The organism is Devosia epidermidihirudinis (genome assembly GCF_000971295.1).
Lineage (GTDB): Bacteria > Pseudomonadota > Alphaproteobacteria > Rhizobiales > Devosiaceae > Devosia > Devosia epidermidihirudinis.
Genome location: NZ_LANJ01000020.1, coordinates 1 through 110386, shown reverse-complemented (window position 1 = coordinate 110386; position 110386 = coordinate 1). Strand labels below are relative to the sequence as shown.

Annotated in this window: 119 protein-coding genes, 2 tRNA genes and 1 pseudogene (1 of these 122 cut by a window edge); 53 read left to right on the top strand and 69 right to left on the bottom strand. The window is 61.2% G+C overall.

Annotated features, from left to right (window positions below; translation table 11 throughout):
- The 7 genes from purL to purC all read right to left on the bottom strand — a co-directional run.
- Window positions 1-527 carry the beginning of a phosphoribosylformylglycinamidine synthase subunit PurL gene (purL, locus tag WH87_RS13805; protein ID WP_046138703.1) on the bottom strand. 1708 nt of this gene lie to the left of the window's left edge, so 527 of the gene's 2235 nt are visible here — the first part of the coding sequence; the start codon lies at window positions 525-527; its stop codon lies off the left edge, out of view.
- On the bottom strand, window positions 524-1135 hold the full coding sequence (locus tag WH87_RS13800) for a DJ-1/PfpI family protein (RefSeq protein WP_197410812.1): 612 nt from the start codon (window positions 1133-1135) through the stop codon (window positions 524-526). Before WH87_RS13800 ends, purL begins: the two co-directional genes overlap by 4 nt.
- Entirely contained in the window at window positions 1128-1787 is a 660-nt protein-coding gene (locus WH87_RS13795) for a Pr6Pr family membrane protein (RefSeq protein WP_046138704.1), read from the bottom strand. Before WH87_RS13795 ends, WH87_RS13800 begins: the two co-directional genes overlap by 8 nt.
- Window positions 1787-2455 carry a phosphoribosylformylglycinamidine synthase subunit PurQ gene (gene purQ, locus WH87_RS13790; protein WP_046138705.1) on the bottom strand — a complete coding sequence of 223 codons (669 nt, stop codon included), beginning with the start codon at window positions 2453-2455 and terminating at the stop codon, window positions 1787-1789. Before purQ ends, WH87_RS13795 begins: the two co-directional genes overlap by 1 nt.
- A 115-nt stretch (window positions 2456-2570) precedes the next feature.
- Window positions 2571-3644: an acyltransferase family protein gene (locus tag WH87_RS13785; protein ID WP_046138706.1), complete on the bottom strand. Its 1074-nt coding sequence runs from the start codon at window positions 3642-3644 to the stop codon at window positions 2571-2573.
- Between the two features lie 274 nt (window positions 3645-3918).
- Window positions 3919-4161: a phosphoribosylformylglycinamidine synthase subunit PurS gene (gene purS / locus WH87_RS13780; protein WP_046138707.1), complete on the bottom strand. Its 243-nt coding sequence runs from the start codon at window positions 4159-4161 to the stop codon at window positions 3919-3921.
- A gap of 19 nt (window positions 4162-4180) precedes the next feature.
- The gene (purC, locus tag WH87_RS13775) at window positions 4181-4945 is read right to left on the bottom strand and encodes a phosphoribosylaminoimidazolesuccinocarboxamide synthase (RefSeq protein WP_046138708.1); all 765 of its coding nucleotides are present in this window, start codon (window positions 4943-4945) and stop codon (window positions 4181-4183) included.
- A 230-nt stretch (window positions 4946-5175) separates the two neighbouring features.
- Here purC and WH87_RS13770 point away from each other — a divergent pair, with 230 nt between their 5' ends.
- Window positions 5176-5499, top strand: coding sequence for a DUF1476 domain-containing protein (locus tag WH87_RS13770; protein WP_046138709.1), 324 nt, complete (start codon window positions 5176-5178; stop codon window positions 5497-5499).
- 53 nt (window positions 5500-5552) lie between these two features.
- Here the strand turns inward: WH87_RS13770 and WH87_RS13765 are convergent, their stop codons facing one another.
- The 10 genes from WH87_RS13765 to WH87_RS13720 form a co-directional block, all read right to left on the bottom strand.
- Complete coding sequence (locus WH87_RS13765) at window positions 5553-5972, bottom strand: GNAT family N-acetyltransferase (protein WP_046138710.1); 420 nt, start codon at window positions 5970-5972, stop codon at window positions 5553-5555.
- A 2-nt stretch (window positions 5973-5974) separates the two neighbouring features.
- The gene (locus WH87_RS13760; RefSeq protein ID WP_046138711.1) at window positions 5975-6526 is read right to left on the bottom strand and encodes an RBBP9/YdeN family alpha/beta hydrolase; all 552 of its coding nucleotides are present in this window, start codon (window positions 6524-6526) and stop codon (window positions 5975-5977) included.
- Window positions 6523-6936, bottom strand: coding sequence for a GNAT family N-acetyltransferase (locus WH87_RS13755; protein ID WP_046138712.1), 414 nt, complete (start codon window positions 6934-6936; stop codon window positions 6523-6525). The genes WH87_RS13760 and WH87_RS13755 overlap by 4 nt, the downstream gene beginning before the upstream one ends.
- Window positions 6936-8270, bottom strand: a complete 1335-nt coding sequence (gene purB, locus WH87_RS13750) for an adenylosuccinate lyase (protein WP_046138713.1) — start codon at window positions 8268-8270, stop codon at window positions 6936-6938. Before purB ends, WH87_RS13755 begins: the two co-directional genes overlap by 1 nt.
- Window positions 8271-8300: 30 nt before the next feature.
- Window positions 8301-8981 carry a ribulose-phosphate 3-epimerase gene (rpe, locus tag WH87_RS13745; protein WP_046138714.1) on the bottom strand — a complete coding sequence of 227 codons (681 nt, stop codon included), beginning with the start codon at window positions 8979-8981 and terminating at the stop codon, window positions 8301-8303.
- A 177-nt stretch (window positions 8982-9158) separates the two neighbouring features.
- Window positions 9159-11165, bottom strand: coding sequence for an aldo/keto reductase (locus tag WH87_RS13740; RefSeq protein ID WP_046138715.1), 2007 nt, complete (start codon window positions 11163-11165; stop codon window positions 9159-9161).
- A 122-nt stretch (window positions 11166-11287) separates the two neighbouring features.
- On the bottom strand, window positions 11288-12367 hold the full coding sequence (locus WH87_RS13735; protein ID WP_046138716.1) for an ABC transporter ATP-binding protein: 1080 nt from the start codon (window positions 12365-12367) through the stop codon (window positions 11288-11290).
- A 10-nt stretch (window positions 12368-12377) separates the two neighbouring features.
- The gene (locus tag WH87_RS13730; protein WP_046138717.1) at window positions 12378-13190 is read right to left on the bottom strand and encodes a carbohydrate ABC transporter permease; all 813 of its coding nucleotides are present in this window, start codon (window positions 13188-13190) and stop codon (window positions 12378-12380) included.
- The gene (locus WH87_RS13725) at window positions 13187-14083 is read right to left on the bottom strand and encodes a carbohydrate ABC transporter permease (RefSeq protein WP_407060048.1); all 897 of its coding nucleotides are present in this window, start codon (window positions 14081-14083) and stop codon (window positions 13187-13189) included. Before WH87_RS13725 ends, WH87_RS13730 begins: the two co-directional genes overlap by 4 nt.
- Before the next feature lie 66 nt (window positions 14084-14149).
- Window positions 14150-15424, bottom strand: a complete 1275-nt coding sequence (locus tag WH87_RS13720) for an ABC transporter substrate-binding protein (protein WP_046138718.1) — start codon at window positions 15422-15424, stop codon at window positions 14150-14152.
- A gap of 105 nt (window positions 15425-15529) precedes the next feature.
- Here WH87_RS13720 and WH87_RS13715 point away from each other — a divergent pair, with 105 nt between their 5' ends.
- The gene (locus WH87_RS13715; protein WP_046138719.1) at window positions 15530-16444 is read left to right on the top strand and encodes a helix-turn-helix domain-containing protein; all 915 of its coding nucleotides are present in this window, start codon (window positions 15530-15532) and stop codon (window positions 16442-16444) included.
- 56 nt (window positions 16445-16500) lie between these two features.
- Here the strand turns inward: WH87_RS13715 and WH87_RS13710 are convergent, their stop codons facing one another.
- From WH87_RS13710 to WH87_RS13685, 6 genes are all read right to left on the bottom strand, one after another.
- Window positions 16501-17292 carry a DUF1684 domain-containing protein gene (locus WH87_RS13710; protein WP_046138720.1) on the bottom strand — a complete coding sequence of 264 codons (792 nt, stop codon included), beginning with the start codon at window positions 17290-17292 and terminating at the stop codon, window positions 16501-16503.
- Window positions 17293-17303: 11 nt separating this feature from the next.
- Entirely contained in the window at window positions 17304-18050 is a 747-nt protein-coding gene (locus tag WH87_RS13705) for an ABC transporter ATP-binding protein (protein WP_046138721.1), read from the bottom strand.
- Window positions 18047-18844: an ATP-binding cassette domain-containing protein gene (locus WH87_RS13700; protein ID WP_046138722.1), complete on the bottom strand. Its 798-nt coding sequence runs from the start codon at window positions 18842-18844 to the stop codon at window positions 18047-18049. The genes WH87_RS13705 and WH87_RS13700 overlap by 4 nt, the downstream gene beginning before the upstream one ends.
- Window positions 18841-19695 (bottom strand): ABC transporter permease, encoded by an 855-nt coding sequence (locus WH87_RS13695; protein WP_046138723.1) that lies wholly within the window; start codon window positions 19693-19695, stop codon window positions 18841-18843. The genes WH87_RS13700 and WH87_RS13695 overlap by 4 nt, the downstream gene beginning before the upstream one ends.
- The gene (locus WH87_RS13690) at window positions 19692-20639 is read right to left on the bottom strand and encodes an ABC transporter permease (RefSeq protein WP_046138816.1); all 948 of its coding nucleotides are present in this window, start codon (window positions 20637-20639) and stop codon (window positions 19692-19694) included. Before WH87_RS13690 ends, WH87_RS13695 begins: the two co-directional genes overlap by 4 nt.
- A gap of 211 nt (window positions 20640-20850) precedes the next feature.
- Window positions 20851-22344, bottom strand: coding sequence for an ABC transporter substrate-binding protein (locus tag WH87_RS13685; RefSeq protein ID WP_046138724.1), 1494 nt, complete (start codon window positions 22342-22344; stop codon window positions 20851-20853).
- A 347-nt stretch (window positions 22345-22691) separates the two neighbouring features.
- Here WH87_RS13685 and WH87_RS13680 point away from each other — a divergent pair, with 347 nt between their 5' ends.
- Window positions 22692-22913, top strand: coding sequence for a hypothetical protein (locus WH87_RS13680; protein ID WP_046138725.1), 222 nt, complete (start codon window positions 22692-22694; stop codon window positions 22911-22913).
- A gap of 493 nt (window positions 22914-23406) precedes the next feature.
- Here the strand turns inward: WH87_RS13680 and WH87_RS13675 are convergent, their stop codons facing one another.
- From WH87_RS13675 to WH87_RS13640, 8 genes are all read right to left on the bottom strand, one after another.
- Entirely contained in the window at window positions 23407-23745 is a 339-nt protein-coding gene (locus tag WH87_RS13675) for a DUF3088 domain-containing protein (RefSeq protein ID WP_046138726.1), read from the bottom strand.
- 84 nt (window positions 23746-23829) lie between these two features.
- Window positions 23830-24879 carry an LLM class flavin-dependent oxidoreductase gene (locus WH87_RS13670; RefSeq protein WP_046138727.1) on the bottom strand — a complete coding sequence of 350 codons (1050 nt, stop codon included), beginning with the start codon at window positions 24877-24879 and terminating at the stop codon, window positions 23830-23832.
- 71 nt (window positions 24880-24950) lie between these two features.
- On the bottom strand, window positions 24951-25889 hold the full coding sequence (locus tag WH87_RS13665; protein WP_082092701.1) for an ABC transporter substrate-binding protein: 939 nt from the start codon (window positions 25887-25889) through the stop codon (window positions 24951-24953).
- A gap of 108 nt (window positions 25890-25997) precedes the next feature.
- On the bottom strand, window positions 25998-27764 hold the full coding sequence (locus WH87_RS20220; protein WP_082092700.1) for an amino acid ABC transporter permease/ATP-binding protein: 1767 nt from the start codon (window positions 27762-27764) through the stop codon (window positions 25998-26000).
- A 127-nt stretch (window positions 27765-27891) separates the two neighbouring features.
- Window positions 27892-28461 carry a GNAT family N-acetyltransferase gene (locus WH87_RS13655; protein WP_082092699.1) on the bottom strand — a complete coding sequence of 190 codons (570 nt, stop codon included), beginning with the start codon at window positions 28459-28461 and terminating at the stop codon, window positions 27892-27894.
- A gap of 18 nt (window positions 28462-28479) precedes the next feature.
- The gene (locus WH87_RS13650; RefSeq protein ID WP_046138728.1) at window positions 28480-29646 is read right to left on the bottom strand and encodes a M20 aminoacylase family protein; all 1167 of its coding nucleotides are present in this window, start codon (window positions 29644-29646) and stop codon (window positions 28480-28482) included.
- A complete protein-coding gene (locus WH87_RS13645) occupies window positions 29646-30980 on the bottom strand; it encodes an LLM class flavin-dependent oxidoreductase (RefSeq protein ID WP_046138729.1) in 1335 nt (444 codons plus the stop codon). The genes WH87_RS13650 and WH87_RS13645 overlap by 1 nt, the downstream gene beginning before the upstream one ends.
- A 17-nt stretch (window positions 30981-30997) precedes the next feature.
- Window positions 30998-32005, bottom strand: coding sequence for an MsnO8 family LLM class oxidoreductase (locus WH87_RS13640; protein ID WP_046138730.1), 1008 nt, complete (start codon window positions 32003-32005; stop codon window positions 30998-31000).
- A 190-nt stretch (window positions 32006-32195) separates the two neighbouring features.
- Between WH87_RS13640 and WH87_RS13635 the strand changes: the two genes are divergently transcribed.
- Complete coding sequence (locus WH87_RS13635; protein WP_046138731.1) at window positions 32196-33293, top strand: NAD(P)/FAD-dependent oxidoreductase; 1098 nt, start codon at window positions 32196-32198, stop codon at window positions 33291-33293.
- A 171-nt stretch (window positions 33294-33464) separates the two neighbouring features.
- Here WH87_RS13635 and pdxY read toward each other — a convergent pair whose 3' ends face one another.
- Complete coding sequence (pdxY, locus tag WH87_RS13630; protein WP_046138732.1) at window positions 33465-34286, bottom strand: pyridoxal kinase; 822 nt, start codon at window positions 34284-34286, stop codon at window positions 33465-33467.
- Between the two features lie 184 nt (window positions 34287-34470).
- Between pdxY and WH87_RS13625 the strand changes: the two genes are divergently transcribed.
- From WH87_RS13625 to WH87_RS13595, 7 genes are all read left to right on the top strand, one after another.
- On the top strand, window positions 34471-36081 hold the full coding sequence (locus WH87_RS13625; RefSeq protein ID WP_046138733.1) for an ABC transporter substrate-binding protein: 1611 nt from the start codon (window positions 34471-34473) through the stop codon (window positions 36079-36081).
- 433 nt (window positions 36082-36514) lie between these two features.
- The gene (locus WH87_RS13620) at window positions 36515-37504 is read left to right on the top strand and encodes an ABC transporter permease (RefSeq protein WP_046138734.1); all 990 of its coding nucleotides are present in this window, start codon (window positions 36515-36517) and stop codon (window positions 37502-37504) included.
- Complete coding sequence (locus tag WH87_RS13615; RefSeq protein WP_046138735.1) at window positions 37501-38331, top strand: ABC transporter permease; 831 nt, start codon at window positions 37501-37503, stop codon at window positions 38329-38331. The genes WH87_RS13620 and WH87_RS13615 overlap by 4 nt, the downstream gene beginning before the upstream one ends.
- Window positions 38328-39110 carry an ABC transporter ATP-binding protein gene (locus WH87_RS13610; protein WP_046138736.1) on the top strand — a complete coding sequence of 261 codons (783 nt, stop codon included), beginning with the start codon at window positions 38328-38330 and terminating at the stop codon, window positions 39108-39110. The genes WH87_RS13615 and WH87_RS13610 overlap by 4 nt, the downstream gene beginning before the upstream one ends.
- The gene (locus WH87_RS13605) at window positions 39107-39889 is read left to right on the top strand and encodes an ATP-binding cassette domain-containing protein (RefSeq protein WP_046138737.1); all 783 of its coding nucleotides are present in this window, start codon (window positions 39107-39109) and stop codon (window positions 39887-39889) included. Before WH87_RS13610 ends, WH87_RS13605 begins: the two co-directional genes overlap by 4 nt.
- A gap of 5 nt (window positions 39890-39894) precedes the next feature.
- Complete coding sequence (locus tag WH87_RS13600; protein WP_046138738.1) at window positions 39895-40977, top strand: pyridoxal-phosphate-dependent aminotransferase family protein; 1083 nt, start codon at window positions 39895-39897, stop codon at window positions 40975-40977.
- Window positions 40974-41684, top strand: coding sequence for an HAD family hydrolase (locus tag WH87_RS13595; RefSeq protein ID WP_046138739.1), 711 nt, complete (start codon window positions 40974-40976; stop codon window positions 41682-41684). Before WH87_RS13600 ends, WH87_RS13595 begins: the two co-directional genes overlap by 4 nt.
- Before the next feature lie 398 nt (window positions 41685-42082).
- Here the strand turns inward: WH87_RS13595 and WH87_RS13590 are convergent, their stop codons facing one another.
- Window positions 42083-44380 (bottom strand): Tex family protein, encoded by a 2298-nt coding sequence (locus tag WH87_RS13590; RefSeq protein ID WP_046138740.1) that lies wholly within the window; start codon window positions 44378-44380, stop codon window positions 42083-42085.
- A gap of 298 nt (window positions 44381-44678) precedes the next feature.
- On the opposite strand from WH87_RS13590, the gene WH87_RS19640 reads away from it, so the two are divergent.
- The gene (locus WH87_RS19640) at window positions 44679-44825 is read left to right on the top strand and encodes a hypothetical protein (RefSeq protein WP_156458233.1); all 147 of its coding nucleotides are present in this window, start codon (window positions 44679-44681) and stop codon (window positions 44823-44825) included.
- Window positions 44826-44897: 72 nt separating this feature from the next.
- Here WH87_RS19640 and WH87_RS13585 read toward each other — a convergent pair whose 3' ends face one another.
- The 3 genes and pseudogenes from WH87_RS13585 to WH87_RS13570 form a co-directional block, all read right to left on the bottom strand.
- Window positions 44898-45278 (bottom strand): hypothetical protein, encoded by a 381-nt coding sequence (locus tag WH87_RS13585; protein ID WP_156458232.1) that lies wholly within the window; start codon window positions 45276-45278, stop codon window positions 44898-44900.
- Between the two features lie 684 nt (window positions 45279-45962).
- Window positions 45963-46151, bottom strand: a pseudogene (locus tag WH87_RS13575) (helix-turn-helix domain-containing protein); the annotation flags it as partial.
- Window positions 46152-46387: 236 nt separating this feature from the next.
- Window positions 46388-46464 (bottom strand) — tRNA-Pro (locus WH87_RS13570).
- A 544-nt stretch (window positions 46465-47008) separates the two neighbouring features.
- On the opposite strand from WH87_RS13570, the gene WH87_RS13565 reads away from it, so the two are divergent.
- Window positions 47009-47677, top strand: coding sequence for a GGDEF domain-containing protein (locus tag WH87_RS13565; protein ID WP_082092703.1), 669 nt, complete (start codon window positions 47009-47011; stop codon window positions 47675-47677).
- A 108-nt stretch (window positions 47678-47785) separates the two neighbouring features.
- Window positions 47786-48760 (top strand): phosphotransferase enzyme family protein, encoded by a 975-nt coding sequence (locus WH87_RS13560; RefSeq protein ID WP_046138745.1) that lies wholly within the window; start codon window positions 47786-47788, stop codon window positions 48758-48760.
- Here the strand turns inward: WH87_RS13560 and WH87_RS13555 are convergent.
- The 4 genes from WH87_RS13555 to WH87_RS13540 all read right to left on the bottom strand — a co-directional run bounded on the left by WH87_RS13555 (window position 48757) and on the right by WH87_RS13540 (window position 53323).
- Entirely contained in the window at window positions 48757-49959 is a 1203-nt protein-coding gene (locus WH87_RS13555) for an O-antigen ligase family protein (RefSeq protein WP_046138746.1), read from the bottom strand. The two genes, WH87_RS13560 and WH87_RS13555, sit on opposite strands and share 4 nt — an antisense overlap.
- Window positions 49960-50039: 80 nt before the next feature.
- Window positions 50040-51536, bottom strand: a complete 1497-nt coding sequence (locus WH87_RS13550; protein WP_046138820.1) for an undecaprenyl-phosphate glucose phosphotransferase — start codon at window positions 51534-51536, stop codon at window positions 50040-50042.
- A gap of 101 nt (window positions 51537-51637) precedes the next feature.
- Window positions 51638-52765 (bottom strand): glycosyltransferase family 4 protein, encoded by a 1128-nt coding sequence (locus WH87_RS13545; RefSeq protein WP_046138747.1) that lies wholly within the window; start codon window positions 52763-52765, stop codon window positions 51638-51640.
- 6 nt (window positions 52766-52771) lie between these two features.
- A complete protein-coding gene (locus WH87_RS13540) occupies window positions 52772-53323 on the bottom strand; it encodes a polysaccharide biosynthesis/export family protein (RefSeq protein WP_046138748.1) in 552 nt (183 codons plus the stop codon).
- Between the two features lie 155 nt (window positions 53324-53478).
- On the opposite strand from WH87_RS13540, the gene WH87_RS13535 reads away from it, so the two are divergent.
- Window positions 53479-55809: a GumC family protein gene (locus WH87_RS13535; RefSeq protein ID WP_046138749.1), complete on the top strand. Its 2331-nt coding sequence runs from the start codon at window positions 53479-53481 to the stop codon at window positions 55807-55809.
- A gap of 11 nt (window positions 55810-55820) precedes the next feature.
- Window positions 55821-56861, top strand: coding sequence for a polysaccharide deacetylase family protein (locus WH87_RS13530; RefSeq protein WP_082092698.1), 1041 nt, complete (start codon window positions 55821-55823; stop codon window positions 56859-56861).
- Between the two features lie 3 nt (window positions 56862-56864).
- Here WH87_RS13530 and WH87_RS13525 read toward each other — a convergent pair whose 3' ends face one another.
- On the bottom strand, window positions 56865-57071 hold the full coding sequence (locus WH87_RS13525) for a DUF2842 domain-containing protein (protein ID WP_046138821.1): 207 nt from the start codon (window positions 57069-57071) through the stop codon (window positions 56865-56867).
- Window positions 57072-57150: 79 nt separating this feature from the next.
- Between WH87_RS13525 and WH87_RS13520 the strand changes: the two genes are divergently transcribed.
- From WH87_RS13520 to WH87_RS13495, 6 genes are all read left to right on the top strand, one after another.
- The gene (locus tag WH87_RS13520; protein WP_245622418.1) at window positions 57151-58230 is read left to right on the top strand and encodes a COX15/CtaA family protein; all 1080 of its coding nucleotides are present in this window, start codon (window positions 57151-57153) and stop codon (window positions 58228-58230) included.
- A 149-nt stretch (window positions 58231-58379) separates the two neighbouring features.
- Window positions 58380-58844, top strand: coding sequence for a 50S ribosomal protein L13 (rplM, locus tag WH87_RS13515; RefSeq protein WP_046138751.1), 465 nt, complete (start codon window positions 58380-58382; stop codon window positions 58842-58844).
- A gap of 1 nt (window position 58845) precedes the next feature.
- Complete coding sequence (gene rpsI, locus WH87_RS13510) at window positions 58846-59325, top strand: 30S ribosomal protein S9 (protein ID WP_046138752.1); 480 nt, start codon at window positions 58846-58848, stop codon at window positions 59323-59325.
- 149 nt (window positions 59326-59474) lie between these two features.
- Window positions 59475-60128: an SdpI family protein gene (locus WH87_RS13505; protein ID WP_046138753.1), complete on the top strand. Its 654-nt coding sequence runs from the start codon at window positions 59475-59477 to the stop codon at window positions 60126-60128.
- Between the two features lie 162 nt (window positions 60129-60290).
- On the top strand, window positions 60291-61664 hold the full coding sequence (locus WH87_RS13500; RefSeq protein WP_046138754.1) for a dicarboxylate/amino acid:cation symporter: 1374 nt from the start codon (window positions 60291-60293) through the stop codon (window positions 61662-61664).
- A gap of 86 nt (window positions 61665-61750) precedes the next feature.
- Window positions 61751-62110, top strand: a complete 360-nt coding sequence (locus WH87_RS13495) for a VOC family protein (protein WP_046138755.1) — start codon at window positions 61751-61753, stop codon at window positions 62108-62110.
- Window positions 62111-62383: 273 nt separating this feature from the next.
- Here WH87_RS13495 and WH87_RS13490 read toward each other — a convergent pair whose 3' ends face one another.
- Window positions 62384-63706, bottom strand: coding sequence for a glycosyltransferase (locus tag WH87_RS13490; RefSeq protein WP_046138756.1), 1323 nt, complete (start codon window positions 63704-63706; stop codon window positions 62384-62386).
- A 419-nt stretch (window positions 63707-64125) separates the two neighbouring features.
- Here WH87_RS13490 and WH87_RS13485 point away from each other — a divergent pair, with 419 nt between their 5' ends.
- Entirely contained in the window at window positions 64126-65340 is a 1215-nt protein-coding gene (locus tag WH87_RS13485; protein ID WP_046138823.1) for an LL-diaminopimelate aminotransferase, read from the top strand.
- Between the two features lie 53 nt (window positions 65341-65393).
- Here WH87_RS13485 and WH87_RS13480 read toward each other — a convergent pair whose 3' ends face one another.
- A complete protein-coding gene (locus WH87_RS13480) occupies window positions 65394-66359 on the bottom strand; it encodes an iron-siderophore ABC transporter substrate-binding protein (RefSeq protein WP_046138757.1) in 966 nt (321 codons plus the stop codon).
- Window positions 66360-66549: 190 nt separating this feature from the next.
- On the opposite strand from WH87_RS13480, the gene WH87_RS13475 reads away from it, so the two are divergent.
- Both WH87_RS13475 and WH87_RS13470 read left to right on the top strand, forming a co-directional pair.
- Window positions 66550-67284, top strand: a complete 735-nt coding sequence (locus WH87_RS13475) for a cytochrome c biogenesis CcdA family protein (protein ID WP_046138758.1) — start codon at window positions 66550-66552, stop codon at window positions 67282-67284.
- 117 nt (window positions 67285-67401) lie between these two features.
- Complete coding sequence (locus WH87_RS13470) at window positions 67402-68631, top strand: GNAT family N-acetyltransferase (protein WP_046138759.1); 1230 nt, start codon at window positions 67402-67404, stop codon at window positions 68629-68631.
- A gap of 7 nt (window positions 68632-68638) precedes the next feature.
- Here WH87_RS13470 and radC read toward each other — a convergent pair whose 3' ends face one another.
- Both radC and map read right to left on the bottom strand, forming a co-directional pair.
- Window positions 68639-69370 (bottom strand): RadC family protein, encoded by a 732-nt coding sequence (gene radC / locus WH87_RS13465; protein ID WP_046138760.1) that lies wholly within the window; start codon window positions 69368-69370, stop codon window positions 68639-68641.
- Window positions 69370-70203, bottom strand: a complete 834-nt coding sequence (gene map, locus WH87_RS13460) for a type I methionyl aminopeptidase (protein ID WP_046138761.1) — start codon at window positions 70201-70203, stop codon at window positions 69370-69372. Before map ends, radC begins: the two co-directional genes overlap by 1 nt.
- A 128-nt stretch (window positions 70204-70331) precedes the next feature.
- Between map and WH87_RS13455 the strand changes: the two genes are divergently transcribed.
- Window positions 70332-71105: a competence/damage-inducible protein A gene (locus tag WH87_RS13455; RefSeq protein WP_046138762.1), complete on the top strand. Its 774-nt coding sequence runs from the start codon at window positions 70332-70334 to the stop codon at window positions 71103-71105.
- A 123-nt stretch (window positions 71106-71228) separates the two neighbouring features.
- The gene (gene gpt, locus WH87_RS13450; protein ID WP_046138763.1) at window positions 71229-71726 is read left to right on the top strand and encodes a xanthine phosphoribosyltransferase; all 498 of its coding nucleotides are present in this window, start codon (window positions 71229-71231) and stop codon (window positions 71724-71726) included.
- Between the two features lie 72 nt (window positions 71727-71798).
- Here gpt and WH87_RS13445 read toward each other — a convergent pair whose 3' ends face one another.
- Window positions 71799-72683: a helix-turn-helix domain-containing GNAT family N-acetyltransferase gene (locus WH87_RS13445; protein WP_046138764.1), complete on the bottom strand. Its 885-nt coding sequence runs from the start codon at window positions 72681-72683 to the stop codon at window positions 71799-71801.
- A 116-nt stretch (window positions 72684-72799) separates the two neighbouring features.
- The gene (locus WH87_RS13440) at window positions 72800-73216 is read right to left on the bottom strand and encodes a VOC family protein (RefSeq protein WP_046138765.1); all 417 of its coding nucleotides are present in this window, start codon (window positions 73214-73216) and stop codon (window positions 72800-72802) included.
- A gap of 75 nt (window positions 73217-73291) precedes the next feature.
- On the opposite strand from WH87_RS13440, the gene WH87_RS13435 reads away from it, so the two are divergent.
- The gene (locus tag WH87_RS13435) at window positions 73292-74005 is read left to right on the top strand and encodes a helix-turn-helix transcriptional regulator (protein ID WP_046138766.1); all 714 of its coding nucleotides are present in this window, start codon (window positions 73292-73294) and stop codon (window positions 74003-74005) included.
- Here the strand turns inward: WH87_RS13435 and WH87_RS13430 are convergent.
- The 3 genes from WH87_RS13430 to WH87_RS13420 all read right to left on the bottom strand — a co-directional run bounded on the left by WH87_RS13430 (window position 73990) and on the right by WH87_RS13420 (window position 75314).
- Complete coding sequence (locus WH87_RS13430) at window positions 73990-74580, bottom strand: dihydrofolate reductase family protein (protein ID WP_046138767.1); 591 nt, start codon at window positions 74578-74580, stop codon at window positions 73990-73992. The genes WH87_RS13435 and WH87_RS13430 overlap by 16 nt on opposite strands.
- Before the next feature lie 83 nt (window positions 74581-74663).
- On the bottom strand, window positions 74664-75005 hold the full coding sequence (locus WH87_RS13425; protein ID WP_046138768.1) for a low molecular weight protein tyrosine phosphatase family protein: 342 nt from the start codon (window positions 75003-75005) through the stop codon (window positions 74664-74666).
- Between the two features lie 225 nt (window positions 75006-75230).
- Window positions 75231-75314: transfer RNA gene (locus WH87_RS13420), tRNA-Leu, on the bottom strand.
- A gap of 75 nt (window positions 75315-75389) precedes the next feature.
- Between WH87_RS13420 and WH87_RS13415 the strand changes: the two genes are divergently transcribed.
- The 6 genes from WH87_RS13415 to WH87_RS13390 all read left to right on the top strand — a co-directional run bounded on the left by WH87_RS13415 (window position 75390) and on the right by WH87_RS13390 (window position 77848).
- Entirely contained in the window at window positions 75390-75770 is a 381-nt protein-coding gene (locus WH87_RS13415) for a RidA family protein (RefSeq protein ID WP_046138769.1), read from the top strand.
- Window positions 75770-76054 (top strand): ASCH domain-containing protein, encoded by a 285-nt coding sequence (locus tag WH87_RS13410; RefSeq protein ID WP_052726365.1) that lies wholly within the window; start codon window positions 75770-75772, stop codon window positions 76052-76054. Before WH87_RS13415 ends, WH87_RS13410 begins: the two co-directional genes overlap by 1 nt.
- A 219-nt stretch (window positions 76055-76273) precedes the next feature.
- Window positions 76274-76597: an ArsR/SmtB family transcription factor gene (locus WH87_RS13405; RefSeq protein WP_046138770.1), complete on the top strand. Its 324-nt coding sequence runs from the start codon at window positions 76274-76276 to the stop codon at window positions 76595-76597.
- On the top strand, window positions 76594-77007 hold the full coding sequence (locus WH87_RS13400) for a DUF1801 domain-containing protein (protein ID WP_046138771.1): 414 nt from the start codon (window positions 76594-76596) through the stop codon (window positions 77005-77007). The genes WH87_RS13405 and WH87_RS13400 overlap by 4 nt, the downstream gene beginning before the upstream one ends.
- Window positions 77008-77035: 28 nt before the next feature.
- Window positions 77036-77446, top strand: coding sequence for an SRPBCC family protein (locus tag WH87_RS13395; protein ID WP_046138772.1), 411 nt, complete (start codon window positions 77036-77038; stop codon window positions 77444-77446).
- A 3-nt stretch (window positions 77447-77449) separates the two neighbouring features.
- Window positions 77450-77848: a DUF1801 domain-containing protein gene (locus WH87_RS13390; protein ID WP_046138773.1), complete on the top strand. Its 399-nt coding sequence runs from the start codon at window positions 77450-77452 to the stop codon at window positions 77846-77848.
- Between the two features lie 253 nt (window positions 77849-78101).
- On the opposite strand, the gene WH87_RS13385 is transcribed toward WH87_RS13390, so the two are convergent.
- Window positions 78102-78761, bottom strand: a complete 660-nt coding sequence (locus tag WH87_RS13385) for an RluA family pseudouridine synthase (protein ID WP_245622415.1) — start codon at window positions 78759-78761, stop codon at window positions 78102-78104.
- Between the two features lie 148 nt (window positions 78762-78909).
- Between WH87_RS13385 and WH87_RS13380 the strand changes: the two genes are divergently transcribed.
- A complete protein-coding gene (locus tag WH87_RS13380; RefSeq protein ID WP_046138775.1) occupies window positions 78910-79092 on the top strand; it encodes a CsbD family protein in 183 nt (60 codons plus the stop codon).
- A 47-nt stretch (window positions 79093-79139) separates the two neighbouring features.
- Here the strand turns inward: WH87_RS13380 and WH87_RS13375 are convergent, their stop codons facing one another.
- Window positions 79140-79667, bottom strand: coding sequence for a dihydrofolate reductase family protein (locus WH87_RS13375; protein WP_046138776.1), 528 nt, complete (start codon window positions 79665-79667; stop codon window positions 79140-79142).
- Between the two features lie 65 nt (window positions 79668-79732).
- Here WH87_RS13375 and WH87_RS13370 point away from each other — a divergent pair, with 65 nt between their 5' ends.
- The 6 genes from WH87_RS13370 to WH87_RS13345 all read left to right on the top strand — a co-directional run bounded on the left by WH87_RS13370 (window position 79733) and on the right by WH87_RS13345 (window position 84069).
- Complete coding sequence (locus tag WH87_RS13370) at window positions 79733-80296, top strand: TetR/AcrR family transcriptional regulator (RefSeq protein ID WP_046138777.1); 564 nt, start codon at window positions 79733-79735, stop codon at window positions 80294-80296.
- A gap of 9 nt (window positions 80297-80305) precedes the next feature.
- Window positions 80306-80842, top strand: a complete 537-nt coding sequence (locus WH87_RS13365; RefSeq protein ID WP_046138778.1) for a methylated-DNA--[protein]-cysteine S-methyltransferase — start codon at window positions 80306-80308, stop codon at window positions 80840-80842.
- A 6-nt stretch (window positions 80843-80848) separates the two neighbouring features.
- Window positions 80849-81745 (top strand): CHAD domain-containing protein, encoded by an 897-nt coding sequence (locus tag WH87_RS13360; RefSeq protein ID WP_046138779.1) that lies wholly within the window; start codon window positions 80849-80851, stop codon window positions 81743-81745.
- A 2-nt stretch (window positions 81746-81747) separates the two neighbouring features.
- A complete protein-coding gene (locus tag WH87_RS13355; RefSeq protein WP_046138780.1) occupies window positions 81748-82215 on the top strand; it encodes a CYTH domain-containing protein in 468 nt (155 codons plus the stop codon).
- 112 nt (window positions 82216-82327) lie between these two features.
- Window positions 82328-83083: an SDR family NAD(P)-dependent oxidoreductase gene (locus WH87_RS13350; protein WP_046138781.1), complete on the top strand. Its 756-nt coding sequence runs from the start codon at window positions 82328-82330 to the stop codon at window positions 83081-83083.
- A 71-nt stretch (window positions 83084-83154) separates the two neighbouring features.
- The gene (locus WH87_RS13345; RefSeq protein WP_052726366.1) at window positions 83155-84069 is read left to right on the top strand and encodes a DMT family transporter; all 915 of its coding nucleotides are present in this window, start codon (window positions 83155-83157) and stop codon (window positions 84067-84069) included.
- A gap of 49 nt (window positions 84070-84118) precedes the next feature.
- Here the strand turns inward: WH87_RS13345 and WH87_RS13340 are convergent, their stop codons facing one another.
- Window positions 84119-84661, bottom strand: a complete 543-nt coding sequence (locus tag WH87_RS13340) for a gluconokinase (protein ID WP_245622413.1) — start codon at window positions 84659-84661, stop codon at window positions 84119-84121.
- 20 nt (window positions 84662-84681) lie between these two features.
- Window positions 84682-85452: an SDR family oxidoreductase gene (locus tag WH87_RS13335; protein WP_046138783.1), complete on the bottom strand. Its 771-nt coding sequence runs from the start codon at window positions 85450-85452 to the stop codon at window positions 84682-84684.
- Between the two features lie 198 nt (window positions 85453-85650).
- Here WH87_RS13335 and gndA point away from each other — a divergent pair, with 198 nt between their 5' ends.
- Window positions 85651-87069, top strand: coding sequence for an NADP-dependent phosphogluconate dehydrogenase (gene gndA / locus WH87_RS13330; protein WP_046138784.1), 1419 nt, complete (start codon window positions 85651-85653; stop codon window positions 87067-87069).
- Between the two features lie 58 nt (window positions 87070-87127).
- Here gndA and WH87_RS13325 read toward each other — a convergent pair whose 3' ends face one another.
- The 5 genes from WH87_RS13325 to WH87_RS13305 form a co-directional block, all read right to left on the bottom strand.
- The gene (locus WH87_RS13325) at window positions 87128-89536 is read right to left on the bottom strand and encodes a bifunctional diguanylate cyclase/phosphodiesterase (RefSeq protein ID WP_046138785.1); all 2409 of its coding nucleotides are present in this window, start codon (window positions 89534-89536) and stop codon (window positions 87128-87130) included.
- A 130-nt stretch (window positions 89537-89666) separates the two neighbouring features.
- Window positions 89667-90152 carry a GNAT family N-acetyltransferase gene (locus WH87_RS13320; RefSeq protein WP_046138786.1) on the bottom strand — a complete coding sequence of 162 codons (486 nt, stop codon included), beginning with the start codon at window positions 90150-90152 and terminating at the stop codon, window positions 89667-89669.
- On the bottom strand, window positions 90130-91473 hold the full coding sequence (locus tag WH87_RS13315) for a TCR/Tet family MFS transporter (RefSeq protein WP_052726367.1): 1344 nt from the start codon (window positions 91471-91473) through the stop codon (window positions 90130-90132). Before WH87_RS13315 ends, WH87_RS13320 begins: the two co-directional genes overlap by 23 nt.
- A gap of 172 nt (window positions 91474-91645) precedes the next feature.
- On the bottom strand, window positions 91646-92836 hold the full coding sequence (locus WH87_RS13310; protein WP_046138787.1) for an FAD-dependent monooxygenase: 1191 nt from the start codon (window positions 92834-92836) through the stop codon (window positions 91646-91648).
- A 9-nt stretch (window positions 92837-92845) separates the two neighbouring features.
- A complete protein-coding gene (locus tag WH87_RS13305) occupies window positions 92846-93091 on the bottom strand; it encodes a zinc-finger domain-containing protein (protein ID WP_046138788.1) in 246 nt (81 codons plus the stop codon).
- A gap of 151 nt (window positions 93092-93242) precedes the next feature.
- On the opposite strand from WH87_RS13305, the gene WH87_RS13300 reads away from it, so the two are divergent.
- The 3 genes from WH87_RS13300 (at window position 93243) to WH87_RS13290 (ending at window position 95241) form a co-directional block, all read left to right on the top strand.
- The gene (locus WH87_RS13300; RefSeq protein ID WP_046138789.1) at window positions 93243-94007 is read left to right on the top strand and encodes an alpha/beta fold hydrolase; all 765 of its coding nucleotides are present in this window, start codon (window positions 93243-93245) and stop codon (window positions 94005-94007) included.
- An 84-nt stretch (window positions 94008-94091) separates the two neighbouring features.
- Complete coding sequence (gene cysE, locus WH87_RS13295) at window positions 94092-94937, top strand: serine O-acetyltransferase (RefSeq protein WP_046138827.1); 846 nt, start codon at window positions 94092-94094, stop codon at window positions 94935-94937.
- 85 nt (window positions 94938-95022) lie between these two features.
- Window positions 95023-95241, top strand: a complete 219-nt coding sequence (locus WH87_RS13290; protein WP_046138790.1) for a DUF3126 family protein — start codon at window positions 95023-95025, stop codon at window positions 95239-95241.
- Window positions 95242-95247: 6 nt separating this feature from the next.
- Here the strand turns inward: WH87_RS13290 and WH87_RS13285 are convergent, their stop codons facing one another.
- Complete coding sequence (locus WH87_RS13285) at window positions 95248-95925, bottom strand: hypothetical protein (RefSeq protein ID WP_046138791.1); 678 nt, start codon at window positions 95923-95925, stop codon at window positions 95248-95250.
- Between the two features lie 118 nt (window positions 95926-96043).
- On the opposite strand from WH87_RS13285, the gene WH87_RS13280 reads away from it, so the two are divergent.
- Window positions 96044-96361, top strand: a complete 318-nt coding sequence (locus tag WH87_RS13280; RefSeq protein ID WP_046138792.1) for a DUF6949 family protein — start codon at window positions 96044-96046, stop codon at window positions 96359-96361.
- A 112-nt stretch (window positions 96362-96473) separates the two neighbouring features.
- Here WH87_RS13280 and WH87_RS13275 read toward each other — a convergent pair whose 3' ends face one another.
- The 4 genes from WH87_RS13275 to WH87_RS13260 form a co-directional block, all read right to left on the bottom strand.
- Window positions 96474-97100 (bottom strand): transglutaminase-like cysteine peptidase, encoded by a 627-nt coding sequence (locus WH87_RS13275; protein WP_046138793.1) that lies wholly within the window; start codon window positions 97098-97100, stop codon window positions 96474-96476.
- A gap of 141 nt (window positions 97101-97241) precedes the next feature.
- Window positions 97242-97751, bottom strand: coding sequence for a hypothetical protein (locus tag WH87_RS13270; protein WP_156458231.1), 510 nt, complete (start codon window positions 97749-97751; stop codon window positions 97242-97244).
- Between the two features lie 19 nt (window positions 97752-97770).
- Window positions 97771-98403: a PilZ domain-containing protein gene (locus WH87_RS13265; protein ID WP_046138795.1), complete on the bottom strand. Its 633-nt coding sequence runs from the start codon at window positions 98401-98403 to the stop codon at window positions 97771-97773.
- 127 nt (window positions 98404-98530) lie between these two features.
- Window positions 98531-99184: a PAS domain-containing protein gene (locus WH87_RS13260; RefSeq protein ID WP_046138796.1), complete on the bottom strand. Its 654-nt coding sequence runs from the start codon at window positions 99182-99184 to the stop codon at window positions 98531-98533.
- Window positions 99185-99367: 183 nt separating this feature from the next.
- On the opposite strand from WH87_RS13260, the gene WH87_RS13255 reads away from it, so the two are divergent.
- A complete protein-coding gene (locus tag WH87_RS13255; protein ID WP_046138797.1) occupies window positions 99368-100102 on the top strand; it encodes a rhomboid family intramembrane serine protease in 735 nt (244 codons plus the stop codon).
- Between the two features lie 250 nt (window positions 100103-100352).
- Here the strand turns inward: WH87_RS13255 and hisI are convergent, their stop codons facing one another.
- Window positions 100353-100799 (bottom strand): phosphoribosyl-AMP cyclohydrolase, encoded by a 447-nt coding sequence (hisI, locus tag WH87_RS13250; protein ID WP_046138798.1) that lies wholly within the window; start codon window positions 100797-100799, stop codon window positions 100353-100355.
- A 65-nt stretch (window positions 100800-100864) separates the two neighbouring features.
- Window positions 100865-101488 (bottom strand): GTP cyclohydrolase I FolE, encoded by a 624-nt coding sequence (folE, locus tag WH87_RS13245; protein WP_046138799.1) that lies wholly within the window; start codon window positions 101486-101488, stop codon window positions 100865-100867.
- A 146-nt stretch (window positions 101489-101634) separates the two neighbouring features.
- Here folE and WH87_RS13240 point away from each other — a divergent pair, with 146 nt between their 5' ends.
- Together WH87_RS13240 and yidD are read left to right on the top strand one after the other, a co-directional pair.
- Window positions 101635-102087 carry an iron-sulfur cluster assembly scaffold protein gene (locus WH87_RS13240; protein WP_046138800.1) on the top strand — a complete coding sequence of 151 codons (453 nt, stop codon included), beginning with the start codon at window positions 101635-101637 and terminating at the stop codon, window positions 102085-102087.
- A complete protein-coding gene (gene yidD, locus WH87_RS13235) occupies window positions 102087-102398 on the top strand; it encodes a membrane protein insertion efficiency factor YidD (RefSeq protein WP_046138801.1) in 312 nt (103 codons plus the stop codon). Before WH87_RS13240 ends, yidD begins: the two co-directional genes overlap by 1 nt.
- Window positions 102399-102477: 79 nt before the next feature.
- Here yidD and WH87_RS13230 read toward each other — a convergent pair whose 3' ends face one another.
- Window positions 102478-103260, bottom strand: a complete 783-nt coding sequence (locus WH87_RS13230) for a CPBP family intramembrane glutamic endopeptidase (protein ID WP_046138802.1) — start codon at window positions 103258-103260, stop codon at window positions 102478-102480.
- Between the two features lie 165 nt (window positions 103261-103425).
- Between WH87_RS13230 and thrS the strand changes: the two genes are divergently transcribed.
- The 4 genes from thrS to WH87_RS13210 all read left to right on the top strand — a co-directional run bounded on the left by thrS (window position 103426) and on the right by WH87_RS13210 (window position 107601).
- On the top strand, window positions 103426-105408 hold the full coding sequence (gene thrS, locus WH87_RS13225) for a threonine--tRNA ligase (protein WP_046138803.1): 1983 nt from the start codon (window positions 103426-103428) through the stop codon (window positions 105406-105408).
- Window positions 105408-105638: a hypothetical protein gene (locus WH87_RS13220; RefSeq protein WP_046138804.1), complete on the top strand. Its 231-nt coding sequence runs from the start codon at window positions 105408-105410 to the stop codon at window positions 105636-105638. Before thrS ends, WH87_RS13220 begins: the two co-directional genes overlap by 1 nt.
- A gap of 132 nt (window positions 105639-105770) precedes the next feature.
- A complete protein-coding gene (gene arfB / locus WH87_RS13215; RefSeq protein ID WP_046138805.1) occupies window positions 105771-106202 on the top strand; it encodes an alternative ribosome rescue aminoacyl-tRNA hydrolase ArfB in 432 nt (143 codons plus the stop codon).
- 4 nt (window positions 106203-106206) lie between these two features.
- Window positions 106207-107601 carry a phosphohexomutase domain-containing protein gene (locus WH87_RS13210; RefSeq protein ID WP_046138806.1) on the top strand — a complete coding sequence of 465 codons (1395 nt, stop codon included), beginning with the start codon at window positions 106207-106209 and terminating at the stop codon, window positions 107599-107601.
- Between the two features lie 34 nt (window positions 107602-107635).
- On the opposite strand, the gene WH87_RS13205 is transcribed toward WH87_RS13210, so the two are convergent.
- Together WH87_RS13205 and WH87_RS19825 are read right to left on the bottom strand one after the other, a co-directional pair.
- Window positions 107636-109432 (bottom strand): hypothetical protein, encoded by a 1797-nt coding sequence (locus tag WH87_RS13205; RefSeq protein WP_046138807.1) that lies wholly within the window; start codon window positions 109430-109432, stop codon window positions 107636-107638.
- Between the two features lie 74 nt (window positions 109433-109506).
- A partial coding sequence (locus WH87_RS19825) for a hypothetical protein (RefSeq protein WP_052952329.1) occupies window positions 109507-110386 on the bottom strand: 880 nt, incomplete at its 5' end.

Here is a 110386-nt window from a genome sequence, read left to right as displayed (position 1 = left end):
TAGCGCTCGTCGAATTCGACCTCACCACCAACAGTGGGAACACCAAACGCATTGCCGTAGCCACCGATGCCGGCAACGACCCCGGAGACGAGGTGCTTGGTCTTTTCATGCTCAGGGGCACCAAAGCGCAGGGCGTTCATTGCCGCGACGGGGCGGGCCCCCATGGTGAAGACGTCGCGCAGAATGCCGCCCATGCCGGTCCCCGCGCCCTGATAGGGCTCGATGAAGGACGGATGGTTGTGCGATTCCATCTTGAAGACGATGGCCTGGCCGTCGCCGATATCGACCACGCCTGCGTTTTCGCCGGGGCCCTGAATAACGCGGGGACCCGTGGTCGGCAGGGTCTTGAGCCATTTCTTGGACGATTTGTACGAGCAGTGCTCGTTCCACATCGCCGAGAAAATCCCCAGCTCTGTATAGGTCGGCTGGCGGCCGATCAGGGCGACGATCTTTTCAAACTCGTCTGGCTTGAGGCCGTGGTCGGCGACGAGCTTGGGCGTGATTTCGATGTTGTTCTGATAGGTCATCCGGCGGTTCCGTATGGAGGCTCTGGGAAATATTCCATGAAGGTCTGGGTGGAGCGGGCGACATCTTCGCCAAACAGGTGGCCGACAAGCCAAAGCGCCATGTCGATACCAGCCGAAACACCTGCGCCGGTCAGCACATTGCCGTCGCGAACGTAGCGCAGGGTTTCTTCTAGGATGGCGTTTGGCGCAGCGGTGCGGAAGAATTCGTGTGCCGAGCGGTTAGTCGTGGCGTGCTTGCCATCGAGAAAGCCGGCTTTGCCAAGCAAGGCGGCGCCGGTGCAGACAGAGGTCTGCCAAGTGGCAGTGGCAAGGTAGGGCTGAATGGCGGCGATAAACTCGGCGTTCTGGGCTAGCGGGCGCGTGCCCTTGCCGCCGGGGATCAGCACGACATCAGCATGCGGCGCCTTGGGGAAGGCATGGTCGGCGACGACATAGAGGCCCTTGGCACAGCGAATGGCGGTTTCGGGCCACCCCACAGTAAACACCTCAAGCGGCGCTCCGATCTGCTTGGCCATGGTGAAGACTTCCCATGGACCGACGAAATCGAGTTCTTCGACGCCGTCAAAGATCAGGATGCCCACGCTAATGGATTGGGCGATCTCAGCCACGGACCGCCACCTTGGGCTTTGCCAGCCACTGATCGAGGTAGATGACGATGCCGGTCAGCACTGCCAGAGCGACTGTCATGCCTGCCGCGTTGATCAGCACTTGCGGGTACCCCAGCTTGATCGCGTTGAGGTTAGGGTAGGGATATTCCTGCACCCAGGCCCCGCGCGCCACGACGTAGACGAAATAGACGAAGGTGGGCACCAGCATCACTGGCAGATTGGGCCAGCGCAGGTGGCCGTGTGGCTGCGCCGAGAGCCACCACAGCATGTAGAAGATCGGGCAAAGATAATGCAGCAGCTTGTCAGCGAGCTCGAACAGGCCATCCAGCTCGGACAGATGCCGCAACACGAAGTACACGTAGAGGCTGACCAGCGCGATATTGGCCGCCATCAAGCCACGCACGATGGGCTGGCGGAACAGGTCGAGCCGCGCCGTGGGCAGGATGGTGGAGAGATAGATCAACACCAGCACGATGTTGGTGAGGATGGTGTAATAGGAAAAGAACGCGCCCAGTGCGCCGAAGACGTCGCGTCCGCTGGCCAGATAGGCCTGCATGGAAATGAAGAACTGCAGCCCAAGGCCGCCCGCGCCAAACAGCAGACCCAACCACGTGAGAAGATTGCGCGGGTTGACTGGCGCGCGGCGGAACATCAGGCCGCTTGCCCCAGCAATCCTGAGAACAGTGCACGACCGTCGCTGCCACCATGAGCTGCTTCGATCAGGTTTTCCGGATGCGGCATCAGCCCCAGCACGTTCTTCTTTTCGTTGAAGATGCCGGCGATGTCGTTGATCGAGCCGTTCGGATTGGTGCCTTCGGCATAGCGGAAAGCCACGCGGCCATCGCCTTCGAGGCGTGCCAGCGTTTCGCTGTCAGCGAAGTAGTTGCCGTCGTGGTGAGCGACAGGGCAGCGGATGATCTGGCCCTGCGTATAACCACGGGTGAAGTCGGTCGCAGCATTGGCGACTTCGAGCTTGACCTCGCGGCAGACGAATTTGAGGCTCATATTGCGCATCAGCGCGCCGGGCAGCAGGCCTGCCTCGATGAGGATCTGGAAGCCGTTGCAGACGCCCAATACCTTGACGCCATTGGCGGCGCGGTCGCGGACTTTGTCCATGATGGGGGAGCGGGCAGCGATGGCGCCACAGCGCAGATAGTCGCCGTAGGAGAAGCCGCCGGGAATGACCACGAGGTCAACGTCGGGCAGGTCGGCATCCTGATGCCAGACCAGCGCAGGTGCTGTTCCGGAAATCTTGGTCAGCGCCGCGATCATATCGCGGTCACGATTAAGGCCGGGAAAGACGATGACTGCGGATTTCATCGGCTGATCCTCGCTAATGTCGGGGTTGCGAGGTCCTTGTGGTGAGTCTTGGCCAAAAAGGCAAGGGGCGAGATTGCATATCCCGCCCCCAGAGCTTCAACACTGCGTATTCCGGCTATTCCGCGGGCGTGGCCGCCGGGTTGGGGCGCGCGCCGCGGGTGCTGGGAATATGAGCCCAGGCGGGACGCTCGAACAGGAACTTGCCGAACCCGGTGCGCTGCACCAGCCAGTAGAGCACCAGCGGTGAGATGATCGCGATGGTCATGACCAGCAACGTCAGCACTGTGGGCTCCAGCACGTTGAGTTTGATCAGGACGGTCCGGGCAATGCCCATCGGCAGTACGAATGCCACGTAGATAATCAGCGACTTGCTGCCCATCCAGCGCAGCCAATCCATCCAGGGCAGCCGGGTCAGTAGGGCGGCGACGACGCAAAGGGCCGAGGTGCCGATGAGCGCCAGCACGAGATGCACGCCGGGCAGGCCGGCAAAGCCCATCACCGGATGAACCGGATGCATAGCGAAGCCGGGCGAAAACACCAGCGCGGCATTGGCGACGGCCCATAGCGCTAATCCACCAAGTGCCAGCCCGACATTGCGGATAGCCCAATCTGCAAGGCGGAAGAGGGCGGGGGCCAGCACATAGCCTGCATAGAAGAACACGAAGTAGGCGCAGAACTGGTCGAACAGATAGCTACCGGTCTGGATCGGTGCCATTTCGAGGATCGCAGCGACGCCAAAGACTGCCCAGGTCGGCACCTTGAACTGGTGGGCGAGCTTGGCGGCGGCGCTGACCGCGGCCAAAAGGTAGATGAACCAGAGCACGCCATAAGGCTCGACAACGGCCCAGGCGATCTGCACGGCGGCGGCGCCGGGCGCGGCAGAGAGCAGGCCGACCTTGAAGACGATGTGGATGACCGCCCAGAGCGCATAGAAATAGAGGTAATGCACCACGCGCCTGTCGGCGAAGTCGCGCCAGGGCCGCTCGATGACCTGCGACAGGAACAGGCCGGAGATCAGGAAAAACTCGGGCATGCGGAACGGCGTGGCGAAGGCGATGGCCCAATGGACCGCGCCAACGCCGCCAGTGTCTTCGCCAACACTGGTCGCTGCATACATCATGACGACGAGAAAAATGGAGAGGCCCTTGGCCATGTCCACCCAGTCGAGCCGCTGTCCTGAGACTGCCATGGCCGCACTCCGTTCGAATTTTGGAGGCATGATATCGCCAAGTCGCTGCCAAAAGGGCAACGTCCTGCGGACAGGCTTAAGGGAAGTGCTTAACTGGTAAGGATTTTCCTAAACCCTCACCAAGGGCCGTCGAACCTAGACTGGAACCGAGGCGTAGGCCGCGAAAAGCAGGCCGAGGGTCGCGATAAACATCACGGAGAGAGAAAGCGTTTTGAGCATGACAATGTGGTCCTGCGCCAATGTGCGGCGCGGCAAAAGCTATAGCGCCCAGGCGTTAATTTGAGATTTCTATCGCGAAGTTTTCGATGACCGTATTGGCCAACAGCTTCTCGCACATGCTGGTCAACTGGGAACGGGCTGCTTCCACATCCGTTCCCTCGAGTACCAGATCAAACACCTTGCCCTGTCGCACAGATGCGACGCCTGGGAAGCCGAGGCCCTTGAGGGAGCCTTCGATGGCCTGGCCCTGTGGGTCCAGAACGCCGGCCTTGAGGGTGACGGTGACGCGCGCTTTCATCGAGATACCTTAAGCCGGATTACTGAACGAGACGCGGACCGGTGGTCAGCGCATTGTCGGTTTCAACCAGAATGCCAAGGCGCTGAGCGACTTCGCGGTAGCTTTCCACCAGACCGCCAAGGTTTTCGCGGAAGCGATCCTTGTCCATCTTGTTGCGGGTCTTGATGTCCCACAGGCGGCAATTGTCTGGCGAAATCTCATCGGCCAGAACGACGCGCATCATGTCGCCTTCATAGAGGCGACCGCACTCGATCTTGAAGTCGACGAGCTGGATGCCGACGCCCATGAACAGACCCGACAGGAAGTCGTTGACGCGGATCGCAAGGCTCATGATGTCATCGAGCTCGGCAGGGGTGGCCCAACCAAACGCGGTAATGTGTTCTTCGGAAACCATGGGGTCGCCGAGAGCATCGTCCTTGTAGCAGAACTCGATGATCGAGCGGGGCAGCTGGGTGCCGGGCTCGAGACCGAGTCGCTTCACCAGTGAGCCAGCGGCGACGTTGCGCACGATGATCTCAAGCGGGATGATCTCGACTTCCTTGATCAGCTGCTCGCGCATGTTGATGCGCTTGAGGAAGTGAGTCGGGATCCCCAGGCCGTTCAGCTTGGTGAAGATGAACTCGGAAATGCGGTTGTTCAGGACGCCCTTGCCATCGATGACTTCGTGGCGTGCGCCGTTGCCGGCGGTAGCGTCGTCCTTGAAATACTGGACCAGAGTGCCCGGCTCAGGACCCTCAAACAGGATCTTGGCCTTGCCTTCATAGATCTTGCGCCGACGGTTCATAGTATGTCCGTATCAATGAAGGGATGGGATGATTTTGGCCGCTTCATGCGCCAGATCAGGGCAAATATGCAAGCCCTTTCGCATATGGACATAGAACACGCGACCAAAGTGTTGCACGATCAAGCATATGGTCGCAGCGGACCAGCTCCGGTTGAATCGACCAGATCGACTACCTATGTGCCTTTAAGATGCCTCACGGCGGAAATTGTAAAGCTAGACGGGAGAGTTGCATGAGCCAGTTCGACGACCGCAAGAAGGGCCAGGAAGCCAAATTCGCGTTTGACGCCGAAAAGAAATTCAAGGCCGAAGCCCGCCGCAACAAGCTGCTTGGCCTGTGGGCTGCAGAGCTGCTCGGTCACACTGGCGATGCTGCCAACGAATATGCCGCTGAAGTCGTCGCTGCCGATTTCGAGTCGCCAGGCGAGGAGGATGTATTCCGCAAGGTATCGAGCGATCTGGCCGCCAAGGGCGTCAGCGTCGACGAGGCAGCGATTCGGGCGAAGATGGCCCAGCTCGCGATCACCGCCAACGAGCAGGTCGCTGCTGAGGGCTAATCAAGCTCTAGCCAAATGAGATTTGGGGAGCTGACCAATGGTCGGCTCCCTTTTTATTTGCCGATGACGAAGGCCATGCCGATGGAGGCGGGGGCGGTCGGGTTGAAGCCGAACTTGGCGTAGAGGTGCTGTGCGTCGCCGTCGGCGATCAGGCTGACATAGGCGCCCTTGGGGGCGGTCTGCTGCAGGTGGTCCACCAGCCGGCTGACGATGGCCTTGCCAATGCCCTGTCCCTGGAATTCTGGCTCGACGGCAATGTCGGTGATTTGAAACGCGGTGCCGCCGTCGCCGATGATGCGACCCATGCCGATGGCGCGGCCGTCCACATGGGCCACCACGGCAAAGTAGGTGTTGGGCAGGCCGCGCGATGCAGCTTCCTCGGATTTCGGGCTAAGGCCCGCGGTGACCCGCAGGCGGCAAAAGTCTGCGACCGATGGTGTCTCGGCCCGGTAGGTGACTGTAGTGCCGGACATGATCAGGCCTTGAGGCGCTGCATTAGTCGGGTGAACATCAGCAGACCCTCAGGCCATGGGCCGTGGCCGGATTCCAGATTGATGTGACCTGCCTCCCCGGCCTGATGGAAGTCCGACCCCCAACAGGTCGCGAATTCGACAGCCCGGTCGATGGTGCAATAGGGGTCGTTGTTGGAAGCAACCAACAGCGATGGGAAGGGCAATGGGTCCCGCAGGATCGGGCGGAACTCCAAGGTCTCTTCAGGTACGTCGGGGTTCAACTCAATGTCGGGTGGCGCCACGAGGAACGCGCCGCGCACATTGACCAGTCGCGGCGCGACATGCACCACAGCATGCACTGCCAGCGAGTGGGCTACCAGCACGACGGGGCGTGTGGCGAGCAACACGGCTTGTTCGATGGTTGACACCCAATCGTCGAGGTCGGGCTCAATCCAATCGGCCTGCTCGACGATCGCTGCGCTGGACATGCGTTCAGCCCAGCGCAATTGCCAATGGCCAAGGCCGGAGCCCCCAAGGCCGGGCAGGATCAGGATGTCGGCTTCGGAGATTTTCATGTGCGATCGGTCCTATCGCGATAGAAACAGGCATTGGTCTGGGTCAGTCCGATTTTTTGGTAGAATCCTTCGGCGCCAGGCAGCGCCAGCAGAATGATGCTGACGCGAGGACCGAGGATATTGGCGGCTGTATCCATGAGCGTTGAGCCGACGCGGTTTCCTTGGCTGGATTCGGCCACGGCCAAGTCAGCACAATAGCAAACCCAGGCCCAATCGGTCATGCCGCGGAAAATTCCCACCAGAGCGCCGGTGTCGTCGCGTGCCGTCACAATCAAGTCGGACCCGTCCAGCATGGCCTGAAGCCGCTCGGGATTGCCGAGCGGCCGGGTCGGGCCGAGCTTGGATGCGCCGACGCACGCGATGTAGTCGGCGGCAGATACCTCAGTTTCCTGGGCGTAGACGAGCGGCATCAGACCTCGCCGAACACGCGCTTGAAGATCGTGTCGACGTGCTTGAGGTGGTACGCGTCATCGAACATGTCGTCGATTTGTGCATCGCTCAGAGTCACTTCGGGGTCGGCTTTGAGATTCTGGGCAAACAGCCCTGCACGGTCACCGCGATGCTCCCAAACCTTCATGGCGTTGCGTTGGACGGCGGCGTAGCTGTCCTCGCGGCTGTAGCCAGCCTGGGTCAGCGCAAGCAGGACGCGCTGGGAATTGTGCAAGCCACCGAGCAGGTCGAGATTCCTACGCATGTTCTCAGGGTAGACGACTAGCTTGTCGATGACACTGGTTAGGCGGGCGAGCGCGAAGTCGAGGGTGACTGTCGCGTCGGGGCCAATCATGCGCTCAACCGAGGAGTGCGAGATATCGCGCTCATGCCACAAGGCGACGTTTTCCAGCGCGGGGGTCACCATGCCGCGCACGAGGCGAGCAAGGCCGGTGAGATTTTCGGTCAGCACAGGGTTACGTTTGTGTGGCATGGCCGAAGACCCCTTCTGACCAGGGGAGAAGAACTCCTCGGCTTCGAGCACTTCGGTACGCTGCAGATGGCGGATTTCGACGGCCACGCGCTCGATGGAGCTGGCAACAACGCCGAGGGTGGCGAAGAACATGGCGTGACGATCGCGCGGGATCACCTGTGTGGAGACGGGCTCGATGGCGAGGCCGAGCTTTTCAGCGACGTATTCTTCGACCTGTGGGTCGATATTGGCGAAGCTGCCGATAGCGCCAGAAATGGCGGCGGTGGCGATTTCAGCGCGGGCAGCGACGAGGCGAGCACGGTTGCGGGTGAATTCCGCATAGGCCTCGGCCAGCTTCACGCCAAAGGTCGTTGGTTCGGCATGGATGCCGTGGCTGCGGCCGATGGTGATAGTGTTTTTGTGCTCGAGGGCACGGCGCTTGATGGCGGCGAGCAGGGCATCGACATCGGCGATCAGCAGGTCAGCCGCACGGGCCATCTGCACAGACAGCGTGGTGTCCAGAATATCCGAGGAGGTCATGCCCTGGTGCACGAAGCGGGCGTCGGGGCCGACGATCTCGCTCAGGTGCGTGAGGAACGCGATGACGTCGTGCTTGGTGGTGCGCTCGATTTCGTCGATGCGGGCAACGTCGAAGCCATAGTCACCCTTCTCGGCCTTGCGGGCGTTCATCACGTCCCAGATGTTCTGCGCGGACTCCTTGGGCACCACACCCAGCTCGGCGAGCTTGGTGGTGGCGTGCGCCTCGATTTCAAACCAGATGGCGAAGCGGGTTTCGGCGGACCAGATGTCGACCATTTCAGGGCGGGAATAGCGCGGAATCATCGGCTTAGGCTTTCTGGTTCAGAGATTGAGTCAGGCGCGGATGGTGGTGGCAGCGTCGCGAATGGCGGCGATACGGGAGGCATAGGTGCTGGTGTCATTGCCACCGAGAATGGCCGTGCCGGCCACGAAGACATTGATGCCTGCCTGGGCAAGTTCGCCAGCATTGGCAGCGGAAACGCCTCCGTCGACTTCCAGCTCGATTGGGCGATTGCCGATCAGGGCGTTGGCTAGGCGGATCTTTTCCATCGCATGGGGGATGAAAGTCTGTCCGCCGAAACCGGGGTTGATGCTCATCACCAACAACAGGTCGATATCGTCGAGAATGTGCTCGACGGCAGACAGGGGGGTCGCCGGATTAATGGCGACACCTGTGCGCTTGCCCTCGGCGCGGATGGCCTGAAGCGTGCGATGCAGATGTGGGCCCGCCTCGGCGTGAACCGTGATGCTGTCTGCACCAGCCTTGGCGAAGGCGCTGACATACGGGTCCACCGGCGCGATCATCAGATGCACGTCAAACGGCTTCTTGGTCAGCTTGCGGATCGACTGCATGACGCCCGGACCAAAGCTGATATTGGGGACGAAATGGCCGTCCATGATGTCGACGTGGAAGTAATCAGCGCCCGCATTGTCGAGGGCGACAACCTCCTCACCAAGGCGACTGAAGTCCGCCGACAGGATGGAGGGAGCGATGCGAATGGGTCGATTGGTCATGGAGCCTGCCTTGCCATGAAAGGATGCGCCTTTGCCTTATCGCTCCAGGGTGGCGCGGGCAAGGGCAGGGCGGCAATTCGCTGGGTGAGAGGCTGCGTGCCCCAAACAAAAAAAGGCCCCCGGACAGGTCCGGGGGCAGTGCGGAGGGGAGGCGCTCCGCTGGCTGGGCGCTGACGCCTAGCCGTTATCGAGCCAGCTGACCTGTTCGGGCGTCAGCTTGATGTCGAATGCCAGCAGGCTATCGTCCAGCTCGCCGAGGGTACGCGGCCCGATCAGCGGGATGGACGGGAAGGGCTGGGCCAGAACGAAGGCGAGCGCGACATGGATCGGGCTTTTGCCCAGCTTGGCGGCCAGCTCGATGGCGCGGTCGCGGCGGGCAAAGTTCTTGTCATTGTACCAGCAGCGGATCAGCTCTTCGTTGTCGAGCTTGTCGCGACCGGCACGGTCGGTGAAGAAGCCGCGACCCTGGCTCGACCAGGAGAAATTTGTGACCTGGCGTTCCTTGAGCCATGCCTTCCAATCGTCGGTGGACGCGGTGACGCAGCCATCCCAGATCGGGACCAGCATTTCGGACAGCGCGAAGTTGTTCGACAGCGCCATGGGCTTGGTCTTGCCGGTGCGTTCGGCGTAAGCAGTGGCTTCGTCGAAGCGTTCCTTGGTCCAGTTCGAGCCGCCGAACGGTCCGCGAATGCGGCCCTTCTTTACTTCGGCGTCCATGGCGTCGACGAATTCGCCAACTGGAACATCGAGATTGTCGCGGTGCATGAAGTAGACGTCGACATAGTCGGTCTGCAGGCGATCCAGCGACTGAGTCAGCTGCTTAGCGATGACGTCAGGGTAGCAGAGGGGGCTGTGCGCGCCCTTGCCGATCAGCACGGCGCCTTCGCGGGTGCCGCGGTTCTTCTGCCATTCGCCGAATAGGGTTTCGGTGTAGCCGCCACCATAAATGAAGGCCGTGTCGAAGATATTGCCGCCCTTTTCCCAGAAGGCGTCGAGCAGGATCGAGCCGGAGGCAAAGCTGCGGAAATCTTCGAAACCCAGCGCGACAGCCGAAGCCTGCTTGCCGAGGCCTGGGATCGAGCGCTTTGGAATGACGCCGGTGTTTGGACCCAGCTTGCGGTTGGACAGCGTGTTGACGCGCTTATCTGACTTTTCGATCGAGAACTCGATCCCCGCGTCCTTGCGCCATGCGTCGAGCACGCGGGCATTGCCCAGGCTGTCGGCCCAGCTCATGCCGGGAGCAGCGAGTTCCTGACGCTTGGCGAAGATGGCTTCGGCGGCGGCGTCGGCCTCGAACGAATAGACATGGCGCTCTTCGCCCACGCTGATCGTTTCGGTCTTGCCGTTCTTGATGATGTCGATCTTGCCGACGCCCTTTGTGCGGTCACCACCAGCGAACCAGAAGTCTGGCACTTCGATGCGGCCTTCCGAGCCGTGGATGCGCAGCACGTTGTCGAGATTCACCATCACGGCGCACGAGACCTGAGCCACAATGCCGTTCTCGAAGGTAAGGATGGCGGCTGCCCAATCGTCAGTGCCTTCGGCATTGAGCTTGGCCGTACCCGATACCTTGACCGGGTCAGCGAAAGGCTTGCCGAGAGCAGCGCCAGCGATGAAGCGAGCCATGGAAACGGGGTAGCCGCCAACGTCGAGGATACCGCCACCGGCGAGGTCTGAAGCGAACAGACGGTGCTGGGGCTGGAATGTGCCCATGGAGAAGCCGAAGCTCGACTGGATCATGCGCACATCGCCTATGACGCCCGATGCGATCAGGTCGCGCAGTTTGGCGGCCTGCGGATGCAGGCGATACATGAAGGCTTCGCCAGCAAAAGTGCCTGCCTTGCGGTGAGCATGGAACACGGCGTCCATCTCGAACGCCGAGAGGGCGAATGGCTTTTCAACGAGAACGTGCTTGCCCGCTTCAGCAGCCTTGATGGCCCATTCTGCGTGGCCGGTGTGGGGTACGGCAATATAGACGGCATCGATTTCAGGATCGGCCAGCAAGGCGTCATAGCCGTGTATGATACGCGCGCCCGGAAAATCGGTCGCGAGGCCGGGTTTGTTCGGGTCGCGCGTGGCGATGGCCGCGAGCACGCCGTGTTTCGAACCGGCGACGCCGCCTTGGAACGCCTTGGCGATGCTGCCTGGCCCGATAATGCCCCAGCGGATTTTTTGGTCAGTCATAGTCTTGATCCTTGCTCAAGTCATGGACCCTCAGGGTCCAATTTTGGTCAGCGTGCCCCCCGGTGGATGCCGTTCGCTGCGCGCGAAACGTCATCCTTCGGATCGCCGTGAAGGTGTCGCGGTCAGCGCAAACGCTGACCGGCGGAATCGAAGAGGTAGGCCTTGTCGGCTGAGATCGAGACGGTGATGCGGTCATTGCCGTTGGTGTGGCGCGACTCTTCGTGTTCGATCACCACCAGCTCACCGCCGGAGTTGGCGTAAACATAGCTGGTGGAGCCCAGGTGTTCGGCGGCGTCGACATGCAGCGTCACGTCGACACTGCCTTTGCCGGGCAGCCCGAAATGCTCGGCGCGAACGCCCAGAGTCACCTTTTCGCCCACCGCGCCCCCGGTGACCGGCAGGGTCAGCCGTGTGCCAGGATGCTTGACCAGTTCGATGGTGACACTGGCGCCGATTTTTTCGACGATCTCTGCGGACAGGAAGTTCATCTTGGGCGAGCCAATGAACCCGGCAACGAACTGATTGGCTGGGTTGTCGTAAAGCTCAAGAGGCCTCCCTACCTGTTCGATCCGGCCATCGCGCAGCACCACAATGGTATCGGCGAGGGTCATAGCCTCCACCTGATCGTGGGTCACATAGATCATCGTCGCTTGGAGCTCACGATGCAGACGGGCAATTTCGATGCGCATGTGCACGCGCAGCTCAGCGTCAAGGTTTGAGAGTGGTTCGTCGAACAGGAATACGTCGGGGTGCCGCACGATGGCGCGACCGATGGCGACGCGCTGGCGCTGGCCACCGGAAAGCTCCTTGGGCAGGCGGTCCAGCAGAGGCTCAAGCGCCAGAATGCGGGCGGCTTCATTGACCTGCTTGGCGATCTGGTCCTTGGCCACACCAGCAAATCGCAGGGCAAAGCCCATGTTTTCGCGTACCGTCATATGCGGGTAAAGCGCATAGGTTTGGAACACCATGGCGATCCCGCGTCGGGACGGATCGACATCGTTCATCCGCTTGCCGCCGATGTTCAGGTCCCCACCGGTAATCGGCTCGAGGCCTGCGATCATGCGGAGCAGTGTAGACTTGCCGCATCCGGATGGGCCGACGAACACGACGAATTCCTTGGCTTTGATATCAAGGTCTACGCCCTTGATAACGTCCAACGAACCATAGGATTTACGAATTCCTTTGAGGCTGAGGCTGCTCATTTCATGTCCCTCATTTGACGGCCCCCAGCATGCCCTGAACGAACTGGCGTTGCAGGACGAAGAAGATGATGAGGGTTGGAAGAGTTGCGAGCACAGTCGCCAGCAGGATGACGCCGTAGTCGGGCGTGTATGCGGCGGTGAGTGCAGAGATCACCAGTGTGATGGTTTTGTTCTCAGGGGTTTGCAGCACGATGAGCGGCCAGAGATAATTGTTCCAGGCGCCCATGAAGACGATGATAGTCGCTGCCGCGTAGGTGGAACGCATGGTCGGCAGGTAGACAAAAAGGAAGATCTGCCATTCCTTCAGGCCATCCACACGCGCTGCGTCGCGAAGATCTCCTGGAAACGCCTTCGTTGCTTGGCGGAAGTAGAAGATGATGAAGATCGAGGCGATGGTGGGCAGGATCACCGCAATAAAGGTGTTGTTCAGCTGTGCCCGGGAAATCAGGACGAACAGCGGCACCATCAATGCGGCAAACGGGATCGACAGGAATAGCAATAGAAGCTGGAACACGCGTTCGCGAACGCGCGAACGGAAGATTTCGAAGCCGTAGCCGGCCAGCGATGAGACGGCGAGCGTCAGAAGTGTCGATATGATGGCGATCAGGAACGAGTTGCCAAAAACGCGCACCAGGTCAACTTGCGCCAGCAGGTTTTGGAAATTGACCAACAGATTGCTGCCCAGCGAGAGTCTGCCAGTGACGATATCGTTAGATTTGTTGGTGGCGCCGAGCGCCATCCAGATGAACGGAAAAACCGAAATGAAGGCAGCCAGCGACAGAAGAACATAAGTCGCGGAGCGCCGCAGCAAGGCCATGTTCATGATGCTCTCCTGCGATCGCGGGCGATGACGAACTGGACGATGCTGAGTACAGCCACAATGGCCACGATGACCCAGGACACCAGGGCCGAATAACCAAAGCTCGGCATCATGCGGAAGGTCAGGTTGTAGATATAAAGCGACAGCGTCATCGTGCCGTTTCCGGGACCACCCTGGGTGATGTTGTTCACCTCGTCGAACAGCTGCAGCGTGCCGATGGTCGAGAGGATTGTGGTGAACAGGATCACCGGCTTGAGCATTGGCACCGTGAGGTTCCAGAACCTGGCCCAGGCTGGAACACCATCGATGCGTGCGGCCTCATAGATCGACTTGTCGATGTTTTGCAGCGCGGCCAGGTAGAAGATCATATTATAGCCGGTCCAGCGCCAGGTGATGGCGGTGATGATGACCATCTTGGCCCAGAACGGATCGGTCAGCCATGGAATGGGCGCACCGATCAAATGTAGAGATACCAATGTCTGGTTGATGATGCCGTCATTGGAAAACATCGACTTGAACAGGCTGGAATAGGCGATCAGCGATGTCACGCAGGGCAAAAACAGCAAGGTCCGGAACACGCCACGAAAACGCAGCGTTGCATCGTTGAGCGCCACCGCGAACAGCAGCGCCAGGACGATCATGATCGGCACCTGGATGATGAAAAAGATGATGGTATTCGACAGCGCGTGCACCAGCAGTGCATCGTTGGCCAGTCGCTGGATATTGGCCAGGCCGCCGAAAGAGAAATTGTTGCCCCGCCCGACTTGGAAGCTCATCCAGAGCGACCAAAGGATGGGGTAAATCATGAATATCCCGAGTAGTACCAATGCCGGCATAACGAATGCCCAGCCGTTGATCTGCTCGTTCCTGTGCAAACGAGTCGTCGCCATGCCCACTCCGATCATGTGTGTTGGAGTTCCACGATAAGGGGCGGGCTGAGCCCGCCCCCCATTGGCGGGAGTTTATTGCATCTGCTGGCGCAACTGGGCGTCGATCGCCTTCAGTGCGTCATCGATGCTGCCCCCATTGGCAATATTGGGAAGTTGGGCGCGAACAGCGAGACGGGCTTCGGGTGTAAAGGTGCCGTAATCGACAGCGGGAACCTGGGCCAGCCAGTCGGAGAAGTTCTGCCACACTGGCTCGTCGTTAAAGAATGGGTCACTGGCCTTGTAGGCTGCGCCTTCACGAGCCGCGAGCAACGAACCGACAGCCCCCTGATTGACCAGGATGCCCTGGTAGAAGTCGACGTCTTCCGCCCAGATGGTCTTGAGGAAGTCTACGGCTTCTTCCTGGTTCTTGGACGAAGACAGGACGTACCAGCTGGAGCCGCCATTGTTGGAATAGTGCGTTGCACCTTCAACATCGTTGAGCTTGGGAAGCGGAGCCACGCGCCACTTGCCGGATTGATCAGTTGCGGACTTGATGGTGCCGGTAATCCAGACACCCTGCGGGACCATGGCGACCTCGCCCGAGGTGAAGCCGCCGGTGTAGCCCGTCCAGTCCGATACCGGCTTGATGAGGCCGCCCTGTGCCATCTTCTGGAAAACCTCAAGGGATTCCTTGAGGGCAGCATTATCGATAATGTTCGGCTCGTTGCCTGGCTTGAGATACCACTGGCCAGTGGACTGCATCATCATGATGATCTGGCCGTCATCATTATAGTCCATGTCGATCAGCTGGTGACCGGTCTTGGCCAGCACGTCTTTGCCAATTTCGATGAGACGGTCCCAGGTAATGTCCTGGACGTCTGCAGGCTTGTAGCCAGCTGCTTCGAGATAGTCGGAACGATAAAAGAGCCCGGTCACGCCGGAGTCGAAGGGCAGGGAGTACGACTTGCCCTCGTAGGTTGCCGCCGCAACCTTGTAGGCGGCAAACTTGGTCATATCGACCGAGTCCGAGAGTGGCACGAAGGCACCTGGGAACGACTGCAGGAAGCGCTGGATGTTGTCGTCCTGGATCAGCACGATATCGGGCAGGCCGTCGGAAACACCGGCAAGCAGTTGGGTCTGCAGCTTCTGGTTGATTTCGTCCTGAGTGACGTTGTTGACGGCAAAAGTGGTGTCGGGATGGGAGGCGGTGTAGCGCGCGGTGGCGTCGGTCATTGCCGCAATATTAAAGTTGGGGTCCCAGCACCAGACTGTCAGTTCACCAGCCGAAGCAGCGGCTACGCTCAAAAAACTCACGCTGGCCAGTGCAACACCAAGCATCAGGCTGCGCCGCGAAGCAATGCGGTTCATTGTAATCCTCCCTTTTCAATTGCTCTTATGTTGAGCGCTTTCTAAGCTATCGTCATTGCGCATGGCGTCCCTCACAACGGGCATGCAGAATGGGCGGAAAGTAAGATGGCACAAAGGGCGTATTACGAACCCGGCACGAACGGGGTTGAACGACTTCCAACCTCTCTGACGATGTTTCACGCATCACCGCTTTTGATGCGTACCGCCCACTGGCACGCCCAGGTTGAAGTCAACTATGTGGTTCAGGGCTGGGCCCATTACACGATGGGCAATCACTCGATCCGTTTTCACAAGGGTGATCTCGCCCTGTTCTGGGGCGGACGGCCGCATTTGCTCAACGACGCCTCAGAGGATCTGGTCTATGCGGGCGGTCACCTGCCGCTGGTGCATTTTTTCCGACTCCGCTTACCGACCGATGTTCAGTCCAAGCTGATGCAGGGCGCGATCCTTTTGACCAGCGCAACAGACGTTTCGGATGCCTTGAACTTCGAGCGCTGGAACAAATATGCGCGATCGGGCGACCCGATGAAGGCGGGGATGGCGGTGGACGAACTGCTACTGCGCATCGAGCGCATCCGGTTTGATCCGTACACGTTATTGCCTGACACCCAGTCGATGCAGGAGTGGGGCGGGATGGATCATCATGCCTCGCCCATCGTGGTGCGCATCTGCGATTACATCGCTGATAATTTCCGCGAGGAGATCGACTCCGCAGACATCGCTGCGGCTGCGGCGATCCATCCGAAATATGCAATGAGCGTGTTCAAGAAATCGACCGGCATGACGCTGAACGATTATGTGAACCTGATGCGGCTGAGCTATGCGCAGGCGCTGCTGATGCAGGACGACGCCAATGTGCTGCAGGTGGCGATGGATAGCGGCTTTGGCTCGCTCAGTGCGTTCAACAAGTCATTCCGCAAGATAGCGGGCATGTCCCCCAGCGACTTCCGGCGCGATGTACGCGCACGGCCAAGTGCACCGATCGATAAGTGCCTGGTTCTCGACGAGCGGCTGAACTAGGAGTGGCCCTCGGATCAGGTCCGAGGGCAGCGTGTGAGCCTAGGGGAAAGTACCTACTAGTGGCTGCCGGCCAGTCGCTTTTCCCCGGCTTCGATGCGGATAGGCAGCACGTTTTCTGGCGGTGGCAATGGACAGACGGCGTGCTCCGTGAAGGCGCAGGGCGGGTTGATCGCCTTGTTGAAGTCCAGAACGATGGTCTTGTCCGTAACGTCTTCGCCGAAAACGAAGCGCGACGCAGGATAGGTCGTGTCTCGCGAGGTCAGGTCGCGGATGACGAACTGTGGCGAGGTCGCTGTCCCATGGGTCGCGTAAAGCTCAAACTGCTGACCATCGTGGGTGAAGACAGCCTTATGGGTCGCCTGCACGTCCGTCGGGATGGACTTGCTGGTGTCGACCGTCATGCCCTTGGGTGTTTCGAGGGAAACCCACTCTGCCACAATCCGCCAGTCGGGGCGGGTGGGGAAATACTCGATGGGTGCCAACTCGTCCGGCGCTGTTGAGGCTGTGTCGCGGATACGCAGTGCGTTCTGGCCATTGAGCGTGGTGACTTCGAGCAGCAGAGAGCCCACGGTGAAGCGGGGTGGGTGCGCCTTGTTGAGCTTGAGCACCTGTGCCGGTCCACCATCGGCTGGCGTGAAGGTCACGCCGCCGTTTTCGTCCTGCGTCAGCGAACCGACATGGTCTGGGCCTGCGGAGAGAACCAGATCATTGTCAGCGGCGGTGCCGACCGTGGTGGTGCCATTCTCGAGCCAGAAGCGGCCGATGATGTTTAGCCAGCCTTCCGGGCCCTTGAGATTGGCGAGGCGCTTGACCTTCCAGGCTTCAAGATCGGTGAGATAGTCGGACATGGTACGTTCCTTCAGGCTGGCATACGCGGCACGCTGGCAAGCAGCCGCTGAGTATATGGGTGTTGTGGGTTGGCGAGGATAGAGGCCGTCGGACCGGCTTCTACAATGCGGCCCTTTTCCAGAATGACGATGCGTTCGCAGAGCGCGGCGACGACGCCGAGATCGTGTGAAACGAACACCAGAGTCATGGTCTGGCTGAGGCTTTTGAGCAGTTCCACGATGCGGATACGGGTGGACAGGTCGAGCGCGCTGACGGCTTCGTCGGCCAGCAAAAGGCTGGGGCCGGAGACGATGGCGCGGGCGATGGCGATGCGCTGGCGCTGGCCGCCGGAGAACTCGTGCGGAAAACGGTCGAGCACATTGGCGTCGAGGCCTACCGACACCAGTGCATCGGTGACCATCTGGCGGTGGTCGCCGGCGATGCGCAGCGAGCGCAGGGGCTCGGCGACAATAGCAAAGACCTTCTGGCGTGGGTCGAGTGAGGAATATGGGTCCTGAAAGACCACCTGAACCTGCCGACGATATTCGCGCATGAAGGCTGCATTTGCCGGGTCCAGCTGTGCGCCCTTAAAGGTAATGTTGCCTGAGGACGGGCGGATGAGGCCCAGCAGCAGGCGCAGCAGCGTGGTCTTGCCCGAGCCGGATTCTCCGACGAGGCCGATGCTGTCGCCGGGGGAAATGTCCAGCGAAGCGCCATCGAGAACGAGGCGGGTTTTGGAGTAACCAAAGCTGGCTTTTTCGACAGTGAGAAGGCTCATGGTGTGCCCCCGAGAGCGGCGTCAAAGGCGTGCGCGGCGGAGACCAGTGACTTGGTGTAATCGTGCTGCGGCGCGCCAAAAACACTGGCGATTGGGCCTGCTTCAACGATCTCGCCATGACGCAGAACGACGACGCGGTCCACGATGGTGGCAACCACAGGCAGATCGTGGCTGATGAACAAAAGGGCCATGTTTCGCTCGCGCACCAGGCGGTCCAGCAGGGCGAGGATTTCGGCCTGTGTGGTAACGTCGAGGGCGGTGGTGGGTTCGTCGGCGATCAGCAGCTGCGGCTCGCAGGCGAGGGCCATGGCGATGGCGATACGCTGCCGCTGACCGCCGGAGATTTCGTGGGGATAAGCCCGGGCAATACGTTCGGGATCGGGAAGGGCAACGTCGTGCATCAGTTTGAGCACTGCCGCATGCACCGCGTCGCGGGAGAGGCGATGGGGCGCGTGGCGTTGGATGGGTTCGGCGATCTGGCGGTCAACGCGCATGAGCGGATCGAGCGCAGTCAGCGGCTCTTGAAACACGAAGGCGGCGACGCGACCGCGCAGGGTGTTGAGCTTGCGCTCAGATGCGCCGATGACCTGCGTGTCGCCCAGAATGACCGAGCCCTTGGCGGTGATGCCGGGGGCGAGAAGGCCGGTTGCGGCCATGGCTGTGAGCGACTTACCAGAGCCGGATTCCCCGATCAGGCCGACGCGTTCGCCGGGGGCGATGGTCAGATTGACGCCGGAGACGAGCGTCGTCTGAGACGTGGCGATGGATAGGTTCTCGATGGTGAGCAGGCTCATCGTGCGCGCCTCGTCGGGTCGATGCTGTCGCGCAAGCCGTCAGCCAGAAGGTTGATGCCGATGACCAGAGACACCAGTGCAATGCCGGGGGCGATGGCGCCGATGGGGGCGGTGTAGACCGTGCCTTGGGCTTCCTGCAGCAGGCGACCCCAGGAGGCGTTGGGCGGTGGTGCGCCAAGGCCCAGGTACGACAGGGACGCTTCGGCAATGGCGGCGAGGCCGAATTGCAGGGCGAAACTGACCGATAGTGTCGGCCAGATATTGGGCAGAACGTGGCTGAAGACAATGCCAAGCCATGAGGTGCCGGAGGTGCGGGCGGCGGTGATGTAGTCCATCAGCAGCACGCGTTTGGCGAGGATGCGCGTCAGGCGCGCGACAATGGCCGAAAGCGCAATGCCAAGGGCGAGAATAGCCGAGCCGAGAGTGGCGGTTTCGCTGGCGGCCACCACCAGCATGGCGATCAGCAGCGTCGGGAAGGCGATGAGAATATCGAGAGCCGCGGCCAGTGCGTCATCGAGGAACTTACTGGCGAAGGCGGCCAGAAGGCCAAGTGTTACGCCGATGGCTGCGCCGATGGCGACGGCGCCAATACCCACGGTGAGGGCGATGCGCGAGCCGATCATGATTTGGGTGAGGAAGTCGCGACCCAGGCGATCCGTACCGACCCAATGCAGCCAAGACGGCGCTTCGAGGCGTCCGCCAGCCATGGCGCTTGGGTCATAAGGCGTCCAGACGAGCGTCAGCAGGCCGACGATAACGTGTAGCGATACAAGGATAATTCCGGCCCAGAGGGTGACGGATTGCCAGCTGCGGCGTCGGGCCGGGGTGGTGATCTGGTCGATGGCGGTCATGGTGTGCCGGCTCCACGATCGCGCAGGCGCGGATCAACGATGCGCTGGGTCAGGTCAGCGGCAAAGCCGATGAGCAGGACGAGCAGGGTGGAGATAAACAGCACGCCCTGCACGTTTGGATAATCGCGCTGCTGGATGGCCAGCAGGAGCATGGACCCCAGGCCGGGGAGGCTGAAAACGCGCTCAATGACGACGGCGCCGAGGAAGGTGCTGGCGAGCTCGATGCCGAGGATGGAGATCACCGGAACCGCGCCATTGCGCAGGCCGTGGCGGATCAGTGCTTCAGGGAAAGATGAGCCGAGGGCGCGGGCGGTGCGCAGGTAGTCGCTGCCCAAAACCTCAAGCGTTGCGGCCCTGACATAGCGCAGCATCGAGGCCGACATGACCAGCGAAATCGTGAGCACTGGCAAGATCATAGCCGTGCTGGCTTCACCCAGATTGGCCCAGCCCTTGAGCGGAAAACCGCCCGAGGGGAGCAGGCGCAGATTTATGGCGAAGAGGGAGACCAGAAGGATGCCCACCCAGAAAACGGGGATAGCGATGCCAAGCTGGGAGATGACGGAAATGGCCGCGCCATACCACTTGGTGGAGCGGACGGCGGCGATGATGCCCAATGGGACGGCGATGATGAGGGCCGCGACGAAGCCGAGAATGGTCAGGGGCAGGGTTACGGAGAGGCGGTTGCCGATTTCCTCGACAACCGAAGCTCGGCTGACGAACGAGGTGCCGAGATCGAAGCGCGCCAAGTTGCTGATAAAGCTGATGAATTGAACATAGAGCGGCTGGTCTGAGCCGACTTGCGCACGGGCGGATGCGATCTGCGCCTCGGTGGCGCCGACGCCGAGCAGCGCATTGGCCGGATCGCCGGGCAATAGGCGGAGGAGGATAAACAGCACAACGGCTGCTACCAGCAGGGAAAATAAGAGGATGACCAAACGGCGCAGGGTGTAGGCGAGAATGGGTCTGGTCTTTCGATTTTGAGGGCCGGAAACGATCCTAGCCCATTGGTAAGGGCCGGACAAATGGCTGTCTCGCCACCGTGTCCGGCCCCTTTAATTCGTTAGCAGACTGCTAACATGTCGACGATGCCTGCGTGAGCGCTTTTCAAGTCACTCCTCTGCGATTTGACGCAGAAGAGTGAGTCTTTTGAACCGCTTACTTGGCCTTCTGGATGCCGTAGGCGAAGAACTGCGAATTCAGGCCATTGACTGGGTAACCAGTGACGTTCGAGGCCGACACGACGATCTGCGGGTAGAGGTAGAGCCAGTTGCTGGCGGCATCCTCAGCGATGATCTTGTTGGCTTCGGTGAGCTTGGCAGTCTGCTCGTCAACCGAACCAGCGGACTCGGCGCCAGCGATCAGCTTGACGACTTCTGGGTTGTTGTAGCCCCAGTAGAAGTCTGGATTGCCGTAGAACACGATGTCGCGGTGGTTGACGTGTTCCTGCAGCGTCGCCTGGAAGTTCTTCTCCTGGTAGACCTTGGTGTACCATTCGTTGGCGGTGATGATGTTGATGTTCGCCTTCACGCCGACCTTGGCAAACTCGCTCTGCAGGAACTGGGCGACCAGTGGATGCGGATCGTAGTCAGGGGTGTCGATGGTGAACTCAAAGCCATCGGGATAGCCGGCTTCGGTCAGCAGTTCTTTGGCGCTGTCAGGATTGTAGGCGTCAACGCCGGTCAGATCGACATACCATGGGTCGGTTGGCGGAACGAACGAACCGATCAGCGTGCCGTAATCACCCCAGATGGAGTTCAGCAGCTTGGCCTTGTCGACGGCGCGGGCCAGGGCCTTGCGAACTTTGACGTTGTCGAAGGGTGCGACGCGGTCGTTATAGGCCAGGATTTCCTTGGTGGTCGAAGCGCCTTCGGTGACGGTGTAAGCGCTGTTGCCGGTGAACTGAGCCAGCGAATCCGGGCTCTGAACTGAGGTGATAACATCAACGGCGTTGGTCAGCAGCGCGTTGTTGAGTGCGGTCGCATCGGTGAAGTACTGGTAGACCACTTCGCCATTGGTTGGCTTGTCGCCCCAATAGCCATCAAAGCGGGCGAGGGACAGGGCCGAACCGCGACGCCATTCTTCGAGCTTGTATGGGCCGGTGCCGTCTTCGGTTGCGGTGATATCAGCCGCCTTGTCGTTGACGATCCAGACGTAGCTGAGATTGTAAGGCAGCGAGATGGAGCGGGCAGAGAGGGTGATGACGACGGTCTTGTCGTCTGGCGTTTCGATCGAGGTGATGGTCGAGAGGCTCTTCTTGCGCGAGCTCTTGGAGGTCTCTGCAGTAACGCGCTCGATGGAGTATTTCACATCGGCTGCGGTCAGAGGCTCACCGGAGTGGAAGGTGACGCCGTCCTTAAGGGTGAAGGTATAGGTGAGGCCATCTTCGCTGACCTTATAGTCGGCGGACAGCTTTGGCTCGACGGTGCCGGCATCTGTCAGCTGGAAGAGTGCCTCATACACGTTGCCGTTGAAGGCTTCGTTGATGCCCTGGCCAGCGCCAGCGGTGTTGTCGAGGTTCTGTGGCTCATAGAGCGAGCCGATACGGATGGTGGCGTCGGCGTCGTAATCCTGAGCGAAGGCGAGCGGGCTGAAGGCCGCGCTAGCGAGCAGGGTAGCGACCAGCAGGTTGCGGCGCGAAATGAGGGACATCGGAAAATCCTGTCTGTGTTTTGGCGCTGGGCTTGGACCATCGCCGGCTGGCAACAGAAATATCGCGAGCCGCCGATAAACTCTATCAGATCGGTAGTCTATTAGTCCGAATGGCCAGCGAGGCCGGAAATGGCTTTTCGGCGCGGGTGTGAATCTCGCAAAGACATTTCAAACCTGCCTCAAAGGCGCCGCGGACGAGGGTGCATCTTCTATCAAGGGGATGGTGGAGGGAAGGATTTTTCCGTGCTGCGGACGACTTCGATACCCACGCGCTACGCATAATTCTAGGGATTTAGTAGACTTAAGCTCTGGCGGCTCGTGGGAGCCCGCGACCACGGAGCAGTTCGATGGCACGGCTTTTTGAATTCTTCCTCGCCCGCACGCGCAATACCGAAACCGACCGCAGCTATTTCCAGGGCGTGCCCGACGCTGCGTTTGGGGCGGTGCCTTTGTCGAGGGCCGAGCAGGACGCAGCGTATCTGTCGGGCGCTTGGCCTGAGCCAGCGCGGGACGATGAGTTCGAGCGGCCCGGGAAGCGGTTTGTGCGGTTTATCCTGCCGGCGGGTTGAGGGGGGTATTTCGGGCATTGGTTTGGGTGGGGGCTCAGCCACATCCATGCCCGGTGCTGGGAGGAAGGTGGATCACCCGGACGAGCCGGGTGATGACGGTTGGGGAGGGGTGTGAGGGGCGCTGAGGGTTTTGCGGGCTTTGTTCTGGGTAGAAGGCACCCTCAGCGCTTACCTTGGTCGTCATTGCCCGGCTTGTCCGGGCAATCCACCACCCCACCAGGTGAAGTAAGGTGGATCACCCGGACTAGCCGGGTGATGACGATTGGAGAGGGGTGCGAGGGTGGCTGAGAGGTTTGCCGTGTGCTGATGGTGCCCGCGGAGTGATCTGCGGGTTTTGTTTTGGGTGGGGCACGCTGAGCACCAACCTCGGTCGTCATTGCCCGGCTAGTCCGGGCAATCCATTCCGCTTGTGGTGGGAGAAGGTGGATCACCCGGACGAGCCGGGTGATGACGAAGGGGGGAGATTGGGGGCGGAAGTGTTGGCCCTGCACCCTTAGTGGATTTTTGGGAAGCCGTGGCGTTCGGCTAGGAGGGCCAGGATGCGGGGGGTGTCCTGGATGAAGGCGGTGTCGCCGTGGTGCTTGGCGTCTTCGGGCGGGTTGCCGGCTAGGATGAGGACAGGCAGGCCCTGGTTTTCTTCGCCGACGGCGGCGATGACGGCGGCGCGGGGGCGGACGAAGGCGACGCGTTCGACATCGATTTTGGCGGCGAGGTCAGGGAAGCTGGCGAGCAGGCCTTCGACCTGATTGGAGAGCGGGCACACAAAGGGACCGTCGTCGCGATTGGGATTGGTGAAGCCGGGGGTGAGCAGGAAGAGTTTGTCTTTAGCCATGAGAATTATCCTTTCAAAAGAAAAGGTTGGCGCCGAAGCGCCGACTAAGTGGCCGCAGGAGAACGCGGGAAGAGGTATCGTCGCTCAGGCAGTGGCGGCGAGTGCTTGTGTGCCCTGGTGTGACGGCGACCAGCCCAGTGCGGGCGCAATGCGCTCGATGGTGTCGGTGAGGATCTGCTCGTATTCGGGCAGGGTGAATTCGTAGGGGAGCTCCAGACGCAGTTCGTCGACCAGCGGGAGAACGGGATCGTTGAGCAGCCATTCGACGATTTGATCGGCGGTGCCGACGAGATCGCGCGGGAACAGCGTGCGGCGCTCGCCCTGTGGCTTGAGCGTGCGCTCGAAGCGCCCGGCGCCGAAAGCCTGGTAGCGGGCGATGCGGGCAGGAGGAGCGCTATCGAGCGGAACGATGACGCGGCCAACGGCGACACGACCCGGCCAGCCATCGGAGGCTTCGCGATAGGCCTTGATGAGGTTGACCTGCGCGGTGTGGAAGTCGTCGGTATTTTCGCCCGAGATGACGTTGCCGGTCAGGAAATTGAAACCGTGCTCGCCCGCCCAGCGGGCCGATTTCAGCGAGCCGCCACCATACCAGAGGCGGTCGGCAAGACCTTTGGCATGCGGCTGTAGTCGGGGGCGCTGCGGACCGAACGGGGTGTTGATGGTGGTGTCATCATCGCCCAGATAGTCGCCGCGCAGATTGGCGGCAAAGCGTTCGATGCGGGCATGGCCGAGGTCGTGGTTCTGCCAGTCGCCATCATGGACCAGATGGCCGATGAGCGTGGCGTGCGGTGGGACCCCCGCGCTGAGGCCGACATTGAGCCGTCCACGCGAGAGCACGTCGACCATGGAAAGATCTTCGGCGAGGCGGAACGGGCTTTCATAGCCGATCTGGATGACGGCAGAGCCGAGCTGGATTGTGCTGGTGCGCTGGCTGGCCGCCGAGAGAAACACTGCGGCGGTGCCGATGCCGGGCTCGAGGTGTCGCTGACGAACCCAGGCGCTATCAAAGCCGAGCTTTTCACCAAAGCTGATCAGTTGCAGCGTGGCCTCAATGCCCGGTGCCGGATCGGTATTGGCGAAGTTACCGGGGACCAGAAAGCCCAGATGCTTGATGGAAACGGCCTGCGACATGGAATGCTCTTTCAGAGAAGAAAAGGCACCGCACGCGAGGAGACGTGCGGTGCCACGGAGGAGTGGAGGGATCAGGACTTTGGCAGGCCGGGTGGGTTGGTGCGCGACTCTGGCAGAGCTTCGGCTTCAAGGCCCCAACGCTTGAGGGTGTCGAGGTACTTGCCATCGGCGATGAGGCCGTTGATCGCTGCGGTGACAGCATCGGCCAGACCGCTGCCCTTGCGGGTGGTCACGGCGATTTCGGCCGTCAGTGGCCAACCGCCGTTCACGATGCCCACCAGCTTGGTGTTGCCATTGAGGGCTGCACGGTAGGCGAGACCGGCATTGGGGTTGAACTCAACATCGGCGCGGCCAGACTGCAGTGCCAACTGGCTGGCAGCGGAGTCGTCGTAATACTGGGCTTCAACTGGTGCCAGACCAGCGGCGACGTTTTCCTTGTCCCATTCCAGAATGATCTTTTCCTGGTTGGTGCCGGCGCCGACGATAACCTTGAGACCGGCGATATCCTTGGGTTCCTTGATCTGGGTGATCGGGCTGTCGGCCTTGACGTAGAAGCCGAGCACGTCGAGGCGATAGGTCGAGAAGTCGAACTTTTCCTTGCGCTGTTCGGTAACCGTCACGTTGCTGATGACGGCATCAAACTTGCCGGAGTCCAGGCCCAGCGGCCAGTCAGCCCATGCGACAGGCACCAGGTCGAGCTTGAGGCCAAGCGCGTCGGCGATGATCTGGGCGGTATCTTCTTCAGCGCCGACCGGAGTTTTGGAGTCGGTCGCGTAGGTGCTGAGTGGAGGATCACCAACGGTGAGCGCAACGGTGAAGGAACCGTCGGTCACAAACTTGAAGTCCTTGGAGATCAGCGCGGCCGCTGCGTCATTCTTGTCGGCGCGGACCCGGTTGGCCTGCTCGGGTGTCAGGTCGAAGGTGATGGTGCCCTGGGCCAGCACGGGGACGGCGCTCAGAACGGTTGCGGCCAACAGGCCGGCGGCAAAGAAGGAATTTATCAGACGCATGACGTAGCCTTTTGTGGAAATTTTGCGCGAAGAGATTTCACCATCATCCGGGAGGGACGACAGACGGACCGGCGCTTCGCGCGTTCGCCGGAATTCTTGTGGGAGTGGTTAGAGAACCTTGGCCAGAAACTCGCGGGTGCGGGCATGGCTGGCATCGCTGAACAAGCGGGCTGGCCCGCCGACTTCGAGGATGCGACCGTCTTCCATGAACACGACCTTGTCGGCGACTTCGCGGGCAAAGCCGATTTCGTGGGTCACGATGACCAGGGTCGTGCCGGAGGTGGCCAGCTCCTTGATCACGTCGAGCACTTCGCCAACGAGTTCTGGATCGAGCGCAGAGGTGGGCTCATCGAACAGTAGAACCTTTGGCTTGAGCGCCAGAGCCCGGGCAATCGCCACGCGCTGCTGCTGGCCGCCGGAGAGGTGGCGCGGATAGGCTTCGGCCTTGTCGGACAGACCAACGCGGGCCAGTAGTTCGAGTGCCTGCGCGACAGCTTCCAGGCGCGGCACGCCCTGCACGGCAATCGGCGCTTCGATGATGTTTTCGACGACGGTGAGGTGTGGGAACAGGTTGAAGTTCTGGAACACCATGCCGACACCGGCGCGGCGCTTGCGAATGGCACGGTCTTTGAGCTCATAGAGCAGGTTGCCGCGACGTTCGTAGCCGATGAGCTCTTCATCGATGGCGACATAGCCCTGATCAGCGCGTTCAAGGTGATTGATGGTGCGCAGCAGGGTGGATTTGCCGGCGCCAGAGGGCCCGATGATCGCCACCACTTCGCCCGGCTCAACCGTGAGGCTGACATTGTCGAGGGCGTGGAAGGCGTCGAAGTGCTTGGCGACATGGCGGATTTCGATGCGGCCACCTTCACGGGCAGGCCCTGCTTCGCGGGTGCGTTCGACCGGATTGGTGCGGACGGCATTGATAGCGCGGCCGGTAGCGTCGCCGGTGACGAACTTGAGCACATTGTCGAGCGCCGAGGTACGGCCATCGCGGGTTGCGCCCTTGGCGAAATAGCGCTCAATGCCAACCTGCACCAGCGACAGCACGCTCATGATGATCAGGTACCAGACGGTGGCAACCATCAGCAGCGGGATGACTTCGAGGTTGCGCTTGTAGATGACCTGTACGGTGTAGAACAATTCGGGGAGGGCCAGCACGTAGACGATGGACGTTGCCTTGGCCAAGCCGATGATTTCGTTGAAGCCGGATGGGATAATCGCGCGCATCGCCTGGGGCAGGATGATGTTGAGAGCCTGACGGCGCCACGAGAGACCCAGCGCCGCTGCGGCTTCCTGCTGGCCCTGATCAATGGCGAGAATGCCGCCACGAATGATCTCGGCCGAGAATGCTGCCTGGTTGAGGCTGAGCCCGATCACCGCCACCGCGAAAACGCTGAGCACCGAGGTCATCGAATACTGCGCGAACAGAATGTCGGTGAACGGCACGCCGATATTGAGGGTGGGGTAGAGGTAGCCCAGATTGTTGAGCACCAGCAGCAGCACGATCAGCGGGATCGAGCGCAGCAGCCAGATATAGGCCCAGGCCAGGCTTGAGAGCAGAGTGGACTTCGACACCCGCGCAAACGCCAGCAGGCCGCCGATGAAAAAGCCGATGACGCTGGCGAGCAGGGTCAGCCACAGCGTGCGGCTCAGACCGACGAGGACGGGTTCGGAGAAGAAGTATTCGGCGAAGACGGCCCAGCCCCATTTCGGGTTGGTCAGGATTGAGTGGATCGTGATGCCAATTATGGCGGCTGCGACGACAGTTCCGACTATTCGCCAGGGATGCTTCGCGGGAACAATTTTGTAGATCCCTGGGGAACTTTGTTCGACGGAACCGACGTAACCAGTCTCGATATCTGCGCTAGCCATTCACTCACTCCACATGAGTATTTAATGTCTATGGATTTTGTAGACTTAATGATTTGCCGTCAATGAGAGGCTTTTTCGAAGTTACTGCCCGCGAGAGTTGTTTTGCCTACGGGGTGGCAGAACGGCGCTAAGCCTGCTTGGCGAGCTGGGCCGCGCGGGCCTGCTTCCACCCGCCCTCTGGCGGCGTCACCAGCACAGGGACGTAGCCGGGCGGCGGGCCAGCGAGGTATTTTTCGAAGGGCAGGGAGCCGTAGATCTCGGGATCGGCAGCGACGTCGAACAGGGCAGCGTAGCCATTGGCGAGATAAAGGTCGCGGGCTTCTGGCTGGCGGAAGCCGGTGGTGAGGTAAAGCCGGGTGTAACCCTGCCTTTCGGCCTGAGCTTCCAGCTCGGCAAGGATCCGTCGCGCCAGACCCTGGCGACGGTGGTTCTTGTCAGTCCAGACGCGCTTCACCTCGGCTGTGTTTTCGTCATAGCGCATGAAAGCGCCACCAGCGATCGGCACGCCGTCGCGCAACAGCAGCACGAATGCGCCATCCGGACCAGCAAAGCGCTCGGGCGGATAGCGGTTCATTTCGGCGCTGGAGTCTTCGCCGAAATAGGTGCCGTAGCGGTTCTGATATTCCTCGGTCAGTTGTTCGACCAGCGGACGGGAAATCTCGGCGGTGGGCGTGGTGTAGAGGAAACTGTCAGTCATCTCTCATGCTCCGAAAAGTCAGGCGGCGGCGGTGTTGATCGCCAGGTAGTCCTCGACGAGCCGGACCCAATAGCGCGCAGCTTCGGGCAGGATTGCGTCGTTGAAGTCGTAATGCGGGTTATGCAGGTCGGCGCTGTCGCCATTGCCCAGGAACAGATAGCTGCCGGGGCGCTTTTCCAGCATGAAGGCAAAATCCTCACTGGCCGTGATCGGCTTGAGCGAGGTGTCTATGCGCTCGGTGCCGAAATGGCGACGGGCCGTCTGGCGGGCAAACTCGGTTTCTTCTGGGTGATTGACCAGCACGGGATAGCCGCGCGGGTAAAACACTTCGGCGGTAGCGCCGAAACTGGCGGCCTGATTTTCCGCAATGGCGGTGAGGCGATGGCGGATCTGCTCGCGAATGTCGGCATTGAAGGTGCGGACGGTCAGCTGCAACTCGACCGAGTCGGGAATGACGTTTGGCGCGACGCCGCCATGGATGGAGCCGACGGTGACGACAGCCATTTCCAGCGGATCCACACTGCGCGAGACGATGGTCTGCAACGCGGTGATGATGGCGGCACTGGCGACGACGGGGTCAATTGTCTGGTGTGGCTTGGCGCCGTGGCCGCCGCGACCCTGAACCTTGATGATGACGAGATCTACCGAGGCCATGGCCGGACCATCGAGGAAGGCAAACTGGCCGGTTGGAATGCCGGGCCAATTGTGCAGGCCGAACACCGCATCGACCGGGAAGCGCTCAAAGAGCCCATCCTGAATCATGGTGCGGGCGCCGCTGTTGTTTTCCTCGGCGGGCTGGAAAATCAGCCGCAGGGTGCCGGAAAACTGGCGGGTTTCGGCCAGCTGGCGGGCGGCGGACAGCAGAATGGTGGTGTGACCATCATGGCCGCAGGCGTGCATCTTGCCCGGATGCTTGCTGGCATAGGGGAGGCCGGTGGCCTCCTCTATGGGGAGGGCATCCATGTCGGCGCGGACGGCGACCGAACGCTCGCCCGGGCCGTTGCGCAACGTGCCAACGACGCCGGTTTTGCCGACGCCAGTGACAACATCATAGCCCCATTCGCGCAGGTACTCGGCCACGAGGGCACTGGTCTGGTGCTCCTCGTAGGCCAGTTCAGGCGCGGCATGCAGCCGGCGGCGGAGGGCGACGAAGTCTTCGTCCGTCACCGGCGCAGAAGTGCTCATCAACCAACAGCCTTTTCGTCGTCGAGCGCATAGCGGCTCTCGCGGAACGGGAGTTCCAGATGATCGCGCAGGGTATCGCCGATCTGCTCGCGGGTGTGGCGACCACGCTTTTCAAGGATGGGCAGGACCTGCTTGTCGAAATCATCGAGACCGGCAGCGGACACCTGGAAGCCAAGCACGAAGCCGTCGGCGGCACCGCCATCGACCCAGGCTTCGATCTTGTCGGCGACCTGTTCTGGTGTGCCGATGAACTCGCTGCGCGAGGTTGCCGAATCCAATGCCACTTCGCGCAGGGTCTGGTTCTTTTCCTTGGCGACACGCTTGATGCGATCGGTGCCGGAGCGGAAGTTATTGGAGCCGAGATCGCCCAGCTCGGGGAAGGGCGCATCGACATCATACTGGCTGAAATCGTGGTGATCGAAGAAGCGGCCCAGATAGTTGAGCGCTTCCTTGATGTTCACGAGGCCACGAATGTCCTGATACTTGCGCTCGGCTTCTTCGGTGGTGGAACCAACGATTGGCGAAATGCCGGGCAGGATTTTGATGGCGTCGGCGCCACGGCCATGGGCGATGGCGCTCTGCTTGAGCTTTTGGGTCAGCTCGCGGTTTTCGGCCAGCGAAGTGGAATTGGCGAAGACCGCGTCGGCGTGGCGACCGGCCAGCTCGATGCCATCGGCAGAGCCGCCAGCCTGGAACAGCACGGTCTGGCCCTGTGGCGAGCGCTGAATGTTGAGCGGGCCTTCGGCCGAGTGGAACTTACCCTTGAAATTGAGGCGGTGGAGCTTGTCGAAATCGACGAATTGACCGGTGGCGCGGTCACGCACAAAGGCGTCGTCGTCCCAGCTGTCCCAGAGGCCCTTGACGATCTCGATATGCTCGGCGGCGATCTCATAGCGCAGAGCGTGTTCCGGATGCTTCTCACGACCGTAATTGCGGGCCGAGCCTTCGAGCGGCGAGGTCACGGCGTTCCAGCCAGCGCGGCCATTGCTCAGCAGATCAATGGAGGAGAACTGGCGGGCGACGGTGAATGGGTCGCTGTAGGAGGTCGAGAGGGTGCCGACGAGGCCGATCTTGCTGGTGACCGAGGACAGGGCGGCGAGCAGGGCGATGGGCTCGAAGCGGTTGAGGAAATGGGGGATGGACTGCTCGTTGATGTAGAGACCATCGGCAACGAAGGCGAAAGAAATGCCTGCAGCTTCGGCGCGCAGGGTCTGTTCGAGCAGGAACTTGAAATTGACGCTGGCGTCGGCCGGACCGCTTTCATGCTTCCAGGCATTCATGTGGCCACCGGGACCATGCAGCATGAGACCGAATGGGATGCGTTTTTGGCTCATAGGAAGCTCCTGTGCAATCAAGCTGAAAGGGCGGTGGGACGGTCGGCCTGGCGCGCGGCGGCGACCAGTTCGACGGCTTCAAGGCGGCTGTCGCCGGAATTGGCGAAGTCGAGAATGAATTCGGTGACGCCGTAGCGACCGGCGAGGTCATCAAGCGCGGCAACAATGTCGTGGCCATTGCCTGCCAACGCATTGGAGGCGCGGCGCTCTACGGTGAAATCGGTCACGCCGGCCTGACGGGCATATTCGGCGGCCTGCGCCTCGCTGCCCACGGTAACGCTCTGGCCATTTGGAATGCTGACGCGGAACGGGGTGAACTGATCGGCCTGGGCCTTGGCATCGGCCGCATTGCGGGCGACGACGGCAGCAAGGGCGACAATCGGGGTTTTGCCGGTGGCATCGCGATAGGTGGAGATGGCGGCGGACAGGGTCGCATCATCGCCATTGAGATGGCGGGCGAAAACGAAATTCCAGCCAAGCTCGGCGGCAAGGGCCGCGCTTTCGATGCTGGCGCCGAGGAGAAACTTTTCGGCCAGCGTGGTTGGGCGTGGTGTGGCGTCGAGCCCTTCAGGTCGCGCGGCGGCATCGGTAACGAGGAAGCTGTTCAACTCGCGCAGCTGGGTCGGGAAATCAGGACGGCTCGCCAGATCGCGACTGCCTTGCAGGGCCTTGGTGGAGAGGGGCAGGCCGCCGGGAGCCTTGCCGACACCGAGATCGACGCGGCCGGGAGCAAGGGATTCCAGCAGGTTGAAATTCTCGGCAACCTTATAGGCGCTGTAGTGCTGCAGCATGACGCCGCCTGAGCCGATGCGGATGGTGCGCGTGTGGGCGGCGAGGAAGGCCAGCAGCACTTCGGGCGATGAGCTGGCGAGGTCTGGCGTGTTGTGATGTTCAGCCACCCAGAAGCGGCTGTAGCCGAGCGCTTCGGCGCGACGGGCGAGGGCGACAGTGCGGTTCAGGGCGTCAGTCGGGCTCTCGCCACGGACGACGGGGCTCTTGTCCAACACGCTTAGTGCATAGGTCATGAATGCTCGCTTCCAGTATGCCAAAGGATCACGCTTTAATTCTACTAATTTTATAGATAAACACGTTGCCGCTGGTTAGAGGCGCGGAGAGCAGGCTTTTTCGTTCCTGCGCGATAGCCAGCAAGACGGCACTAAAGGGGCGCGACTTGGCGACGGTTTTGTTCGCGACGCGCCAAATGGGAGATGCGACGTGAAGGTTTCGATCGTTGGTGCGGGGATTGCCGGACTGTCTCTGGCGTGGGCGCTGCGCAAGCGCGGAGTGGATGTGGCGCTGTTCGAGGCGGGGGCGATTCCGAACCCCATTTCGTCGTCATTCGACGAGCACAGGATCACGCGACACAGCTATGGCTCCATGCCCGGATATGGCGCTTTGATGCCCTCTGCGTTCGCGACCTATGACCAGTTATGGGCAGATCTGGGGGCGACGCACTATCTACCGACGGGCATGGTCTATGTCTCGCGCACCGACGATGAATGGTACGCCCGGGGTGCCGTGGAGCTCGACCGGCTGGGCGTGTCACACCGGCAGCTGGGGCGTGACGAGATTGCCAGCCGCCTGCCGATGCTGCGCGGGGATGGGATCATCGGCGCGTTCGAAGCGGGCGGTTCGGGGATGCTGTTTGCGCAAAGGATCGTGACCGATCTGGCGCGCTGGGTGGGTGAAAATGGCGTGGAGTTGCATCCGCATACGCGGGTGAGCGAAGTTGATCCCGAGGCGGGCACGCTGGTTGCGGATGGCGTGCGCCACGATGCCGATGTGGTGGTGGTGGCGGCGGGGGCGTGGTTGCCGTCGCTGTTGCCGGAGACAGCGGATCGCTTGGTGCCGTCGCGGCAATTGTTGCTCTATCTGGAGCCGCCTGCGGCGCTGGCCAAGGCCTGGTCGGAAGCGCCGATTATCGTGGATCAGGGGGCCGGGCACGGCGCCTATGTGCTGCCGCCACGCGGCGGGACACGGCTCAAGATCGGTGACCATGTGTTTACGCGTCGTGGGCATGGCGATGATGATCGGATCGGGACAGATGAAGACGTCGCAGCCGTGCTGGGCGCTGCCAACGCGATCTTCGCCGGGTTTGGGGACTACACAATCCTCGAGCGCAAGGTCTGCTACTACACGGTCAGCGCGGACGAGAGCTTTGCGGTGGAGCCGATTGGCGGGGCCGGGTGGTTGCTGAGCGCGTGTTCGGGGCACGGTTTCAAGCTGGGGCCGCTGATCGCATCGGGGCTGGCGGACGCGATTGTGGGGGCGCGGGATGCTGCCGGGGTCCCGGACTGGGCAGCCGGGCGGTAAGGGCTCGGTGAGTGGGGAGGGACCCCCACCCTTGATCCCTCCCCGCAAGGGGGAGGGAGTTGACTGATGGGGTGGTGCAGAGACCTCATGGTGCGCCTGTCGAACCACGAGGTCGCGCGCGTCGAGGCTTGGGTGCCCCGACCTCGTCCTTCGACGAGCTCAGGATGAGGTCTACTGGAGTGGGCTTGCTTCAAACCTCTGTGGTGCGCCGTAGAGCAGGTTGGACTGGCGGACGAGGTCCAGTTCTAGGCCATCCTGCGCGACCGTGGCCTGCAACACGCCGAAGATGCCGGAGACGGCGGCGGAGAGTGCTTCCGAGGTGGATTGGCCTTTGAGCGTGGCGGAGACGAAGAGCGCGGTGAGCAGGTCGCCGGTGCCAGAGGCACGGGTGGTGAGTTTGGGCGTGGTGACGCTCCAGGCACCGGATTGCTCGATGGCGGCGGTTTGGACATGGGTGTTGTCGGCGACGCTGCCGGTGACGATGATGGTCCGCTTGCCCAGCTTGCGGGCGGCGGTGACGAGATCAGCATCGGTCCCCGCGAGGAAATCGAACTCGAAACGGTTTGGTGTGATGATGTCGGCCAGGGGCACCAATTGCGTGGTGATGGCGTCGCGCACTTCCGGCTTGACGTAAAAACCGGGTTTGAAATCGCCCATGACGGGATCACAGACATAGAGCAGGTTCGGATTTTTCGCCTTGGCGCGGGCGACGAAGTCGACGACGACCGCAGCGATCTCAGGGGAGCCGATATAGCCGGTCATCAACACGCGGGCGGTTTCGAGTAGGCCGCGATCTTCAAGACCCGCCAAGAGGTCGCGCACGAGGTCGGCATTCATGACGCTGCCCTTGACGCTGGGATAGGCAGGGTGATTGCTGAGCAGAACGGTGGGCACGGCGGCCACTTCAAAACCGGCAAGCTGCAGCGGGAAAACCGCCGCACTATTGCCGACATGGCCATGGATCACTTGGGACTGAATGGAAATGATGCTCATCGGACGCCGTTCATGTTGTGCGAATGTATGCCTAGAGCATCGCGCGCTTTGCGCCTAGCAATAGGGCAGGCAGAATTTTCTAGGCTAAGCGTCGGACGCTAGAAAGTCATCTCTGGCTTAACTCGACCGATGGCCTAGACTAATCGATAAATGTCGAAGGCTCACAAGGGCATAAGGATTGCAAATGTCGAAGTTCCTGATTTCCCGTCGGACCCTGCTTGGGGCAAGCGCCGCGCTGCTGGCGTCCACCGCACTGCCACGTAGCGCATTTGCGCAGGAGGCGAAAAAGGGCGGGCGACTGATCGTTGCCGCAGATTCCGAGCCACGCAATCTGAACCCCGCTATCGTCGCCTCCAACGGCGTATTCTTTATTGCCAGCAAGGTGATCGAGCCGCTGGCCGAAGCCTCGTTTGATGGCGAGAACGGCCTTGCGCCACGCCTCGCCACGAAGTGGGAGGGTTCGGAAGACGGGCTATCGGCAACTTTCACGTTGCGCGAAGGCGTAACCTGGCATGACGGCAAGCCGTTTACCTCGGACGACGTGGCGTTCTCGGCGCTCAATGTGTGGAAGCCGCTGCAGAACCTGGGTCGCCTTGTGTTCGCGAACCTTGAAAGCGTCGATACGCCCGATCCGCTAACGGCGATTTTCCGCTTCTCCAAGCCAACGCCGTTCCAGCTGATCCGCAACGCGCTGCCCGCCACGACGAGCGTTTTGCCCAAGCACCTTTATGACGGCACGGACATTGCCGAGAACCCGGCTAATGCGCAGCTGGTGGGCACTGGGCCGTTCAAATTCGCAGAGTACAAGCCCGGCGAATACTATCTGCTCAAGCGCAACGAGGCCTATTGGGGCGAGGGCGAGCCGAACCTCGACGAAATCCTCTATCGCGTGCTGCCCGACCGGGCGGCGGCGGCGAGTGCGCTGGAAGCTGAGGAAATTCATCTGGCGGCGTTCTCGGCCGTACCGCTGGCCGATCTCAAGCGCATTGGCGCAGAAGATGGCATCGAGGTTATTTCCAAGGGCTATGAAGGGCTGACCTATCAGCTGGTGGTGGAAATCAACCACCGCACCGAGCAACTGGCGAACCTCAAGGTACGTCAGGCGATTGCTCACGCCATCGACAAGAAGTTCGTGGTCGACACGATCTTCCTTGGTTACGCGACCGCATCGACCGGCATCGTGCCGCAGAATGCGCCCGAGTTCTACGACGCCGAAACCGAGCAGTATGACTTTGACGTGGCCAAGGCCAATGCCCTGCTCGACGAGGCAGGCTATACCCGTGGCGCCGATGGCAATCGCTTTACGCTGCGGCTGCTGCCTGCGCCTTACTTCAACGAAACCCGCCAGTTCGGTGATTATCTTCGTCAGGCACTGGCCGAGGTCGGCATCGACGCGCAGATCGCCAACAATGATAGTGCGGCGCATCAGAAGGCGGTTTACACCGACCACGCGTTCGATCTTGCGGTGGCGCCACCAGTGTTCCGCGGCGACCCAGCGATTTCGACCACCATTCTGGTGCGGACCGCGACTGCCGAAGGCGTGCCGTTCTCCAATCAGGGCGGCTACAGCAATCCAGCGCTCGATACGTTGATCGACGACGCGCTGGTGGCGGTGGACGAGGAAGAACGTACCGCGCTTTACAACGAAGTGCAGGAGCTGGTGGCCAAGGACTTGCCGCTGATCAACGTCGCCGAATGGGGCTTCATCACGGTGGCGCGGACGAGCGTCCACAATGTGTCGAATAATCCACGTTGGGCGGTGTCGAATTGGGCAGATACGTGGATTGACGGGTAGGGGGAGGCCTCTCACCTCTCCCTTGGGGGGAGAGGTCGGCGCACAGCGCCGGGTGAGGGGGCCTTTACTGGGTGCGGTGCATGGGGAAGGCCCCCTCACCCGCCCCAAGAGGGTCGACCTCTCCCCCAAAGGGAGAGGTGAAGGGGCGTGAGCTATTAGCGCTTCTACTGAAGGGCCTTCACCCCTCACCCCAACCCTCTCCCCTGAGGGGAGAGGGAGCGCATCGGTGCTCTCGAAGGTTCGTGCGTAAACTGGTGGCTGGTGGGGCTGGTTCTGGCTACTCTTCCCTTCTCCCCTGAGGGGAGAAGGTGGCCCGAAAGGGGCGGATGAGGGGTTCAGCGTCGCGTTTTACTGAGGGGCTTCACCCTTCACTCCGGCCCTCTCGAAGGGGCGATAGCGCGGATGGTTTGGGCATTTAGGCCGGGATAGATTTTTGCAGCGTGCCGGCAGACTGATTGTGAGGCGATTGATCGGCAGCATTCCGGTGCTGCTGATTGTGCTTGTGGGTACGTTTTTTCTGCTCGAGCTGGCCTCGGGCGATGCGGTGGACGCGTACCTTGTGTCGACCGGCGGGGGCGATGCGGCGCTGGTGGAGGCGCTGCGGACCAATTGGGGGCTGGACCAGTCGCCGATTACTCGGCTGGGGCTCTATCTCTGGAATGTCATCCATCTCAATTTTGGCTATTCGGTGCTGCTGAACCGACCGATCCTGGCCGTGGTGCTGGAGCGCCTGCCCAATACGCTGCTGCTGATGGGGAGCGCGGTGGCGTTGTCGTTTGGCATTGGCTCGCTGTTGGGCATTGTCGCCGGGAGCAAGCCGGGCAGTGCGCGCGACAAGCTGCTGTCGGTTGGCTCGTTGGCGCTTTATGCGGTGCCGAGCTTCTGGCTGGGGCTGGTGTTGGTCGTCGTTTTCTCGGTGCAACTGCGCTGGTTGCCGCTGGCGGGGATTGAAACGCTGGCATCGGGCAAGGTGGGCTTGGATCGCGCAGGCGACATCCTGCGGCATCTGGTGCTGCCGGTCGGCGCGTTGGCGCTGCTCTATCTGGCGCTGTATCTGCGGCTGATGCGGGCGGGCATGGTCGAGGTGTGGCGGCAGGATTTTGTGCTGGCAGCACGGGCCAAGGGGCTGTCTAGGCGGCGGATCGTGTGGCGACATGTAGCGCGCAATGCGCTGTTGCCGCTGATCACCATGCTGGGTCTGCAATCGGCGACGATGCTGGGCGGGAGCGTGGTGATCGAGAGCGTGTTTTCTATTCCGGGGCTCGGGCGGCTCGCGCAGGAGGCGGTGAGCGGGCGGGATACGCCGCTGCTGATGGGTATTATCGTGATCAGCGCGGTGCTGGTTATCCTGACCAATCTGATTGTCGATCTGGCCTATGCGGCGCTCGATCCGCGCGTGGGCGCGACGGAGGCGCAGGCATGAATTTTGTCGCGCGGTTCATGCGCTCGCCCGAAGGGGTGATCGGGGCGGTGGTGCTGATCGGGCTGGTGCTGGTGGCGCTGGCGGCGCCGTTGCTGTTTCCGCGCGATCCGCTGGCGATTGTCGGCCAGCCGATGTTGGAGCCCTTTGCCGACTGGGCGCTGCCGCTGGGGACGGACCGGCTGGGCCGCAATGTGTTGGCCGAACTGGTGCATGGGGCGCGGGCGTCGCTGCTGGTGGGGATCGCGGCGGCGCTGGCGGCGATGGCGATTGGCGCCAGCGTGGGCACGATTGCCGGGTTTGCCGGCGGTTTTGTCGATGAGGCGCTGATGCGCGTGGTCGATGCGTTTCAGACTGTGCCGGGCTTTTTGCTGGCGCTGGCCTTTGTCAGCGTGATTGGCGCGTCGATGCCCATTGTGGTGCTGGCGATTGCGCTGGGAGCGTGGACGGGGCCGGCGCGGCTGGCGCGGGCGGAGGTGCTGTCGATCCGCGAACGCGACTATGTAGACTGGGCGCGAGTGATCGGCATGCATCCGCTTGAGATCGCGTTTCGCGAGATATTGCCCAATGCGCTACCGCCGGTTTTGGCGCTGAGCGCCGTGATTGTGGCGGGCGCGATTTTGACCGAGGCGGCGCTGTCGTTTCTGGGGCTGGGCGATCCCAATATCGTCACCTGGGGCTCGATGATTGCCGAGGGGCGGGCTGTGTTGCGGTCGGCGCCGTTCCTGTCGATCGTGCCGGGCATTGCGCTCGTGGTGACAGTGCTGGGTGTGTACCTGTTTGGCGAGGGCCTGGCGGAGGCGCTGAGCCGCCGCAGGGTTCGCTCATGAGCGCCCTGGTCAATATCAGCAACCTTGGAGTTACATTTCGCGATGGTCCGCGACGCGTTGCTGCGCTGAGCGACGTCAATCTAACCATTGAGGCCGGAGAGCGGCTGGGGATTATCGGCGAGAGCGGATCGGGCAAGAGCACACTGGCGCTGGCGCTGACTGGGCTGCTGCCCGCATCGGCAGAGGTGAGCGGTCGGATCGACTGGGCCGATGGGCAACCCATCTTGGGGCGCGATATCGGCATGGTGTTTCAGGACCCGTCATCGAGCCTTGATCCAGTGATGAGCATTGGCGAACAGGTGGCCGAAGGCGCGGTGGCCCATCTCGGGCTGAGCTGGGGGGCGGCAAAGGAGCGGGCGCGGGACCTGTTGGCGCAAGTGAAGCTGCCGGACCCGGACGGGTTGCTGCGGGCGTTTCCCCATCAATTGTCGGGTGGGCAGCGACAGCGCGTGGCGATTGCGGCGGCGATGGCAGCTGGACCACGCGTGCTAATTGCCGATGAGGCGACGAGCGCGCTGGATACGATTGTGCAGGCCGAGGTCGTGAGCCTGCTCGATGGGCTGGTGAAGCAGCAGGGGATCACGCTGATCTTCATCACGCATGATATTGCGCTGGCGTCGCAACTGGCCGACCGGATTGCGGTATTTCGTCATGCGCAATTGGTGGAGGTGGGCACGGCGCGGCAGGTGGTGACACAGCCGCGCGAGGCTTATACGGCGGCGCTACTGGGGGCGCATCTTGACCTTGGTACGCCGCCGCTGATTGGGGTGGCGCCATGAGCGATGTGGTGCTGAAGGTCGACGGGCTGGGCAAGGCGTTTGCGCGCAATGGCAAGCGTGTTGCGGCGGTATCGGATGCCAGTTTTAGCGTGGGCGCGGGCGAAACGCTGGGGATTGTCGGGCCATCGGGGAGCGGCAAGAGCACGCTGTCGCGGCTGGTGCTGCGGCTGATCGAGCCGGATGCGGGCAGTGTCAGGTTCGACGGCGGTGACCTGCTGACGCTGAGGGGTGCCGCTTTGCGCTCTGTGCGGCAGCGCATTCAGATGGTGTTTCAGGATCCGCTGGCGGCGTTTAATCCGCGCGCCGAAGTGGCCGAGGTGATCAGCGATCCCTTGCGCATTCACCGGCTGGTGGCGCGGGTGGATCGGCCTGCGGCGGTTGCGCATCTGCTGGACCGGGTGGGGCTGCCAGGCGTGCTGGCTGAGCGGGCCATTCACGAGATTTCGGGCGGGCAGCGGCAGCGCGTGGCGATTGCACGAGCACTGGCGAGCCAGCCGAAGCTGATCGTGCTGGATGAGGCAGTGTCGGCACTCGATGTTTCTGTGCGCGCCCATATCCTGCGGTTGTTGGTTGATTTGCAGGCGGAGACCGGCGTGAGCTACATGTTCGTGTCGCACGATATTGCAGTGGTCAAAGCCATTGCGCATCGCGTGGCGATCATGGATCAGGGGCGGATCGTGGAGACGGGGCCGACCGGCCAGGTGATTGCAGCGCCGCAATCGCCCACCGGGAAGGCGCTTGTCGCCGCCGTTCCGCGTCTGCTGCAAGCACAGGACTGAGATTTATGCCTTTTACCGCCCCGTCATCGCTGCTCGATCTGCCGCCATTTCCGGCTGATGGTTATGCCGATATTGCGGACCGCATGGGCGCGCTGCTGGGCACGCGCAATGATGTGCTGCTGGTGCAGGGCGAGGCGATCATTGCGCTGGAGGCCGTGGCGAGCAGCCTGGCACAGCCGGGGCTGGGCGCGATCAATATCATCACCAGTCCCTATGGCGGACTGTTCGGCGGCTGGCTCCGGCGCGGCGGGGCCTATGTCACCGATGTGGTTGCCGAGGCGGGGTTGCCGGTGACGGTGGAGGCGGTGAAGTCGGCGCTGGATGCGCGTCCTGAAGCGAAGCTGTTGGCGATCGTTCATGCGGAATCGGCGAGCGGGATTATCAACCCGCTCGAAGAGATCGTGGCCCTGACGAAAGCGCGAGGCGTGGTGACGGTTGTCGACGCGGTGGCGTCGTTTGGCGGGCACGCGCTGGATGTGGACGGGCTCGGCGTCGACTTGGTGGTGACTGGACCGCAGAAGTCGCTGGCTGGCTCGGCGGGGCTTTCGGTGATCGGCATTAGCCCCAAAGCGTGGGCGCTGGGGTCGCATGAGGCGGCGCCGGTGAACTCGGTGCTGTCGTTGCTCGATCACAAGCGGTTGTGGCTGGAGACCGGGCGGGGCGTATTGCCGGGCATGCCATCGGCGCTGGAATTTTGGGCGCTGCGGGCTGCCCTGGAGCGGTTTGAGGCTGAGGGATTGGATGCGGCAATTGCGCGACACCATCTGGCGGCGGAAGCGACGCGCGCCGGTGTGAGGGCGCTGGGGCTGACACCTTGGGTGGATGCGGCGCAGGCGTCCGATCTGGTGACGACAGTGCGTTTGCCCGACGGGCTGACGGTGGGGCAGGTGTTGCAGGCGGCGGATGCGGCTGGGCTGTCCGGCGGGGTTGGGCCGGTGGCTGAGCATTTGGTGCGGCTCAATCATACGGGACAGAATGCGCAGCGTGATGTGGTGCGCGCCAATATTGCGGCGCTGGGCCGCGCGGTTGCCGGCGATATCGAGGCGGGGTTGGTGGCGGTCGATGGCGTCTATGGGATTGCCGCATGAGCCTGCCTGCTGCGGTTTTATTTGATCTCGATGACACGCTGATTTCGGCCTATCGCAATCCGGGCGCGGCATGGCGCGGGATAGCGGCGGAGTTTGCCGACGAGTTGAAGCCGCATGGCGTGGAGACGGTGGCTGCGGCCATTATCGCGCATGCGCGGGCGCGGTTTGCGGACGCGGCTTATCGGCGGCTTTGGCGGCTGGATCCGGTGCCAACACGGCGCGGTGTGGTGATTGATGCGCTGCAGGCGGCCAATGTGCCGCTCAGTGGCGCGCTCGCGCATCGGATAGCCGACCGGTACGAGAGCTATCGGCATGAGCGGATGGCGCTCCTGCCGGGGGCGGTTGATACGCTGACGGCGCTGCGGGAGCGCGACGTACCCATGGCACTGGTGACCAATGGCAGTGCGCGGGTGCAGCGCGACAAGATCGAGCGGTTTGGACTAGCCGAGTGGTTTGGGCATATCCAGATCGAGGGTGAGGCCGGATATGGCAAGCCCGATACGCGGGCCTATCTCGTGGCGCTGGAGTCCCTGGGGGTGGGCACTATCGGCAGCTGGATGGTGGGGGACGACTACGATTATGACGTGGTCGCGCCGAAAGAGCTGGGGCTGTCGACCATCTGGGTGGCGGATGAGGATGATGCGGTGGTCGACGGGGTGACGGTGGTGGCCTCGGTGGTTGAGGCGCTGCCGGTGTTGCTCGGCTAGGTGGTTTATCCGGGAGCGTCACCCTCGGGTCAAGCCCAAGGGTGACGAAAGGGATGAGGTGCCACATGCCTCTCCCCACCGTCATTGCCCGGCTTGTCCGGGCAATCCATTCTTGTGCTGGAGGAAGGTGGATCACCCGGACAAGCCGGGTGATGACGATGGTGGGGCGTCAACGGGGCTGGGGCTGTTCGAGGGGGAACTGGCCACAACGTTTCCCCTTCGACAAACAAAAGCACCCTCGGGTCAGGCCCGAGGGTGACGATCGGTGGGTGGGGTACGGCTGGTGGGCTTGACCTCATGGTGAGCTTGTCGAACCACGAGGTCGCTGAGTTGAGGCATTGAGTGCCCGACCTCGTCCTTCGACAGGCTCAGGATGAGGTCTCCAGCAAATTCTGCTTCTACTTCTTCTTGCGCATGGCTTCGTTGAGCATGTCGCCTAGCGAGCCTGTGCTGCGCGGGGCTTCCTGGGGTGGGCGTTGGTTGGTGCGGACTGGTGGATCGCGCGGACGGTCGCGTGGGGCCGAGGTGTCGATTTCCTTGCGCATGGTCAGGCCAATGCGCTTGCGGGCCACGTCGACTTCGGTGACGCGGACTTTGACCACATCGCCAGCCTTGACCACCTCATGCGGGTCCTTGACGAACTTGTCGGCCAGCTGGGAGACGTGGACCAGGCCATCCTGATGCACGCCGATATCGACGAAGGCACCGAAGGCGGCGACGTTGGTGACGGTGCCTTCGAGCATCATGCCGGGCTTGAGGTGTTTGATATCGTCCACGCCATCGGCAAAGGTCGCCGTCTTAAAGGCGGGGCGGGGGTCGCGGCCGGGCTTTTCGAGTTCGGCGAGAATGTCGCGCACAGTGGGCAGGCCGAAGCGCTCATCGACAAAGCTTTTGGGATCGAGGCCGGACAGGGCTGACTTGTCGCCCATGATGGAGCGGAGGTCGCGGCCGCAGGCGGCAACGATCTTACGGGCGACGCCATAGGCTTCGGGGTGAACCGAAGAAGCGTCAAGCGGCTCGGTGCCGTCGGTGATGCGGAGGAACCCGGCGGCCTGCTCGAAGGTGCGCTGGCCGAGCCGAGGCACATCCATCAGTGCCTTGCGGCTGCGGAACGGGCCATTGGCATCGCGGTGGGTGACGATGGCTTCGGCGACCGATGGCCCCAGACCAGAAATGCGGGCGAGGAGGGGCGCAGAGGCGGTGTTGAGATCAACGCCCACGGCGTTCACGGCGTCTTCGACCACAGCATCGAGTGAGCGGCTGAGGCGATACTGATCGACGTCATGCTGATACTGGCCGACGCCGATGGCCTTGGGCTCGATCTTGACCAGCTCAGCCAAAGGATCCTGCAGGCGGCGGGCGATGGAGACGGCGCCGCGCAGCGAGACGTCGAGATTGGGAAATTCCAGCGCGGCGAGTTCGGACGCGGAATAGACCGATGCTCCGGCTTCGGAGACGATAACCTTGGTGGGCTTGGGCGCGGGCAGGCGCTCCATCAGGTCCATCACCAGTTTTTCGGTTTCGCGGCTTCCCGTGCCATTGCCGATGGCGATGAGCTGGACGCCATGTTTTTTGATCAGCGCCTGAATGGCTGCCTGCGAGCCCATCACGTCATTGCGCGGCGGGAAGGGGTAGATGGTCTCGGTGTCGAGCACCTTGCCGGTGGGGTCGATGACCGCGATCTTGCAGCCGGTGCGAATGCCCGGGTCGATGCCCATGGTGGCGCGGGCGCCTGCGGGGGCTGCCAGCAGCAGGTCCTTGAGGTTGCGGGCGAAGACGTTGATGGCCTCGACTTCGGCGCGTTCGCGCAGTTCGACCATGAGATCGATGGAGAGCGAAACGCGCAGGCGGGTGCGCCATGCCCATCCGGCTACTTCGCGCAGCCATTTGTCGCCAGCGCTATTGCCCTGGGCATTGAGCGCGCCAATAACGAGACGCTCGACAGGCCTGACGGGATCGGTGCTGTCGGCATCGACCTCGAGTTCGAGGCTGAGAAATTCTTCGTCGCGGCCGCGCATCATGGCCAGGGCGCGGTGGCCGGCGACCTTCTTCCAGAGTTCGGAATGGGCGAAATAGTCGGAGAACTTGGCCCCTGCTTCTTCCTTGCCCTTTTGCACCTTGGCGCTGAGCATGGCCTTGTCGCGCATATAGGTGCGAAGCTGGCCGAGCAGGGCGGCGTTTTCCGAGAGACCTTCGATGACGATGTCGCGGGCGCCTTCAAGGGCTTCCTTGGTGCCGGGAACCTCTTCGGTGATATAGGCCTCGGCTAGGAGGAGCGGCTCGGCATTGCGGTCGGTGAGGATCGCTTCGGCCAGCGGGCCAAGGCCACGCTCGCGGGCGATTTCGGCCTTGGTGCGGCGCTTGGGCTTATAGGGCAGGTAGAGGTCTTCCAGCTCGGCCTTGGTGCCCGCCCCCATGACAGAGGCGGTGAGCTCAGGCGTTAGTTTGCCCTGCTCATCGATGGATTTGAGAATTGCAGCGCGGCGGGATTCCAGCTCGCGCAGATAGGTCAGCCGCTCGGCCAGAAGGCGTAGCTGTGTGTCGTCGAGCCCGCCCGTGATTTCCTTGCGGTAGCGCGCGATGAAGGGCACCGTTGCACCGCCATCGAGCAACTCTACCGCGGCGCGCACCTGTTCAGGGCGAGCGGTGACTTCGGTGGCGATCTGGGCGGCAATGCGAGTATCGAGTGCGGACATGAATCTACTTCTTGGTTCGGCTGGCGCGACCATAGTCGGCTCGGACAGAGCGGGACACCCGGCGCGGGATGATATCCTCAATTGTGAAGGCTGGCGGCTGCCAGCGCCGACTGGCCGTTGCCCGGTAATGGAACTTCGGCGGTGGGGGTGGAGTTGAGGTGTTGGTTGGCGAGAGTCATTCCTGCTCGACAGGCTTCATTGCCACTTTTCGAGCATCGACAATCATTATGATCGGAGTAGGGTCGCCGAGTTTGAGTCGGCATAACCGCTCGCACTGACTGATATATGGAGTAATAAATTGATTAGAGCTGTTCTTTTTCTTGCAGCATTTGTCGCCCTTGCCGGCTGCGCATCGACGGGTACCAGCGTGCCTCGTTCGAGCGGCGATGTCCCAGAGACGATCAGCACCACCGACGACAACGCTGCGCCTGCTGCCGTCGTCTAAGTTGCGTAGTCTTTTTTGACGCAAATGGGCGCGACCCTCAGGCCGCGCCTTTCTGTTTTCAGTCTCTATGCGTTAGTTTTTGACGCGATTGAACGACAGAGTCTGGCACAGGATCATCAGGCGGCAACCCTGGATGTTGACCTGATCGGCTGAGACTTGGGTGATGGTGCTGTCGGCCTTGGCGCCGTCGAAGGTCACGGTGCCCTTCCACTTATTGGCGCCAGCAGCCTTGGCCTGCATGATCTGTTTGTTGACGAATGCGAGATTGCTTGGTGTGCGGGACTTGCCCTGGACCTCGAGCAGGGTGGCGCAAAGCTGTGTGCCATCGCCGCACATCGAGAACTTCATCGTGGTCCCGAAAGAGTCGCGCCACGTGCCTGCAGGGCCCGTCTCCTGAGCCATGCTGACAGTGGAGAGGAAGGCCAGGGCCGTTAGAGCAAGCATAGAACGCATTATTCACCTGTATATTTGACGCTGAAGTCGACCAGCCGAGTGCTGGCTTCCCCAACCGCGATTGGGGGGATTGCAGTGGGCAACGACCGAAGTCCAGATCAGTTGCATTTTGGATCGGCCATTCTTTGCGCCATCGGAAGCGCCGGGCCAATCCCGTGCATGCACTTTCCGTGCTGGATTCTGCTTGTGCGAGCGTGAGTTGGATCAAGTTACCGCCTTACGGCTGATGGCCGTTGGCCCTCAGCTCAAGCCGACGTTGCCTGGTCGGTAAGATTATAGTGCGGTCGGGTCCGATAGAAATACTGTGCGTGACGTCCGCCCCTGCCGACCAAATCGTAGGACACGCTATACCTGCACGCGTGGCCGGGGGCGAGCTCTACCACCCGGATATTGCGGACCGGGACGTCTAGCGCGGCGAGCTCTGCGCTGACGGACCTGATCACGTCCGACAGAGGTCTATCCTGGATCGATCGCTGAAAGTCTTTGCTCCGCAGGGCGTTACCAATTGCCCTTTTCACTCCATCAATGGGATGCAGCATGAGTGCCTCGGTTGCAGGACCAGATGACATCTTAAAGTATCAGGAGGACTGCGTAGCGCATCATCCATATGGATGGTCTTTGGGCAGTTGTGTTTCGCGAGGCAGTGCCCTCGGCACACGGCCCCGCCGAAGCGGGGCCCATTTGTCATTGCTCGGAGGGCGCCGGAATAACGTTGCCGGCGTGGGCGTATTCTCGGAGCTTGTTTCGCATCGTCCTGATGGAAATGCCGAGGACGTTGGCGGCGTGCGTGCGGTTGCCGTCTGTCTGCCTTAGCGTAGCGAGGATCAAATCCCGCTCCACGTCTGCCACGCGTAGGCCAACCAGGGCCTCTGTTGCGTCAGTATCTGGCTCAAACTCATACATCGTCGTCGCTTTCTGAGCCCCCAAAACCAGTGTCTCAGAACCATGTCAGTGTTGTCCCGCATGGTTAACGATGGGTAAATTTACGTACATTGGCGGGAAATGTGAACACGCATGCGCTCGGTGGGCGCGCTTGCGTGTCAGCCCAAACGAAAACGGCCACCCAAGGGTGACCGACATGTGGGGCATTCAGATAATTTGGAAGTTAATGGTCGGAGCGGCCGGATTTGAACCGACGACCCTTTGTCCCCCAGACAAATGCGCTACCAGGCTGCGCTACGCCCCGACTGAGCGGAGACATACGGAAACAGGGGTTTAGAGGCAAGCCCAAAAAACACCTCCTGATGACAAAGCGCATCTGGCTCGTGGAAAAGCCTTGGATGGGTCATGCTTTAGCATCCGTTTTGCAATGTGGGACGCTGCTGGACCGGCCAGATTTCGGTCAAGGCGGACTTTGGCACGGCCAACTACGTAGACAACATCTTTCCAGTGTGACTTGTTGTGCGGGCCAGCGTCAGTGTTGTGCGGCTAGGCGTGAACTACAAGTTCTAGGGAGCCCTGTGTTCAAGGTCTCTCTGGTAATTCAGCCTCAGCATTCGTGCTGTGGCTTTTGTTTATTGCTGACGGCATTTGCCCAGTGCTCGGTGTTTGCTGGACGCCGGATAAAATCGACTCGACGTGATTAACCTCGACCTCATCGAATGATGCGAACCATGCTCTCAAATGTGGTTGGGACCACATGATGAGGTGTGTGCGTGCGTAGATTGTTTCGGTGGCCGTCTCGGTTTGTCCTGAAAAGGACCGCAACGGTGACGCTGATCGCGGCCGCGATGTCGATTTCCATCTCTACGGGCATTCGGGTCGTGTTGGGCATCGAGGCGGATACCGTGACCGTCGCCGTGCGCATTGTGCTGCCGTTCCTCATTGCCATCCCACTCGCTTTGATCTGGTTCACTCACCTGGAACGGTTGGAGAAGTCTTATCGCGATCTGCTCAAGCACACGGCGGAGCTGACCCGCCGCGCCAGCGCTGATCCACTGACGGGCGTGCTCAATCGGCGCAGCTTCGTGGAGCATTTCGATCTGGCGCAAGAGCGCGGTGCTGCGGGATTTCTATTGATTGCCGATGTGGACTATCTCAAGTCCATCAATGACCGGTTCGGCCATCCGGCGGGCGATGCCGCGATCATGGCCACTGCCGCTGCATTGCGAGAAACGCTTGGGCCGCAATCTTTGATCGCCCGGATCGGAGGAGACGAGTTCTGCGCTTTCCTGCCGACTGAGACGGCACACGACGTGGCGGCGCTCAATCTGCGCATGAACGACATTGCCACGCGCGAATTCCAAACCCGGACCGGACTGGACGAAGAAATGAGCCTGACGCTGGGGTATCAGTCCTGTCATCGCGGGCTGACCTTTGAGGCTGCGATCGCCCGGGCCGACAAGATGCTCTATGGCTCCAAGCGCGAGCGTGGGCTCAAACTGGTGAGTGCTCTCTAAAGCACATCGCACGGCGTTGCATGGCGGCGCCTGGTGCCGTATTGCCCCTAACGCGGTGGGGCAGGGCGTGGGTCTTGGCTAGCCGCCGACCTTGCCCGGGAGTTGCTCATGCCGTTGACAGCCAGCGAAATTCAGCAGGCGCTGCCGCTTTGGGGCGCGGTTGATGGTGGCTCGGCACAGCTGATCAATGTTTCGGAAAATCAGACATTCCTGATCGAAGCCGTGAATGGGGCGCAGTTCATTCTGCGCGTCCACCGCGTCGGCTACCAGACACGCGCGGCGATCGAGAGTGAGCTGGCGTGGATCGCGGCGCTGGGCGCCCAGACTGATCTGCCAATCTCTGAAGCTGTCGCCGGTCGGGACGGGCAGGAGTTGCAGAGCTTTGTGGCGAGCGATGGCCTGCCGCGCCTTGCGGCGCTGTTTCACTACATTGCGGGCCGTGAGCCGAGCATCGGTGATGATCTAACGGGTGTGTTCCGAAAGCTGGGTGTCTACGCCGCGACCATGCACGCACATAGCCTTGCCTGGCCACGTTCTGCCGGGTTCGAGCGGCCCGTGCTCAATGCCGCTGCGATCCTTGATGCCGACGGGTCCTGGGGGGACTGGCGTGTGGCTCCCGGTGTAGATGCCGGGGCGCATGTTGTGCTGTCGCGGCTGGACGTGGCCTTGCGCGAAAGGCTGGCCTTGTATGGCACGGCGCCCGAGCGGTTCGGGCTCATCCATGGCGATATGCGGTTGGGCAATCTGCTGGTTGATGGCGAGCGGCTGGCGCTGATCGATTTCGACGACAGCGGGATCGGTTGGTTCGCCTATGACTTTGCGGCGTCGATATCTTTCCATGAAACCAGCCCGGTCGTGCCGGCTCTTCGCGCCGCGTGGCTGGAGGGCTATCGGACGGCCCGCGACTTTGGCGAAGAGGATGTTGCGGCGATTGACGCCATGGTCATGTTGCGGCGGATGGCCTTGCTAGCGTGGATGGGGTCACACCATGAGACCAAGCTGGCGCAGACCCATGTCGATGGCTATGCGGCTGGAACCGTTGCTCTCGCCGAGCGCTTCCTGAATGGAGCGCTCTGGCCCTAGATGAGCATGCGGTCGCGCGCGATGGTGCCGCGTGGATCGTTCTTGATAGCGCTGGCGACGCCCCAGATCAGGCCGATGATGAGGAAGTAGTGGCGCCAGTGATCACTGTCGATGATGGCAGATTCGCCCACCACCATTACATAGGTGCCCATAAGAGGGATCATGATCAGGCGGTAAGGTGAGCGACGCGAGAGCGCGACGGTCCCGCGCCACAGGGTGAGAATGACCAGAAGGTAATACATGGCGCCGCCTCCCCAGCCATAGGCGTGCAGCACGTTCACATATACGTTGTGCGGCGCTTCGGTGACGCGCAAGTAGCCGAACTGCTGCGGTCCGATACCCAGTGGGTTTTCTAGCGCGAGGTCGAACGCATATCCCTGCCGTCCGAAGCGTCCGGTTTCGCCGGTATCGTAGTTCTGGCTGACCGTGCGGTTGGCAAAGAGCGTGGACACAGCGGGGATGCTCAGCAGGCCACCAAGGGCGATGAGCAGCATGGCGCCACCCAGCAGCGACATGATCATGATGCGGACCTTGTCGCGGGCAGGGGCCTCGAGCAGAAACAGCAGGACCAGGACCATGGCGGAGGACATGGCGAAGTGTCCCCAGGCGGCGCGCGAGAAGCTGACAAAGACCCCGACGAAGAGGATCATGTAGACGGCTGCGGCCCAGAAGGCGGTTTTGCCTCGGCCCAGCAGAGCGCGCTGAAGCGCGAACATGGCGGGCAGCACCAGGAAGGGGCCGTAGACGTTGGGGTCCTTGAACAGGGCCTTGGCGCGGCCATAGCGCACGAACAGATCGGCAGCCGGGAACAGCCGAAGATAGGACAGGGTGCCGATGATGGCGCAAAGCACGGCAGCAATCGTGAACGCGCGCATGATCAAACGCATGCGCTTTTCGGTGTCCTCGGCCACGTAGTTCGCGGCGAAGTAGCTGGTGACCATCAGGAATATAGTGACGAGCGTAAACACGATCGCGTCGGTGACCGAGTTGTAGCGGACCTGAAACGCGGCGATCAGTGCAAAGGGCGTGAAGCCGATGATGATCGCCAGCAGCCCGAACGTCGAGCGATAGAGATTCACCCCGGCCAGCACGGCAAGAGGTAGCACCAGCAGAAAGATCAGCTCGTATGGCGAGGGTTCGATGAGAACCAGGCAGCCAGAAAAGATCCACAGCGCCACGACCGGATGAAGCAGTCGCATGGCGTGAGATCGCAGAACCGCGAGGCTGAACCCTTTGGATCCAGCCTGCGTGCCTGTTCCGTCAAGGGTGCCCGTTGCGCTCAATAGGCATTCTCGTTTTTTGAAACCAGCGACACAGGCGTCATCACCACGATGTAGAGGTCGAGCAGCAGGGACCAATGCTCGATATAGTAGAGGTCGTGGTTCACGCGCTGCATGATCTTGTCGATGGTGTCGGTCTCGCCGCGCCAGCCATTGATCTGGGCCCAGCCAGTCATGCCGGGCTTGACGCGATGGCGCGCGAAATAGCCTTCCACGGCATCATAATAGAGCTGGTTGTCGGCCTTGGCCTGCAGGGCGTGGGGGCGGGGGCCGACGATGGACAGCTCGCCCTTGAGCACGTTGAAAAGCTGCGGCAGCTCGTCGATCGAGGTTTTGCGAATGAACTTGCCGACCTTGGTGACGCGCGGGTCATCCTTGGTCACGAGTTTGGCGGCGCCAGCGTCGAGCATATCTGTCCGCATGGAGCGGAACTTGTAGATCTTGATCAGCTCGTTGTTGAAGCCATGCCGACTCTGGCGGAAGAAAACCGGGCCTTTGCTCTCGAGCTTGATCGCAATAGCCGTGGCAACCATGATCGGCGACAGCAGGATCAGCGCGGTGATGGCCACGAGCTTGTCGAACAGCCATTTGAAGACAAGGTTCCAGTCCGAAATCGGACGGTCGGCCATGTCGAACACGGCCAGGTCGCCAACATAGGAATAGGCCTTGTTGGTGAACTTGAGTTTGCTCATATGGGCCGAGAGCCGGATGTCGACGGGCAAGACCCACAGCTGCGTCAGCATATCGAGCACGCGCTTTTCGGCGGACAGCGGCATGGAAACGATCACCAGATCGACAGGCGTGCGGCGAGCAAACTCGATGAGGTCGGCAACCTTGCCGAGTTTGGGATAACCGAGGACGTCATCAGGAGAACGCGCATCAACGCGGTCGTCGAACAGTCCGAGTAGCTTGATGTCGTTGGTGGCAGAGGAGCGGATTTGCTCAATCAGCTCTTCGGCATCCTTGCCGCCACCCACGATGACGGTGCGACGCAGCAGGCGGCCCTGCTTGGTCCAATGCCAGATCAGAGCGCGCAAAGCCAGGCGATAGGCGACGAGCGCGACCGCGCCCGAGACGAACCAGGTCAACAGCCAGAGGCGCGAGAAAAGGTCGGAGGCCTTGAAGAAGAAAATCCCGATGGTGAGCAGGACCATGACCAGCGTCCAGCCCGCGAGGACGCGGCTGATCTGGCTGAATAGCGTGCGATAGGCTGGGATACGGTGTGTGCGGCCTGCATTGAACAGGACGTTGGCGAGCAGACAGGAGCCTAGGATGACCGGGATGTAGAAAGTCAGCTGGCCGATTTCGACGAAATACTCGTAGATGGCGTATCCGAGCAGGGCGAGCATGACTGCTTCAAGCAGTTGCGCGATACCGGAAATGACCACGCCGGATACGCTGCGTTCCGCCGGTTCGGCAATGATCGCCTCGGCCCTGGGAGACAGAGTGCGGCCGGACTCGCCAGCTGCGCCTTGCTTTGAGACATGCTCAAGCATTGCCTTTTTTGGGTCGACACGAAACATATGAAAACTACCGGGTATAAAAGTCTGGGCGCATTGTCGGCCCCAAGGCGTTTATACTCGATGAAATTACCGCGCTAAGCGGGCGCAATTGCCTGATGGTAAAGGGTTTCGATATCCCCTGACATTCGCGCCAGCGAGAAGTGTTCCTCGATGTGGGCGAGGCGCAGTTTCATTTGGTTGTCAGCTGTCTCCGGATCGTCCAGCGCGGCTTGCATCGCGGTCCGTAAAGCATTGGAATCGCTTGCGGGAACGAGGCTCGCTGCGGTGGTGCCGAAGATTTCGGGAATGCCGCCAACCCTGGTGGCAATGACCGGAAGGCGAGCCGCTGCGGCTTCCAGCACGACATAGGGCAGGGACTCGGCGAGCGATGGCACGACCGCGATGTGCCCACGCGCAAAGGTTGGGCGGGCTGGTTGGGCGCCAAGAAGCTTTACGCGCGCTGTCAGGCCCAGATTGGTGATCTGGGACTCCAATTCCTGCCGCGCCGGGCCGTCACCAGCCATTACCAGCGTCGCTGGCGAACCGTCGGGCCGCTGCACCCCGGCAAGTGCGTCTATCAGGACATGAATGCCCTTGAGGTCGCGCAATTCACCGACAAAGACGAAATTTGCCGCGCCAGCGTTTGGCGGTACGGGCTCAAACTCGGCGGGCGCCAGGCCGTTGTGAATGATGTGGGTGGGGCACGTCGGCTTGGCGATCAGGCTGGAATAGGTCGCCTGAGCATAAGCGCTTTCAAAGATGATGGCGCTGGTTCGCGACAGCAGGGCCCGCTCCAGCGCGTGGAAAACGCGGCCGGACGTCGATGAGCGCGAAAAGTGCAGTACGCCGCCATGGGGCGTATAGAGCGTAGCAGCCTTGCCGCCAAAGTTGGCGAGGCGGGCATAGAAACCGCCCTTGGCGCCGTGGCCATGTAGCACGTCAATCTTGAGGGTGCGGGCCAGTTTGCGGACGGCGAAGGGCGTTGTCAGATCGCCGTGACCCAGTACGCGGGGCATCGCAAAGCGATGAATGCCAAGGCTGGCGTGGGGGAGGAGGGCCGCGAGCTTGCTTTCAGTCTGCGCGTCATTGGCGAGGCTATCGACGACGAGGCCGACCTCGTGCCCCATCTCCGAGAGTGCCCGGGTGAGGTCCGCGACGTGACGGAATAGCCCGCCAACCGGCGCGCGCATGACTTGCAGGATGCGTAGCTTTGGCTCAGCCATGCCGGCCTAGAACCAGCGTTCGAGGATGACGATGGTGTCGCCCGGTGCAATGGGGAAGTCGAGATCGACCGTGCCCTTGACCATCTGGTCGCCCTTTCGGCGATAGACGACGGCGCGATTGCGGTCTGCCGTGTCGGAGAAGCCGCCAGCCGTGCTGATCGCTGCCCTGATGGTCATGCCATAGACATAAGGAAACTGGCCGGAACTACCGACTTCGCCCTGGATGAAGAAAGGCCGGTATTCGGCCATCTCGACGACGACGTTGGGATTGCGCATGTAGCCGTTGGCCAAGGCTGCGGCGATGCGAGACCCGGCAACGGTGGTGGTTTGACCACGAACTTGAACCGGCCCGACCAGCGGGAAGGCAATCGCGCCGGCGTCATTGACCCGGTACGTGCTGTTCAGCTCGCTGTCACCGTAGACGGTGATGCGCACGGCGTCGCCAGTGTCCAGCTGGTACGGACCCTTGGTGTCGACCAAGTAGGTTGCTGGGCCCGTGGTTGTGCTGCATCCGGCGAGCGGGAGCGTCAGGGCGATCAAAATTGGCAGCCAGCGCATCAGAATCCCGCGCGTTAATCAGGTGGCGTCAGTCTTGGACGTCTATGGTTAACATTTCCCTTCTGCGCGGGTCTGATAACTGCGGTCTGCGAGGGATTTAACGAATTCCTTACCACGATGGCGCCATAAATCATGCGATCACACGAGGGTGCACGATGGTTTACGAGTCGCAGGCAGTGCGGGATGCGCGCATTGACGTGGGGGCTGTGCTCGGCGCAGTCGTCAAGCGCCTGCCGCGGATCATCCTTGTTACGCTCCTGTTGCTTGCCGCGACGTTTGTCGTGCTGATGTTCCAGCCGCGCCTGTATGAATCGTCTGCCTCGATCCTGGTTGAGCCGCGGAGTAGCGTCTTTACGCGTGCATCCGGCGAGCAGCCACCGTCTTTGACGGGCGGTGAGGCTGGCGTTGTGTCCAGCCAGATCGAGCTGCTCAAGTCGCGCGACACCTTGCTGCGGGTGATTGATCAACTCGATCTGCGCTCCGTTCCTGAGTTCAACGGCTCTGCGGGTGGTGGCGGTTTTTCTCCACTCGGCATGGTCAGCCAGATGCTTGGGCGCAAATCGGCCCCGGTCAGCGTCGATGAGATTGCGTTGAACACGCTCTATGACCGCATGACGGTTATTCAGGAGCGTGACTCGCGCATTATTTCCGTTCTGGTGCGCTCGACCGATCCTGCGCTCGCTGCGCGGATTGCCAATGCCGTTGCGGCCGCTCACGTGACGCGTCGCGCCCAGCTGTCGCTCTCTGATACCGCCGAGGCCTCCGGCTGGATGCGTGAAGAGATCAACAAGCTGCGCGTCAGCGTCACTGAAGCTGAAACCGCCGTAGCCAATTTCAAGGTGGCCAACGATCTGTTTGTGGGCGCCAACAATACCAGCCTGCTCGATCAGTCGCTGAGCACCATCGGCGGTCAGATCAGCGCGGCTCAGGAGCGCAAGAGCGCCGCTTTGTCGCGAGCCGCTCTCATTCGCGGCATGATTGATCGCGGCCAGCCCATTGAGAGCATGAACGACGTTCGCGGTTCGACTGTGATCCAGCAGCTCAGCCAGGAAAAGGCGCGTCTGCAGGGAGAGAAGGCGCAGCGATCCGCAACGTTGCTGGACAATCATCCGACCATCCGCGCTCTGACGGCGCAGATCAATGAGCTCGACAATCAGATCCGCCTTGAAGGGCGCCGCGTCGCCGATGCGCTTGAGGCCGAGGCACAGATCGAAGCCAGTCTTGAAGCTTCGCTTCAGGCCGATCTCGTGCGCGCCAAAAGCTCGGCATCGACGGCAACTACGGATACGGTGACGCTGGATGGGCTTGAGCGCGAGGCGAAGGCCCAGCGCGATCTGCTCGAAGGCTATCTTCAGCGCTATAGTGAAGCCGTGTCGCGCGTCGATTCCAATTCGGCACTGCCGGACGTGCGCGTGGTGAGCGATGCGGCTCCCTCCGTATCGCCCGCATCCCCCAAGACCCAGCTCGTGCTGATGGCTGTTGGCATCGTGGCGCTGACTCTGCAGGTGGGCCTCATTGTCTTTACCGAGCTGATGTCGGGTCGGGCGATCATTCCGGGCCGTGCGCCAGAGCGCCCGCAAGATGAGCTGGATGCAGTTCCGTTCACTGAAGATGAGCTGGAGCCAGATCAGCGTTGGGAAGAGCCTGACCCCGTCGAGGCTGTGGCAGACGCTCCGGTGGACGATCCTGTGTCGGCGCGGGCCCCGGTTGAAGTCGCTCCTGCCCCAGAAGTGCCGGCTGCCTCGCTGTCTGCCCACTTTAGCGCAGCCCATGAGCCTGCCGCAGCGAACTTGGTGGCGGAGGCAGTGCGCGAGATCGTCGGCTCTGGCGATCGCGTCGATCTGGATCTCGATCTGGGCGTGGAAGACTTTGTCGATGACGAGGACGTTGTGGATGAGGCTGAGCCGCTTGCCATGACCACGCCGCGTCAGGGGATGACTGGTGTGCTCAATATCAAGAGCCTGGCGTCGGACCTTGTGCTGGGGCGCACCCATTTGGTGATCCTTGCTGCGCACCGTTCCAACGAGGCTTGTGAAGTGCTGGCCGAAGAGCTGGTGAGCGATGCTCTGGCGCGTGGGCTGAGCGTTGCACTGGTGGATGCGGGCAGTGCGCGTGCGGGCGACGAGCCGGGCATGACCGATCTCAGCACTGAAAATGTCAGCTTTGGCGATGTGGTGCAGAAGTCGGCTGACAACAGCTTCGCCGAAGTGGCGTGGGGGCAGGGGCGTTCTATCGACCGCTATTCGACCCGCCCGCTCACGCTGGTTGAAGCGCTCGGTGATATCTACGAGGTCGTGGTGCTGATGACTGGTCGGGTTGGTATGGCCTCCACCCTGCCGATGTTCGACAGCCTGCCGGGTCGACTGGTTCTGGTGGCTGACGAGAAGGATGATCTCGAAGACGTGGCCGAAACACGCGAGCACATGATCGACGCCGGATTTGACCGGGTGGAAATCGCAGCGGCGCCAGCGCGCGTCGCCGCCTGACGGGGGCGGCGATGTCGCTGAAATACACCGCCATTCGGGCCATGTTCGAGGCGCTGTGGCTATCGCGCCTGCCGGGTCTGTTGCGCCAGCTGTCGGCGTCGCGCGGCGTGATCTTCACCATGCATCGCGTCTTGCCCGAGGCGCCGGCGGCGTTCTCCCCGAACGCGATTCTGCAGGTGCGGCCGGACTTCCTTGAATATGTGATCGAGCGGTTGGGTGAGATTGGCGTTGATATCGTCAGTCTCGACGAGGCCATCGAACGGTTGGCGGCGCCAGAAAAAGGGCGGCCGTTTGCCGTACTGACCTTTGACGACGCCTATAAAGACAATCTGCATTATGCGCTGCCGATCCTGCGCAGCCTCGGCGCGCCGTTCACCCTCTATGTGCCGACCGCGCTGGTCGATGGGGTGGGCGAGGTCTGGTGGCAGGCGATCGAGGATATCATCGCTCGTCAGGACGCCATTGCGCTGAACCCGGGCGGCGAAACCGACTATGTCGATACGCGAACCGTGGCCCAGAAGCAGGCGGCCTACGACACCGTCTATTGGCAGATGCGCAAAATGCCTGAGGCCGAGCGGGTGGCGCTGATGCGCAGCTTTGCCAGTGCCTATGGCTATAGCCTTGAAGCGCAGTGCCGTGGGTTGGTCATGGATTGGCAGGAGCTGAAAGCTTTTGCTGATGAGCCGTTGTGCACCATCGGCGCTCATACCGTACACCACTATGAACTGGCGAAGCTGCCGGTGGATCAGGCGCGCAGCGAAATGGCGCAATCGGCGGACGTGCTGTTTGCACAGTTCGGCAAGCGGCCCGTCCATATTTCCTATCCCATAGGTGGGGCGGCTTCGGCGGGCGAGCGTGAGTTCGTGTTGGCGCGAGAGCTGGGGTTCAAGTCTGGGGTGACGACGCGTCCGGGCGGGTTGTATCCGCACCATGTGCAGTCGCTTCATGCTCTGCCGCGCGTGTCGCTGAACGGGTATTTCCAGTCGCGTCGTTATGTCGACGTGTTTGCCACCGGGGCAGTTTTCTCGGTGATGGGAAAGCTGACAGGGTAGCGCCTAGGCGTCGGGCTTGGCCATCCAACGGATAATGACCATGGCTGGGTAGAGCCAGCCCATGCCGGCCACCATGAAATAGGGCATGAGAATCCAGATCGGCAGGTCGGGCGGGAAGGCCAGATAGACCGAGGTGAAGATCGACAGCCATGCCACGATCGAGCCGAGGATCAGCAAAATGCCGGTAAATTTGCGGTTACGCTGAGTCATGTGCGGCATCGCGCCTATTGCGAGGTGAGTTGTTGGGGCATACCACATCCCCGATATCGACCGACACCGGGAAACTGCCGTGACTTCGATCCAAAATGCCGCATTGAGCTCCACCAGTTATGTCGCTGATCGACTGCGTCCGGTCAGGATTTGGCTCTATGTGATGGCGGCACTGGTGCTGGCCATGGTTATGGTCGGCGGCATGACGCGCCTAACGGGTTCGGGGCTGTCGATCACCACATGGCGGCCGATTGCGGGCATTATTCCGCCACTGAAGGAAAGCGACTGGCTGGCTGAGTTCGCGGGCTATAAACTGATCCCGCAATATGAAGTCTATAATCACTGGATGACCCTTGAGGACTTCAAGGGCATTTTCTGGTGGGAGTGGGGCCATCGGTTCCTTGGCCGCGTGATCGGCTTTGTGTTTGCGATTCCCTTCCTCGTCTTCCTGTTTCAGCGCCGCCTGACGCGCGACATGATCCTGCCCCTGACGGGCCTGTTCTTTCTCGGCGGTTTCCAGGGCTTTTTGGGCTGGTGGATGGTGTCGTCGGGGCTGACTGAACTGACTTCGGTTTCCCAGTATCGACTGGCCACTCACCTGACGGCAGCGCTGCTCCTGCTGCTTGCGTTGGTCTGGGTTGCGCGCCGCATGCGGCCGGAGCCCACCGAGGGCGCCATCACGCGCGGCAATGTCTGGTGGACGGCGATTCTCCAGGTCCTGCTGGTGATTCAGGTTGCGGCGGGTGGTTTCGTCGCCGGCATTCAGGCGGGCATGGGCTACAACACCTGGCCGCTGATGGAGGGCAAGCTGATCCCCGATGGGCTGGGCGGCCATCCGGAGCCAACCTGGCGCAGTATTTTCGAGCATGGCCTGACTGTGCAGTTCAATCACCGCATGCTGGCCTATCTGATCACCATCATGACCTTTGCCATGCTGGTCGTGCAGATTCGCCGGGCAGGGCTGGGCGGCGTACATCGCTGGCTGGGGCTGATTGCCTTCCTCGTGCTGGCGCAAGTTGCGCTGGGAATCGCGACGCTCTTGTCGATGATCAACATCGATCTGGCCGTCAGCCACCAGGCTTTGGCGTTCATTCTGGCGGCGACCATCTGCGCATATCTGGCGGATATGACCAAAACCAAGGCTCTTGGAGTGCGGTAATATAATACCGTATTTGTAAGCCTTTGTTTTTACTTATGAATTTATAGGCGCTTGACGAAGTGCCAATCCGCATCTAAACGAGCCACCGAACACGCTGCTTTCCTCTTCGGATGATGGCCGCGAGCCTAAGACATCTAGGGAATTTCAGCATGAGCACTTACTCGGCAAAACCGAGCGAGATCGAAAAGAAGTGGATCCTCATCGACGCCGAAGGGCTGGTCGTGGGTCGTCTTGCTTCGATCATTGCTTCGCGTCTGCGCGGCAAGCACAAGCCAACCTTCACCCCGCACATGGACATGGGCGACAACATCGTTGTCGTTAATGCCGGCAAGGTGAAGCTCACCGGTCGCAAGCTCGACCAGCACAAGTTCTACTGGCACACCGGTTTCCCCGGCGGCATCAAGGACCGTTCGGCTCGCGAGATCCTCGAGGGTCGTTTCCCAGAGCGCGTTCTCGAGAACGCCGTTCGCCGCATGATGCCTGGTGGCCCGCTGACGCGCGCCCAGCTCAAGAACCTCCGCGTTTACGCCGGTGCTGAGCATCCACACGAAGCGCAGAGCCCGGCTACGCTGGACGTTGCTGCTATGAACTCCAAGAATGCGCGGGTGAAGTAACATGGCTGAAACCATCAACTCTCTCGAAGACCTCGGCACCTCCACCGTCGCTCCAGTGAACACTGCACCAGTGCACGTTCAGAAGCTCGACGCTCAGGGCCGTGCTTACGCAACCGGCAAGCGCAAGAACGCCGTTGCTCGCGTCTGGATCAAGCCAGGCAAGGGCAAGGTCGTGATCAACGGTCGCGAATTCGCAACCTACTTCGCTCGTCCCGTTCTGCAGCTTATCGTTAAGCAGCCGATCGTTGCGACCGAGCGCGTCGACCAGTACGACGTCGTCGTCACCGTTGCTGGTGGCGGTCTGTCGGGCCAGGCCGGTGCCGTTCGTCACGGTATCTCCAAGGCACTGAACTTCTTCGAGCCAGGCCTGCGCCCAGTGCTCAAGAAGGGTGGCTTCCTGACCCGCGACAGCCGTGTTGTCGAGCGTAAGAAGTACGGTAAGGCAAAGGCCCGCCGTTCGTTCCAGTTCTCGAAGCGCTAAGTTTCGATACCAATTTTGCGAAGGGCCGGGAAACCGGCCCTTTTCTTTTGCGCGTATGCTCCCATGTAGGTGGAGCGTATGTGATGGTGGTGGAAGCCGGTCGTCTTGCGCTTCACCGCCGCCGTCTCCTTTGGTTAAGTGCAGCAGCCATGAAAAGCCTCGTTACCCGTTTCCACCTGCTGCTGCTCAGCGTGACCCTCGCGATCACAGGGGTTGGGTTCTTCCGTATTCCAGCAGACTTCGCCTTTCCCGCTCATTGGACGGGCAGCACGGCTGATTGGCAGTGGCCGCGCGATATGGCGCTGCCGGTGGCGCCGATTATGATCATTGTGCTGATGGCTGTGTTCTTCGCCATCGGCCGGGCGCTGACGGCCAATCACTATGCCAAGGTTCAGCACATTCTCGACCCGGCGCTGACGCTGGCGCTGCTGGTGATCGCGTCGACGCAGCTGGGGCTATTGTTCACCGGGATCGGATCTGACCTCGATTTCGTGCGGGGCACCGGCTTTTGGCTGGGTGCGGTGATGGTGGTGCTGGGCATCGTGCTGTTTGAGGCCGAGCGGCACACTTATGCCGGGTTGCGCCTGCCATGGCCGATCGCCTCGGATGGAGCATGGCGGCTGGCGCATCGGGCGGCAGGGTTGGTCAGCGGGCTGGCCGGGCTCGGCCTTTTGGCGGCTGCATGGTTCGATGTGGGGACGGGAATACTGGTGATGGGATTCGCCGGAGCGCTGTTGGCCCCACCATTGGTGGCGGGCATCGCGACACTCGCTGGGCGCCAGTTGTATCGGTCGCGCGCATAATCTTTGCCGCAACGACGTCCGTATCAGCACAAAAATCCGCCCTGGCTCGCGCAAAGGAAAATCAATGCGCAGCACTTCCCGAGAGGGGGGCGTAATGTCCGCGTTTTCCGAGGCGGATCGTTCAATCCTTGAGCGATATCCTCGTGTCTTGCGGATAATCCAATGTCTCCTACCACTGTTTCGGCGGCGCGCCCGGCAAAGGCGCCAAAGCCGTTCTATCGATCTTTTGGCTTCCAGGTGCTGGCGGCCATGGTTGTTGGCCTCGTGCTTGGTTACATCGCCCGCCAGCTTGGTCCTGATGCTGCTGGAAATGCCAACTGGCTGACCCAGACACTGGCCACCATCGGCTCGATCTTCGTGTCGCTGTTGCGCGCGCTGGTTCCGGTTCTTGTTTTCACCGCCATCGTGGCGTCGATCGCCAATCTGCGTGAGCTCAACAATGCCGCCAAGCTGGTGTGGCAGACCCTGCTGTGGTTTGCGATCACTGCGCTCATCGCAGTGGCCATCGGTATCGCACTTGGCCTGATCATTCAGCCGGGCATCAACACCGCCGTCTCCGAAGCTGCTGCCAAGGCGCCAGCGTCGAGCGGTTCGTGGCTCGATTTCCTCAAGGGTCTTGTCCCTGCCAACATTCTGGGATTGCAGGCATCGACCCGCGTGGCAGAGAGCGGCGCAACGACGAGCCTGAACTTCAACGTGCTGCAGATCCTCGTGGTCTCCATTGCCGTTGGCGTTGCTGCACTGCGCGTCGGCCCAGCGGCTGATCCCTTCCTTGCGTTCAATCGCTCGTTCCTCAAGATCGTCCACAAGATCCTGTGGTGGGTGATCCGCCTGACGCCAATCGGCACCATCGGCCTGCTCGGCAATGCCGTGGCGGTCTATGGCTGGGACGCGCTGGCACAGCTGGGCTGGTACTCGGCAGCGATCTATATCGGCCTCGCGCTAGTGCTGTTCGTTGTCTACCCGGTGCTGCTGCAGGCGCATGGCCTCAACCCCATCCGCTACTTCCAGAGCGCATGGCCTGCGATCCAGCTGGCTTTCGTGTCCCGCTCCTCGATCGGCACGCTGCCGGTGACCGAGCGCATCACGGAGAAGAGCCTGGGTGTTCCGCGTGAATACGCTGCGTTCGCAGTGCCACTCGGCGCGACCACCAAGATGGACGGCTGCGCGGCGATCTATCCAGCGATCTCGGCGATCTTCGTTGCCCAGTTCTTCGGTATTCAGCTTGGCCTCCAGGAATACCTGCTGATCGTCTTCGTGTCTGTCATTGGTTCAGCAGCGACGGCTGGCCTCACAGGTGCCACCGTGATGTTGACGCTGACCCTGTCCACCCTGGGTCTCCCACTGGAAGGCGTCGGCCTGCTGCTGGCAGTCGATCCGATCCTCGATATGGGCCGCACCGCGGTCAACGTCGCCGGTCAGGCGCTGGTGCCAACCATCGTTTCCAAGCGTCAGGGCATCCTCAATCAGGAAGTCTACGATCGCGGCGAGAGCATTGATGCACTCGAAAACGACAGCGATGTTGTGCCTGCTTAATAGCTCCTGACAGCTATTGTCATCAGTCAAACCTAAGGGGAGGGTAGCGGATAAATCCGCTGCCCTCTTTGTATTTGGAGACGTTCATGATCGACCATGTTGGCCTGCACACGCAGCAATTCGACACCATGCTGGCATTCTATCAGGCTGCGCTTGCGCCGCTTGGTTACACGGTGATGATGCAGTTCGAAGGCAATGCCGGCCTTGGTCGGGAAACGCCCGATCTGTGGATCAGCGCCGCCGAGGGTACGCCATCACGCGTCCATTTGGCGCTGGGCGCGGATAAGCATGAGGCAGTTGACGCGTTTCATGCGGCTGCACTGGCTGCCGGCGGCAAGGACAATGGCGGCCCGGGCTTGCGCCCGCACTATACGCCGACATACTACGCGGCGTTTGTGATTGATCCCGATGGGAACAATGTCGAGGTCGTCTGCCACAACGGGTAACGTTTGGCGCGCGTCTCCCCGCGTGTTGTGCGCGGGGAGGCATGGATTGCCCGGACAAGCCGGGCAATGACGATGGTGGAGAGATTGGGGCGAAAAGGTCAAGGGCTCGGCTGATGACGCCACCCGGTCGAATGGGCCTAGCCCCACACTCACCCCGCCCGTCATTACCCGGCTTGTCTGGGTAATCCATCTGTCAGCGCGTGCGGAGGCGTGGATTGCCCGGACAAGCCGGGTAATGACGGTGGTGGTGGGAGCCGTCGAAACGTCAGGCGCTCAACCAACCGCCTTTAGCGATGGTTTGATCTTCTTCAGCTTTTTGGCCCTGGTCACGCGGGGGACGTAGTTTTCCATGACGCGTTCGATGACCTTGATGGCTTTTTCGGTGCCATCTTCGGCATGCAGCTTTTCGGCGAGATCGCCTGCGTTGCGGCGATAGTCCTCGTTGCTGGTAAGGTCCGCCAAGGCACCGGCCAGGATTTCCGAAGTCAGCTTACGCAGGCGGACGGGCTTGGGGCCACAGCCGAGTTCATAGACGCGACGGCCCCAATAGGGCTGGTCGACGGTCTGCGGCACCACAAAGGTCGGGCGACCAAGATGGAGGCCTGCTGAAGTCGTGCCTGCGCCGCCGTGATGGACGACAGCCGAGACATACTTGAACAGCTTGTCGTGCGGGGCCTTCTCTATCGCAAAGATGGTGCTGGGCAGGTCGTGCGGATTGATGCCGCCCCAACCGCGCGCCACAACGGCACGGCCGCCCCACATGGCGACTGCTTCCTTGAGAATCTTGGTATTGCGTTCCGCGCCGAAAGGCATGGAGCCAAAGCCGATATAGACCGGTGCATCGCCCTCGGAGAGGAACTTCTGGAATTCTTCGGACGGTTGCCAGTCACTGCGATCCTTGAGGTTCCAGTAGCCGGTGACGATGGCGCTCTTTGGCCAATCGCGCGGGCGAGGGGAGACCACAGGGGAATAGGGATAAAGGGTCGTCAGCGCCGTTCCGTCGGTATTGCGGAAGAAGCCGCCCTTTTTGCGCGCGTCCAGCCCCATCAACTCACGGCGCAGCTTGTTACGCGGCAGGTTGTAATAGATCTGCTGCACGGTCATGGCCGTGTAGCTGAGCTTGTTGAACGCCGGGCCGAAATCGGCGCCGTAATCGTAATAGATGCAGAGCGGGAATTCGCTGGTGGAATTGAGCGGCTGCAGCCCGACCATGATGGCGGGAATATGCAGCGCTTCAGCGATGTCGATGCCAAAGCTCGTGTTCATGTTGAGAATCAACATGTCGGCGCCCTGGCACATATTCCAGGCGTGGCGGGCAGCAGTATCGACGATCTGCTGGCCCTGACGCAGGAGCGAAGGGCCGTTGATGAGCATGGACTGGCTCATCGCGTTCTCGAATCGCTGCTGCTGCAGGAAGGATTGAATGGATGGACCGAGTGTGTGGAACTCGATCCCGTAGCCTTCGACCATGCCCTGGAACTCTTCAGAAGCTCCAAGAATGACCGAATAGCCCTTCTCCTTCAGCGCGATGGCCAAAGCTAGATAGGGCTGCACATCGCCTTGCGTGCCGATCGTGACGAGGGCAATACGCTTCAAAGTCAAACCTCACATACGCCGCTTGAGCCGAAGGTTGGCGTCCTCCGGGCCATTTACAATACCCTGCTCAGGATTTATGTACGGGCTCATCGATAGCTGTTTTCATTACAAAAGTCGCATCTGAAGGGCAAGAGACATGCCGTCTCCGTACACTGTTGCATTGGTTGGAGCCTCGCTCGCCGGTTGTGCAGTGCCGTTTGCCGCCTTGGCGGGCGCCGCCGCGAACGCCCGCTAGCTCTTCCCAATGGCCTGACTGGGGCCGGGAAGAGCCGAACATAACGAAAGCGCCCTCACAAGGGGCCGTTTAACCCGTTCACAACCATAATTCCGCGATAATCACGTCATCTGTTTGAGATGCGTTGCGCCTGAGGCGCGTCGCGGCCCAGATCAAAGCCCCCACGCGGGCCGCCGAGGAAATCATGAGCGACGACTTCCACAAAATCCGCCGTCTTCCCCCCTATGTCTTTGCCCATATTGACCCGCTGAAGGCCAAGGCCCGCGCCGATGGCGTCGACGTCATCGACCTTGGCATGGGCAATCCAGACATGCCGACGCCGCAGCATATCGTTGAAAAGCTGCAGGAGACGGTCAAGGACGGCCGCACCCACCGCTATTCGTCCTCGCGCGGCATTCCCGGCCTCCGCAAGGCACAGGCAAGCTATTATGGCCGCCGCTTTGGCGTGAAGCTGAACCCCGACACGCAGGTCGTGGCAACGCTCGGGTCCAAGGAAGGCTTTGCCAACATGGCTTCGGCCATCACTGCACCCGGCGACGTGGTGCTGGTGCCAAACCCGACCTATCCGATCCATTCGTTCGGTTTCATCATGTCGGGCGGCGTCGTGCGCTCCATGCCGGCTGATCCGAATGAGGATTTCATGCGCTCGCTGGATCGTGCCGTTCGGCACTCGATCCCCAAGCCGATTGCGCTGGTGCTGAACTACCCGGCCAACCCGACCGCCTATACGGCTGACCTCGATTTTTACACCGAGGTCGTCAAGTATTGTAAGGCTCACGACATCTTCATTCTCAGCGATCTCGCTTACTCCGAGATCTACTTTGATGAGAACGAGCCGCCACCATCTGTGCTGCAGGTGCCGGGCGCGATCGACATCACGGCGGAATTCACCTCGATGTCCAAGACGTACTCGATGCCCGGCTGGCGCGTCGGTTTTGCCGTCGGCAACGAACGTCTGATCGCTGCTCTGGCCCGCGTAAAGTCCTACCTCGACTATGGTGCCTTCACGCCGATCCAGGTTGCGGCGACCGCAGCCCTCAACGGTTCGGACGACGTGATCGAAGAAGTTCGCAAGATCTACAAGGCGCGCCGCGACGTGCTGGTGGAGAGCTTTGGCCGTTCGGGGTGGGACATTCCTGTGCCAAAGGCGACCATGTTCGCCTGGGCACCGATCCCGGCGCAGTTTGCCCATCTGGGCTCGCTGGAATTTGCCAAGCTGCTGATCAAGGAAACCGGTGTGGGCGTGGCTCCTGGCGTGGGCTTTGGCGAGTATGGCGACCAGTATATCCGTCTGGCCTTCGTCGAGAATGAGCAACGCATCCGTCAGGCTGCTCGCAACGTCAAAAAGCTGCTGGGCTCCAAGCCCGGTCAGGGCAATGTGGTGCCGCTGGTCGGCTAAGCGATTGCTCACAGAATATGAAAAGGGCCCGGATCACTCCGGGCCCTTTTGCATTAGTTCTTGAGGACTTCTGCGAGGTCGTTGACCAGAATGGCGAGCGACCACCTAATGGCGGATGGTGAGGGCGCGACGACGGCCATAACGAGGCTTGGGTCGGCGAAGCCGACGTAATGCCCTTCGGCAACCGCGCGGTAGCGGGAGAACACGGAGTCCGTCTTTACGAAGTCGATGTCCTCGGGCTCGTTGTGCCAGGAGACCAGCACGTCGGTGTCGATTTCGCCGAGTCTCTCAGTGCTGACATCGGTGTCGTCGGGGAAGGCTGCAACAGCTGGCGGCAGGCTGAATCCCAGATCGACCAGCATCTGCACGCGCGATGCGTCGGGCGAATAGACATGCATGATGCCCGAGCCGGGCACGATGTAGGCGAAGATGGCCGATTTTCCAGCAAACTCGGGATGTGCGTCCCGTTCGGCGGCGACGGCAGCATTGGTGTCCGCAATCAGCTGCTCGGCTTCAGCGGATTTGCCCAGCGCCTTGCCGATGGTCATGGTCACGTCCTGCCAGCGACCATCCCAGGCGGATTTGTCATAGGCAACCGTGGGAGCAATGGATGACAGGCGGGCATAGTCGTTCTCGTCAATGCCACTCATTGGGGCGAGGATGACGTCTGGGTCAAGCGCCAGAATATCCTCGAAGGGAATGCCATCATCAATGCTCAGCAGGGCCGGGCGCTCTGGGCCGATAGCCTTGATGGTGTCTGCAAACCACGGCAGCAGGCCGGTGCCATCATCGCCCCAAGTGACCTTTGGCGTGCCGACGGGGATGATGCCGAGATCGGCCACGATGTCTTGCGTCATCCAGCCGAGCGTCACGACGCGGACGGGTGCCTTCTCGATGACGGTATCGCCATGCACATGGGTGATGGTGACCGGGAACTGATCCGCAGCCTGCGCGCCAAAGGGCAGGGCCAGCGTGGCGGCGGCGGCGAACGCTGCCTGCCTGATGAATCTCGTGTTCATTTCTATCTCCTTGCGGGCACCATGTGCCTTGGTGGAGGGGCTATCTCGTTTTTATGACTGTATCAATCATATTATCGCGGCGGCGCCGCTTGAGCGTTGTCCCATCACAAACCAGCGATGCGGCGGCTGGCCTCATTGCTTTGTGCGGGTGAGCGGGTAGACAAGGCTCTGCAATAGGAGCGTCACCCTCTTGGAATTCTCTCTGCCTTTGGTTTTAGGTGCGGGCGTGCTGAGCTTTCTTAGCCCATGCGTGCTGCCACTTGTGCCGCCTTATCTCACCTATATGAGCGGGGCGAGTTTTGATCAGCTCCGTGACGAGGGCACCACTGCGGGCGCTTTGCAGCGACGCGTGGCGTTCACCTCGCTGTTCTTCATCCTCGGTTTTTCGGTGGTGTTCGTTACGCTGGGCGCTACCGCGACCGCGTTTGGACAGGCGTTTCGCCAGTTGTTGCCCTACATTACGCCGCTGGCTGGCGTGATGATCATTGCGATGGGCCTGCATTTCATCGGGGTCTATCGAATTGGCATTCTCGATAGGCAGTTGCGCCATAATGGTCCCGGCGTTGCCAGTGGGCCGGTTGGCGGGTTCCTGCTTGGCCTCGCCTTTGCGATCGGTTGGACGCCGTGCATCGGCCCCGTGCTGGCGGCGGTACTGTCGGTTGCGGCGAGCCGTGGAACGGCATGGGAAGGTGCGGGGCTGCTGGCGCTGTACTCGCTGGGGCTGGGCGTTCCGTTCTTCCTGGCGGGTATCGCCATCGGGCCGTTCCTCGCCTTCTTCAACGGCTTCAAGCGCCACCTGCATACGGTTGAGCGCGTCATGGGCGTGCTGCTGGTGATCACCGGCCTCCTGTTCATCACCGGCGATTTCACCCGCATTTCTTACTGGTTCCTTGAGACCTTCCCTTTCCTCGCCAACTTTGGCTGAGATAGGAATGCCTTAACCCTAGTAAGCATTTCCGCGTACGCAGCGGCCTTCGTCGCAGGAATTCAAGCGTGGTTTAACCTCGGAGCGTACACAGTACTGGCTCTGGGGGATGCTGCCATGCTGGCAATCGACGGGAACAAGGCGGGGGAGGTTGGCGACGGCATCGACCTGATGCCGGCTGCTGCACGCGTCCTCGGCGAAATCACGGCTATGGTGACGTCGGACATCGAGCATATCGAGGCGATCTGGCGCAGCCTGCAGGCTGGAAACATCGAATCCCCCGGACAGAATTTCGACTTCATCCGTCTCTGGATCGAAGATCGCGGCATTAAGCGCGATGATCAGCGATACCTCGTCGGCTGCGTCGATGGCGCGCCTGTGGCCCTGATGGCGTTGCATCGCAAGCGCGTTTATGGCGTGCCCGTGTTCACCTGGTTCCCCGGCGCTAATGTCGGCTGCTATGCGCCCTTGGCCAAATATGACGTGCTGGCAGACCTTGGCCCGGTTGGGCGGAGTCTGTTGTGGCAGGTGATGCTGGCGCGGCTCGAGGGCGCGGACGTGGTCTATCTGCGGTCCATGCCAACCGAGCTTGGCGGCCATCCCGGGCTGCTCGACGAGCTTGGTCAGACGCTGACCGTCGAGACGCTCTATCGCTCGGAGTATTCAAGCTGGGAAGAGTGCGATCAACTGCAGCGCAGCAAGTCGCGCCGCAAGCACGATCGGCAGCAGGGGGATCGGCTCAACGCCATGGGCGAGGTGACCTTTGAGGTCATCAATAATGGCGGCGACACCGATTGCGCCATCGAAATCATGTTCAAGCAGCGTTCTGCGCGCTTCAAGGCTATGGGCATTCGCGACGCCTTCCTCCGCCAGCGGCTGGTTGGCTTCTATCACGCGATGGCAAAGCCGGATTCAGGGGTTGATATCCGGCTGCATGTGCTGCGGCTGAACGGCGACATAGTCGCCGTGCGCTACAACGTGGTGCATGGCAATCGGCTGTTCTGCTTGATTTCATCAATGAGTGACGATGCCGAAATCCAGCATGGCTCACCGGGAAAACAGTGCCTGTTGCGGGTGATGCAGACGGTGTTCGATGAGGGGTACCGCACCTTCGACATGGGTAGCGGGTTCACCGATGAGAAGCGGCACTGGTGCAATGTGCAGACGCCGTTGCGCCAGCATTATGTGGGCCTGACCCCGCGCGGCACCTTGATCGTGTCGGCGCATCAGGCCTTCCAGAAGACGCGGGCGCGGATCAAGGCGAACCGGCAGCTGAAAACTGTGGTGCGGGGCGTTCAGCAGGCCATGGACAAAGTGCTGGGGAACAAGGCCGGGCACGAACACTAGGCGCGCGCTATAGAAGCTTCAGGCCTCTTAGCGACGCATGCCCGGATTTTCCGACGATGATGTGATCGTGCAGCGTGATGCCCAGGGGCTTTGCGATATCGGCGATTTCCTTGGTCATGCGGACGTCCGCAGAGGACGGGGCAGGGTCGCCCGAGGGGTGGTTGTGAACCAGGATCAGAGCGGTGGCTGACAGCTCCAGCGAGCGCTTGATGACTTCGCGGGGATAGACCGGTGTGTGATCCACCGTGCCGGTCTGCTGCACCTCATCGGCGATCAGGCGGTTCTTTTTGTCGAGGAAGAGGATGCGGAACTGCTCGACGGACTCGAAGGCCATCTGGCTGCGGCAATAGTCGATCAGCTGGCTCCAGGACGACAGGATCGGCTTTTCTGAATCTATCCGGTCGCGACCAAAGCGGGCAGCGACCGACTGGATCACCTTGATATGGGCGACCGATGTGGCACCGAGGCCATCAACCTTTTCGAGCCGCGCCTGACTGGCGTTGAACACGCCTGAAAACGAGCCGAACTCGCGCAGCAGGGTTTTGGCGAGCGCCTTGGTATCGCGGCGGGGGACGACGAGCTGGAGAACCAGCTCGAGCAATTCGTAATCTTCCAGCGCCTCGCCGCCCACCTTGAGGAAGCGTTCGCGGACGCGCTGGCGGTGACCGGCATGGTCGTCGGGCTTATCAAGCGGCCCTGGGAAACTGGCCTCGGCAAAAGCGTCGGGCCGGTCACACATTATGCAGACCGCGCTGCCAGCGGGTTAAACAGGCCACCAGGGGAGAGTGTGAAAATCTCGTGCCCGGTTTCGGTGATGCCGATGGAGTGTTCACACTGCGCCGACAGGGTCCGGTCGCGGGTAACCGCCGTCCAGCCGTCAGACAGGATTTTGACATGCGGGCGACCGAGGTTGATCATCGGCTCGATGGTGAAGATCATGCCGGGCTTGAGCGGAACGCCAGTGCCGGGCGTGCCGAAGTGCATGATGTTGGGCTCATCATGGAACAGGCGGCCAAGGCCATGGCCGACAAAGTCGCGGACCACGCTCATGCGCTCGGCTTCGGCGACGGCCTGAATGGCGGCGCCGATGTCGCCGGTAGTCTTGCCGGGCTTGGCCATTTCGAGGCCCGCCTCAAGGCTGGCATAGGTGATCTCGATCAGGCGCTCGGCCTTCCGCGAGATTTCGCCCACGGGATACATGCGGCTCGAGTCGCCGTGCCAGCCATCAACAACCAGGGTCAGGTCGATGTTGACGATGTCGCCGTCGCGCAGAGGGCGCTCGTCTGGAATGCCGTGGCAGACGACATGGTTGAGCGAGGTGCAAAGGGAGTGGCGATAGCCGCGATAAAAGATCGTCGCCGGAACCGCGCCATTGTCGCGCGCAAACTCATAGGCCACGCGGTCGATGGTGGCTGTGGGGACGCCGGCTTCGACATATTCGGTGATGATGTCGAGCGCCTTGGCGGTTAGCGCGCCGGCCTTGCGCATGCCCTCGAAGCCTTCCTCGCCATGCAGCGGGATGACGCCGGAAGCGCGGCGGGCTTTGGTGGATGCGTCGACATAGGTAATCATCAAGGACTCCGGAGAATTGGCCTTAAATTAGTCGTTTGAAACCCCGAAGGGAAGGCCAACACGCTTGCTTGACGCCGATATCGCGCAGGGGCATTGCTGAAGTACAGATTGCCGCAGGGAATTGACCAATGACCACTCCAGATAGCGTCACCGCCGGACTTCTCGTCATCGGCGACGAAATCCTTTCGGGCCGCACCAAGGACGTCAATATTGGCGCCACCGCCGACTTCTGCACCGATCTGGGGATCGACCTCAAGGAAGTGCGGGTGGTGAGCGACGAGACGGACGACATCGTCGACGCGATCAATGCCCTGCGCGCACGCTACACCTATGTGTTCACCACGGGCGGCATCGGGCCGACCCATGACGACATCACCGCTGACGCCGTGGCCAGGGCTTTCGGCGTGGCTCTGCCAATCAATGCGCAGGCCCGTGCTATGCTGGAAGCGCGTTGGAAAGAAACCAGCACAGTGGTCAACGAAGCGCGTCTCCGCATGGCGCGCATTCCCGAAGGCGCGGACCTGATCGTCAATTCGGTCAGCGCAGCGCCGGGCTTCCGCATCGGCAATGTGCATGTAATGGCGGGCGTGCCGATCATCATGCGGGCGATGCTGGAAGCGCTGGCGCCCACGCTCAAGGGTGGCAAGAAGGTTTTGTCTGTTACCATCAAGACGGCGGTGGGTGAGGGGACTGTCGGCGGGCCGCTGGGCCTGCTGCAGCAAGAGTTCCCGGATGTCAAAATGGGCAGCTATCCGCAGATGGGCAATGCCCTAGGGCGGCCAACGACCGAGCTGGTTCTGCGCTCGTCCGATCCGGTTCGGCTGGAAGAGGCGGCGGTCAAGGTGCGGGCCATGGTCGACGAGGCCCATCGCAATGCCGGTGTGACTGCGCCTGAGCAATGAGCGTCCGCTTTAACGACGCCTGAGCATAACTGCCGTGGACGGTTGGCGTGACGGTCCGTGTTTGATAAGCACAACGCCTGATTTTTTCGCGGCACGGTACGGCGCGCGTGCAGGAGATATGATTTGAGCAATCCAAACCAGAAGTCGTTCCCGGTCACCTGGGACCAGTTCCACCGCGACAGCCGCGCCCTCGCGTGGCGTCTGGCGGGGCTCGGCACGTTTGATGCCGTGGTGGCGATTGCCCGTGGTGGCCTCGTGCCAGCGGCTATCGTGGCGCGCGAGCTGAACATCCGCACGGTCGAGACCGTCGCGGTGAAAAGCTATGACCACCAGAACCAGAGCGGCATCAAAGTGCTCAAGGAGATCAGCCAGTCTGTTCTCGATCTGGCCAAGAACGGCGCCAAGGTGCTGATCGTGGACGATCTGGTGGATACCGGCTCGACTGCTCGCCTGGTGCGTGAAATGCTGCCCGGCGCACACTTCGCCACCGTTTACGCCAAGCCAAAGGGCCGCGAAATGGTCGACACCTTCATCACCGAAGTGAGCCAAGACACCTGGATTTTCTTCCCGTGGGATCTGGATGTCGCCTATGTCGCGCCAATCTCGGGCGGCACCGACTAAGCGCTGTTTCGGCGTAGAAGCGAACAATTTGCGGCGAGGCACTCCGGTGTCTCGCCGTTTTGCTGGACGCCTTCAGACAGGCGTTACGCGCTTTTCGAAGAAATAGTCGGGGTAGGGATCGTCGTTGAAACGCTCGATCTCGGTCCAGCCGGACTTTTGATAGAGCGCGAGCGCTTCAGGGAGCGCGCGATTGGTGTCGAGGCGCAGGAGTGCCACGCCGGTTTCGGCGGCGATGCGTTCCAGCTCGGTCATGAGGCGGCGGGACACGCCGAGCCCGCGCGCGGCGGGGGAGACCCAGAGGCGTTTGACTTCGGAATAGCCTTTGTCGGTGCCCTTGAGGCCGACACAACCCAGCGGCAGGCCATCGGATAGGGCAAGGATGAAGCTGCCGCGTGGTGGGCGCATATCCGCCGCGTCGGGATCTGCCGAAAGCGTCACGTCAAAGCCGTGTTCAAGCCGGGCGGCTAACTCGGCGTAATAGGCCTGTAGGCAGCTGATTGCACGCTCGTCACGCGGGTCGACCTGCTCATAGGTTATGCGGTCCCGGCCCATGGCAGACGCAACAAGGTCCATCGCCGCCAGCAACCGGTCGGGTGCCTGATGCTTGTTCAGCATGGCCTGGGCCTGAGTGTTGGAAAGGGTTTCGTAGGCCGTATATTCGACTTCGCCGGCAGCGGTCAGCTTGACGTTGCGGCGACGGCTATCCTCGGCGCCAGCTTCGATCTCGATGAGGCCTTCAGCCTCAAGTCCGCGCAGGAGGCGGCTCATCAGCCCGGAATCGAGCTGCAGATATGAGCGCAGTTCGCTGACTTCGCTCCGGCCGCCGCCAATGGCATTCAGCAATCGGGCAGGGCCGAGCGGGCGACCGCGGCCAAGGAAGGATTCGTCCAGCACTCCGATTTCGCTGGTGACGGCACGCTGGAAGCGCCGAATGCGAGAGATTGCGTCGGTTGTCATGATTGATCTCGAAAGTATCTGACTAAAGTCAGGTAATACGTGTCGAAAATCAAGTCCCGATTTTTACGAGATTGAAAAAGGGCAGGTGGGTGCCCCGACCTGCCCATTGATCGCGGCTAGTAGGCGGCCTGAACGTCCAGCACCCAAGTGATGCCGAACTTGTCTTTCACCATGCCGTAGAGCGGCGCCCAGCCGGATGGCGCGAGCGGCTGGACGATGGTCGCGCCGTCGATCAGCTTTTCCCAATAGCGGGTGATCTCGGCCGCATCAGCGCCGCGCACTGAGACGAAGACCGGGATCGTGCCGGGATTCCAGTCCATGCTTGATGGCACGTCATAGGCCATGATGCGGAAGCCATCGGGCGAGGCGACTTGGCCAAAGGTGACCTGATCAGCTTCGGCCTCGTTCTTGATATTGCCGGTGTCGCGATAGGTGAACACCATTACGTCGCCGCCGAACACGGTCTGGTAGAACGACAGGGCAGCGCGGGCATCGCCACGGAAATTGAGGTGTGTGGTGGTCTGGATGGTCATTTTCACATGCTCGTTGGTGTGCGGTAATGAGCCTGTTATACGGGGTGCTAACTGACAATTTCCGGCAGTTGGATAATGGCGCGTCCCGACCGACTTTTTCGACTTCTCCAGGCGATGCGCGTCATGCCCGCGCCGATTACGGCTGCGCGGCTGGCCGAGGAAATGGACGTGTCGCTGCGTTCGCTCTACCGCGATATCGACAGTCTGCGGGCGGCTGGTGCGCGGATCGAGGGCGAGCGTGGCTACGGCTACCGGCTCATCGAGGACTATTCCCTGCCGCCGCAAACCTTTGATCGCGCTGAGATTGAAGCGCTTGCGCTGGGACTGGCCGAAGTGCAGCGCATGGGCGATCCGGCTTTGGCCAAGGCGGCTGTTTCGGTGTTGGCCAAGGTGGCCGCGACTTTGCCGGATGATCGGGAGAGTTACCTCTTCCACGCGATATCGCAGGTTTATCGGCCTGATGTTCGCTACGCCGCGACGCGCAATATGGAGATCATCCGCGAAGCCTGCTGGCAGGAGGAGGCGCTCCATATCGGCTATACGGACAAGGCGGGCGACGTCAGCGAGCGGACCATTCTGCCTTTGGCCGTGATGTACACCGACAGGACGCTGACCGTTTTGGCGTGGTGTTGCTTGCGCGAGGCGTTTCGCATGTTCAATACCGATCGCATCGTCAAGCCGACGCTGGTTGGCCAGAGCTTCCGCCCGCGCCGGGCGTCACTGCTGCGCGAATATCTAGCAGAGTTGAACCAGCGTCAGGTTGTGGGCGGTCCTCAGGCGGGGCGATAGACTTGCGCCATTGCGCCGCCCGGAAAGGCCTTTGAGCTGACGACCTTCAGATTGAGGGGCGCGGGCAGGTCTGAGAACAAGGGCTTGCCCCGGCCCAGCGCAATCGGGTGAACGCCGAGGATGAACTCGTCCACCAGACCCTGAGCAACCAGAGCCCGCGCAAAGGTGGCGCCGCCATGGGCGAGGATCGGTTTACCGTCTTGCGCCTTGAGCCTGGCGATTTCCGTCGCGAGATCTCCGCTAAGTACCTGAGCCGCCTTCCAGCTCTCACCGCCGGTCTGTAGCGGGCCTTCTGGCAGGGAAAACGAAGACAGGATGGCTGGTCCCGGTCGCGAGAAGACGGCCTTGGGGATCTGGTTCATCGGCGGCGCAAACGCCATGGTTGAGGTTGGCCAGAACGGCGCCATGCCCAAGAACGACGTGCTGCCCATGATGTGCAGGCTCGCATTCCACGTCGCCGCCACCGACCAGTCCTTGGCCTCTTGATCAGCCCCGAACATCCACGCATTGGTGCCGTCCATGTCGCTGACAAACCCGTCGAGCGACATGGACATTTTCAGGATCAGCTCTCGCATTTTCGTGCCTCGCATCTGTCGGTCGGATGACCCGATACTGCAACGACGAGCGACACTGTCCGGCTTGCACACGGTGCTGCGATTTATTGGAGAGAGGCCTTGGGACTGTGCAAGTGCCGCCCGACCTTCGCAATCAGGATCTCGATCAATTCAGGCTGCATGAATGTGTAATTGTCTCTGATTTCGAGGCAGATGACTTGTTTGCCCTTGAGTTGTCTCTGGAACCGTTTGGCCAGCAGGGCACGATGGCGACCTTCCATGACAAAGATGGTGTCTGCCCAGTCAATATGGTCAGCTGAAACCTCGATATCGGCATCGGCACTCGTGCCCGCGGAATCGGTTTCTACATTCTCCCAAGACGCAAATACCGCTTGTGCGGTTGGACTTCTCAGTCGATTGCGGCTGCAGATGAAAAGGGCGTTCATGGCCAAAATCTACCGGCAATGCATTCCGATATCCAGCCGGTGGTGCGGGCGGCGGAGCTCGAACCCGCACGGCTATCGCCGAGGGATTTTAAGTCCAGAGTCTATTTTTAGAGTTCTCGGTCACAATTTTTGAATTTTGTGACCGAAAATCATGTTTTGTTCATGGCGTTTATTGTGAAAATCAGGCAGCTTGCGTCTTGGATTTCGTAAGTAAAATCAAGGGTTTGGTGCGGGCGGCGGGGCTCGAACCCGCACGGCTATCGCCGAGGGATTTTAAGTCCCTTGTGTCTACCATTTCACCACGCCCGCTTGGCCCGGTCGCCTGTGTTTGTCACAAGGTGGACGACAAGACAATTGCAGTAACCGATTCTGCCTGGAGGCCACATGATTGAACGGATCGAAACCGGGATTGCCCCATCTTCTGCGCCAATCAGCGATGCGGTGCGGGCCGGTAAGCATGTGTGGCTGGTGGCAATCGCCGAAGACCCGGAGACGGGCGCAATCGTCGAAGGCGGCATCGAGGCGCAGGCGCGCCGCTGCATCGAGAACCTCAAGATTGGGGTGACGGCCGCTGGTGGCACGCTGGCCAATCTGGTGATGGTGCAGATTTTTCTCACCGATAGCGTCGATGCGGCGGGCATGAACGCGGTCTATCGCGAGTATTTCACCCAGCAGCCGTTCCCCGTGCGGGCGACGGTGGTCGTCAAGGAGCTGCTGGCCAAGGGCCTGCGTATTGAAATCACGGCACAGGCGGTGTTGGACTAATGCTGCTCAAGCGCGAACTGCTCGAAGAGATAAAGGCTGGCAAGGTCGACCTGATTTTCCGCCGCTGGAGCAAGCCGACGGTCAAGGCGGGTGGTACGCTCAAGACCAAGGTGGGCCTGCTGTCCATCAAGGCGATCACCGATATGTCGCCCGATGACGTGACCGAGGCCGAGGCGCAGCGCGCTGGCTTCAAGGACGTGGCCGACTTTCGCAAGTGGCTCGACACAATGAAGCCGGGACATTTGTTCCAGCGGATTGAGGTTGGGTATATCGGGGAAGTGTAGGGGCTTTTCGCTTCCCTGCGCGCTTCTATCCACACACACCACGCTGCCCTCGGACTTGTTCCGAGGGCCTTTAGCCGCTTGCGCCGTGAGGTGAGTGGCCCTCGGGTCAAGCCCGAGGGCAGCACGGTGCTAGCTGCTGCATAGTGCCACCCAAATCCCCTTGACGAACCCATACCCATTTGGCTATGAATTAACCCATAGCTGAATGGGTATGTATCTATGTCCAGCGTGCAGGATGTTCTGTTCAAGACATTATCCGATCCGACGCGGCGGGCGATCTTTGAGCGCCTGTGCCGCGATGGGGAGACGACCGTTGTTGCACTGACGGCACAGGCGGGCGTTTCGCAGCCCGTGGTGTCCAAGCATCTTGGCGTGCTTAAGCAAGCCGGGCTTGTGCAAGGGCGGCAGGACGGTCGGCAGACCCACTACAGCGCGCAACTCGACGCATTGGCGCCGCTGACCGACTGGACACGAGAAATGACCGGGTTCTGGCAGAGCCGTTTCAACAGCCTCGAAGACCTGCTCAAGAGGATGGATCAATGACACAGACGCCTGTCGTGCTGCTCTCGGGTGGCAATCCGCAGATTGCCAAGGGGTATGGCGATGAGCCTGTGCAGGCCTATATCGCCGCGATGCCGGGCTGGAAACAGGCGGTGGGCAAGCGGCTCGATGCGTTGATCGAGCAAGCCATTCCCGGCGTCAGCAAAGCCGTCAAATGGAACACGCCGTTTTATGGGCTTGAGGGGCAGGGGTGGTTCCTGGGTTTTCACTGCCTCACCAAATACGTGAAGGTGTCCTTCACGCAGGGCGCGTCGCTATCGCCGATGCCGCCCGGCACATCCAAGCAGAAGGATGTGCGCTACCTCGACATTTACGAGAACGATGAGATCGACGCGGCGCAGTTCATCGACTGGGTGAAGCAGGCAAGCCTGCTGCCCGGCGACGAAATCTGAGCCCCAACACAGCCAAAGGATGAGTGCCATGAGCCAGACAGCAACCGAATTGCGCTCCGTCGTGATCGAGCGCGAAATGTCCTATCCACCCGAAAAGATCTGGCGCGCGCTGACCCAGCCGCACCTGATCGCAGAGTGGCTGATGCAGAGCGATTTCAAGCCGGAGGTCGGCCACGGCTTCAAGTTCACCGCTGACTGGGGCGCGGTGGATTGCCAGGTCAAGGCGGTCGAGCCGAACAGGACGCTGTCCTATAGCTGGGACGCCTATGGACTGGAGAGCGTGGTTACCTGGACGCTGACGCCAACCGATGCGGGTACGCATCTGCGCATGATGCAATCGGGCTTCCGCCCCGATCAGGACCAGGCCTACTTTGGGGCGCAGGCGGGCTGGAAGGCCTTCCTTGGCAAGCTGGAGACCGTCCTCGAACGCGATATCTGAAGCATGACGCCAAAAGAGCAGATCGATGCACTGATTGCCGGGCTGACCGATTGGCGCGGCAAGACGCTCGCCGATATCCGCCAGGCCATCCTTGAGGCTGATCCTGAGATCACCGAGGACTGGAAATATATGGGCAGCCCGGTGTGGTCACGCGATGGCGCGATTGCTGTCGGCAATGCCCACAAGGACAAGGTCAAGCTGACCTTTTCCCAAGGTGCGAGCCTCGCCGATCCGGCGGGGCTGTTCAACAACGGCTTCAACGGCAATGTCTGGCGGGCGATTGATATTGCGGAGGGCGAGGCGGTTGATCTCGACGCGCTGATGGATCTGGTGCGGGCCGCGATCGCGTTCAATCAGGAAAAGCTGCGCGGGCGGGCGGGGGCCAAGCGGGCGAAGAAATAGGGCGCTTGGTGCGTTGGAGCGGCTTTGCCTGTTGGTTTCCATGCTCCCCAACCCACAGTGTTGTCCGAGGGCGGCGCCGGCGAAGATTGAGGATGAAGGTGTTCGGAGTGTGTGGCGAGATGGATTGCCCGGACGAGCCGGGCAATGACGGTGGTGGTGGGATCGAGCGACTAACGACTGCTGCCGCGAGTGACCCCAATCCCTCCCACTCGTCATCACCCGGCTTGTCCGGGTGATCCACCTCCGCGAAATCCTAGAAAGGCGTCGGTGCCACAAAGGTCATGAACTCATCCGTTGTCGGATGGGTGAAGCCCAGTTCCGCCGCGTGGAGTTGCAGGCGATCGGCGGCGGCGAGGGTTTCGGTGTCGCCATAAAACACATCACCCAGAATCACATGGCCGATTGCCTTCATGTGGACCCGCAGCTGGTGGGTGCGGCCGGTGAGGGGGTGGAGACGGACGCGGGTGGCGTTGGCTTCGCGTTCAAGCACGGTCCATTCGGTTTGCGATGGGCGGCCGTTTTCGTAGTCGACGCGCTGGCGCGGTTTGTTTTCCCAGTCGGTAGCGAGCGGCAGATCGACGAGGCCGCTATCCTCTTCGATGATCCCGGCAACGCGGGCGATGTAGGATTTGGTGGTCTTGCGGTGCTCGAACTGGCTGCCAATGCGGCCATGGGCGCGCTTGTTCAGCGCCATCACCAGAACGCCTGAGGTATCCTTGTCCAGCCGATGGCACATACCGGCGGTGGGCCAGGTTTGGCGAGCGCGATACTCCAGGCAGTCCCACAGCGATGGGTCTTTGCCGGGTACGCTCAAGAGGCCACTCTGCTTGTCCAGCACGAGAATGTCGTCATCGACATGCAGGACATTCAGATAGGGATCGAGCGGGGGAAAGTAGTCTTTGAGGGTGGGCATGGGACCGGGCATGGGCGCGGTTTAGCAGAGCGCGCGCCGTTGACCAACACTCGTGTGCGGCTCACAAACCGGCGATGTGATCGAGAATAATCGGAACTGACCCCGGGGTGGCACGTTGTTCTGGCAGCGAAACACGAAGGAGGTTCTCATGAACAAAGATCAGGTTGATGGCGCTGGCAAGCAGGTCAAGGGTGCCGTGAAGGATGCTGTTGGTGGTCTCACCGGCAACACCAAACTTCAGGCCGAAGGCAAGATGGACAAGGCTACTGGCAAGGTCCAGCAGAAGGTCGGCGACGCCAAGGAATCTGTTCGTGATGCGCTGAAGAAATAGTCTCCCCCGAGACACGGAAAGCCGCCCAAAGGGCGGCTTTTTTGTTTTCAGGTGAAACTGTATTGCAGCCGCGCGCAGGCGGGTCCGAGCATTTTCGCGGATTTCAGTTTCGGCGACGCGCGCAGCCCGGTGGGCGGGAACAGTGGAATGCCGCCGCCGATGATTTCAGACATGACATAGACTTCGATTTCATCGAGCGCGCCACGCTCCATGAAGGTCATCTGCAGCTTGCCGCCGCCCAGCATCCACACATTGCCATCCTCTAGCGCGCGCAACTCAGCGATGAGGGCGCCGATGTCCGATCGCGTTTCGAGTGGACCCTTGGGGTTTTCGATGGGGCGCGATGTGACGACGATGACGCGTTTGCCCGCATATTCCCAATCGCCGGGGAATTTGGCGACCCAATCATAGGTCGCACGCCCCATGACCACGGTCTGAATGGTTTCGATGAAGTGGTGATAGTCGTGCTCGCCTAAATCGAGACCGGGCTGATTGGTAAGCCAATCGAGGTTTTCATCGGCCGTGGCGATAAAACCATCGAGGCTGGTAGCGATATATCCAACGATTCTGGCCATCTGGACTCTCCTGTTGTAGGGTCATAGATTATATAAATGAACGTTCGTTTACAAATGGAATTTGCATGGCACGACCGCGCACGGTGACCGATGAGGCGATCCTGGAAGCTGCGATGGACATGATGTATCGGGCCGGTCCGGATGCGCTGACCTTTGCATCGGTGGGAAAAGCGGTGGGGCTTTCGGCGGCGACATTGGTGCAGCGCTATGGCACCAAGGATGGCTTTGTGCAGGCGGCAATGCTGCGCGGCTGGGATGCGCTCGATGCCCAGACAGCCGAGTTGGACCAGACCATGCCCCTCACTCCCGAGGGGGCAGTGGCTATGCTGGTGGCCATGATCCCGGCGGGGATGAGCGAAGCAGAAAACGCCATGGGGCTGGCTATTTTGCGTGAGGATATGCGCGATCCCGTGTTACGGGCGCGCGGTGTTCTTTGGCGCAAGGCTCTGGCGCGGGCCCTGGGACGGCGGCTGAGTGAGGATGCCCGCCAGCAGGAACAGCTCGGTCTGATGTTGGCCAGCCAGTGGCAAGGTGCGCAGGTATGGTGGGGTTTCGCCCAAAAAGGCGCACTCGGCGAGGTCATTGGCCAGGAATTGCGGGACTGGTGCGCACTGGTGCTGAAGCGGTAAGATAGCCGCATGGAAACGGTGACTTTTGATACTGCGCTGGGCGTCTTCGGGCTTGGCTGGACTGAGCTGGGCATTGCACGCCTGCAATTGCCGGGGCTTGAGGCCGATGCACTGGCCGAGCGTATCAATCGCTATGATGCCAAACCGGGTGCGCCGACCCGCGCTATCGAGGCTCTGATCACTCAGATCGAGGATTATGCCGAGGGGGCCGAGATAGATTTCAGCAACGTGCCGCTGGATCTGCAGGGCGTGTCCGCCTTCCACAAACGAGCCTACGACCTGTTGCTGACCATCGGATGGGGCCAGACCATCACCTATGGCGAGATGGCGCGGCAACTGGGCGATGTCACCTTGTCGCGCGCTGTGGGCGGCGCGATGGGTGCCAATCCCATCCCTCTGATCATTCCCTGCCATCGCGTGTTGGCCAGTGACGGCAAGCCGGGCGGTTTTTCAGCGCCAGGGGGTGCCTTGTCCAAGGTGCGCATGCTGGCGCTAGAGGGTGTTTCGGTGGGCACGCCAGCGGGGCAAATGACTTTCGGTTTTTGAGGTGCGATGATGAGCTTTCAGTTCACTCAGCGTAGCGGCATCGAAAAGCAGGTTCGCTCCATTGCCCGCGGGCAAATCTCAAGAGCGCTGGAAGCGTCCTATGAGCCGCGGGGAAACCTCGACGATCTCGTACATCAGTTGCGGCGCCGCTGTAAAAAACTGCGCGGATTGGTGCGGCTGATCGAGCCCCGATTCAAAAACGCTAAACGTGAAAATAGGGCCTTCAGGGACGCGGCGGCAGGTTTGGCCGGCAGGCGAGACGCTGCCGTCATGGTCGAGACCTTCTCCCAGATCCTCGAAATCGACCTTAATCGCAAGGGGCGCCCGCAGATATCGGCCACGCAGGCAAAGGACATCCTTCATTCCTTGCAGCAGGCGGTGGGCGGTCCTCCCGATGCGGTAGAGGCGACATTGTTGCTACGGAGCTTTATCGAGATCTTCGAAGCGGCCAAATCGCGCGCTGGCACGTGGGAGATATCGGGGAAGGGGTTTGATCAGATCGGCGATGGCCTGGAGGCCACCTATCGCCGCATGCAGACGGGATTGGCGGTGGTGGAACGCGACGCAAGCGCCGAGGCGATCCACGCATGGCGCAAGGACACAAAGTATCACTGGCACCATGTTAGCCTTTTTGTAGCCGCGGCGCCCGATACGCTCACGGCTCGCCGGCACAATCTAGATCGCCTCGGCGAGTGGCTGGGAGATCATCACAATCTGGCTGTACTGGACGCCACGTTGGCGGATTACCCCGATATCGAGGCGGTGCGACGCGTCATCGCCGAGCGTCAGGCTACGTTGGCCGCCGATGCGATTGGCCTAGGTCGGCAATTGCTGGCCGAAAAACCGAACATGTTGCGTGAGCGTTTTGAGCGCTATTGGACGTTGTTACCGAAGAAGGACTGAATATGGCGCAAGAGATCGAGCGGAAATTCCTGGTGAGTGGCGATGGCTGGCGCGCATTGGAAACGAGCAGCGCGCTGTTGCGTCAGGGATATCTGTCGAGCAATGCCAAGGCGACTGTGCGGGTGCGCAGCAAGAATGATGACCGGGCCGTCATCACCCTTAAGGGCGCAGCGCAGGGCATTACCCGGTCTGAGTTTGAGTACGACATTCCCATTGAGGATGCGCGGGAAATGCTGGCGATGGCCGAGCCGCATGTGCTGGAAAAGCGTCGTCACATCGTGCCGTTCGGCGGCCTGACCTGGGAAATCGACGTGTTCGAGGGCCGTCATACCGGTCTGGTGCTGGCCGAGGTCGAGCTGGAGAGCGAAGACCAGGTGGTGGAGCTCCCCGACTGGATCGGCGAAGAAGTCACCCACGATGACCGCTATTACAACGCCAGCCTGTCACGCAGCGACACGCTGCCGGAATAACGCAGGGCGGCGTAAATTGGCCTGAACACACTGTTCAGGCGCCCGTTTGATCCATGTCATTGCTCGGCTCTTGCTGCGGTCCCATGTGTGGAGGACAACACAGGAGCAGAACATGTCCAAGGATTTTGACGGCAAGGTTGCATTTGTGACAGGTGGTGCATCTGGCATTGGCGAGGCTGTTGCCCGGCAATTGGCCGCCCGTGGCGCCAAGGTGGTGGTGGCTGATCTCAAGCTTGAGACCGGCCAGAAGGTTGTCGACGCGATCACGGCAGCTGGTGGCACTGCGGTCGCAATCGCAGTCGATGTGGGCCAGCCTGATCAGCTTGAAAAGGCCATCCAGTTCACCGTCGACACCTATGGCGCTCTGCATCTAGCGGTTAACAATGCCGGTATCGCTGGCGCCGGCAAGCCAACGGCGGACTACACGCTCGAGGAATGGCGCAAGGTCGTCGACATCGATCTGAACAGCGTGTTCTACTCCACCAAATACGAAATTCCGGCCATGCTCAAAAGTGGCGGTGGGGCCATCGTCAACATGGCGTCGATCCTTGGCACCAATGGCTTTGCCAACGCTCCGGCCTATGTCTCGTCCAAGCATGGCGTGGTTGGGCTCACCAAAGCGACGGCCATCGATTATGCCAAGCAGGGCATTCGCGTGAACGCGGTCGGGCCGGGCTTCATCGAAACGCCGCTGCTGGGGAGTAACACCGAGAGCGAGATGTTTGCGACCCTGCGTTCCCTCCACCCCATGGGCCGGTTGGGGACGTCCGATGAGGTGGCGGCGCTGACGCTGTTCCTGTTGTCGGATGCAGCCTCGTTCATCACCGGTAGCTACCATCTGGTGGATGGCGGATACGCGGCGCAGTAGGTGCATTAAGGGCGGCCTTTTGGGCCGCCTTTTTCTTTGTCAGGCGGCCCGCGCATAGTTAGAGATCGGGCATGACCATTTCCACCTCATCGTCCCGCAAGGCGAGCCCGGCCACGGCGCTGTGGCTGGCGACCTTTGGCCTCGTCACCATGACTGCCATGTCGGCGATTATTCATGAGGCTGCAAAGGTCGCTCCGGTAGGGCAGTTGGTGTTCTGGCGCAGTTTCATCGCGCTCGGGCCCATCGTGATCTACCTGCTGGTGCGGGGCGAGCTGGCGACCGCTGTGCGCACCAAATATCCGCGGAAGCATCTCGTGCGGGGCCTTTTGGGTTGCGCCGTGATGATGTTCAACTTCGTGGCGCTGGCCTATCTCTCGGTCGGGCTGGCGACGGCCATCAGCTATCTCGCGCCGATCCTTTCCATCTGTGCCGCGATGGTTTTCCTGCGCGAGCGGCCCAATGCCCTAGTCATTGTAGGCGTCGTGCTTGGGCTGGCGGGTATTGTGCTGATGTTGTTTCCGGCGCTGCTCGGGGCCGAGTTGCGGGATGGTACGTTGATCGGCGTTGCTGCAGGTTTGGCGATGGCGGCGACCAATGCGCTGTCGCGGGTGCAGGTGAAGGATTTGACCCGCACCGACCCACCGGCCAGTATCGCACTGTCCTTTGCCGTCATCTGCAGCATCGTGGGGCTCGCCACTGCGGCCTTTGGCTGGGCCGAGCTCGATGGCATCACCCTCGCGCTGCTGATCAGCGCGGGCCTGCTCGGCGGTATGGGCCACGTGCTGATGACCGAGGCCGTAGCCCGCGCGCCGGTCGCGTTGTTGGCTGGTTACGAATACACCGGCATCATCTGGGCCTTCCTGTTCGACTTTGCCCTTCTGGGTATTGCGCTGGATGGCTGGGCCATTTCTGGCGCAGTGGTCGTGGTGGGTGCAGCCGTGCTGGTGGCATACGGGCAGGGCAGGCTGACGGCTAAGCCAGCTTGAATGTGCCGTGGCCCGGCTAGAAGTGCCGCTTCAATATGGGGCTTGGCGCCTATTGCCAGCGCTTGAAGCTCTTGATGTGGTCGACACTCTTGACCGTTGACATGGTGAGCTTTTCCACGCTGTCGGTCACCGGCAGAACCAGTACGTTTTCGGTCTCGGGATCAGGTATTTCCAGCGTTTCGAATTGGCTGTCGAGTAGACTGGTGGGCATAAATTCGTGGCTGCGCTTTGCCATGCGGGCAGCGATGACGTCCTTGTCGCCGTGCAGATAGACGAACAGGATCGGCTCCCCCGCCTTTTCGACCATGTAGTCGCGATATGAGCGCTTGAGTGCCGAGCAGGCGCCAACCGCAGCACCCTTGCGGTCGGCGGCTTCGTGCAGTGACTGCGCCAGCCGCTCAAGCCACGGCCAGCGGTCATCGTCGGTCAGCGGCGTGCCCTCGCGCATTTTCTCGACATTGGCGTCGGGGTGGTAGTCATCGCCATCTAGGAACGGCACGTGGAGCCGCCGCGCTACCGACTTGCCGATGGTGGACTTTCCCGATGAGCTGACGCCCATGACGATGATGATGCGGGCGGCTTGCAGAGGCATGGGCATTCCAGACAACAGGGTCAGACGGTGGCGGTGAAGGCACCATCAACATAGAGGATGTGGCCGTTGACGAAGCGCGCGGCTTCTGAGGCGAGAAAAACCGCTGCGCCGCCAAGTTCATGGGGCTGGCCCCAGCGGCCCATCGGTGTGCGGCTCTCGACCCAGCTATTGAACTTGTCGTCCCTGGTCAGAGCATCGTTCATTTCGGTGGCGAAATAGCCCGGCGCTATGCCATTGACGTTCAGACCATGGCGGGCCCAATCCACGGCCATGCCGCGGGTGAAATTGGCAACGGCGGCCTTGGTCGCAGCATAGGGCGCGATCGTTGGACGAGAGACTTCGGCGAGCATCGAACAGATGTTGATGATCTTGCCGGCACCGCGCGAAATCATCTGGCGGGCAACTGGCTGGCTGACGTTGAACACCGAGGTCAGATTGGTGGCGATGACCTGATCAAAGCGCTCGGGCGGGAAGGCCTCGAGACTGGAGCGGAACTGCATTCCGGCATTGTTGATCAGGATATCGATGGGGCCGATATCGTCCTCGATATAGTTGATCGCCGCGTTGATGCTCTCGCGGTTGGTGACGTCGAAGGCCGCGGCATTCACCGTCGCGCCGGTCTCGGCGAGATCCTGCGCCGCAGCGCCAAGGGCGACGCTATCGCGCGCATTGAGAACGATGGATGCGCCCGCTTCGGCGAGCGCTTTTGCCATGGCGTAACCCAGGCCACGGCTCGAACCCGTGATGAGAGCCCGCTTGCCGGTCAGATCAAATGGCGATGCAGCGGACACATAGGTTCTCCAAATTTGCGCGGACTCTAAGGGTGCGGGATTGTGCTAGCAAGGCAATCTGCCATACATGACCGGGAAATTGCCGATTTTTTCCCCGAATACGACTTCCGTCTAGGGGCAGTTTGTGGTCATGTCCCGGCGCGTGGTATGCGCTACGCGCATGGATTGACGGATTAAAGACCTCGGAAGGACGCTTGCATGTCGACTGCGGATATCGGCCTGATTGGCCTGGCGGTTATGGGCTCGAACCTGGCCCTCAATATCGCTGAAAAAGGCTACACAATCGCTGTCCACAATCGGTCTGCCGGGCGCATCGACGAGTTCGTCGCCGAGGCCAAGGAACAGGGCCTGGATGGCAAGACCATTGCCAAGTACGACCTGGCCGATTTCGTCCAGACCGTGAAGGCGCCGCGCTCCATCATCATCATGGTCAAGGCGGGACAGCCCGTTGACGACATGATCGAGCAGCTTCTGCCGCACCTGGAAAAGGGCGACGCGATCATCGAGTGCGGTAACTCGCTCTTCACCGACACGCAGCGCCGCTTCGACTATCTCAAGCCAAAGGGCATCGGCTATCTCGGCGTCGGCGTTTCCGGCGGTGAAGAAGGCGCGCGCCATGGTCCGTCCATCATGGTCGGCGGCTCCAAGGAACAGTGGCACAATGCCGAAGCCGTGCTGACGGCCATCGCTGCCAAGTTCGACGGCGAAAGCTGCTGCGCTTATCTGGGCGAGGGCGGCGCTGGCCACTTCGTCAAGACCATCCACAACGGCATCGAATATGGCGACATGCAGATGATCGCCGAAGTCTATGGCGTGATGCGCGATGGCCTGGGCATGGATGCCAAGGCTTGCGCCGCAGTCTTCAAAGAGTGGAACAAGGGTCCGCTCAACTCCTACCTCATCGAAATCACCGGCCACGTGCTGGACGCTGTCGATGGCGAAACCAACAAGCCGCTGGTCGATCTGATCCTCGACAAGGCCGGCCAGAAGGGCACCGGCGTCTGGTCCGCAATTGTTGCCCAGCAGATGGGCGTGCCGGCAACGGCAATCGAAGGCGCAGTTGCTGCTCGCTCGATTTCGTCGCGCAAGGATGAGCGCGTTGCCGCCGAAGCCATCTATGGCAAGCCAAACCGCGCCAAGACCGACGTGACACTGGCCGATCTCGAAAAGGCACTGCTCGCTGGCAAGATCGTTTCCTACGCTCAGGGCTTCGCCGTGATCGCCAAGGCTTCGGAAGAAAACGGCTGGGCACTGCCGCTCGCCACCATCGCCAAGATCTGGCGCGCAGGCTGCATCATCCGCTCGCGCTTCCTCGATCAGATGAGCTCAGCCTATGCCAAGGGCGGCAATACAAACCTTCTGGTTGTGCCCGACTTCGTGACCATCATGAAGGACGCGCATCCAAGCCTGCGCAAGGTCGTGGCGGCTGCTGCCGTTGGCGAATTCCCGATGATCTGCCTGTCGGCTGCACTGAGCTATTTCGACAGCTATCGTCAGGCGCAGGGCACTGCCAACCTGATCCAGGGCCAGCGCGACTTCTTCGGCGCCCACGGGTTTGAGATCGTCGGTCGCGGCACCGACTTGCACGGCACCTGGCCATCTACGCTGGGCAAGTAAGCTCCAGCGACCTGCAGAATCAGAAAGGGCCCCACGATTGCGGGGCCCTTTTGTTTGCCTAACTGGCCAGTTTGACGTCGGCCCGGTCTCGTTCGGCACAGGGCAGACGGCGCGTCGTGCCGCTGGTAATTTCGGCGAAGGTCTCGATTTCTGCAGGACGGCTGAGCAGGAAGCCTTGGGCTTCGGCGCAGGTTTCGTCGCGCAGGAAATTGAGCTCCTCAATGCGCTCGATGCCCTCGGCAACCACGGGCAGATTGAGACCTGCTCCCAGCCCCAGCACGGCGCGCACGATGGCGGCTGATTGCTCATTGCTGTCCACCGACTTGATGAACGAGCCGTCGATCTTGATCTTGTCGAAGGAGAAGGCGCGCAGGTTGGCCAGTGAGGAATAGCCGGTGCCGAAATCGTCCATCGCCACGCGCACGCCCAGGGCCTTGATCTGGCGCAGGGTGTGGAGCGCGCGGTTCATGTCGCGGATCAGCGCTGTTTCGGTGATCTCGATTTCGAGGCGGGCAGGGGACAGGCCAGTCTGCGACAGGGTCTGCATGATCATCATGGAGAGGCCCGCGTTCTGCATCTGCACAGCCGAGACGTTGACAGCAATCGAGAGCGGGTTGGCCCAGGTGGCGGCGTCGGCGCAAGCCTGACGCATCACCCATTCGCCGATCTGCAGGATCAGCCCGCTTTCTTCGGCAATCGGGATGAAATCGCTTGGCGGAATGGCACCCTTCTCGGGGTGTTCCCAACGCACCAGAGCCTCAAAGCCGCTGACGTCACCGCTCTTGATGTCGATCTGTGGCTGATAGACCAGACGCAGCTGATTGCGGGAGATGGCATGACGCAGGTCATTTTCCAGCAGGCGGCGCTCGCGCACCTTGGCGCCCATCTCGGCTTCGAAATAGCGATAGATGCCACGGCCATCATGCTTGGCGCGATAAAGCGCGGTATCGGCGTGGGTCATCAGGTGCTGCGCATCAACGGCATTGTCCGGGAAGATCGCGATGCCGATGCTGGCGGCGATCGCCGCGCTTTCCGGGCTTTCATTGTTGGCGGCCCGGAAGCCATCGAGGATGTCTTCTGCGATCCGGCCGGCGCGTTCCGGGGCCCCGATATTGGGGATGATCACGGCAAACTCATCACCGCCCAGGCGGGCCGCGACGCAGTCATCGTTCAGCGCTTTCTGCAGGGCGCGTGATACGCGCTGCAGCAGCAGGTCGCCCACAGGGTGGCCAAACAGGTCGTTGACCTCTTTGAAACGGTCCAGATCGAGGCAGAGCACTGCAAAGGTCTGGTCGTGGCGGGTCGCATGGGCGATCTCGCTGTCGAGGTCGCGGTTGAAGCTGGCGCGGTTGGGCAGGCCCGTCAGGGCGTCGTGATGCGCAAGGAAGCGAATGTGCTGCTCGGCGATACGGCGCGCGCTGAGGTCGCGTACGGCAATGGCATTGTGCTCGCGGCCACCGAAGTCGACGCGGCGCATGATGACTTCGACCGGAATGGTCTTGCCGCCGTCGATGGTCATATCGGCTTCAACAGAAACGCCGGGGCGCGCGGTGATGGCGACGCAGGTGGCGAGGTTGAAAAAGCGCGATAGCGACTGGCCTGCGAGGTCATCGCCTTTGCGGCCGACGAGGTCGAGGAAGCTGGAATTGACGGTGACGATTGTCTGGGCGTCGCAGACCACAAGCCCTTCCACGGCAGCATCGGCGAGGCCGCGCATGCGGTTGCCTTCCAGCGCGGTGCGGCGCTGTTCGCGGATGTCGAGGAAGACGGCGCCAAGGGCGGCGACGAGGATGAGAATGCTGGAGACGGCCACGCCAATGGACAGGTTTTCCGGTGTCGCATCGCTGGCGGTGACCACTGGATAGCAATTCTCCAGCCCGGCAGCGCCCATGCCCGTGAAGTGCATGGAGCAGATGGCCAGGGTCATGATACCCGCGCCAGCCAGACGCCAACGGACGGAGGTGCCATAAAGGCCCACATAGAGCGCTAGTGCGCCGAGAGAAATACCGAGAATGAGCGACGCCGATACCAGCGAGCCGCTCCAGTCGATTTCGCCACCGATCCGCAGGGCCGACATGCCCACATAGTGCATCGCCGCAATGCCAATGCCAGCGATGGCGCCACCAAGGGCAGCATCGGCGCGACGGGTCCCAATGGCAGCCCACAGAAACCCGCTACCGACCAGAGAGATCGCGATGAGCAGAGAGCCGACGGTGGTCACTAGCTCGTAGCCGGTGGGCATACCGACGGAGAAGGCCAGCATTGCCACGAAGTGGGTCGACCAGATACCGAAGCCAACTGACACGGCCGCCACGGCCAGCCACGCAGTCCTGATCGAGCCAGAGGCCCGGCGCGCGTGGTTGAGCAGGCTCATGCCTGCAAAGGACGAAAGCGCACAAATCAGCGCCGCAAGCGCGACAAGCTGGAGGTTATGCTTGAAAAAAAGCGTCTCTAGAACGGTTTGCATCGGGAAAACTCTGGCGTAGCAACACCCTGTTCTCCGGCCAGCATCGTAAAAGCGGCTTTAATTTTGAGGTCCGCGCACTCGTACGAACGCTTTTGCTGCCAATGAGGTTAAGCAATTACATCCGTATAAATCACGATAGAGCGCGGAACATCACGTAGCTGTCCACATAGCCGTTCACCGGGTGGTTGAAGGCCAGCGGCAGGGTGCCGACGATATCAAAGCCCAGCTTCTGCCACAGGGCGACGGCGCGCCCGTTTGTCGAAACGACATGATTGAACTGCATCGCCCTGAATCCGCGCTCTTTGGCGCGGATCAGCGAGTGTTCGCACATGGCGCGGGCAATGCCTTTGCCCTGTGCGGCCGGTGCAGTCATATATCCGCAATTGGCGACGTGAGCGCCGCCGCCCTGCTGGTTGGCCATCAGGTAGTAGGTGCCCAGGATAACGCCATCGTCTTCTGCGACGAAGACTTCATGGGTCGGGCCAAACCAATAATCCAGCGTCTCCGCATCGCTGAAGTCGCGTCGCATGGCGTAGGTCTCGCCCGCCTTGAGGGTGGGCGCGACAATGGCCAGAACGGCAGCGTGATCGGCTTCAGTAGCGGGTCGGATTTGCATTGGGTTCGTCGTCGTCCTCGTCTATGGGCGGCACGCGGATCTGGCCGGGAGGCGCCATGTCGGGCACCACAGGCTTGTTGGCAATGCTCGGGCGATGGCTCAGCTCGAACCGCCATGCTGCAACCGAGAAGATCACCAGCGCCAGGGTGACGCAGATGGCCGCTGCAAGGAAGGGCGCACCGGGGAAATAGCCGGGGGAGGCCGGAGCCGAGGTGAAGTAGGAGAAGATCTGGGTGGCCACCAGGGGGCCAATAATGGTCGCCAGCGAGTTGGCGGCGTTCACCGCACCCTGCAACTCGCCTTGGGCATTGTCGGGTACCTGACGCGACAGCACGCCATTGATGGCGGGAGCCGCAAGGCCGCTGACCGCGCCGACCATGATGAAGACGTAGAGGTAGAAAACCTCCGAAGTGAACGCGACGCCGACAAAGGCCACGATGGCCGCCAACAGGCCCAGAATGGCCACAGGCGGCTCGCCGACGCGCTTGACCATTGGCCCAACGAGAAAGGCCTGACAGATGGCAAAGCCGATGCCGAAGGCTCCCAATGCGCGACCGATATTGGACGAGGTGAACTGGAAGACTTCCACGGTGAAGTAGCTGAACACTGTCGGCAGCGCCTGCGCGGCCAGCGAGAAGCAGAGCAGCACGGCGAGCAGCCACAGGACCACGGGATACTGACGCAGCGCGATCACGGCGCCAAAGGGATTGGCGCGGCGAATGTCGAACTTGCGGCGCGAATGCTTGGGCAGGCTTTCGGGCAGCACAAAGAGGCCGAAGAGGAAGTTGGCGAAGGCCAGGCCGGCTGCGGCATAGAAAGGCACGCGGGGGCCATGTTCACCAAGCTCGCCGCCGATGACGGGGCCGATGATGAAGCCGAGGCCGAAAGCGGCGCCGATCAGGCCGAAGCGCTGGGTGCGCTTATGGGGTGGCGTGATGTCGGCCATGTAGGCGGTTGCGGTCGCCACAGCGGCGCCAGCCACGCCCGCAATGATGCGGCCGATGAACAGATACCAGACCACCGGAGCGATCGACATCATCAGGTAATCGAAGGTCAAGCCGAGCAGCGAACACAGCAAAACCGGGCGGCGGCCGAAGCGATCCGACAGGTTGCCAAGGACCGGCGAGAACACGAACTGCATGAAAGCATAGGTGAAAACCAGATAGCCGCCGATGACGGCTGCATCGGCCACACTGCCACCGGTCAGCTCTTCGAGCAGCTCGGGCAGCACAGGCACGATGATGCCCACGCCGATCATATCGAGCAGGATCGTCACCAGGATACAGGTCAGTGTCAGGCGGGAACGGGCCGCAGCTTGCATACTTGGGCGCTAACCTTTTGAATCTGGACGGGCCGTAGGCTCGTCTCGCAGTTGACACAGGCCAGTCGGCCAAAGCAAGGCCGAACGGGTAGGGTGCGGCAAGCTGAAACGCCTCAGCTCGGGAAAAAGTTCGCCGGTTGAATCACTTGGCGTGACTGCTTCATATCCCGATTCATGTCTCGGTGTTGCCGGCATCGTGTCCATACAGCCATGCAAGGCGCTTGAGGTGGCCCTGTTTGCCCTGCGCGCGGATGCCCAGATTGCGGGCAATGCTCAGCGGCCAGCGCATATGAAAGATGGCGCCATTCGATAGCGAGGTCTTGGCGACACGCGCGACGCGGGGACGGCGGATGGCTTCGTACCGGGCAAAAGCGGCTTCGGCGGTTTTCTCGTTGACCAGCAGCGGCGCGAGCACAGCCGCATCCTCAATGCCCATAGCCGCGCCCTGGGCCTGGAATGGGACCATGGCATGGGCGGCGTCGCCAATGATGCCGATATTGCCGTTGCGCCAACTAGGCGCGTCCACCGTATAGAGCGGCCAGGGCGTCCAGCTATCGCCAGCAGCGGCGAGGATGACGTCGATCCGCGGGCTGCGCTTTCCGGTTGTCGGTAGATTGGGCCGCGTACCGGTTTCTGCGCCGGCCGATGGGGCCTTTGCGAACAGGGCAATGTTGACTTGGCGACGATGTGGCAGCGGGTAGCAGACCATGTGATAGCCCGGTCCGAACAGCACCGAGACGCGGTCGAGCTCGATCTGTCCGGCCAGCGAGGCATAGGGCAGCAGCGTGCGCCATGCGGCGCGGTGGCGATATTGCGCGGGCGGGCCGCTCAGCAGGTTGGTGCGGGTTAGGGAGTGTACGCCATCCGCACCGATCAGCGCCGAGGCGCGGGCTTTGCGGGTCTGACCCTGGCTGTCCTCAATAGTCAGCGACACGCCACGGCTATTGGAAGTCGCGTCCCACGCCCGTACGCCGAACTGGATGTCGATATTGGCGAAGCGGCGGGTAGCTTTATAGAGCGCGTCGGCAAGATCGGCGCGGTGCATGACGCTATAGGCGGCGCCGAAGCGGTCGCTCATTACAGCGCCCAGCTCCATGGTCACCAGCGGATGTGTGCTGCCGAAGGGGTAGATATCGATGCCAACGGGCTCAAGGCCGGTCGCAGTAAGGGCTTCATCGAGCCCCAGCCTATCAAGAATGCAGCGGGCATTGGGGCCAACCTGCAGGCCGGCACCAAACTCGGAGAGAACCGGGCTCCGTTCCAGCACCATGACGGAGGCGCCAAAACGCGCCAGCGCCAATGCCAGTGTCAGGCCTGAGATGCCCGCGCCAACGATATAGAATGTGCGGCCCGAACCGGGCATGGATCAGTCTCAGGCAGCGTCGGCGTGATAAATGGCCGAAAGCGGATTGGAGGTGCCAGCCGCAAGGTCGCCGTTGAACACATAATGCGTCGAACAATAGGGGCAGACCACGTCATTGTCCTTGCCCATGTCGATATAGACATGCGGGTGGTCAAACGGCGGCAGCGCACCAACGCACTGGAATTCCTTGGACCCGACCTCGATCTGACGAAGGCCTTCGGTATTGTGGAAGTGGGGCGTGGTGCCGTGTGCCATGAGACAAAAACCTGTTTGATTTGGCCGGACCATAATAGATGGCGGAACTCAATGGAAGGCGGCAGGGACATGCAATCGCCTATTGATTTACGCTGCCATTCCCGCAAAAGCGGGTTTGATAGTCCGATGCTCGCGCAAAACGGTGAGACAGATGCCCACTTTTCAATCCGATGGTTTGACGCTGGCCTATGATGTGTTCGGCGAGGGCCCGCCCGTGCTATGCATCCACGGCTTTGCCTCGAGCGGCAAGGTCAATTGGATCGACACTGGTTGGGTCGAAACGCTGACCGGGGCAGGGTACCAGGCCATTGTTCTGGATAATCGCGGCCATGGCGCTTCTGACAAGCCCTACGATCCCGATCAATACTATCCCACCGACATGGCACGCGATGCGGTGGCGCTGCTTGATCACCTCGGCATCGAGAAGGCTGCGCTTCTGGGCTATTCCATGGGCGCGAGGATCGCGGCCTTCATGGCCTTCGAGCATGAGGAGCGCGTCGTCTGCGCCATTTTCGGCGGCATGGGGCTGAACCTCATCAACGGCCTCAGCGATGGCAATGATATCATCTCGGGACTTCGTGCGCCTTCTCTGGATGGCCTGACCCATCCCACGGCGCGCCAATTCCGCATCTTTGCCGAGCACACCGGAGCCGACCGAGAGGCGCTGGCTGCCTGCATGGAGACGTCGCGCCAGCCGATGGCACGCGCCGATGTGCGGCGCATCAATGTGCCCGTGCTGGTTGCGGTGGGGGAGGCCGACGTGATGGCGGGGGCGCCCGAGCCCCTGGCCGAGTTGCTTCCTGATGCCGAGGCTTTCGTTATTCCCAAGCGCGATCACATGCGCGCGACGGGCGATGCCAAGTTCAAGGCGGCAACCCTTGCGTTTCTGGGCAGGACATTGCCCACCAACAGCTGATCGTGAAGCAAATCGTGCGCCGGGGCTTTGTCTTGGAGCATGAGATGGCTTATATCGGTGTTTCTCGATGAAGCGGAGCCTGCCATGACCACAAGCGCCAAGATGGCATCGGATATCAAATCGGTGGACCCAGTCTGGGAAGCCGTGCGGGCCGGTGCGCGTCAGATTGTGGCGAGCGAGCCATCGCTGTCGAACATGGTTGTCTCCGCGATTTTGAATCACGACTCGTTCGAGCAGTCGCTGGCCCATCGCCTTGCTGCGCGCCTCAATCACGACGATGTGTCAGCGGACCTTATCCGTCAGGCTTTTGCCGAAACTCTGATTGATAGCCCCGATGTGGGTATCAGCGCGCGCGTCGACCTTGCCGCGACCATGGAGCGCGATCCGGCGTGCCATCGCGCAGTCGAACCGCTGCTCTATTTCAAGGGGTATCAGGCGATCCAGACGCATCGCTTTGCCCACGCCATGTACAAGGCCGGGCGCCGCGATTTCGCGCTCTATCTGCAGAGCCGTGCCAGCCAGGTCTTCCAGGTGGATATCAATCCCGCTGTCGCAATGGGCAAGGGCATCATGCTCGATCATGGCACCGGTCTCGTCATCGGCGAGACGGCCATTGTCGGCGACAATGTCTCCATGCTGCAGAATGTGACCCTCGGCGGCACCGGCAAGTCCGACCAGGACCGTCACCCAAAGATCGGCGATGGCGTGCTGATTGGCGCAGGTGCGACCGTGTTGGGCAATATCAAGATCGGCGATTGCTCGCGCATCGGCGCCGGGTCTGTCGTGCTCAAGGAAGTGCCGCCGCGCGTGACCGTGGCTGGTGTTCCGGCCAAGGTAATCGGGGAGGCCGGGTGCGCCCAGCCGGCTCTGGTGATGGATCAGGTCGTGATGGTCTACGACATTGCCAGCAACGACAAGTCAACAGCGTAGAGCGGGAATTGCACCTTCTCGGGACTTGTCTGGCTTAGTCGAAACACTAGATTGCGCCCAACGCTAACCAGCAGGATATGAGACAGTGAACCATCCCGAGATCATCAAGCTGCAGAAATTCCTGCAGATGAAGTTCGGCAATCCGAATATCGACGTGCGCCCACGCGTCAAACTCAACGATTCCGTTGAAGTTTTCATCGGCGATGAATCGATCGGTCTGATCCACGCTGACGACGAAGACGGCGACAAGTCCTACATCTTCAACATGTCGATCCTCGACATCGATCTGGATGACGTCGGCTAAAGCTGGCTACCAGGCGCCGATCTTTGTGAGCCATTGCTCCATTTCGGTATCGAACAGACGCCACGATTGCAGAACCGTGGCGTCGAACGCATAGACTGCGGCAATGCCGCTGGGCAGGTAGACGGTCCGCAGGCATTGCGCAGACCGGTCGGCCGACACTGCATCAATACATTTTGCCACAAACGGATTGGGTGACAGTGCGTCATACCAGACGCTTTCGCCCCCAAAGCCGTTGGTGGCCTGCATCGGTTTGCCGACCAATCCGGGATAGCCGTTCAAGGTCACATCACTAAACTGGTGCAGATAGACGCCATCGAGCAGGCTCGCGCTGGTGCGGGCGCGGCTGCGCGGCACCAGCGTCACATCGACGGGCAGGGCGGCAGCTTCGCCCTCAGGCTTGAACATCACCCGCAGGTCGATCTGGTTGGTGAAGCCGTCCTTGATCTGCTCGCCATAGCGAAACCAGCTGGTTGGAATGGTCAGTTCACGCCCAGACAGGGTCTGGGTGATGGGGCTGCCGTCGTCTATGGCGGGAACTGGAGCCCGGCTGGACTTGCCCAGTTCATCGACAAGATAGGCAATAGCAACCGCTGCCAGCAGCACGATGACGGCAATTGTGGCCAGGTTGTACGCAATTGAAGGATGGGATTTGGACCCGGTTTTCCGGGCCGTTTGTGACGTCATGGCCAGCGTTAACCAGAATCATTGCGGGGGAGTGACAGATGATTGGACTGTCAATATGATTAACAAGTCGTTAATTTTACACTGACTTGCTGGGGGGCAAGTTTGCGGGGAAGAGCAGATGTCGATGGAATTGATACTGCCGATCATGTTGGTCTCTGCCGGGATTTGCGTCGCGGGTGCCGGGACGCACCTGTATCAGTGGATCACCAGCAAGCAGGCGGAGCTGCGCTATGACGGCCAGACTTTCCTGCAGGTCGCCGGCAATCTTCTGATGAGTTTTTTCTGCGGGCCCTACATCATGCTGCAGCTCGGCTGGCGGCATGAGGCTGATGGCTCCATCTCCATGCCAGCAGCGCTGGTTTCGGCCGTTGTGGCGTTTGGCTGGGCGTTTCTGTCCGGCTTGATGTTCTTTGGTACTTACGTCGCTTTTCTCTAGTGCTGGGCAAAACAGCACTGAAAGCAATGAGGCCAGCTTGGGTTACCAAGCTGGCCTCATTCATCAGATCCCTATCAGGGTAGGTTTGGGCGGGATCCGGAAAGCCTGAGTGTTACTTGACAGCTGCCACGTAGATCTGGCGGTCGTCGATCATCTGAACCCACTTGCTGGTATCAGCCTGAGACTGGCGCTTGAGGAACTGGTAGGGCGTGTTGCTCCACAGGTCGACAGTGCCAACCTGGTTGTCGAGCACCAGGTCGCCGCGGTCGGTGCGGACCATCAGCACAGCATGGCCATTGCCATTGGCTTCGCGGACCACGGTCATCAGCAGGGTGCTGACAGGCCAGCCGGCATTGATCAGCTGGCGGCGCTTTTCGAGCGCGATGTCTTCGCAATCGCCATAGCCGTTCGGGTAGGTCCAGAATTCTTCGACGCCATAGAGTTCCATGTCGGTCACAGCGACGATGGACTCGTTGACGGTGGAGTTCACATTGAGCAGCTGCTTCCAGAGCGCTTCATCCAGGCCCACTGCATCAACGACGGTGTCGTTAGAGCGGCATTCGATCGGACGGGCCTTGCAGAACTCGGCGTGGCCAACCGGAATGCTGGTGGTGCCAGCAACGGTCTGCACGAAAGCGACATTGGTCAAATCCAGCGCCAGAGCGGGGGCGGCGAGCGATGCGAGGGCCATAACGGCTCCCAGCAGTGCAGTCCGTAGTCCCTTTGTGGTGGCAAGCATGGTGTGATCTCCCTGATGGAGACCACGTTAGAGAGGGCCGATTTCACCGGTCCGAAAGCTCGTGCGCAGTTTTTACGCAAATTGTATCGATCGGATTTACGATGAATTAACCATGCAAGTCAGGCGCTTAGCAGGGGTAGTTCAGTTCTGGATTCCGGCGAGCACGCGCGCATAGAGGGCATCGTCCTGCCCCGCACCCTTGCGGCACTGCTTGGAGCCAATGTGCACGCTGGCCGCCTTGGCCAGTTCAGGGGAAGCGTAGGTGAAGCTTTTGCTGATCACTTGGCCGGCATCGATATGCCAATTCTGGTGATGCGCCAGCAGGTTAAGACCTGCCGCGTCGAGCACCAAAGCGGTGACGCAGACATAGTCGTCGTCATGGCTGTCGTTATTGGTCAGGCGCTGGGATAGCTGCAATGTGCCGGTGCGCAGGTCCATCGCAATTTCAATGTCGACCCACTGGTTGCGCTTCCAATCCCACTTCTGATGATAGAGCGGGCAGGTGACGACGCCAGCTGCAGCCGTGCAGGTCTCGATCTCAACCGCTTTCCATGCGTAGTCGTGCCAGTCAGCGCGGCCGTCTGCCAACGCCGGATGTGCTGCGCAAAGAGCAAGAAGGATGATGGCAACGATGGCGGGTGGGCCTTTCACGGCCATCCTGCCGCTTGTGCTATTCGACACGCAAGTTCTGCTGCACCACGGCGAGCATTTCCTGGGACGAGGCGAACTCGACGGCGACGCCGTTCTGGAAATGGCGTGCAACGCGGGCGCGCATACGGCCCAGTGTAATCGGCGTGCCCATGGCTGGGCGGACATCAAGCTCGATCGCCGCGCCCGAGAGCGAGATGTCGATGATCTTGCAATTGTAGCGGCGGCCATCGTCCAGCACGACGGTGGAGTGGCGAATGTCGGGCACCACGCGCTCGTGGCGGCGGTCCTCGGGTAGGTTGAGGATATCCTTGTTGGCCAGCCAGGTCAGCTGGGCCGCCATCTTGTCGCGCTTGCGCGGGGAGGCGGCGATGTCCATGACGAAGCCGCCATCCATCTGGTTGACCAGCGTGCCTTCGATGCGGCCGATCTGATCGATATAGGCAACCACGCGCTCGCCGACGATCCCGGCCACTGGCGCGATGATCATGGCGTCGCCGGGCGACATTTCGATAACCTGGCAGGGGAACTCGCGACGGTCGGCTAGCATGTAGCGGCCGAGAACGGACACTTTCACGCGCTGGAACTTGGTATCTTCAGCCCGCGTGCGCTGTGGAGCGATGAACTGACTGGATAGGATGTCGTCGCTGAGCATGAGGTGACCGCAAAAGCGTGGTGTTTCCACAACATGCTAGTCGGTCTTGGTTAACGTATTGTTGTGTTGGGTCGCTGTCCGAACAGAAGTGTCGCGACAAAATGCAAGTATTTCAGACAGCTATTGGTTACTGGCGGCCGCCGTCGATTACTGCCAGGTGTGCATAACGGCGGGCAGAGCGGCCGTACACCACTGCGGGCATGCTGGCTGGTGTCGTTGCATTGTGGAATTGCACCTCGTTGACCACTTTTGTGGCTACTTCGCGGGCAGTGTCCTCAAAGGCGACGTCGTCTGGCCAGATCAGGCGCAGGCCGGTGATGCGCTGCTCCAGAATAGGCTGTACGCCCAGCCAATATGGGTCTTCGAGCGCAGTCATGGCGCCGAGCAGGCGGGTGTGGGTCGAACCATTGTGCCGAAGCGGCATCAGAATGGTTTCAAAGCTCACCTTGGTCTGCAGGGCAGTGCTGCCCTGGAAGGTAATGAGCGCCACAGCATGATCCTCGGTGACGGCGCGGATCAGCGTTTCCATGGCGTCGCCATCGCGCTCGTGCCAAAGGGCGGAGAATGAACGCCCCTTCAGCTCGCGGCAATAGCTGGTGCACAGATGCGAGCCAGCCAGACGGAACGAGAACTTCTCGCTTTCGTCGAGTTCGAGAATGAACGTGTTGGCCAGAGCTTCGCGAATACGTGTCGGGTCAATGTCCTTCCGGTCGGGAGCGCTGCGCGCACCACGAATGGAATTCCAGTAGTCATAGAGCGTTCTTGTGCTCGTCTTTTGCATATCTATATGACCCGCCATAACCGGCGCCTGAGGATCCCGTAGGGAATCCCCGTCGCTGTGGGCCGACTTTGTCAAAAGGTCGCGAGAAAAGCGCCCTTAAAGAATAGTTAAGGTTAACGCCGCTGGCCCAATGTGGAAAAGAAGAGTGGAACGGGCGCTACGCCTGCGAGTCGGAGTGATGCGATGAGTGAAGAAGACCGGGGCCTAGAAAATCCGGCCCCTGCCGCGCGTGAGCCGGTGTTCCTGCTGCCCGGCGCAGTGACGGCGCTGGCGGCTGTGATGGTCGCCGTTCACCTTGCATCAACCTACATCTTTAACCAGGAGACCATGTTGCATGTGCTCTTCTGGTTTGCCTTCCAACCGCTTCGGATCATCGCGGCGGAGTCGGATTTGTCGCTGGCGATTCCGCTGATCTGGACGCCATTTACCCACGCCTTCCTGCATGGTGGTTGGGAACACCTGATTTTCAACGTCGCTTGGCTGGCCATTTTCGCCACCCCGGTCACCCGTCGCTATGGGGCAGGGCCGATGCTGGCGATTTTCTTCGTCTCGGCAGCGGCAGGTGCGGCGCTGTTCGCTGCCACCACGCTCTATTCCGGCGCTTACCTGATTGGTGCCTCGGGCGGGGTGTCGGGTCTCACCGGCGCGGCAGTTCGGTTTATGTTCCAGCCCGTCATCGTGGGTCGTCACCCCGAAACGGGTGAGCAGATCGTCCTGGGTCGTCGCCTGGCCGGCTTCCGCGATATTCTGCGGGACACCCGTGCCCGCACCTTCATCGCCATCTGGGTGGTGCTTAATGCCGCCGTGCCGCTGCTCCCGCTGCTGGCCGGGTACGACGTTCAGATCGCCTGGCAGGCCCACCTTGGCGGGTTCTTTGCCGGTCTGTTGATGGTCGGTCTGTTCGAGCGCAAGCAGTAGGGGTGGATGCAGGAGTAGACCTCATCCTGAACTCGTCGAAGGACGAGGCCGTTGCACCAACGCCTCCACTCCCGCGACCTCGTGGTTCGACAGGCTCACTATGAGGTCTTTGGGACAGTCCTCGCCTCAAAACACGGGCTGTCCTCGGACTTGATCCGAGGACCACTATCCGCACATGCCGCGTTGGCAGAGGCCCTCGGATCAAGTCCGAGGGAAGCGCCGGTGGGTGGGATTGGACTGCGGACGAACGCTAGTAAACGTCCTTGGGATCAAACAGCTTCGGCAGGCCGGTATCTTCCAGCGTTACAGCGCCGTCGACGAGGCTCACCCGACGATAGAAGCAGCTCTTGCGCCCGGTGTGGCAGGCAGCGCCGCGACCAGTCTGCTTGACGGTAATGACGATGGCGTCCTGATCGCAATCGGTGCGCAGCTCAACCACTTCCTGCAGTTCGCCCGAGGTTTCGCCCTTTTTCCAGAGCTTGCCGCGAGAGCGGGACCAGTAGTGCGCAATGCCGGTGTCGATGGTCAGTGCCAGCGCTTCGGCATTCATATGCGCCAGCATCAGCACTTCATTGCTGCCCGCCTCGATGGTCACAACCGTGACGAGGCCAGCCGCGTCAAAGCGCGGGGCGAAATCGGTGCCTTCTTCCAGCTGATCGTGGGTGAGGGCGCTCGGGTCGGCAAAGGAAATGGTCATGGCGCTTTCTAACGCGATGAAGGATGCCAAATCCAGCCACGATCGAATCGTGGCTGGGGCAGGGCTTAGCGCTTGCCGATCAGACCGAAAAAGCGATCCTGCTCGACGCGGTCTTCGGCAAAGACGCCGGTGAAGCGGTGGGTGATGGTTGCGGCGCCGTGGGCGCGCACACCGCGCATCGACATGCACATATGCTCGGCTTCCAGCATCACGGCCGCGCCGCGCGGGCCAAGATGCTCGTTGATTGCGTCGATGATCTGCGCGGTGAGATTTTCCTGCGTCTGCAGGCGGCGCGCGAACACTTCCACGAGGCGCGCGAGCTTTGACAGCCCTACCACGCCATCATGGGGCAGGTAGGCGATGTGCGCCTTGCCCACAAACGGCACCATGTGATGCTCGCAATGGGAATTGAACGGAATGTCGCGCACCAGCACGATGTCATCGTAGCCGCCGACTTCCTTGAAGGTCTTGGACAGCACGACGCCAGCGTCCTGCTCATAGCCCGAGTAGAACTCCCCATAGGCTTTCGCGACGCGCGCTGGCGTTTCAAGCAGGCCCTCGCGGGTCGGATCATCGCCTGCCCAGGCGATCAATGTGCGTACTGCGGCTTCTGCCTCTTCGCGCGTGGGGCGGGGCAATGCAGTAGCGGTTACCGGCGTTGCGCCGATTGGCTTGGTGCGGGCATCCATGAGGTCAGCTCCTTTACGCTCGGCTCCCAATACGCACCGAACGCGATTTTGGACCAGTCTGGCAGCATGCAGCCCTGACAGCCAGCGTGCGACGACCTATATAAGGTCCGAGGCGAGAGCCGACAAGAAACAGAATTGTGCGTTTTATGGAACTGAGCGATCTCTATTCCCAAAAGATACTCGATCTTGCGGGCAATGCTGTCCAGCCGGGGCGACTGGCCCATGCAGACGCCAGCGCGCGCAAGGTGAGCCGGGTTTGCGGGTCGGTGATCGAGGTTGATGTGGTCGTGCGCGACGGCATGATCGCCGAGTATGGGCATGAGATTTCAGCCTGCGCACTGGGGCAGACGTCTGCGGCCGTCGTCGCGAGAGAGGTCATCGGCACGCCGATTGGCGAGTTCCGCAGCCTGCGCGATTCGATGCACGCCATGCTCAAGGATAATGGCGCGCCGCCCACCGGCAAGTGGAGCGATCTGGCCTACCTCGAGCCCGTTCGAGAGTATCGCGCGCGGCACATGTCGACGCTGCTGGTGTTTGACGCGGTAGTTGAGGCCCTGGAAAAGATTGAGTCTCTGGAGTCGGTTACGGTGAAGTCCTGATGGAGAGAGTCATCAGTCTGTTCTGGCGGGTGATCGATCTGCCGTTCAAGTTTGCATCAGTCTTTCTCATCACCATCTATCGCTACACGCTATCGGCCTTCGCGGGCCGCACCTGCCGTCACCTGCCGACCTGTTCGGAATATACCAGCACCGCCATTTGGAAATTCGGCTTCTGGCCGGGCGGCTGGATGGGGCTGGCACGGTTTGTCCGGTGCCGTCCGGGCGGAACCCACGGCTACGACCCAGTCCCCGAGGCGATCCCGCTTGGGGGGCGCTGGTACACGCCGTGGACCTATGGGCGGTGGAAGTAGGCTGCAGCTGATACCGCCACTGCGCGTCACCCTCGGCCTTGCCACAGGGTGACATTCCCCGCACGCAGTATAATCGTATCTAACCCGCCACCGCCGGGTCGGCGGATGGCCGCCCAACTTTCCGCAGCAAAAACAGCGCGTAGATGAAGGTCGGGATCTGCACAGCGATTGGTACAATCAGCAATTTCGGATCGATGGCGGTTGGTTCGCCCGCGGGGACGATGTTCACGATGCTCAAAAGGTTGGAGAAGTCCCATAGCGCGTGGATGAACATGGCCGGAAGGATCGAGCCGGTGCGCACCACAATGGCAATGAACAGCAATCCGCTCATGGCGGCGGTGATGGACTGGGCGATAGCGCCGGGCAGGTCGCCGGTGGTCAGGGCGTTGAGCGAATGAACTGAGCCGAACAGCACGGTCGTAATGATGATCGCCGGCCAGATCGGGATTCGTGACAGGAGGCCCCGGAACAGCACGCCGCGGAAGGCCATCTCCTCGGAGAAACCGACGAGGATCGTGTTGATCGCCAGGTAGCCGATCACCTGCGGCGAAGGCAGGCCAGTGATCAGCGTGAAGCTGAAGAACGCCAGGATGTAGAGCAGCGGAAACCAGAGCAGCCGAATTTCCTTGGGGCGCTCGGGCCATTTGAAGGCCACGTCCCACCACCGGAAAACGATCACGCAGATGGCCAGAAACAGCGAGGCATACAGCAGGTTGGGCGAAATGCCGTTGGTAACCCCCACAGCGATGGAATGGTGCACATCGCCCGTGTGGGGAATCCAAACGCCCCAGAACACGGTGATCCCCACCCAGATCAGCACAACGGCAACAGCAATTGGTAGACGCAGATTGTCAGCACGCATGCGGAGGCCCCCTTGCCGCAGAGTCTGTGAGGCCTAACTATTACATTGGCGCCTGTAAGTGTCGATTGGGACACGCGCAACGGGCTGGCATAGGCGCGAAACCGTGCTAGACAGGCCGCCTTGTTGCGATTTCCGCAGCATCAATCCTATTTCTGGAGACCTACAATGACGATCAAGGTGACGTTCCCCGACGGTGCAGCTCGCGACTATCCGCGTGGCACCACCGGGACCACCGTGGTCGAAGGCATCTCCAAGAGCCTGGCTAAGAAGACGGTGGCCATGCGCTGGAACGGCGTACTCAGCGATCTCAGCGATCCGCTGGAGGCCGACGGCCGCATTGAATTCGTGACGCGCGACAGCGGCTCCAAGGATGCGCTGGAGCTGATCCGTCACGACGCGGCCCACGTTCTGGCTGAAGCGGTGCAGGAACTCTGGCCCACGACGCAGGTGACCATCGGTCCGGTGATCGAGAATGGCTTCTATTACGACTTCAAGCGTGATGAGCCATTTTCGGAAGAAGATTTCCCCGCCATCGAAAAGAAGATGGCCGAAATCATTGATCGCGGCGCTGCCTTCACCAAGGAAGTCTGGACCCGCGATCAGGCCAAGGCGTTCTTTGATGCCCGCGGCGAAAACTTCAAGGTCGAGCTGGTCGACGCCATTCCGGCTGACCAATCGCTCAAGATGTACAAGCAGGGTCAGTGGATCGACCTTTGCCGTGGCCCGCACATGCGTACCGTCAAGGACGTAGGTCATGCCTTCAAGCTGACCAAGGTGGCCGGTGCCTATTGGCGTGGTGACAGCAACAATCCCGTGCTGAGCCGCATTTACGGCACTGCCTTTGCGACCAAGGAAGAGCTGGACGCCTATCTCCACATGGTGGAAGAGGCGGAAAAGCGCGATCACCGCAAGATCGGCCAGGAAATGGATCTCTATCACTTCCAGCCGGAAGCGCAGGGATCGGTATTCTGGCATCCAAAGGGCTACGTGCTCTACAATCAGATGGAGGCATACATCCGCCGCCGTCTGAACGAGTCCGGCTATGTGGAAGTCAAAACCCCACAGCTGATGAGCTCGAAGTTCTGGGAGCAGTCCGGCCACTGGGGCAAGTATCGCGAAAACATGTTCGTGGTGCCGGACGAAGTGCCGGGCACGGAAGACGAAGGTCCGGTTCTGTCGGGCAAGGGCGACCTGATGGCGCTCAAGCCGATGAACTGCCCGGCGCACGTGCAGATTTTCAATCAGGGCATCAAGTCCTATCGTGATCTGCCGCTGCGCATGGCCGAATTCGGCTGCTGCCACCGCAACGAGGCCCATGGCGCGCTCCATGGCCTGATGCGTGTGCGCCAGATGACCCAGGACGACGCGCACATTTTCTGCCGCGAAGACCAGATCCAGTCCGAAACCGAGCATTTCGTGCATCTGCTCTATTCGGTCTATGGCCACATGGGCTTCGACAATGTCGTCATCAAGCTTGCCACGCGCCCCGAAAAATTCGGTGGCACCATCGAGCGTTGGGACGCGGCCGAGAAGGCGCTGGGCGATGCTCTGCGCGCGACCGGATATGACTTCGAGATCGCGGAAGGCGAGGGCGCATTCTATGCACCCAAGCTGGAATTCCACCTCAAGGACGCCATTGGCCGTTCCTGGCAGGTTGGTACGCTGCAGCTCGACTATGTGCTGCCCGAGCGTCTTGGTGCGACCTATGTCGCCGAAGACGGTTCGCGCCAGTATGCTGTCATGCTGCACCGCGCGATCCTGGGCTCGCTCGAGCGCTTCATCGGCATGTTGATCGAAAACTACGCCGGCAAGATGCCGATGTGGCTCGCTCCGACCCAGGTCGTGGTTGCCACCATCGTGTCGGAAGCCGACGGCTATGCCGAGCAGCTGGTGCGCCAGCTCAAGGCGGCCGGCATTCGTGCCGAGATCGACGTGCGCAACGAGAAGATCAACTACAAGGTGCGCGAGCACTCTGTGGGCAAGGTTCCGCTGATGTTCGTCGTGGGCAAGCGCGAGGCCGAAGAAGGCACCGTGTCGGTCCGTCGTCTGGGCACCGAGGGGCAGAAGGTTGAGCCATTCATGGACGCTCTGGTGTCCCTGATGGGTGAAGCCGCCGCGCCTGATCTCAAGGCAAAGGCTGCTGCCTAATGCCACAACGTCCGTCCAACCGCGAGATCAAGGCACTTACTCACTTAGGTGAAGAAAACGCGCTTGGACCCGGCGATTTCAAGGATATCGGCGAAAAGGTTTTCGCCGGTATGCTCAAAAAGGGCTGGGTGATTGAAGCACCCGGCCTGCCGGGCAAGTATCGTGCGACCATCAAGGGCCTGACTATCCACGAAGGTGAGATCATCTTCGCGGGTCGGTATCGGAACTAAGGCTACCCCTACCTAACCTCCCCCTGAAGAAAGGGGGAGGAATTCGTCCGGTGGGTGGGCGATATCGCGTCGCAGACTGGATCTGTTCCGCCCCCTGTCAGGGGGAGGCTAGGAGGGGTATCCCGTACAAAGATGCCAGACCTGATCCCCATCACCCGCTCCATCTCCATCGATCCTGCCGAATTCGAAGAGACCTTCGTACGCTCGTCCGGCCCGGGCGGGCAGAATGTCAACAAGGTGTCGAGCGCGGTGCAGCTGCGCTTCAATCTTGAGGCGTCTCCCAACATTCCCGAGGCGATGAAGCGCCGCGTCGCAATTTTGGCGGGCAAGCGCCTCACCAAGGATGGCGTGATCGTCATCACGGCCAACAGCCATCGCGATCAGCCAATGAACCGTACCGAGGCCGTTGAACGGCTGGTGGCGCTGCTGATTGAAGGCTCCCATGTGCCCAAGGCCCGCGTCGCCACACGCCCGACACTGGCCTCCAAGCGCCGTCGCCTCGATGGCAAATCTGTCCGTTCCGGCATCAAGAAGCTCCGGGCTGGCAATATAGACGCAGAGTAGACCCATGACCGAGACGAGCCTGAAGTTTGGAACCTCCGGCCTGCGTGGCCTTGCTTTGGAGCTGCAGGGCCAGGCCGCACGGCGCTACACGGCGGCATTCCTCCGTCATGTCGGCGCGGCCAATGGCGGCAAGGTCTATCTGGGCCGGGATTTCCGCGCCTCGAGCGCAGCCATTCAGGCAGATTGTGCGGTGGCGATCGTTCAGGCGGGCCTTGAACCAATAGATTGCGGCCATATCCCGACGCCCGCGCTGGCGCTCCATGCCATGGCAGCGGGATGTGCGGCGATTATGATCACCGGCAGCCATATTCCATCTGACCGCAACGGTCTCAAATTCTACCTGCCCAGTGGCGAGATCAGCAAAGCTGATGAGGCCGGTATTCTGGCCGCACTGCGCGATGAGTTGGTGCCGGATACGGACACTTCCCAGCGTGACGAGGCCGATGCTGCAGCCGAGCGCTACTTCGAGCGCTTTGCTACGCTATTACCCGAGGCCGCGCTCGGTGGCCTCACCATCGGTGTGTTCGAGCATTCCACCGTGGCGCGCGACCTGCTGGTGCGCATCCTCGAGCGGGCTGGCGCCAAGGTCGTCCGTCTCGCACGGCGCGATGATTTCGTCGCCGTCGACACCGAGGCGTTTGGAGACGCAGTGTTCGCGCCGCTCTCTGGCTGGATCGCCGAACACAAGCTCGACGCTATCGTCTCTGCTGATGGCGACGGTGATCGACCTTTACTGATGGATCGCAATGGCGCCTTCGTGCGGGGCGACGTGCTGGGCCTGCTGGCCGCGCAATATCTGGGGGCAGGGACGGTGGTGACCCCCGTCACCTCCAATTCCGCCATCGAGCGCACCGGCTATTTCCAGACCGTGCTTCGCACCAAAGTCGGCTCGCCCTATGTGGTTGCGGCGATGGAAAGCGCGCGTGGTGCAGTGGTGGGCTTTGAGGCCAATGGCGGCACGTTTGTGGGCCACGGTGTCAGCGTTCGGGGCGAGCCTCTGTCAGCGCTGCCCACGCGCGACGCAGTCCTGCCCGTGCTCTGCGCGCTGGGCCTTGCCGCCGCGCAGGGCAAAACGCTGGACCAGATTGTTGCTGCTCTGCCATTGCAACACGCGCTGGCAGATCGCCTGCAGGATGTGGCGAGTGCCAAAAGTGCCGCGTTCCTTGGGCAACTGCAGAACGAACCCGGCTATGCGGAGGCGTTTTTTGGCACGCATGGGATTGCGGGCCTCGCCACCATCGATGGGCTTCAGTACCGCACAGCGTCCGGCGACATGGTGCATTTCCGCGCTTCGGGCAATGCGCCTGAGTTGCGGGTCTACGTCGAGGGCAGCACGGCCGAGACGGCGCAGGAGCTGCTGACATGGGCCATGGGCGCAACGGCTGAGGCCATCGCCTAAAAAAGAAGGGCCACCCGGAGGTGGCCCTGATTGCTTACTTCGCCGAGGCGTCGATGGTGACCTTGCCGAGCAGCAGGCTCGGGTCTTCTTCTGCCGCCATGAAGTCTTGAAGCGACAGGCCGGCCGCGTCCTTGGCGGTCAGTGCGATGCTCAGGCTCTTTGCCTTGCCGCCGAGGAAGGCGCTGATCGCACCGCCGACTTTTTGCGCCTCTGCAACGCCGGCGAGATAGCCGATCACGGTGCCTTCGGCAAAACCGGCGATGATCGGGCGCAGGGTTTCCGGCTTGGTCTTCTGGTCCTTGGCCGCAATGCTCAGGATCAGATCAGACAGGCCGGCATCCACGGCATCAGCCTTGATCGTGCGGATGGCGAGGCCCATCGCAGCCATGAGGGACTCGTTCTCGTCGAGGCTGAACAGCGCTTCCGTGGCGTTGATGATGCTGCCGCTGACGGCAAGCGAGCCGAGGTCGACGCCGGAAATCGAAGCGTCGTTGATCAGGATCGAGTTGCTGGCTTCGTCCCAATTGGACGAGAAGTTGAACCCGGCGTCAATCGAGGTCACGCCCAGCGCGGCGAGCTGGGCAAAGGCGACATCGCCCGAGTCCTTGGGCAGATCGACGATGATGTTGCTGGCAGAGCTCTTGAGGTCGGTTGGGATGCCATTGCGATAGGCCCCCAGCGACAGATCGAACGCGCCGACATTGACCACGATGCGCTCATCTTCGCTGGATGGATCTGGAACGTCGATGGCCAGGGCTTCCATAGAGAAGCCTTCAAACGCCGGGAACAGTGCGCGGGCATTGTCTTCAAACCATGCGGCGTCGATGCTTTCAGGGGCCGCGTTGATCACGGCGATCGGGCCAGAGACGTCCATCGGTTTGAAGGAGAACGAGCCGACCGAGAAATTGCCGTCGCCTTCCACGGTGACATCAAGCCCCTCAACCGTCAGGCCGGGATAGATGCCGGGGGACATGCCCGTGGTGGTCATGCCGGCCACCGAAATGGTCAGGGCGCGGCCTTCATCGTCCACGCCGTCGCAGTCGAAGCCGTCGAAGGTGACGGGGGTCGATTCAAACGCGGTGAGGAAGTTGGCGTAGACGCGGGCGATCTTGCCCATTTCTTCAGGCGATGGATCCCCGGAGCCCTCAAGGCTTTCGCCCAGCGCGAGCAGCTCGGCATAAGAATAGCCCAAGGGGCGCGCCTTGAGCTCGTCGAGGCTGGCGGCGCCGACGGTGCAGGCGACCTCTGGAGTTTCGATGTTACCGCCCTCAAAGGTGAAGTCGGTATAGATGGTCTTGAGTTCGGTGGCGGTGCCAGGGCCGACGAGGCCATAGAGACCGAGCACGCCGCCGATGTCGAAATTGTTGGCCGACATCGCACCGATATCAGCGCCGCCCAGATCGCCTGCATCGACGGTGATGCCAGCCAGCGAGATCGAGCCGGCAATGCCGTCGGTCACGTCGTCGAGGACAACGTCGTTGAACGTCACCTTGGTTTCGCGCACGTCGTCACCTTTGGTGATCGTCGCGATGAGGTTGATGGCCGGGATCGAAATGCTGGTGGCGGTCAGGCCAGCGAGGGCCTCCGCATTGCCCGCAACATTGCCGCTGAAAATGTCGCGCAGAACGCCATCTTCCAGATTGGAGCCGACGCTGTCGATGCCGGGAATATCAACGGAAAGATCGGTGGTGGAGACCTGAGCCTCAGTCGTGGCCGGTGTTTTGGTCTTGGTTTTTTGGGCCATGGCCGGAACGGCGGGCAGGGCGACGCTCAGCAGGCAGGCTGCTGCGATCGCGGCAAGCCGACGACGGGACGGGAGGGTGATCGTCATGGGGGCGTTCTCCGCTGAAATTTGGCGCAATCTGGGGCATACGGCGTTTCGCTTCAACAGCTAAACGCAGAGACCTATTGCGGTTTGGGGCCGGAATAGACCGTGGTCAGCACTTCCACATCGTGGGGTGACCCCGATTGGACCTGAAACTCGCGATTGAACACCTGGTCGCCCTGCTTGGCCAGAACGAGGTAGTCACCGGCCGCGAGGACGGTCGTGGGGAACGCGCCGAGGTCAGAGAAGATGGTCGCGCCATCAGTGGTCTTGACGGTCCATTCTACGTCCGCGATCGCCTCGCCACCGGGCTCTGAGACGAGCTTGAACGAGATCTGGCTGGCGTGATGGTAAAGCGTGGCGTCAGTCAGCTGGCCAGGCTCAACGCGCAGGTCGGCGCGCACCACGGCATTCACTGTGCCGAAATGGGAGACGATGTGGTAGGTGCCGGCGTTGAGCGTGACGATGTCGTTGGCCAGCAAGCCCTCGCCAATCATCTGACGGCTGCCCTCGGTGCCGCCGGTGAAAATGTCAAACTTCAACAAGTTCGCCGGGATTGGAATGTCGCCAGTCACTGCCGAGTTGAGTCGGAGCGCCCCTGCGTCGAGCACAAAACTCTTTGAATTGGCCCCAGGCACAACGGACATGGTTTCGCTGGCCTGCGCGCGCCCATAGGCGACGTGGACCACATATTCGCCCGGTGGTAGCTCGATGGCCGCTTCGCCGTCATCGGACTTGGCGACCAGTGCGAGTTCGCCGCTGGCTGCGGGCTTGGTATCAAAGATGCGCCACACCAGACCATTCGGAATAGGTGCAGCGTCTGCGGTAATGCGCGCGGTGAGTGTGACCGGCTGCGGCGCAGAAGTGAGGGCAGAAATGGCTTCGGTCGCCGGTGTGCTGGCGACGGGCGCTGCGGGGGCTGGTGCCGCGTCCGCAGGGGCCGCCTCGTCGGGGTTGGGG

Coding starts and splice junctions, on each gene's coding strand:
- WH87_RS13795 (WP_046138704.1), bottom strand. CDS start 1,787: ATGTTCCGCCGCGCGCCAGTCAACCCGCGCAATCTTCTCACGTGGTTG.
- purQ (WP_046138705.1), bottom strand. CDS start 2,455: ATGAAATCCGCAGTCATCGTCTTTCCCGGCCTTAATCGTGACCGCGAT.
- WH87_RS13785 (WP_046138706.1), bottom strand. CDS start 3,644: ATGGCAGTCTCAGGACAGCGGCTCGACTGGGTGGACATGGCCAAGGGC.
- purS (WP_046138707.1), bottom strand. CDS start 4,161: ATGAAAGCGCGCGTCACCGTCACCCTCAAGGCCGGCGTTCTGGACCCA.
- purC (WP_046138708.1), bottom strand. CDS start 4,945: ATGAACCGTCGGCGCAAGATCTATGAAGGCAAGGCCAAGATCCTGTTT.
- WH87_RS13770 (WP_046138709.1), top strand. CDS start 5,176: ATGAGCCAGTTCGACGACCGCAAGAAGGGCCAGGAAGCCAAATTCGCG.
- WH87_RS13765 (WP_046138710.1), bottom strand. CDS start 5,972: ATGTCCGGCACTACAGTCACCTACCGGGCCGAGACACCATCGGTCGCA.
- WH87_RS13760 (WP_046138711.1), bottom strand. CDS start 6,526: ATGAAAATCTCCGAAGCCGACATCCTGATCCTGCCCGGCCTTGGGGGC.
- WH87_RS13755 (WP_046138712.1), bottom strand. CDS start 6,936: ATGCCGCTCGTCTACGCCCAGGAAACTGAGGTATCTGCCGCCGACTAC.
- purB (WP_046138713.1), bottom strand. CDS start 8,270: ATGATTCCGCGCTATTCCCGCCCTGAAATGGTCGACATCTGGTCCGCC.
- rpe (WP_046138714.1), bottom strand. CDS start 8,981: ATGACCAATCGACCCATTCGCATCGCTCCCTCCATCCTGTCGGCGGAC.
- WH87_RS13740 (WP_046138715.1), bottom strand. CDS start 11,165: ATGACTGACCAAAAAATCCGCTGGGGCATTATCGGGCCAGGCAGCATC.
- WH87_RS13735 (WP_046138716.1), bottom strand. CDS start 12,367: ATGAGCAGCCTCAGCCTCAAAGGAATTCGTAAATCCTATGGTTCGTTG.
- WH87_RS13730 (WP_046138717.1), bottom strand. CDS start 13,190: ATGAACATGGCCTTGCTGCGGCGCTCCGCGACTTATGTTCTTCTGTCG.
- WH87_RS13720 (WP_046138718.1), bottom strand. CDS start 15,424: ATGAACCGCATTGCTTCGCGGCGCAGCCTGATGCTTGGTGTTGCACTG.
- WH87_RS13715 (WP_046138719.1), top strand. CDS start 15,530: ATGGCACAAAGGGCGTATTACGAACCCGGCACGAACGGGGTTGAACGA.
- WH87_RS13710 (WP_046138720.1), bottom strand. CDS start 17,292: ATGTCCGACTATCTCACCGATCTTGAAGCCTGGAAGGTCAAGCGCCTC.
- WH87_RS13705 (WP_046138721.1), bottom strand. CDS start 18,050: ATGAGCCTTCTCACTGTCGAAAAAGCCAGCTTTGGTTACTCCAAAACC.
- WH87_RS13700 (WP_046138722.1), bottom strand. CDS start 18,844: ATGAGCCTGCTCACCATCGAGAACCTATCCATCGCCACGTCTCAGACG.
- WH87_RS13695 (WP_046138723.1), bottom strand. CDS start 19,695: ATGACCGCCATCGACCAGATCACCACCCCGGCCCGACGCCGCAGCTGG.
- WH87_RS13685 (WP_046138724.1), bottom strand. CDS start 22,344: ATGTCCCTCATTTCGCGCCGCAACCTGCTGGTCGCTACCCTGCTCGCT.
- WH87_RS13680 (WP_046138725.1), top strand. CDS start 22,692: ATGGCACGGCTTTTTGAATTCTTCCTCGCCCGCACGCGCAATACCGAA.
- WH87_RS13675 (WP_046138726.1), bottom strand. CDS start 23,745: ATGGCTAAAGACAAACTCTTCCTGCTCACCCCCGGCTTCACCAATCCC.
- WH87_RS13670 (WP_046138727.1), bottom strand. CDS start 24,879: ATGTCGCAGGCCGTTTCCATCAAGCATCTGGGCTTTCTGGTCCCCGGT.
- WH87_RS13665 (WP_082092701.1), bottom strand. CDS start 25,889: ATGCGTCTGATAAATTCCTTCTTTGCCGCCGGCCTGTTGGCCGCAACC.
- WH87_RS20220 (WP_082092700.1), bottom strand. CDS start 27,764: ATGGCTAGCGCAGATATCGAGACTGGTTACGTCGGTTCCGTCGAACAA.
- WH87_RS13655 (WP_082092699.1), bottom strand. CDS start 28,461: ATGACTGACAGTTTCCTCTACACCACGCCCACCGCCGAGATTTCCCGT.
- WH87_RS13650 (WP_046138728.1), bottom strand. CDS start 29,646: ATGAGCACTTCTGCGCCGGTGACGGACGAAGACTTCGTCGCCCTCCGC.
- WH87_RS13645 (WP_046138729.1), bottom strand. CDS start 30,980: ATGAGCCAAAAACGCATCCCATTCGGTCTCATGCTGCATGGTCCCGGT.
- WH87_RS13640 (WP_046138730.1), bottom strand. CDS start 32,005: ATGACCTATGCACTAAGCGTGTTGGACAAGAGCCCCGTCGTCCGTGGC.
- pdxY (WP_046138732.1), bottom strand. CDS start 34,286: ATGAGCATCATTTCCATTCAGTCCCAAGTGATCCATGGCCATGTCGGC.
- WH87_RS13625 (WP_046138733.1), top strand. CDS start 34,471: ATGTCGAAGTTCCTGATTTCCCGTCGGACCCTGCTTGGGGCAAGCGCC.
- WH87_RS13615 (WP_046138735.1), top strand. CDS start 37,501: ATGAATTTTGTCGCGCGGTTCATGCGCTCGCCCGAAGGGGTGATCGGG.
- WH87_RS13610 (WP_046138736.1), top strand. CDS start 38,328: ATGAGCGCCCTGGTCAATATCAGCAACCTTGGAGTTACATTTCGCGAT.
- WH87_RS13605 (WP_046138737.1), top strand. CDS start 39,107: ATGAGCGATGTGGTGCTGAAGGTCGACGGGCTGGGCAAGGCGTTTGCG.
- WH87_RS13600 (WP_046138738.1), top strand. CDS start 39,895: ATGCCTTTTACCGCCCCGTCATCGCTGCTCGATCTGCCGCCATTTCCG.
- WH87_RS13595 (WP_046138739.1), top strand. CDS start 40,974: ATGAGCCTGCCTGCTGCGGTTTTATTTGATCTCGATGACACGCTGATT.
- WH87_RS13590 (WP_046138740.1), bottom strand. CDS start 44,380: ATGTCCGCACTCGATACTCGCATTGCCGCCCAGATCGCCACCGAAGTC.
- WH87_RS13585 (WP_156458232.1), bottom strand. CDS start 45,278: ATGCGTTCTATGCTTGCTCTAACGGCCCTGGCCTTCCTCTCCACTGTC.
- WH87_RS13565 (WP_082092703.1), top strand. CDS start 47,009: ATGTCGATTTCCATCTCTACGGGCATTCGGGTCGTGTTGGGCATCGAG.
- WH87_RS13560 (WP_046138745.1), top strand. CDS start 47,786: ATGCCGTTGACAGCCAGCGAAATTCAGCAGGCGCTGCCGCTTTGGGGC.
- WH87_RS13555 (WP_046138746.1), bottom strand. CDS start 49,959: ATGCGACTGCTTCATCCGGTCGTGGCGCTGTGGATCTTTTCTGGCTGC.
- WH87_RS13550 (WP_046138820.1), bottom strand. CDS start 51,536: ATGCTTGAGCATGTCTCAAAGCAAGGCGCAGCTGGCGAGTCCGGCCGC.
- WH87_RS13545 (WP_046138747.1), bottom strand. CDS start 52,765: ATGGCTGAGCCAAAGCTACGCATCCTGCAAGTCATGCGCGCGCCGGTT.
- WH87_RS13540 (WP_046138748.1), bottom strand. CDS start 53,323: ATGCGCTGGCTGCCAATTTTGATCGCCCTGACGCTCCCGCTCGCCGGA.
- WH87_RS13535 (WP_046138749.1), top strand. CDS start 53,479: ATGGTTTACGAGTCGCAGGCAGTGCGGGATGCGCGCATTGACGTGGGG.
- WH87_RS13530 (WP_082092698.1), top strand. CDS start 55,821: ATGTCGCTGAAATACACCGCCATTCGGGCCATGTTCGAGGCGCTGTGG.
- WH87_RS13525 (WP_046138821.1), bottom strand. CDS start 57,071: ATGACTCAGCGTAACCGCAAATTTACCGGCATTTTGCTGATCCTCGGC.
- rplM (WP_046138751.1), top strand. CDS start 58,380: ATGAGCACTTACTCGGCAAAACCGAGCGAGATCGAAAAGAAGTGGATC.
- rpsI (WP_046138752.1), top strand. CDS start 58,846: ATGGCTGAAACCATCAACTCTCTCGAAGACCTCGGCACCTCCACCGTC.
- WH87_RS13505 (WP_046138753.1), top strand. CDS start 59,475: ATGAAAAGCCTCGTTACCCGTTTCCACCTGCTGCTGCTCAGCGTGACC.
- WH87_RS13500 (WP_046138754.1), top strand. CDS start 60,291: ATGTCTCCTACCACTGTTTCGGCGGCGCGCCCGGCAAAGGCGCCAAAG.
- WH87_RS13495 (WP_046138755.1), top strand. CDS start 61,751: ATGATCGACCATGTTGGCCTGCACACGCAGCAATTCGACACCATGCTG.
- WH87_RS13485 (WP_046138823.1), top strand. CDS start 64,126: ATGAGCGACGACTTCCACAAAATCCGCCGTCTTCCCCCCTATGTCTTT.
- WH87_RS13480 (WP_046138757.1), bottom strand. CDS start 66,359: ATGAACACGAGATTCATCAGGCAGGCAGCGTTCGCCGCCGCCGCCACG.
- WH87_RS13470 (WP_046138759.1), top strand. CDS start 67,402: ATGCTGGCAATCGACGGGAACAAGGCGGGGGAGGTTGGCGACGGCATC.
- radC (WP_046138760.1), bottom strand. CDS start 69,370: ATGTGTGACCGGCCCGACGCTTTTGCCGAGGCCAGTTTCCCAGGGCCG.
- map (WP_046138761.1), bottom strand. CDS start 70,203: ATGATTACCTATGTCGACGCATCCACCAAAGCCCGCCGCGCTTCCGGC.
- WH87_RS13455 (WP_046138762.1), top strand. CDS start 70,332: ATGACCACTCCAGATAGCGTCACCGCCGGACTTCTCGTCATCGGCGAC.
- WH87_RS13445 (WP_046138764.1), bottom strand. CDS start 72,683: ATGACAACCGACGCAATCTCTCGCATTCGGCGCTTCCAGCGTGCCGTC.
- WH87_RS13440 (WP_046138765.1), bottom strand. CDS start 73,216: ATGACCATCCAGACCACCACACACCTCAATTTCCGTGGCGATGCCCGC.
- WH87_RS13435 (WP_046138766.1), top strand. CDS start 73,292: ATGGCGCGTCCCGACCGACTTTTTCGACTTCTCCAGGCGATGCGCGTC.
- WH87_RS13430 (WP_046138767.1), bottom strand. CDS start 74,580: ATGCGAGAGCTGATCCTGAAAATGTCCATGTCGCTCGACGGGTTTGTC.
- WH87_RS13425 (WP_046138768.1), bottom strand. CDS start 75,005: ATGAACGCCCTTTTCATCTGCAGCCGCAATCGACTGAGAAGTCCAACC.
- WH87_RS13415 (WP_046138769.1), top strand. CDS start 75,390: ATGATTGAACGGATCGAAACCGGGATTGCCCCATCTTCTGCGCCAATC.
- WH87_RS13410 (WP_052726365.1), top strand. CDS start 75,770: ATGCTGCTCAAGCGCGAACTGCTCGAAGAGATAAAGGCTGGCAAGGTC.
- WH87_RS13405 (WP_046138770.1), top strand. CDS start 76,274: ATGTCCAGCGTGCAGGATGTTCTGTTCAAGACATTATCCGATCCGACG.
- WH87_RS13400 (WP_046138771.1), top strand. CDS start 76,594: ATGACACAGACGCCTGTCGTGCTGCTCTCGGGTGGCAATCCGCAGATT.
- WH87_RS13395 (WP_046138772.1), top strand. CDS start 77,036: ATGAGCCAGACAGCAACCGAATTGCGCTCCGTCGTGATCGAGCGCGAA.
- WH87_RS13390 (WP_046138773.1), top strand. CDS start 77,450: ATGACGCCAAAAGAGCAGATCGATGCACTGATTGCCGGGCTGACCGAT.
- WH87_RS13385 (WP_245622415.1), bottom strand. CDS start 78,761: ATGCCCACCCTCAAAGACTACTTTCCCCCGCTCGATCCCTATCTGAAT.
- WH87_RS13380 (WP_046138775.1), top strand. CDS start 78,910: ATGAACAAAGATCAGGTTGATGGCGCTGGCAAGCAGGTCAAGGGTGCC.
- WH87_RS13375 (WP_046138776.1), bottom strand. CDS start 79,667: ATGGCCAGAATCGTTGGATATATCGCTACCAGCCTCGATGGTTTTATC.
- WH87_RS13370 (WP_046138777.1), top strand. CDS start 79,733: ATGGCACGACCGCGCACGGTGACCGATGAGGCGATCCTGGAAGCTGCG.
- WH87_RS13365 (WP_046138778.1), top strand. CDS start 80,306: ATGGAAACGGTGACTTTTGATACTGCGCTGGGCGTCTTCGGGCTTGGC.
- WH87_RS13360 (WP_046138779.1), top strand. CDS start 80,849: ATGATGAGCTTTCAGTTCACTCAGCGTAGCGGCATCGAAAAGCAGGTT.
- WH87_RS13355 (WP_046138780.1), top strand. CDS start 81,748: ATGGCGCAAGAGATCGAGCGGAAATTCCTGGTGAGTGGCGATGGCTGG.
- WH87_RS13350 (WP_046138781.1), top strand. CDS start 82,328: ATGTCCAAGGATTTTGACGGCAAGGTTGCATTTGTGACAGGTGGTGCA.
- WH87_RS13345 (WP_052726366.1), top strand. CDS start 83,155: ATGACCATTTCCACCTCATCGTCCCGCAAGGCGAGCCCGGCCACGGCG.
- WH87_RS13340 (WP_245622413.1), bottom strand. CDS start 84,661: ATGCCTCTGCAAGCCGCCCGCATCATCATCGTCATGGGCGTCAGCTCA.
- gndA (WP_046138784.1), top strand. CDS start 85,651: ATGTCGACTGCGGATATCGGCCTGATTGGCCTGGCGGTTATGGGCTCG.
- WH87_RS13325 (WP_046138785.1), bottom strand. CDS start 89,536: ATGCAAACCGTTCTAGAGACGCTTTTTTTCAAGCATAACCTCCAGCTT.
- WH87_RS13320 (WP_046138786.1), bottom strand. CDS start 90,152: ATGCAAATCCGACCCGCTACTGAAGCCGATCACGCTGCCGTTCTGGCC.
- WH87_RS13315 (WP_052726367.1), bottom strand. CDS start 91,473: ATGCAAGCTGCGGCCCGTTCCCGCCTGACACTGACCTGTATCCTGGTG.
- WH87_RS13310 (WP_046138787.1), bottom strand. CDS start 92,836: ATGCCCGGTTCGGGCCGCACATTCTATATCGTTGGCGCGGGCATCTCA.
- WH87_RS13305 (WP_046138788.1), bottom strand. CDS start 93,091: ATGGCACACGGCACCACGCCCCACTTCCACAATACCGAAGGCCTTCGT.
- WH87_RS13300 (WP_046138789.1), top strand. CDS start 93,243: ATGCCCACTTTTCAATCCGATGGTTTGACGCTGGCCTATGATGTGTTC.
- cysE (WP_046138827.1), top strand. CDS start 94,092: ATGACCACAAGCGCCAAGATGGCATCGGATATCAAATCGGTGGACCCA.
- WH87_RS13285 (WP_046138791.1), bottom strand. CDS start 95,925: ATGACGTCACAAACGGCCCGGAAAACCGGGTCCAAATCCCATCCTTCA.
- WH87_RS13280 (WP_046138792.1), top strand. CDS start 96,044: ATGTCGATGGAATTGATACTGCCGATCATGTTGGTCTCTGCCGGGATT.
- WH87_RS13275 (WP_046138793.1), bottom strand. CDS start 97,100: ATGCTTGCCACCACAAAGGGACTACGGACTGCACTGCTGGGAGCCGTT.
- WH87_RS13265 (WP_046138795.1), bottom strand. CDS start 98,403: ATGCTCAGCGACGACATCCTATCCAGTCAGTTCATCGCTCCACAGCGC.
- WH87_RS13260 (WP_046138796.1), bottom strand. CDS start 99,184: ATGCAAAAGACGAGCACAAGAACGCTCTATGACTACTGGAATTCCATT.
- WH87_RS13255 (WP_046138797.1), top strand. CDS start 99,368: ATGAGTGAAGAAGACCGGGGCCTAGAAAATCCGGCCCCTGCCGCGCGT.
- hisI (WP_046138798.1), bottom strand. CDS start 100,799: ATGACCATTTCCTTTGCCGACCCGAGCGCCCTCACCCACGATCAGCTG.
- folE (WP_046138799.1), bottom strand. CDS start 101,488: ATGGATGCCCGCACCAAGCCAATCGGCGCAACGCCGGTAACCGCTACT.
- WH87_RS13240 (WP_046138800.1), top strand. CDS start 101,635: ATGGAACTGAGCGATCTCTATTCCCAAAAGATACTCGATCTTGCGGGC.
- yidD (WP_046138801.1), top strand. CDS start 102,087: ATGGAGAGAGTCATCAGTCTGTTCTGGCGGGTGATCGATCTGCCGTTC.
- WH87_RS13230 (WP_046138802.1), bottom strand. CDS start 103,260: ATGCGTGCTGACAATCTGCGTCTACCAATTGCTGTTGCCGTTGTGCTG.
- thrS (WP_046138803.1), top strand. CDS start 103,426: ATGACGATCAAGGTGACGTTCCCCGACGGTGCAGCTCGCGACTATCCG.
- WH87_RS13220 (WP_046138804.1), top strand. CDS start 105,408: ATGCCACAACGTCCGTCCAACCGCGAGATCAAGGCACTTACTCACTTA.
- arfB (WP_046138805.1), top strand. CDS start 105,771: ATGCCAGACCTGATCCCCATCACCCGCTCCATCTCCATCGATCCTGCC.
- WH87_RS13210 (WP_046138806.1), top strand. CDS start 106,207: ATGACCGAGACGAGCCTGAAGTTTGGAACCTCCGGCCTGCGTGGCCTT.
- WH87_RS13205 (WP_046138807.1), bottom strand. CDS start 109,432: ATGACGATCACCCTCCCGTCCCGTCGTCGGCTTGCCGCGATCGCAGCA.